General features: G+C 71.0%; 94 protein-coding genes and 1 riboswitch (2 of these 95 running past the window's edge). Of the genes, 61 read left to right on the top strand and 33 right to left on the bottom strand.

All coding sequences use genetic code 11. The features are described from left to right. Both OHO83_RS11440 and OHO83_RS11435 read right to left on the bottom strand, forming a co-directional pair. A protein-coding gene (locus tag OHO83_RS11440; protein ID WP_330279393.1) for an OmpL47-type beta-barrel domain-containing protein crosses the window boundary here: on the bottom strand, positions 1-1,999 show its 5' portion. Its footprint begins 203 nt before the window's first position; only the first 1,999 of its 2,202 coding nucleotides appear in the window; its start codon is at positions 1,997-1,999; its stop codon lies off the left edge, out of view. A 5-nt stretch (positions 2,000-2,004) separates the two neighbouring features. Next, on the bottom strand, positions 2,005-4,434 hold the full coding sequence (locus OHO83_RS11435; RefSeq protein WP_330280760.1) for a ThuA domain-containing protein: 2,430 nt from the start codon (positions 4,432-4,434) through the stop codon (positions 2,005-2,007). Between the two features lie 295 nt (positions 4,435-4,729). Between OHO83_RS11435 and OHO83_RS11430 the strand changes: the two genes are divergently transcribed. The 4 genes from OHO83_RS11430 (at position 4,730) to OHO83_RS11415 (ending at position 9,834) form a co-directional block, all read left to right on the top strand. Continuing rightward, the gene (locus OHO83_RS11430; protein ID WP_330279392.1) at positions 4,730-5,704 is read left to right on the top strand and encodes a multicopper oxidase domain-containing protein; all 975 of its coding nucleotides are present in this window, start codon (positions 4,730-4,732) and stop codon (positions 5,702-5,704) included. 92 nt (positions 5,705-5,796) lie between these two features. Continuing rightward, positions 5,797-7,386, top strand: coding sequence for a GMC family oxidoreductase (locus tag OHO83_RS11425; RefSeq protein WP_330279391.1), 1,590 nt, complete (start codon positions 5,797-5,799; stop codon positions 7,384-7,386). 114 nt (positions 7,387-7,500) lie between these two features. Next, positions 7,501-8,073: a transposase gene (locus OHO83_RS11420; protein ID WP_330279390.1), complete on the top strand. Its 573-nt coding sequence runs from the start codon at positions 7,501-7,503 to the stop codon at positions 8,071-8,073. Between the two features lie 438 nt (positions 8,074-8,511). Then, positions 8,512-9,834: an RNA-guided endonuclease InsQ/TnpB family protein gene (locus OHO83_RS11415; protein ID WP_330279389.1), complete on the top strand. Its 1,323-nt coding sequence runs from the start codon at positions 8,512-8,514 to the stop codon at positions 9,832-9,834. Positions 9,835-9,876: 42 nt separating this feature from the next. Here the strand turns inward: OHO83_RS11415 and OHO83_RS11410 are convergent, their stop codons facing one another. Further along, positions 9,877-11,103: a glycoside hydrolase family 64 protein gene (locus OHO83_RS11410; protein ID WP_330279388.1), complete on the bottom strand. Its 1,227-nt coding sequence runs from the start codon at positions 11,101-11,103 to the stop codon at positions 9,877-9,879. 245 nt (positions 11,104-11,348) lie between these two features. On the opposite strand from OHO83_RS11410, the gene OHO83_RS11405 reads away from it, so the two are divergent. Both OHO83_RS11405 and OHO83_RS11400 read left to right on the top strand, forming a co-directional pair. Next, entirely contained in the window at positions 11,349-12,140 is a 792-nt protein-coding gene (locus OHO83_RS11405) for a VOC family protein (protein ID WP_266675468.1), read from the top strand. A 104-nt stretch (positions 12,141-12,244) separates the two neighbouring features. Further along, positions 12,245-12,514 carry a WhiB family transcriptional regulator gene (locus OHO83_RS11400; protein ID WP_383984629.1) on the top strand — a complete coding sequence of 90 codons (270 nt, stop codon included), beginning with the start codon at positions 12,245-12,247 and terminating at the stop codon, positions 12,512-12,514. 73 nt (positions 12,515-12,587) lie between these two features. On the opposite strand, the gene OHO83_RS11395 is transcribed toward OHO83_RS11400, so the two are convergent. From OHO83_RS11395 to OHO83_RS11385, 3 genes are all read right to left on the bottom strand, one after another. Continuing rightward, positions 12,588-13,565, bottom strand: a complete 978-nt coding sequence (locus tag OHO83_RS11395; protein WP_330279387.1) for an acyl-ACP desaturase — start codon at positions 13,563-13,565, stop codon at positions 12,588-12,590. A gap of 163 nt (positions 13,566-13,728) precedes the next feature. Then, positions 13,729-14,505, bottom strand: a complete 777-nt coding sequence (gene ddaH, locus OHO83_RS11390; RefSeq protein ID WP_330279386.1) for a dimethylargininase — start codon at positions 14,503-14,505, stop codon at positions 13,729-13,731. Between the two features lie 182 nt (positions 14,506-14,687). Further along, a complete protein-coding gene (locus OHO83_RS11385) occupies positions 14,688-16,322 on the bottom strand; it encodes an ABC-F family ATP-binding cassette domain-containing protein (protein ID WP_329433356.1) in 1,635 nt (544 codons plus the stop codon). Positions 16,323-16,672: 350 nt separating this feature from the next. Between OHO83_RS11385 and OHO83_RS11380 the strand changes: the two genes are divergently transcribed. Then, positions 16,673-17,362, top strand: a complete 690-nt coding sequence (locus OHO83_RS11380) for a GOLPH3/VPS74 family protein (RefSeq protein WP_266675472.1) — start codon at positions 16,673-16,675, stop codon at positions 17,360-17,362. A gap of 80 nt (positions 17,363-17,442) precedes the next feature. Next, positions 17,443-18,288, top strand: a complete 846-nt coding sequence (locus OHO83_RS11375) for an isocitrate lyase/PEP mutase family protein (protein WP_330279385.1) — start codon at positions 17,443-17,445, stop codon at positions 18,286-18,288. Between the two features lie 26 nt (positions 18,289-18,314). Here OHO83_RS11375 and OHO83_RS11370 read toward each other — a convergent pair whose 3' ends face one another. Beyond that, the gene (locus OHO83_RS11370) at positions 18,315-18,731 is read right to left on the bottom strand and encodes an SsgA family sporulation/cell division regulator (RefSeq protein ID WP_266675474.1); all 417 of its coding nucleotides are present in this window, start codon (positions 18,729-18,731) and stop codon (positions 18,315-18,317) included. A 246-nt stretch (positions 18,732-18,977) separates the two neighbouring features. Here OHO83_RS11370 and OHO83_RS11365 point away from each other — a divergent pair, with 246 nt between their 5' ends. Beyond that, on the top strand, positions 18,978-20,087 hold the full coding sequence (locus OHO83_RS11365; RefSeq protein ID WP_405634829.1) for a WD40/YVTN/BNR-like repeat-containing protein: 1,110 nt from the start codon (positions 18,978-18,980) through the stop codon (positions 20,085-20,087). Positions 20,088-20,103: 16 nt separating this feature from the next. On the opposite strand, the gene OHO83_RS11360 is transcribed toward OHO83_RS11365, so the two are convergent. Further along, positions 20,104-20,403, bottom strand: coding sequence for a YciI family protein (locus OHO83_RS11360; protein WP_329433352.1), 300 nt, complete (start codon positions 20,401-20,403; stop codon positions 20,104-20,106). A 55-nt stretch (positions 20,404-20,458) separates the two neighbouring features. Between OHO83_RS11360 and OHO83_RS11355 the strand changes: the two genes are divergently transcribed. Then, on the top strand, positions 20,459-21,163 hold the full coding sequence (locus OHO83_RS11355) for an endonuclease V (RefSeq protein ID WP_266675477.1): 705 nt from the start codon (positions 20,459-20,461) through the stop codon (positions 21,161-21,163). A gap of 437 nt (positions 21,164-21,600) precedes the next feature. On the opposite strand, the gene OHO83_RS11350 is transcribed toward OHO83_RS11355, so the two are convergent. Continuing rightward, positions 21,601-22,803, bottom strand: coding sequence for a saccharopine dehydrogenase family protein (locus OHO83_RS11350; RefSeq protein ID WP_329437695.1), 1,203 nt, complete (start codon positions 22,801-22,803; stop codon positions 21,601-21,603). A gap of 211 nt (positions 22,804-23,014) precedes the next feature. Between OHO83_RS11350 and OHO83_RS11345 the strand changes: the two genes are divergently transcribed. From OHO83_RS11345 to OHO83_RS11320, 6 genes are all read left to right on the top strand, one after another. After that, positions 23,015-23,335, top strand: a complete 321-nt coding sequence (locus OHO83_RS11345) for an MmcQ/YjbR family DNA-binding protein (RefSeq protein ID WP_330280759.1) — start codon at positions 23,015-23,017, stop codon at positions 23,333-23,335. A 189-nt stretch (positions 23,336-23,524) separates the two neighbouring features. Continuing rightward, positions 23,525-24,661: a CaiB/BaiF CoA transferase family protein gene (locus tag OHO83_RS11340; RefSeq protein WP_323186958.1), complete on the top strand. Its 1,137-nt coding sequence runs from the start codon at positions 23,525-23,527 to the stop codon at positions 24,659-24,661. Then, positions 24,661-25,686, top strand: a complete 1,026-nt coding sequence (locus OHO83_RS11335) for an LLM class F420-dependent oxidoreductase (RefSeq protein ID WP_330279383.1) — start codon at positions 24,661-24,663, stop codon at positions 25,684-25,686. The genes OHO83_RS11340 and OHO83_RS11335 overlap by 1 nt, the downstream gene beginning before the upstream one ends. 20 nt (positions 25,687-25,706) lie before the next feature. Next, positions 25,707-26,849 carry an acyl-CoA dehydrogenase family protein gene (locus OHO83_RS11330; RefSeq protein ID WP_266676786.1) on the top strand — a complete coding sequence of 381 codons (1,143 nt, stop codon included), beginning with the start codon at positions 25,707-25,709 and terminating at the stop codon, positions 26,847-26,849. Between the two features lie 67 nt (positions 26,850-26,916). After that, positions 26,917-28,131: an acetyl-CoA C-acetyltransferase gene (locus OHO83_RS11325; protein WP_329433348.1), complete on the top strand. Its 1,215-nt coding sequence runs from the start codon at positions 26,917-26,919 to the stop codon at positions 28,129-28,131. Positions 28,132-28,364: 233 nt separating this feature from the next. After that, positions 28,365-30,536: a 3-hydroxyacyl-CoA dehydrogenase NAD-binding domain-containing protein gene (locus OHO83_RS11320; RefSeq protein ID WP_266675480.1), complete on the top strand. Its 2,172-nt coding sequence runs from the start codon at positions 28,365-28,367 to the stop codon at positions 30,534-30,536. Positions 30,537-30,562: 26 nt separating this feature from the next. Here OHO83_RS11320 and OHO83_RS11315 read toward each other — a convergent pair whose 3' ends face one another. Beyond that, positions 30,563-31,303 (bottom strand): MerR family transcriptional regulator, encoded by a 741-nt coding sequence (locus OHO83_RS11315; protein WP_266675481.1) that lies wholly within the window; start codon positions 31,301-31,303, stop codon positions 30,563-30,565. A gap of 345 nt (positions 31,304-31,648) precedes the next feature. Here OHO83_RS11315 and OHO83_RS11310 point away from each other — a divergent pair, with 345 nt between their 5' ends. Then, the gene (locus tag OHO83_RS11310; protein WP_266675482.1) at positions 31,649-33,121 is read left to right on the top strand and encodes an amino acid permease; all 1,473 of its coding nucleotides are present in this window, start codon (positions 31,649-31,651) and stop codon (positions 33,119-33,121) included. Positions 33,122-33,286: 165 nt separating this feature from the next. Further along, positions 33,287-33,613 carry a hypothetical protein gene (locus OHO83_RS11305; protein ID WP_330279382.1) on the top strand — a complete coding sequence of 109 codons (327 nt, stop codon included), beginning with the start codon at positions 33,287-33,289 and terminating at the stop codon, positions 33,611-33,613. On the opposite strand, the gene OHO83_RS11300 is transcribed toward OHO83_RS11305, so the two are convergent. After that, positions 33,610-35,277, bottom strand: a complete 1,668-nt coding sequence (locus OHO83_RS11300; protein ID WP_443066041.1) for an IS200/IS605 family accessory protein TnpB-related protein — start codon at positions 35,275-35,277, stop codon at positions 33,610-33,612. The genes OHO83_RS11305 and OHO83_RS11300 overlap by 4 nt on opposite strands. A gap of 223 nt (positions 35,278-35,500) precedes the next feature. On the opposite strand from OHO83_RS11300, the gene OHO83_RS11295 reads away from it, so the two are divergent. Then, positions 35,501-36,364: an oxygenase MpaB family protein gene (locus OHO83_RS11295; protein WP_330279380.1), complete on the top strand. Its 864-nt coding sequence runs from the start codon at positions 35,501-35,503 to the stop codon at positions 36,362-36,364. 123 nt (positions 36,365-36,487) lie between these two features. Here OHO83_RS11295 and OHO83_RS11290 read toward each other — a convergent pair whose 3' ends face one another. Next, positions 36,488-37,978, bottom strand: coding sequence for a M1 family metallopeptidase (locus OHO83_RS11290; protein ID WP_330279379.1), 1,491 nt, complete (start codon positions 37,976-37,978; stop codon positions 36,488-36,490). 204 nt (positions 37,979-38,182) lie between these two features. Here OHO83_RS11290 and OHO83_RS11285 point away from each other — a divergent pair, with 204 nt between their 5' ends. The 3 genes from OHO83_RS11285 (at position 38,183) to OHO83_RS11275 (ending at position 43,170) form a co-directional block, all read left to right on the top strand. Beyond that, positions 38,183-40,150, top strand: a complete 1,968-nt coding sequence (locus OHO83_RS11285) for a Xaa-Pro dipeptidyl-peptidase (RefSeq protein WP_266675487.1) — start codon at positions 38,183-38,185, stop codon at positions 40,148-40,150. An 11-nt stretch (positions 40,151-40,161) separates the two neighbouring features. After that, positions 40,162-41,448, top strand: coding sequence for a M14 family metallopeptidase (locus tag OHO83_RS11280; protein ID WP_266675488.1), 1,287 nt, complete (start codon positions 40,162-40,164; stop codon positions 41,446-41,448). Positions 41,449-41,556: 108 nt separating this feature from the next. After that, positions 41,557-43,170 carry a BCCT family transporter gene (locus OHO83_RS11275; RefSeq protein ID WP_329437693.1) on the top strand — a complete coding sequence of 538 codons (1,614 nt, stop codon included), beginning with the start codon at positions 41,557-41,559 and terminating at the stop codon, positions 43,168-43,170. Between the two features lie 25 nt (positions 43,171-43,195). On the opposite strand, the gene OHO83_RS11270 is transcribed toward OHO83_RS11275, so the two are convergent. Next, positions 43,196-44,155, bottom strand: a complete 960-nt coding sequence (locus tag OHO83_RS11270) for an FAD-dependent oxidoreductase (protein ID WP_330279378.1) — start codon at positions 44,153-44,155, stop codon at positions 43,196-43,198. 66 nt (positions 44,156-44,221) lie between these two features. Here OHO83_RS11270 and OHO83_RS11265 point away from each other — a divergent pair, with 66 nt between their 5' ends. Both OHO83_RS11265 and OHO83_RS11260 read left to right on the top strand, forming a co-directional pair. Further along, the gene (locus OHO83_RS11265; protein WP_266675490.1) at positions 44,222-45,241 is read left to right on the top strand and encodes an oxidoreductase; all 1,020 of its coding nucleotides are present in this window, start codon (positions 44,222-44,224) and stop codon (positions 45,239-45,241) included. A 69-nt stretch (positions 45,242-45,310) separates the two neighbouring features. Further along, entirely contained in the window at positions 45,311-46,954 is a 1,644-nt protein-coding gene (locus OHO83_RS11260; protein ID WP_330279377.1) for an ABC-F family ATP-binding cassette domain-containing protein, read from the top strand. Between the two features lie 122 nt (positions 46,955-47,076). On the opposite strand, the gene OHO83_RS11255 is transcribed toward OHO83_RS11260, so the two are convergent. Continuing rightward, complete coding sequence (locus OHO83_RS11255; RefSeq protein ID WP_330279376.1) at positions 47,077-49,566, bottom strand: Tex family protein; 2,490 nt, start codon at positions 49,564-49,566, stop codon at positions 47,077-47,079. A gap of 100 nt (positions 49,567-49,666) precedes the next feature. Next, the gene (locus tag OHO83_RS11250; protein ID WP_266675493.1) at positions 49,667-50,542 is read right to left on the bottom strand and encodes an SCO6745 family protein; all 876 of its coding nucleotides are present in this window, start codon (positions 50,540-50,542) and stop codon (positions 49,667-49,669) included. Positions 50,543-50,701: 159 nt separating this feature from the next. Here OHO83_RS11250 and OHO83_RS11245 point away from each other — a divergent pair, with 159 nt between their 5' ends. Together OHO83_RS11245 and OHO83_RS11240 are read left to right on the top strand one after the other, a co-directional pair. Beyond that, on the top strand, positions 50,702-51,709 hold the full coding sequence (locus OHO83_RS11245) for a GlxA family transcriptional regulator (protein WP_330279375.1): 1,008 nt from the start codon (positions 50,702-50,704) through the stop codon (positions 51,707-51,709). A gap of 14 nt (positions 51,710-51,723) precedes the next feature. Then, positions 51,724-52,359 (top strand): DJ-1/PfpI family protein, encoded by a 636-nt coding sequence (locus OHO83_RS11240; protein ID WP_329433336.1) that lies wholly within the window; start codon positions 51,724-51,726, stop codon positions 52,357-52,359. Positions 52,360-52,460: 101 nt separating this feature from the next. Here OHO83_RS11240 and OHO83_RS11235 read toward each other — a convergent pair whose 3' ends face one another. Continuing rightward, on the bottom strand, positions 52,461-53,219 hold the full coding sequence (locus OHO83_RS11235) for an enoyl-CoA hydratase/isomerase family protein (RefSeq protein ID WP_266675496.1): 759 nt from the start codon (positions 53,217-53,219) through the stop codon (positions 52,461-52,463). A gap of 211 nt (positions 53,220-53,430) precedes the next feature. Continuing rightward, complete coding sequence (locus OHO83_RS11230) at positions 53,431-53,961, bottom strand: RNA-guided endonuclease InsQ/TnpB family protein (protein WP_330280758.1); 531 nt, start codon at positions 53,959-53,961, stop codon at positions 53,431-53,433. A gap of 443 nt (positions 53,962-54,404) precedes the next feature. Between OHO83_RS11230 and OHO83_RS11225 the strand changes: the two genes are divergently transcribed. Further along, positions 54,405-54,911: an ATP-binding protein gene (locus OHO83_RS11225; RefSeq protein ID WP_329437692.1), complete on the top strand. Its 507-nt coding sequence runs from the start codon at positions 54,405-54,407 to the stop codon at positions 54,909-54,911. A 9-nt stretch (positions 54,912-54,920) separates the two neighbouring features. On the opposite strand, the gene idi is transcribed toward OHO83_RS11225, so the two are convergent. From idi to galE, 4 genes are all read right to left on the bottom strand, one after another. Next, positions 54,921-55,514 carry an isopentenyl-diphosphate Delta-isomerase gene (idi, locus tag OHO83_RS11220; protein ID WP_266675498.1) on the bottom strand — a complete coding sequence of 198 codons (594 nt, stop codon included), beginning with the start codon at positions 55,512-55,514 and terminating at the stop codon, positions 54,921-54,923. Positions 55,515-55,628: 114 nt separating this feature from the next. Next, positions 55,629-56,882, bottom strand: coding sequence for a bifunctional class I SAM-dependent methyltransferase/N-acetyltransferase (locus OHO83_RS11215; RefSeq protein ID WP_330279374.1), 1,254 nt, complete (start codon positions 56,880-56,882; stop codon positions 55,629-55,631). A 208-nt stretch (positions 56,883-57,090) separates the two neighbouring features. Continuing rightward, the gene (locus tag OHO83_RS11210; RefSeq protein WP_266675500.1) at positions 57,091-58,023 is read right to left on the bottom strand and encodes a cation diffusion facilitator family transporter; all 933 of its coding nucleotides are present in this window, start codon (positions 58,021-58,023) and stop codon (positions 57,091-57,093) included. Positions 58,024-58,179: 156 nt separating this feature from the next. Further along, positions 58,180-59,163 carry a UDP-glucose 4-epimerase GalE gene (gene galE / locus OHO83_RS11205; RefSeq protein ID WP_330279373.1) on the bottom strand — a complete coding sequence of 328 codons (984 nt, stop codon included), beginning with the start codon at positions 59,161-59,163 and terminating at the stop codon, positions 58,180-58,182. A 271-nt stretch (positions 59,164-59,434) separates the two neighbouring features. Here galE and OHO83_RS11200 point away from each other — a divergent pair, with 271 nt between their 5' ends. From OHO83_RS11200 to OHO83_RS11110, 20 genes are all read left to right on the top strand, one after another. Next, positions 59,435-61,249 (top strand): DUF5941 domain-containing protein, encoded by a 1,815-nt coding sequence (locus tag OHO83_RS11200; protein WP_330280757.1) that lies wholly within the window; start codon positions 59,435-59,437, stop codon positions 61,247-61,249. Further along, the gene (locus OHO83_RS11195; RefSeq protein WP_330279372.1) at positions 61,246-61,998 is read left to right on the top strand and encodes a phosphocholine cytidylyltransferase family protein; all 753 of its coding nucleotides are present in this window, start codon (positions 61,246-61,248) and stop codon (positions 61,996-61,998) included. Before OHO83_RS11200 ends, OHO83_RS11195 begins: the two co-directional genes overlap by 4 nt. Further along, on the top strand, positions 61,986-63,053 hold the full coding sequence (locus OHO83_RS11190; protein ID WP_329433332.1) for an iron-containing alcohol dehydrogenase family protein: 1,068 nt from the start codon (positions 61,986-61,988) through the stop codon (positions 63,051-63,053). Before OHO83_RS11195 ends, OHO83_RS11190 begins: the two co-directional genes overlap by 13 nt. Next, entirely contained in the window at positions 63,031-63,810 is a 780-nt protein-coding gene (locus tag OHO83_RS11185) for a CDP-alcohol phosphatidyltransferase family protein (protein WP_266675504.1), read from the top strand. The genes OHO83_RS11190 and OHO83_RS11185 overlap by 23 nt, the downstream gene beginning before the upstream one ends. 8 nt (positions 63,811-63,818) lie before the next feature. Then, positions 63,819-64,691, top strand: coding sequence for a glycosyltransferase family 2 protein (locus tag OHO83_RS11180; protein ID WP_382507714.1), 873 nt, complete (start codon positions 63,819-63,821; stop codon positions 64,689-64,691). Between the two features lie 95 nt (positions 64,692-64,786). Beyond that, positions 64,787-65,716 carry an ABC transporter permease gene (locus tag OHO83_RS11175; protein ID WP_266675506.1) on the top strand — a complete coding sequence of 310 codons (930 nt, stop codon included), beginning with the start codon at positions 64,787-64,789 and terminating at the stop codon, positions 65,714-65,716. Next, entirely contained in the window at positions 65,709-66,506 is a 798-nt protein-coding gene (locus OHO83_RS11170; protein ID WP_266675507.1) for an ABC transporter ATP-binding protein, read from the top strand. Before OHO83_RS11175 ends, OHO83_RS11170 begins: the two co-directional genes overlap by 8 nt. A 427-nt stretch (positions 66,507-66,933) precedes the next feature. Next, positions 66,934-67,839 carry a squalene synthase HpnC gene (gene hpnC / locus OHO83_RS11165; RefSeq protein WP_330280756.1) on the top strand — a complete coding sequence of 302 codons (906 nt, stop codon included), beginning with the start codon at positions 66,934-66,936 and terminating at the stop codon, positions 67,837-67,839. Continuing rightward, positions 67,836-68,789 (top strand): presqualene diphosphate synthase HpnD, encoded by a 954-nt coding sequence (hpnD, locus tag OHO83_RS11160; protein WP_330279371.1) that lies wholly within the window; start codon positions 67,836-67,838, stop codon positions 68,787-68,789. The genes hpnC and hpnD overlap by 4 nt, the downstream gene beginning before the upstream one ends. After that, complete coding sequence (locus OHO83_RS47015; protein ID WP_353963504.1) at positions 68,786-68,935, top strand: DUF6380 family protein; 150 nt, start codon at positions 68,786-68,788, stop codon at positions 68,933-68,935. Before hpnD ends, OHO83_RS47015 begins: the two co-directional genes overlap by 4 nt. Continuing rightward, the gene (hpnE, locus tag OHO83_RS11155; RefSeq protein WP_384670877.1) at positions 68,932-70,347 is read left to right on the top strand and encodes a hydroxysqualene dehydroxylase HpnE; all 1,416 of its coding nucleotides are present in this window, start codon (positions 68,932-68,934) and stop codon (positions 70,345-70,347) included. The genes OHO83_RS47015 and hpnE overlap by 4 nt, the downstream gene beginning before the upstream one ends. After that, complete coding sequence (locus OHO83_RS11150; RefSeq protein WP_266675509.1) at positions 70,344-71,474, top strand: polyprenyl synthetase family protein; 1,131 nt, start codon at positions 70,344-70,346, stop codon at positions 71,472-71,474. Before hpnE ends, OHO83_RS11150 begins: the two co-directional genes overlap by 4 nt. A gap of 104 nt (positions 71,475-71,578) precedes the next feature. Next, a complete protein-coding gene (gene shc / locus OHO83_RS11145) occupies positions 71,579-73,588 on the top strand; it encodes a squalene--hopene cyclase (protein ID WP_330279370.1) in 2,010 nt (669 codons plus the stop codon). Then, a complete protein-coding gene (locus tag OHO83_RS11140; RefSeq protein ID WP_266675511.1) occupies positions 73,588-74,247 on the top strand; it encodes a phosphorylase family protein in 660 nt (219 codons plus the stop codon). The genes shc and OHO83_RS11140 overlap by 1 nt, the downstream gene beginning before the upstream one ends. 5 nt (positions 74,248-74,252) lie before the next feature. After that, complete coding sequence (gene hpnH / locus OHO83_RS11135) at positions 74,253-75,275, top strand: adenosyl-hopene transferase HpnH (RefSeq protein WP_116507572.1); 1,023 nt, start codon at positions 74,253-74,255, stop codon at positions 75,273-75,275. Between the two features lie 7 nt (positions 75,276-75,282). Beyond that, the gene (ispG, locus tag OHO83_RS11130; protein WP_266675512.1) at positions 75,283-76,482 is read left to right on the top strand and encodes a flavodoxin-dependent (E)-4-hydroxy-3-methylbut-2-enyl-diphosphate synthase; all 1,200 of its coding nucleotides are present in this window, start codon (positions 75,283-75,285) and stop codon (positions 76,480-76,482) included. Positions 76,483-76,508: 26 nt separating this feature from the next. After that, on the top strand, positions 76,509-78,422 hold the full coding sequence (gene dxs, locus OHO83_RS11125) for a 1-deoxy-D-xylulose-5-phosphate synthase (RefSeq protein ID WP_330279369.1): 1,914 nt from the start codon (positions 76,509-76,511) through the stop codon (positions 78,420-78,422). Further along, positions 78,419-79,804 (top strand): aspartate aminotransferase family protein, encoded by a 1,386-nt coding sequence (locus tag OHO83_RS11120; RefSeq protein ID WP_330279368.1) that lies wholly within the window; start codon positions 78,419-78,421, stop codon positions 79,802-79,804. Before dxs ends, OHO83_RS11120 begins: the two co-directional genes overlap by 4 nt. An 86-nt stretch (positions 79,805-79,890) precedes the next feature. Then, a complete protein-coding gene (locus OHO83_RS11115; RefSeq protein WP_266675515.1) occupies positions 79,891-80,532 on the top strand; it encodes a helix-turn-helix domain-containing protein in 642 nt (213 codons plus the stop codon). Beyond that, on the top strand, positions 80,529-80,702 hold the full coding sequence (locus OHO83_RS11110; protein ID WP_266675516.1) for a DUF6126 family protein: 174 nt from the start codon (positions 80,529-80,531) through the stop codon (positions 80,700-80,702). Before OHO83_RS11115 ends, OHO83_RS11110 begins: the two co-directional genes overlap by 4 nt. A 31-nt stretch (positions 80,703-80,733) precedes the next feature. On the opposite strand, the gene OHO83_RS11105 is transcribed toward OHO83_RS11110, so the two are convergent. Beyond that, positions 80,734-81,531, bottom strand: coding sequence for a tyrosine-protein phosphatase (locus OHO83_RS11105; protein ID WP_266675517.1), 798 nt, complete (start codon positions 81,529-81,531; stop codon positions 80,734-80,736). Between the two features lie 426 nt (positions 81,532-81,957). Continuing rightward, a riboswitch (cyclic di-AMP (ydaO/yuaA leader) is annotated at positions 81,958-82,119 on the top strand. 4 nt (positions 82,120-82,123) lie between these two features. Between OHO83_RS11105 and OHO83_RS11100 the strand changes: the two genes are divergently transcribed. Both OHO83_RS11100 and OHO83_RS11095 read left to right on the top strand, forming a co-directional pair. Then, positions 82,124-82,918, top strand: a complete 795-nt coding sequence (locus OHO83_RS11100; RefSeq protein WP_266675518.1) for a M23 family metallopeptidase — start codon at positions 82,124-82,126, stop codon at positions 82,916-82,918. Positions 82,919-83,142: 224 nt separating this feature from the next. Next, complete coding sequence (locus OHO83_RS11095) at positions 83,143-83,934, top strand: SGNH/GDSL hydrolase family protein (protein WP_227298375.1); 792 nt, start codon at positions 83,143-83,145, stop codon at positions 83,932-83,934. A 108-nt stretch (positions 83,935-84,042) separates the two neighbouring features. On the opposite strand, the gene OHO83_RS11090 is transcribed toward OHO83_RS11095, so the two are convergent. Further along, the gene (locus OHO83_RS11090; protein ID WP_266675519.1) at positions 84,043-84,663 is read right to left on the bottom strand and encodes a TetR/AcrR family transcriptional regulator; all 621 of its coding nucleotides are present in this window, start codon (positions 84,661-84,663) and stop codon (positions 84,043-84,045) included. 239 nt (positions 84,664-84,902) lie between these two features. Between OHO83_RS11090 and OHO83_RS11085 the strand changes: the two genes are divergently transcribed. Further along, positions 84,903-86,471 (top strand): APC family permease, encoded by a 1,569-nt coding sequence (locus tag OHO83_RS11085; protein WP_330279367.1) that lies wholly within the window; start codon positions 84,903-84,905, stop codon positions 86,469-86,471. Positions 86,472-86,555: 84 nt separating this feature from the next. Here the strand turns inward: OHO83_RS11085 and OHO83_RS11080 are convergent, their stop codons facing one another. Further along, positions 86,556-86,981 (bottom strand): hypothetical protein, encoded by a 426-nt coding sequence (locus tag OHO83_RS11080; protein ID WP_266675521.1) that lies wholly within the window; start codon positions 86,979-86,981, stop codon positions 86,556-86,558. A 205-nt stretch (positions 86,982-87,186) separates the two neighbouring features. Between OHO83_RS11080 and OHO83_RS11075 the strand changes: the two genes are divergently transcribed. Continuing rightward, entirely contained in the window at positions 87,187-87,948 is a 762-nt protein-coding gene (locus OHO83_RS11075; RefSeq protein ID WP_330280755.1) for a helix-turn-helix domain-containing protein, read from the top strand. Here the strand turns inward: OHO83_RS11075 and OHO83_RS11070 are convergent. From OHO83_RS11070 to OHO83_RS11055, 4 genes are read right to left on the bottom strand one after another with little or no spacing between them, the layout of a single operon-like run. After that, positions 87,889-90,063, bottom strand: a complete 2,175-nt coding sequence (locus tag OHO83_RS11070; RefSeq protein ID WP_330279366.1) for an acetate--CoA ligase family protein — start codon at positions 90,061-90,063, stop codon at positions 87,889-87,891. The two genes, OHO83_RS11075 and OHO83_RS11070, sit on opposite strands and share 60 nt — an antisense overlap. Beyond that, positions 90,060-91,247 (bottom strand): glutamate dehydrogenase, encoded by a 1,188-nt coding sequence (locus tag OHO83_RS11065; RefSeq protein ID WP_266675523.1) that lies wholly within the window; start codon positions 91,245-91,247, stop codon positions 90,060-90,062. The genes OHO83_RS11070 and OHO83_RS11065 overlap by 4 nt, the downstream gene beginning before the upstream one ends. Further along, positions 91,244-92,872, bottom strand: a complete 1,629-nt coding sequence (locus OHO83_RS11060; protein WP_330279365.1) for a 5-guanidino-2-oxopentanoate decarboxylase — start codon at positions 92,870-92,872, stop codon at positions 91,244-91,246. Before OHO83_RS11060 ends, OHO83_RS11065 begins: the two co-directional genes overlap by 4 nt. Further along, positions 92,869-94,026, bottom strand: coding sequence for an acyl-CoA dehydrogenase family protein (locus tag OHO83_RS11055; protein WP_227298382.1), 1,158 nt, complete (start codon positions 94,024-94,026; stop codon positions 92,869-92,871). Before OHO83_RS11055 ends, OHO83_RS11060 begins: the two co-directional genes overlap by 4 nt. A gap of 366 nt (positions 94,027-94,392) precedes the next feature. Between OHO83_RS11055 and OHO83_RS11050 the strand changes: the two genes are divergently transcribed. The 5 genes from OHO83_RS11050 (at position 94,393) to OHO83_RS11030 (ending at position 99,571) form a co-directional block, all read left to right on the top strand. Continuing rightward, positions 94,393-95,613, top strand: a complete 1,221-nt coding sequence (locus OHO83_RS11050; RefSeq protein WP_330279364.1) for an MBL fold metallo-hydrolase — start codon at positions 94,393-94,395, stop codon at positions 95,611-95,613. Positions 95,614-96,043: 430 nt separating this feature from the next. Further along, the gene (locus tag OHO83_RS11045; protein ID WP_266675526.1) at positions 96,044-98,077 is read left to right on the top strand and encodes an ATP-binding protein; all 2,034 of its coding nucleotides are present in this window, start codon (positions 96,044-96,046) and stop codon (positions 98,075-98,077) included. A gap of 114 nt (positions 98,078-98,191) precedes the next feature. Beyond that, entirely contained in the window at positions 98,192-98,626 is a 435-nt protein-coding gene (locus OHO83_RS11040; protein WP_100591713.1) for a roadblock/LC7 domain-containing protein, read from the top strand. Between the two features lie 2 nt (positions 98,627-98,628). Beyond that, a complete protein-coding gene (locus OHO83_RS11035) occupies positions 98,629-99,000 on the top strand; it encodes a DUF742 domain-containing protein (protein ID WP_266675527.1) in 372 nt (123 codons plus the stop codon). Next, positions 98,978-99,571, top strand: a complete 594-nt coding sequence (locus OHO83_RS11030; protein WP_116507536.1) for a GTP-binding protein — start codon at positions 98,978-98,980, stop codon at positions 99,569-99,571. Before OHO83_RS11035 ends, OHO83_RS11030 begins: the two co-directional genes overlap by 23 nt. A gap of 5 nt (positions 99,572-99,576) precedes the next feature. On the opposite strand, the gene OHO83_RS11025 is transcribed toward OHO83_RS11030, so the two are convergent. The 5 genes from OHO83_RS11025 to OHO83_RS11005 form a co-directional block, all read right to left on the bottom strand. Beyond that, on the bottom strand, positions 99,577-101,484 hold the full coding sequence (locus tag OHO83_RS11025) for a DUF2264 domain-containing protein (protein WP_266675529.1): 1,908 nt from the start codon (positions 101,482-101,484) through the stop codon (positions 99,577-99,579). 96 nt (positions 101,485-101,580) lie between these two features. Then, a complete protein-coding gene (locus OHO83_RS11020; protein ID WP_330279363.1) occupies positions 101,581-104,022 on the bottom strand; it encodes a polysaccharide lyase 8 family protein in 2,442 nt (813 codons plus the stop codon). Between the two features lie 39 nt (positions 104,023-104,061). Further along, a complete protein-coding gene (locus OHO83_RS11015; RefSeq protein ID WP_330279362.1) occupies positions 104,062-105,429 on the bottom strand; it encodes a M60 family metallopeptidase in 1,368 nt (455 codons plus the stop codon). A gap of 869 nt (positions 105,430-106,298) precedes the next feature. Then, a complete protein-coding gene (locus OHO83_RS11010; RefSeq protein WP_330280754.1) occupies positions 106,299-107,393 on the bottom strand; it encodes a LacI family DNA-binding transcriptional regulator in 1,095 nt (364 codons plus the stop codon). A gap of 134 nt (positions 107,394-107,527) precedes the next feature. Further along, on the bottom strand, positions 107,528-108,514 hold the full coding sequence (locus tag OHO83_RS11005; protein ID WP_266676805.1) for a hydroxyacid dehydrogenase: 987 nt from the start codon (positions 108,512-108,514) through the stop codon (positions 107,528-107,530). Positions 108,515-108,812: 298 nt separating this feature from the next. Here OHO83_RS11005 and OHO83_RS11000 point away from each other — a divergent pair, with 298 nt between their 5' ends. From OHO83_RS11000 to OHO83_RS10980, 5 genes are all read left to right on the top strand, one after another. Beyond that, complete coding sequence (locus tag OHO83_RS11000) at positions 108,813-109,769, top strand: ABC transporter permease (protein WP_266675532.1); 957 nt, start codon at positions 108,813-108,815, stop codon at positions 109,767-109,769. Positions 109,770-109,860: 91 nt separating this feature from the next. Next, entirely contained in the window at positions 109,861-110,721 is an 861-nt protein-coding gene (locus OHO83_RS10995) for a carbohydrate ABC transporter permease (protein ID WP_227300673.1), read from the top strand. A 63-nt stretch (positions 110,722-110,784) separates the two neighbouring features. After that, positions 110,785-112,458 (top strand): extracellular solute-binding protein, encoded by a 1,674-nt coding sequence (locus OHO83_RS10990; RefSeq protein ID WP_266675533.1) that lies wholly within the window; start codon positions 110,785-110,787, stop codon positions 112,456-112,458. Continuing rightward, entirely contained in the window at positions 112,455-113,897 is a 1,443-nt protein-coding gene (locus OHO83_RS10985; RefSeq protein ID WP_330279361.1) for a M1 family metallopeptidase, read from the top strand. Before OHO83_RS10990 ends, OHO83_RS10985 begins: the two co-directional genes overlap by 4 nt. Before the next feature lie 8 nt (positions 113,898-113,905). Continuing rightward, positions 113,906-115,343, top strand: the 5' portion of a protein-coding gene (locus OHO83_RS10980) for a right-handed parallel beta-helix repeat-containing protein (protein WP_330279360.1). It continues 788 nt past the right edge of the window; only the first 1,438 of its 2,226 coding nucleotides appear in the window; its start codon is at positions 113,906-113,908; its stop codon lies off the right edge, out of view.

Raw genomic sequence — 115,343 nt, 5'->3', positions numbered from 1 at the left:
CACGGATCTCGTAGTCGTTCCACGTGCCCTTCTGGGTGACGCCCGCGCCCGCGAGACCCACGCGGTCGAAGCCGTAGATCGAGCCGGTCTTGTACATGTCGCCGTCAGGACGGTCGAGGACCTGCACCTCGTGCCCGTACTTGATGGCGACCCACTCCGGCCGCGACTCCTCCGGGTGGTCGTGGACCCACGGGAAGCGCACGAAGACACCGCCGTTGGCGTTGCCCGTGCCCGGCGCGTCGTCCCGCCACTGGAGCTTCAGCGAGAAGTCGCCGTACTTGCGCTGCGGGAACCACAGCATGCCCATGCCCTCGACCGAGGTGCTCGACGTGATCGAGCCGTCCGCGTTCAGGCCGAACCTGCCGCCGCCGACCTGCTCCCACTTGTCGAGCGAGCCCTGCGTACCGTCGAAGATCTTGCGGTAGCCCTCGGTCTGGCCGGGCTTGCCGATCCCCGACTGCTTGGCGGCGCGGTTGATCTTGTTGTACTCGCGCTGGTCTATCACGCCTTCCTTGAGGAGCTTGTCGGTGACGGTCTTGACGTGCTTGAGGAAGAGGGCCTGCGAGGTCCACTCCCGCTCGTCCTCGATCAACTCGTTGATCCGGCACCGGTTGTTGGTGACCCGGTTCGGGATGCCCGTGTCGACCGTGCCGACGATCACCGTCAACCGCTCGTCGAACTCGGCGCAGTTGGGCGCCGGGACCCCGCCGCCCGTCGTGACCGTGAAGGCCTCCGACTTCGCCGCCGACGTGTTACCGGCCTTGTCGGTCGCCCGGTACATGACCGTGTGCGCGCCCGCCCGGTCCACCACGACCGGCGCCGTGTAGGCGAGGTAGGGGCCCGCGTCGAGCGAGTACTCGATCTTGTCGACACCCGAGTCGGAGTCCGTCGCGGAGACCGTCACCTTGGCGCCCTTGAGGTACGCGCCGTCGGAGTTCCGGTCTCCGTCGACCTTCGCGGACACCTCGGGCGGCGTCTTGTCCTGCACGGGCGGGGCGACCACGGTGAAGTCGACCGACTTCTCGGCGGCCACGTTCCCCGCCTTGTCCGCGGCCCGGTAGCGCACGGTGTGGGCGCCCACCTCGTGCACCATCACCGGTGAGGTGTACGGCTGCCAGGCGCCGTCCGAACCCAGCGCGTACTCGATGGAGTTGACTCCGGAGCCGGTGTCGGAGGCCGTCACCGTGACCGTCGCCATCGAGAGGTACTCGCCCTTGTCGTTCTTCTCACCGCTGACCGTCGCCGAGGTCTCCGGCGGAGCCGTGTCGTCCGTCGGTGGCGCGACCACGGTGAAGTCCACCGACTTCTCCGCCGCCACGTTCCCCGCCTTGTCGGACGCCCGGTAGCGGATCTTGTGCGCCCCGACCTGGTCGACGACGACCGCTGTCGTGTACGGCTGCCAGGCGCCGTCGGCGCCCACCGCGTACTCGACCTTGTCGACACCGGAGCCCGCGTCCGTCGCCGTCACACTGACCGACGCCGAACCGACGTACTCCCCTTGGGCGTTCTTCTGCCCCTCGACCTTCGCCGAGGTCTCCGGTGCGGCCGTGTCCTCGCCGCCGCCCTCGGTCACGACGAGGATGCCCTGCATGGCCTCGTGGCCGGGGATCGAGCAGTGGTAGCGGTAGCGGCCCGGGGTCAGGGTGACCTCGACCGAGTGCTTGCCGCCCTCACTGTCGTTGGGGTTGGCCAGGATGTTCACCGGCACGTCGTTGTTGTACTCGGGGTCCGACGTGTCGAACGTCAGCGTGTGCGGCATGCCCATGGTGTTGCCGGTCGCCGCGCTGTTCTCGAAGACGATCGTCGTCGCGCCCGCGACCGCCGTCGTCGGCGCCGAGGCGTACTTGGTGATGTCGTCGCTGCCGGTCCAGGTCAGGACCTGCTGCGCGGCGGCGTCCGGGGCGTCCTGCCCGAACGCGACGGGGGAGCCGAGTCCGAGCGCCATCAGCAGGGCGGCGAACAGCGCCGTCCACAGTCTTCGGCGGTTCTTGCTGCGCATCCTCATCACTGCGCCTTCCTGGCCAGGTCACCGGCCGCAGGGGTCGCCTCGCCGCCCGTGTAAGTCACCTTCCACAGGGCCGACTTGGCGTCCGAGGTGAAGAAGCCGCGGCCGTAGTCGAGGACGTAGAGCGCGCCGTCGGGGCCGAACTTCCAGTCCATGAGGTTCTTGATGCCGTCGTTGCCGACCGGCACGATCTTCTTGAGGTTCTCGGCGTGCACCGGGATGCCGCCGTCGCCGGCCGTCTTCGGGTCGGTGATCACGGCGTGCCGCGGCTGCGTGGCGTCGTAGAAGTCACCGACGAACCACTTGCCGTCCCAGTAGCTCGGCCACTTGTCGGTGTTCGGGACGGACGCGTCGTAGCGGTAGACGGGACCGTCCATCGCGGCCTGGCCGCCGCCCTTCAGCCACGGCAGGAGGTACTTGGCCTCCTCCTTCTTGTACGAGGGGATGCCGTTGGCGTCGCGCGGGTAGTCGGGCGCCCCGCCCTGCGGCGAGTACCAGATGTTGTTGCCGGTGACCGGCGGGAGGTTGACGAGACCGTCGTTGTTCGGCGACTCGTTCTTCGGGTGGTCGCAGTCGTACCAGCCGAGCGGCTTCGTCGGGTCCGGCAGATTGCGGTCGCGGTAGGGCTGCTTGTTGCCCATGCAGTACGGCCAGCCGCGGTTGGACGCCTTGGTGATGACGGCGAACGTGTCGTACTTCGCCGGACCCCAGGTCGTCGACGGCTCACCGGCGTCCGGACCGACCCAGCCCGCGTACAGCGTGTCGGTCTTCCTGTCGACGGAGATGCGCGCCGGGTTGCGGACACCCATCACATAGATCTCGCCGCGCGTCTTGCCTCCGCCCTCGGCCGTCTCCTTGCCGGTGAAGAGGTTGCCCTCCGGCAGCGTGTACGTGCCGTCGGCCTCCGGGTGGATGCGCAGGATCTTGCCGTTGAGGTTGTTCGTGTTGCCGGCGGTGCGGCGCGCGTCCGCGAAGGAGACGCCCTTGTAGTTCGGCTGCGGGTTGTTGCCCGAGTAACCGTCGCTGAAGCCGGAGGAGTTGTTGTCACCGGTCGCGATGTACAGGTTGCCCTTGGAGTCCCAGGCCATCCCGCCACCCGCGTGGCAGCAACTGTGGATCTGCACCGGCCACTTGAGCAGCACCTTCTCGCTGCCCATGTCCAGCTTGTTGGTCGTCAGGTCGAGCGTGAAGCGCGAGACGCGGCGCTCGGCCATCTGCTTGTCACGGTCGATCTGCGAGTGCGGCGTGTAGTGCAGGTACACCCAGCCGTTCTGCTCGAACTTCGGGTCGAGCTCGATGCCGAGCAGCCCCTCCTCGACCTTGGTCAGCTCGTCACCGCCGCCTTTGTTGCCGAAGACGGTCAGGGCCCCGGCCTGGGTGACCTTCTTGGTCTTCGGGTCGTAGACCTGGATCTCGCCCTTGCCCTTGCCGACATCGGGGTTGTTCCAGTCGGTGATCACCGGCTGCGAGGAGTCGGCGCCGCCGCGGCCGATGTACAGGACGCGTCCGTCGGGCGCGGTGACCAGGCCGTGCGGCTCGCCGATCTGGTCGTTCTGGCCCGCCTGGTTGGGCTGGGTGAGGCGCTCCGCCTTGTAGTTGGAGTCGATCGCGGCCTTGCAGTCGGCGCGCACGATGCGGCTCGTCCACAGCAGGGCGCCGCGCAGGTGCGACTGGAAGTCCACCTCGTCGTAGCTGGAGGCCGTGCCGCCCATGCCCGTGTAGAAGGAGCGTCCGCCGTCGTAGTCGCGGCACCAGGACACCGGGTGGTCCGCGCCGTTGGCGCTCGCGCCCGGCTGGTACGTCGACTCGCGGACCCGGGCCACGGTGTGCACCGAGCCGGACGGGTTCTTCACCCAGTTCAGCCACTGGTCGGGCCGCTTCCACTGCACGGGAAGGTCCTTGGTGGCCGGATGCTGACGGTCACCGACCTCGACGGTGGCCCGCTGGACGTTCGCCGGGCCGGAGTCCGCCGGGCGCGCGCCGATCAGGCCGGTGAACCAGTCGGAGTACGGTTCGGCGCGGGCCGCGTCGTGGATGCCGACGAATCCGCCGCCGGCCTCCATGTACGACTCGAGCCCCGCCTCCTGGTCCGGGTCGAGCACGTCGCCGCCGCCGGTCAGGAAGACGACCGCGTTGAAACGGCCCAGCTTGGTGGCGTCGGTGAACACGGACGCGTCGTCCGTCGCCGTGATCTTGAAGCGCTGGGCGGCGGGGCCGCTCTGGCCGATCTTCTCGATGGCCGCGATCCCCGCGTTCACCACCGGTGACTCGTCGCCGCCCGCGGCGGAGCCGTAGTACACCAGGACGCGCACGTTCGCCCCGCCGGGAGGTGACGGCAGGGACATCGTTGTCACGGATGGTTCGGGGAACGGACGCGCGCTGGCGGCGGGCCCGGTGAGCAGTCCGGCGGCTACCGCCCCGGACGCCAGGACCGCGGCGACGGCACGGCGTCGTCTGCGTCTGTCTCTGTCCAACCCTCTTAAACCCAAGGGTTCTTGATGCGGCGTGGACCGCATGAGTTCACCCACCCCTCGTCGGTCACAGGTACGGCGCGGACGAAGCTAGACCTCTTTTCGCGGCGCGCCAATAGGTATGGCCGCAATGGCGCGAACTTTGTCCTGGGTGTGGATAAACGAAGATCAGCCGGTTACCGTCTCTCTGGCCGTCACGACAGGCACTGGTGGCACGTCCGCGTAAGTCCCGTACGAGGATGGGGAGTTCGGCATGGACAGACGGAGCTTCAACCGGCGGGTGCTGATGGGCGGGGCTGCCGCCGCGACGACTGCGACATCGTTGTCACTTATCGCGGCCACGGATGCAGCCCCCGCGGACGGCCCGGTGCGCACGGCCCCGGCCGGCGGTGAGGTCAAGCACATCAAGATGTACGCCGAGAAGCTCGCGGACGGGCAGATGGGCTACGGGTTCGAGAAGGGCAAGGCATCCGTACCCGGCCCCCTCATCGAGCTCAACGAGGGCGACACGCTGCACATCGAGTTCGAGAACACCATGGACGTGGCGGCCAGCCTGCACGTCCACGGCCTCGACTACGAGGTCTCCAGTGACGGCACCAAGCTCAACAGGAGCGACGTCGAACCCGGCGGCAAGCGCACCTACACCTGGCGCACGCACGCCCCGGGCCGGCGCAAGGACGGCACGTGGCGCGCGGGCAGTGCGGGGTACTGGCACTATCACGACCACGTCGTCGGCACGGAACACGGCACCGGCGGCATCCGCAAGGGCCTGTACGGGCCGGTGATCGTCCGGCGCAAGGGCGACGTCCTTCCGGACACCACGTTCACCATCGTCTTCAACGACATGACCATCAACAACGAGCCGGCGCACGAAGGCCCCGACTTCGAGGCCACGGTGGGCGATCGCGTCGAGATCGTCATGATCACGCACGGCGAGTACTACCACACCTTCCACATGCACGGTCATCGCTGGGCTGACAACCGCACGGGCATGCTCACCGGACCGGACGACCCGAGCCGCGTCGTCGACAACAAGATCGTCGGACCCGCGGACTCGTTCGGCTTCCAGATCATCGCGGGCGAGGGCGTCGGGGCGGGCGCCTGGATGTACCACTGCCACGTGCAGAGCCATTCCGACATGGGGATGGTGGGGCTGTTCCTGGTGAAGAAGGAGGACGGCACCATCCCGGGCTACGAACCGCACCACCCGGCGGGTCACACCGGCTAGGGGCCGTACCGACTGTACGCGACGGGTGTACACCTCCGGGGAGGACGGGGATCATCTCACCTTGACCCCAACCACCCACCCCGGGAGTCGAGTTGAGCAAGGACGGCGAGTACGACTACGTCATCGTCGGGGCCGGGTCGGCCGGCTGTGTGCTGGCCGCGCGGCTGTCGGAGGATCCGGCCGTGCGCGTCGCGCTCGTCGAGTCGGGCCCGCGCGACCGCACACCCGAGATCCGCATCCCGGCGGCGTTCCCGAAGCTGTTCAGGACGCCGTACGACTGGGACTACTCGACGTCCAAGCAGTCCGCGCTCGACGGCCGCGAGCTGTACTGGCCGCGCGGCCACACCCTCGGCGGATCATCCTCGATGAACGCCATGATGTGGGTGCGCGGCCACCGCGACGACTACGACGCGTGGGGCGAGGCGGCCGGTGAGGAGTGGTCGTACGAGCAGCTCGCGCGCTTCTTCCAGCGCGCCGAACGCTGGGCGGGCACCCGGCGGGCCGGCTCTCCGCACGGCACCCGGGGCCCGCTGTGGATCTCCCCGCCGCGCGACCCGAACGTGACGACGTCCGCCTTCCTCGACGCCTGCCGCGCCGCCGGTCTTCGCGAGCTGACCGAGCTGAACCACGAGGACCACGAGGGCTTCGCGCTCACCCCGCTCAACCAGCGCCGCGGCCGCCGGTGGAGCGCGGCCGACGGCTATCTGAAACCGGCCGCGCGCAGGCCCAACCTGCACATCCACACCGACGCCCGGGTCACGCGCCTCGACTTCGACGGCACCCGCGTGGCCGGCGTCGTCGCCGAAGGAGTCCCCGGCGTCCTGCGCGCCCGCCGCGAGGTGATCCTCAGCGCGGGCGCGATCGGTTCACCGCAGCTGCTCCAGCAGGCGGGCGTCGGTGACCCCGAGCAGCTCGCCGAGGCCGGGATCGACGTCCGCGTCGCGTCTCCCGGCGTCGGCCGCCACCTCCAGGACCATCTCTCCTTCGCCGTCACGATGCGCTGCCCCCGGCCCGTCACCCTCACCGGCGCGGACTCCCTCGCCAATGTCGGCCGCTTCCTCCTGGCCGGCCGCGGACCGCTCACGTCGAACGTCGGAGAGGCGGTCGCCTTCATCAGGACACGCCCCGAACTGGCCGCCCCCGACATCGAGTTGATCTACGCGCCGGTGCCGTTCGTCAACCACGGGCTCACCCCGCCCGTCGAGCACGGCATCACGATCGGCGTCGTCCTGCTCCAGCCCGCCAGCGAGGGCCTCATCACCCCGGGCGGGGCAGACCCCTCGGCGCGGCCGCTGATCGACCCCGGCTATCTCGCCCGCGACGAGGACCTGCGCACGCTGATGGCCGGCGTGCGCCGCGCCGAGGAACTCCTCGCGGCCCAGTCGCTCACCCCGTACACCGACGGGCCCCTCGGGCCGTACCCGGGGGCCGTCGGCGACGAGGAGCTCGCCCAGGCGATCCGATCGGGCGCCGAAACGCTCTACCACCCCGTCGGCACCTGCCGCATGGGCACCGACGAGGACTCGGTGACGGACCCGCGCCTGCGGGTCAGGGGCGTCGAGGCCCTGCGCGTCGTCGACGCCTCGGTGATGCCGCGCATCACCCGCGGCCACACCCACGCCCCGACCGTCGCCCTCGCGGAGAAGGCGGCAGAGCTCATCCGCGAGGACGCCGGGGCGTGAGCCGTCCGGGGTCTACCTTTTGATCTTGACCAGTGCTCTGCCCTCCAGGACTCTGCTGAGGAATGCGTTATTCGAGCAGGGCTGGGCCGTTGGGTCCCCATGGTTGTTGTGGTCGTGAGTGGAAGGGTCGAGGGATGTCGTTGGAGCCACGGGCTGATCAGGGGGCCGGAGCTGGCGGCCCGGGTGGTGCGGGCGGCGTTCCCGAAGGGGACGCTCGCGGTGCGGATCCGGGAGGCGTTGGGCTCGTTGTTTGAGGACGAGGCGTTCGCCGGGGCGTGTGCTGGCCGGGGGTGTCCGGCTGTCTCGCCCGGGGCGTTGGCCTTGGTATCGGTGTTGCAGTACGCGGAGGGGCTGACCGACCGGCAGGCCGCTGACCAGGTGCGGCCCCGGATGGACTGGAAGTTCCTGCTCGGCCTGGAGCTGCACGATCCCAGGTTCGATGCCTCTGTGCTGAGCCTGTTCCGCTCCCGCCTGATCGAGCACGGACTGGAACAGACGACGCTGGAGCTGGTACTTGAACGCCTGCGCGGGCTGGGCCTGCTGAAAGCTGGTGGCCGGCAGCGGACCGATTCGACGCATGGGCTCGCGGCGGTGCGGACGCTGAACCGGATGGAGTTCGTCGGTGAGGCGCTGCGGGCCGTGCTGGAGGCCCTGGCGGTCGCGGCCCCGGCATGCTGTCCGGCCTGATCACAGCCGAGTGGGCCGAGCGTTACGGGCCGCGTGTGGACGACTACCGCTTCCCCAAGGGTGAAGAGGTCCGCGAACAGTGGTCCCAGCACGTTGGACGGCCGGATGCTTCCTGCTCGAAGCGGTCTACGCTTCCACAGCTCCAGGCTGGCTGCGTGAGGTTGATGCGGTGCAGGTGCTGCGACAGTCGTGGGTCCAGCAGTATCACCGCGACGAGAAGGGGGTGCGCTGGCGGGAGGGCAAGGACCTCCCGCCAGCGCATCACCGCCTGTGCTCGCCCCATGACACCGATGCCTGCTGGGGGATCGAGCGTGGTCAGGCTGGACCGGCGCCACAAGACATACCTGAGCGAGACCTGCGAGCTAGACGTGCCGCACGTGATCACTCAGGTGGCCACCACCGACTCGGCGACATGCGGTCCAACGCTATGGTGACAACGTGACTACGGAACGTGCAGAAGTTAAGCGGCAGTTCGGGCACCGTGCCCGGCTGGCGCTGACGCCTGGGCAGGTCCGGCTCATGGACGGCCAGGCGCACGCGGCGCGCACGATGTGGAACTGCTTGCACGACTGGTGGACGATGCTCCCCAAGGACAAGCGTTCCCTGGCTGCGGCCGATGCGGCGATCCGCCAGGCGCGCAAGGAGATCGACTGGCTCGCCGTGCTGCCCGCCCAGGCCGGGCAGGCGGTGCTGAAAACGTACGTCCAGGCGTGGAAGAACTGCTGGAACGGCCGCGCTGACGCACCGAACTTCAAGGCCCGCCTGCGCACGGCGATGTCGGTGGACATCCCGCAGGGGCGCGATCTCCAGATCAAGCGGGTGCACCGCCGTTGGGGCATGGTCAACATCCCCAAGGTCGGACGTGTCCGCTTCCGCTGGACCAAGGACCTCCCGGTCGGCAAGCTCGCCGACAGGGAGAACCGGATCACCGGGGCACGGCTGGTCAAAGACGGACTCGGATGGCATATCGCCTTCCGCGTCCAGACTCTGGAATCAAAGCCTGAGCCGCACACTGGCCCTCAGATCGGCATCGACGCCGGGGTCAATCTTCCCCTTGGCCTGTCCGATGGCAACCATCAGGATCACGGACGACCCGCCCGGCTCCCGGATGGCACCGCCGACCGGGACAAGTGGCTGAACCCGGATGAAAAGGCCAAGCTGCTCCGCCTCGAACAACGGGCCGCGCACCGCAAGTCCTTCCGCAAGCCGAAGGAGCGCAGCTCCAACCGGCTGAACCGCACCTACGACCAGATCAAGCAGCTCCGCGCAAGAGCCACGCGCCGAGTCGTTGACTGGCAGCACCAGACCACAACGAACCTCGCCCGCACCTACGGCACGGTCGTGGTCGAACAACTCACCATCACGAACATGGTCAAGTCGGCCAAGGGCACCATCGAGGAACCAGGGAAAAACGTCGCGCAGAAGTCCGGCCTGAACCGCTCCATCAGCCAGGAGGCATGGGGCCGCACCGTGACGATGCTGACGTACAAGACCGCCCGCTATGGCGGCGCCCTGCACAAGGTCCCCGCCCCGGGCACCTCCCTGCGTTGCTCGGCATGTGGGTTCACGACACCGGGCAGCAGGGAGGACCAGGCCACGTTCGTGTGCAAGAACCCCGACTGCGGCTGGTCCGGCAACGCCGACTGGAACGCGGCCCGGAACGTCTTGCACCTGTACCGGATCGGCCTCGTGGCGATCCCGGCTGCCGGGAGGGCAGTCGTCAGGCGCACTCGTGGCGCCAAGCCCGCCACCGCAAGGTAGGCAGGAATCTCCTTCCCGAGCTTGCGACGGCAGGAGAGCACTTCAAGATCCGACGCTGACGGTGAAGCGCCGCGGGTTGCCGTCGTGCGCCGCGCCGGACACGTCCGGCTGCCCGTCGGGACGCACGTCGTCGTAGGGGAAGGCGTACCCGATGGGCGAGTTGGCGTGCACGACCCGCGACCAGTGGTTGGTGACGTCGCCCTGGTAGTAGTCGGCCGTCGTGGTGCCGTTCGGCTGCTCGGGGTGGGTCAGCATGATGCTGCGGTTGAACCCGGCGGCGAGACGGGCGAGGAGGCCCTTCTTGTCGTCGGGGTCGCCCGGGTTGTTGGTGAACGGGCCGTGGTTGCAGGTGAAGATGTCCTTCGAGGCGGGCTTGGGGAAGCTGTGCCCGCCGTTGAAGGTGAGAGTGTCGCCGCTGACGCGACCGGTGAACACGCCCCGGCCGCCCTGGAGGTCGATCTTCAGGTCGGTTGTGCGGTACTTCTCCCAGACCTGGTCGACGTAGCTGTCCCAGACATCCCTGAACGGCATCTGGTCGGGGCGGTCGAAGTACGGGGCCATCAGGTTCTGCGGCGAGATGACGCGCAGGACCTTGCCGTCGCCGCCGCGGATGACGAGCTTGTCCCAGGGCTGCCCGTCCTTGGCGGTCTGGGCCGCGAGATCCGCGGCGATCTTCTCCACGGCGCCGTCCGGGAGCGGCGCGACGGTGTGCGTGGCGTCGCCCTCCAGGGTCAGGCCGATGGGCAGGGCGGTCACCAGGTCGACGTAGCTGATGTTCGCGTACAACTGGTCGGAGTTGAAGGTGAATTCGCAGAACGACCAGGTCTTCCCGTAGTTCGCGTCCGTGGAGGTCGCGAAGGCCGGCTCGACGAGCGAGGGGCCGGGGTTGAGGAAGAAGTCGAGCATGTTGTCGCGTACGAAGTAGACGCGGGCACCGTACATCTGAGGAAGCGTCAGGACCTTTGGCGCCGAACCCGCCGCGCCCAGCGGGATGGCGCAGTCGACGGGCAGCGGGGTCTGCGGGGCGGACGGTGAGTCGGGGTGGTAGACCCCGCCGTCGGGCTTGAGCAGTACCCAGCGGTCGGTGCCCTGCTCGTGGCCGGTGACGTAGGCGCGCGCGGTGCCGGGCAACGACTTGTTGTGCAGGGCGAGTTCGCAGGTGGCGGGGGCCGCCTTGGCGTCCGGGCTGAGGGTGCTGCCCCAGGCCGGGTAGGTGAGTGCGGTGGCGGCCGTGGCGGCGCCGGTCAGGAACAGTCTGCGCGATATCACGGAGGACTCCTGATGTGTGGGGGAGCCCTACTGTTGCGAGTGAGGCGCGACGGGTCAAGACTTGTGACGGGGAGCGCTCCCATTTCTGTGAATCGTTCAACTCTTGGCGGTGGCTGAGCGATGGGTGGGTGGTCGTCCGGGGCGGTGGCGGCGCGTGGAACGGCCGTTGTCGGTGCGCGGTGCCAGACTCGGTGAGGCAGTCAACGGGACCCCTGCCAGGGGGCACCCTCAACGAGGAGGGCACCATGCTCACCACCCGTTTCGTCGACGGCTCGCCGAACTGGCTGGATCTCGGAACGCCGCATCTCGACGCCGCCGTTTCCTTCTACAGCGGACTCTTCGGCTGGCAGTTCCAGACGGGCGGCCCCGAGGTCGGCGGCTACGGCCTGTTCCAGCTGGACGGCAAGAGCGTGGCCGGCGCTATGACGGTCACGGCCGACCAGGCCCCGCCGTCCTGGACCGTCTATTTCCAGACGCAGGACGCGGACGCGACCGTGAAGGCCGCTGAGCGGGCCGGTGGATCCACGCCGTTCCAGACCATGGATGTGTTGGACCTGGGCCGCATGGCCGTCGTCGCCGATTCCGCGGGGGCGTTGTTCGGCCTCTGGCAGCCAGGACGGAACAAGGGCCTGGATCTCGCCACGGTCGACGGCTCGCTCAACTGGATCGAGCTGTACACCCCGGACGTCGGCGCGGCCAAGGATTTCTACGGTTCGGTGCTCGGCTGGGGCACGTTCGACGTGTCGTTCCCCGGCGGTACGTATGTGACGGTGAACCCGGCCGGCACGAGCCAGGACGACATGTTCGGCGGCATGGTCACGCTGGGCGACGACCCGTCGGAGTCCGACATCGGGGCGCACTGGACGCCGTACTTCCATGTGCCGGACGTCGACGCAATCGCCGCCCGGGCCCAGGAGCTCGGAGGTAAGGTGCGGTTCGCGCCCACGAGCCTGCCCGGCGTCGGCCGTATCGCCAAGCTGACCGACCCGCAGGGCGCCCGCTTCGCGGTGATCAAGGGAGACCCGGACCAGACCTGAGCCGGTCGGGCCGAGCCGGACGGGCACAGGTCGCGATCCGTCCGGCGCGCCGCGTTGATCAGTCGTTGATCGTCTGTTTTTCGCCACCCGGCACGATCTGTGGCATGTACTCGAACCACACGCTGCGCCCCGTGACGAGCGCTCCCGTGGCCCCCGTCCCCGTCCCCTCATGGCAGGACGCGGCGCTGTGCGCCCAGACGGGCGCCGACTTCTTCTTTCCCGAGCCCGGCAGCTCCGTGCGCGAGGCGAAGAGCATCTGCGGCCGGTGCGAGATGCGCTCCGCCTGCCTGGAGTACGCGCTCGACAACGACGAACGCTTCGGCGTCTGGGGCGGACTCTCCGAGAAGGAGCGCCTCCAACTGCGTCGCGGCTGAGGGGGCCACGCGCCCGTGACGCGGCACGCCCCGGGCGCGTGGCCCGGGGCGTGCGTGCGTGACAGGGGGCGGGTCAGCCGGCGGCGCGGGCCGCCATGCGGGCCTTGCGGGCCGCCAGCTTCTCGTCGAACTTGGCGGCCTCGCTGTCCAGGCCGCCCATGTACAGACCGAGCTCCTCCTGAGCCTTGAGACCCTCCGGGCCGAGCCCGTCGATGTCCAGGACCTTCAGGAAGCGCAGCACGGGCTGGATCACGTCGTCGTGGTGGATACGCATGTTGTAGATCTCGCCGATGGCCATCTGGGCGGCGGCCCGCTCGAAGCCGGGCATGCCGTGGCCGGGCATCCGGAAGTTGACGACGACATCGCGCACGGCCTGCATCGTGAGGTCGGGGGCGAGCTCGAAGGCCGCGCCGAGCAGGTTCCGGTAGAAGACCATGTGCAGGTTCTCGTCGGTGGCGATGCGCGCCAGCATGCGGTCACAGACCGGGTCGCCCGACTGGTGGCCGGTGTTGCGGTGCGAGACGCGGGTGGCGAGCTCCTGGAACGCGACGTACGCGACCGAGTGCAGCATCGAGTGCCGGTTGTCGGACTCGAAGCCCTCGGCCATGTGCGCCATGCGGAACTGCTCGAGCTGGTCCGGGTCGACCGCGCGCGAGGCCAGCAGGTAGTCGCGCATCACGATGCCGTGGCGGCCCTCCTCGGCGGTCCAGCGGTGCACCCAGGTGCCCCAGGCGCCGTCGCGGCCGAAGAGGGAGGCGATCTCGTGGTGGTAGCTGGGGAGGTTGTCCTCGGTCAGCAGGTTCACGACGAGCGCGATCCGGCCGATATCGGTGACCTTGGACTGGTCCTTCGCCCAGGCCTCGCCGTCCTCGAAGAAGCCGGGGAAGTTACGGGCGTCGGCCCACGGCACGTACTCGTGCGGCATCCAGTCCTTGGCCACCTTGAGGTGCCGGTTCAGTTCCTTCTCGACCACTTCCTCCAGCGCGTACAGCAGCTGCGCGTCGGTCCAGGTGGAGGACGAGCTGCCGAGGTGGGGAGAGGTGATGGTCACGAGGGCTCCAGGGGGACGGGAGTAGTGCGAGGAGTCGAATCGCAGGCACGAGCGGTTGTACCTACGGTGTCGTAGGTTACGTTGCCGTAGGTTAAACCCTCTGTAAAGGGCCCTCCGGAACTGACCCCTCCGGTCTCAGCGGCCTCCGGCGCTTCATTCCGCCTCAGGAGTGCAGCTCGCGGAGCCTGACTGAGAGGCACGTCACACAGCCTTCGAGCTTTTCGAACTCGCCGATGTCCACCAGAACCGGCTCCAGCCCGATATCCGAGTAGAGCTCCGCGGTCCTCGGCGCGCTCGCCGCGATCAGAAGCTTCCCGCCTCCCAGGAGCACCACATGCGCGCCGGCCTCCTCCGGGACGGGCAGGAAGCGCGGGAACAGGGACGGCACGTCCACCATCGGCTCGTGCCCGACGACCGTTCCGTCGGGCAGGGCCGTCACCGCCGACTTCAGGTGCAGCACCTTGCTGACCGGTACGGCGACGATCCGCGCGCCGAGCGGCTCGAACACGGCCCGCAGCTGAGCCACGCCGTCCGCGTTCGTGCGGCCGCCGCGTCCGACGTAGATCGTGTCGCCGACCTTCAGGACGTCGCCGCCGTCGAGGGTGCCCGGCTCCCGCACCCGGTTCACGGAGCAGCCGAGCCGGACCACGGCCTCCTCGACACCCGCCGTCTCCCCGCGCCGGGACGCGGCGCCGGGTCGGGTGATCAGCGCGACGTTGCGGTACATGACCACCGCGTCCTCGACGAAGACCGCGTCGGGGCAGTCGTCGGCGGCCCCGACCTCCACCGTCTCCCAGCCGTGCCCCCGCAGCGCCGCGACGTAGGCCTCCCACTGCGTGAGCGCCCGCTCCGGATCGACGGGCGTGCGCTCGACATGCGTGACGAGCCCGTCCGCGAGGCGGGGTCCCGGGCGGCGGATCAAGGCCTTCTGGCTGGGCACGGGCAGTACTCCTCGGGACTCGGGCGGCGCTTCCACGGGGGCCTGGAAGGCTCGGGGGCGGACTCGGGCTCCGGGCGGGTCGGCGCGCGACGGTCCGGCGCGGACATCATGCACATCCCTGCCCCGGCGACGGAATCCCCCGCCCGCACCCGGTCCCGCCCCGCCGTCCGCCCCCGGCGCGGCTACCCGCCGTATCCGGCCTCCCCCTTCGTGACGTCCCGGAGCCGGCCTCCCTCCATGAGCAGCGTCCGCGTGACCCCGACGGACTTCAGGAACGGCAGGTCGTGGCTCGCCACGAGCAGCGCGCCCTCGTAGGACGCCAGGGCCGTGGTCAGCTGCCGTACGCTCGCCAGGTCGAGGTTGTTCGTCGGCTCGTCGAGCATCAGCAGCTGGGGTGCCGGCTCGGCGAGCATCAGCGCCGCGAGGGTCGCCCTGAACCGCTCGCCGCCCGAGAGGGTCGCCGCCGCCTGATCGGCCCGCGCCCCCTTGAACAGGAAGTGGGCGAGACGCGCCCTGACGCGGTTGTTCGTCGCCCCGGGAGCGAACCGCGCCACGTTCTCGGCGACGGTCAGGTCCTCGTCGAGCACGTCGAGCCGCTGCGGCAGGAAGCGCAGCGGGACATGCGCCACCGCCTCGCCCGCAACGGGATCGAGGTCCCCGGCGATCGTGCGCAGGAGCGTCGTCTTGCCCGAACCGTTGCGTCCCACGAGCGCGATCCGCTCCGGGCCGCGCACCTCGAACTCGCCCTTCACGCAGGCCCCGTAGGCCATGTGCAGCTGACTCAGCGTGAAGACGGAACGGCCGGGCGGTACCGCCGTGTGCGGCAGATCGACACGGATCTCGTCGTCGTCGCGCACGGCGTCCACCGCCTCGTCGAGCCGCTCCTTCGCCTCGGCGAGCCGGCCCTCGTGCAGCTGGCGGTGCTTGCCCGCGGAAACCTGGGCCTGCCGTTTGCGCTGGGCCATGATCGCCTTGGGCTCGCGCTTGGTGTCCCACATCTTTTGTCCGTAGCGCTTGCGCCGGGACAACTTGACCTGGGCGTCGGCCAGTTCGCGCTTCTGCTTCTTCAGGTCGGCGTCGGCGACCCGCACCATGCGCTCCGCCGCCTCTTGTTCTGTCGCGAGCGCCTCCTCGTACGCGGAGAGGTTCCCGCCGTAGCGGACGAGACCGCCCGGGCGCAGATCGGCGATCTGGTCGACCCGGTCGAGGAGTTCACGGTCGTGACTGACCACGACCATGATGCCCGGCCACGCCTCGACGGCCGCGTACAGGCGTCTGCGGGCGGCCAGGTCGAGGTTGTTCGTCGGCTCGTCGAGCAGCAGGACGTCGGGGCGGCGCAGGAGCAGCTCGGCGAGGCGGATCAGTACGGACTCGCCTCCCGAGAGCTCGCCGACGGTGCGGTCGAGACCGATGCGGCCCAGGCCGAGCCCGTCCAGGGTCGCGACGGCGCGCTCCTCGACGTCCCAGTCGTCGCCGACCGCGGTGAAGTGCTCGTCGCGCACGTCGCCCGCCTCGATGGCGTGCAGCGCGGCCCGGGCACGTGCGATGCCGAGGGCCTCGTCCACGCGGAGCGAGGTTTCGAGGGTGATGTTCTGTGGCAGGTAGCCGATCTCGCCCGCCACCTTCACCGTGCCGTCGGCCGGGACGAGTTCTCCGGCGATGAGCTTCAACAGCGTTGACTTTCCTGCGCCGTTGAGACCGATGAGCCCGGTCCTGCCGGGCCCGAACGCGGCCTGGAGGCCGTCGAAGACCCGGGTGCCGTCGGGCCAGGCGTAGGTGAGGGAGGTGCAGGTGACGGATGTGGGGGAGGTAGACATACGGGCCTCGCGGTCGCTCGGTGGGAACGGTGGGCAACGCGTCGGGACACCGCGGGCGACGACAGCCGGAAGCAACGAGAGCGCATGAGGCGCGAAGGACGGTCCTGCGCCGGATCGCGGCAGGAGGACGGCTCGATCATCCGAGGTCGCACACACAGGACACGTGGGGCACCGGTGGGGTGCGGCCGCGTGACACGGTGTCTCAGAACCTCAGAAGAGCAACGTCCTACTCCGATCGACGACAACAGGATCAACGGGAACGCTCAACACCGTACGAAGGCGGATGCGGGCCGTCAACGAATTATCTTGACCCCCGCGCCCCCGCCCCCACCCTCCAGGAGGAGGCCCCCGTGCCCCACGGCTCGCTCTCGCTGCCCGCCCGGCTGTTCCTGCTGGGCTTCGACACGGAGAAAGGCAGGGTCTCCGGCGCCCCGGACCTTGCGCTCTCCGTCCGCGCCGCCGCACTCGCCGAACTGGCCCGCCGCCGCATCATCAGCGACGTGGACGGAGTCGTCACTCCGGTCTTCGACGCGCGCACCGGCGACCCCGTCCTCGACGAACTGATGGAACTCGCAGAGGAGTCGAGGCCGCGCACATGGCGCACCTGGATCGGCTACCGCTCCGGCGCCACCCTCGACACCGTGCGACGTCAACTCGCCTCCGAGGGCTATCTGTCGGCCGAGCGCAAGCGGGTCTTCGGACTCTTCCCCGTGACCCGGTACGGCCTGGAGCGCGCCGGATACGTCGAGGTGCTGCGGGCCGAGGTGCTGGGCGCGCTGGAGGGGGCCGAGCCGGCCGGCCGGGTGGACGAGGACGACGCGGTCCTCGCGGTGCTCGCCGCCACGGGCAAGCTGCGCCGGCTGATCCCCGGCAAGGCCCGGCGCGCGCACAAGGACCGCCTCGACGACCTCGCCGAGCGCGCCGGGAGCCTGTCCCCCGAACTGGGCCGGAGCCTGGGCGACATCCGCGCCGCGCTGGCCGCGGCCGTCAAGGCGGCGGAGGCGGCGCGGGCCTCGGCGGCCGGGGGCGGCGGGGGCTGAGCGGCGGTCGAGCGCGCATCACACGTACGTGTCGGATTCCTGCCAGCCGCGCCCCGGGGCCGGATGGTTGGCTGTCCGGCATGACGAACCGTACGCACCTGAATGACCAGGCCCTGGACTTCCGTTCACAGCATGTCGCCGGCTGCCCGCTCGTCCTGCCCAACGCCTGGGACGTCGCGAGTGCCCGCATCGTCGCGGACGCCGGAGCCGCCGCCGTGGCCACCACCAGCGCCGGACTGTCCTGGGACCTCGGCGCGGCGGACGGGGACCGGCTCGGCCGGGACGAGGCGCTCGACGCCGTCGCGCGGATCGCCGCCGCCGTGGACGTGCCGGTGACCGCCGACATCGAGGGCGGCTACGCCGACGCGGCCCGGGACGTCGCCGCCACCGTGCGCGCCGTGCTCGACGCCGGAGCGGTCGGCGTCAACATCGAGGACGCCTGGCACGGCGGGAGCGCGCCGCTGCGGCCCGTGGAGGCGCAGGCGGAGCGGATCGCGGTGGCCCGTGCCGCGGCGGACGCGGAGGGCGTGGCGCTGTTCGTGAACGCCCGTATCGACACGTATCTCACGGGTGCGGGGGAGCCGGGGGAGCGGCTCGCGGCGACGCTGGAGCGGGCCTCGGCCTACCTCGCGGCGGGTGCTGACGGGATCTTCGTCCCGGGGGCCGTCGACCCGGTGACCGTGAAGGCGCTCGTCGCCGGCGCCGAGGGGCCGCTCAACGTGATGGCGTGGCCCGGGGCGCCGTCCGTGGCCGAGTTCGCCGCGCTCGGCGTCGCCCGCATCAGTGTCGGCGCGGGCATCGCGCAGGCCGCGCACGCCCTCGTCCGCAGGGCGGCCCGGGAACTGCTCACCGAGGGAACGTACGGGAACCTGGCAGGCGGTCTCGCATATGGGAAGCTCAACGCCCTTCTCGGCAACGAGAGTTGAGCCCGGGGGCCGAGCTCGTCCGGTGGTCAGTACGCGTCCCGCATCAGCTCTGCCAGATCGCCGTCCAGGTCCACGTGCAGATGCTCGTCGCCCACCGGCACCATCGCCGCCGTGCTGCTGAGGAAGCGGCGCAGCTCGCCCGTCCGGATGTGCACGATCGCCGTGCCCTCGTGGGCGTGGAACTCCATGACCGTGCGGTCGAAGCCGTACGGCCGTACCCGGACGTCGCCCGCGCCCGCCGGTTCCCGCACCCCGGCCGAGAGCAGCTCGCGGGCGAACGTCCAGCTCACGTCGACGCCCTCGAGCGTGGCCGGCGCGGGGAACGACATGCGCACGGCGAAGGGGTCCCGCATGTCGTACCGCAACGTCGCGGGAATGGTCGACATCCGCGGCGCGGCGGCGACGAGACGGGCCTCTACGGCTTGCTCGATGACGGTGGACAACGCCTGCTCCCTTGTGACGGCTGAACGGACGGCGGTTCGGGCAACAGCTCGGACGGCGAGTCGGACGGCATGTCGGACGACGGGTGGGACTCCCCGTCACTTGAGGAGACGGCGGAGCGAGGGAATCCGTGCACCGGACGGCCCAGGAAAGATGAGTGACATCGGTCACCGGTGTGCGTCGTTCCGGTCGGCAGGCCATCTGGACGGGGTCGGGGGAGTGGGCTAGCTTCGCCCGCCATGAGGGGCATGGGGAAGTCGAGACGCAGGGTGTCCATGGGGCTGGCCGGGGCGGCACTCGCCCTCGCGTTCGCTCCGGCGGGTCCGGCGCAGGCCGCCGGCGCACAAGCCGCCGCTGCGGAGGCCGGCGGAGGGCATGCGCAGGCGAAGCCGCATTGGGCACTGAAGGGGTCCGGCACGGACGCGCGGTTCCGGGGACTTGCCGGGGTGAGCCGCGACACCGCCTGGGTGGCCGGGAGCAAGGGCACCGTGCTCCGCACCTCCGACGGCGGCGCCCACTGGCGGAACGTGTCCCCGCCCGGCGCGGGCGAGCTGGAGTTCCGTGACATCGAGGCCTTCGACAGCAAGCGCGCGGTCGTCCTCGCGATCGGTGAGGGCGACGCCTCGCGGGTGTTCCGCACGGACGACGGCGGGGCCACCTGGACCGAGTCCTTCCGCAACCCCGACCCGAAGGCGTTCTACGACTGCCTGACGTTCTTCGACGCGCGCCACGGCCTCGCGATGAGCGACCCCGTCGACGGCAGGTACCGGATCCTGTCCACGCGCGACGGAGGGCGCTCCTGGGACGTCCTGCCCAGCGACGGCATGCCCGCGGCGCAGGAGGGCGAGGCCGGGTTCGCGGCGAGCGGCCAGTGCCTGGTCAGCTCCGGTCCGCGCGACGTGTGGCTGGCCACGGGCGGGGCCGCACGCGCGCGCGTGCTGCACTCGTCGGACCGTGGCCTGACCTGGCGGGCGACCGACGCCCCGATTCCGGCGGGCGACCCGGCGCGCGGCGTCTTCGGCCTCGCGTTCCGCGACCGCACGCACGGCATCGCGGTCGGCGGCGACTACCGCGCGGACCAGGCGTCGCCCCGGGCCTCGGCCACGACGCGCGACGGCGGCCGTACCTGGACACCGTCCGCCGGGCCCGTCCCCGCCTACCGCTCGGGCGTCACCTGGCTCCCGCACAGCCGCACGAGCGCCCTCGCGGTCGGCCCGACGGGCACCGACCTCACGCTCGACGCGGGCCGCACCTGGCGCACCGTCGACACGGGCTCGTACGACACGGCGGACTGCACCCACGACGGCGCGTGCTGGGCCTCGGGCGAGAAGGGTCGCATCGCCCGGCTGGAACGGTGACCGGGGCCCGAGCCGACTAGCCGGCCAACTGCTGCCGGAAAAGGGCCAGTTCGGGCGCCGTCTTCGTCGCGATGAACTCCGTGACGCGGTACGCGCACACGTCGCCGGTGACGAAGGGGTCGGCCGCCGTGATCTTCTCGATCTGCGCGCGGTCGTCCCCGACGGCGAGGATGATCCCGCCGTCGCGGGGGTTCTTGCGGCCGGAAGCGATGAAGACTCCGGCTTCGTACTGCTCGTCGAGCCAGGCGACGTGCGCTTCGAGAAGCGGGTCGACGCGCTCGACCGGGGCCGTGTAGGTCAGCTCAAGTACAAACATGATCGCCAGGCTACCCGGGGCCTGCCGGCGCCCCCGACCTATGGTGGTCGCCATCATGAGTCACCGACAGATCCTCGCCGACTGGCCCACCGACGAGCGCTCCGCACGCGCGGTCCAGGACGAACTGCGCGCCCGCGTCGTCCTCGACGAGCCCGGGCCTCCGCCCGGCACCGGATTCGTCACCGGCGTCGACGTGGCCTATGACGACGCACGCGACCTCGTCGCCGCGGCGGCCGTCGTGCTCGACGCGGCGACCCTCGACGTCGTCGAGGAGTCCACCGCCGTCGGCCGGATCTCCTTCCCGTACGTGCCCGGCCTGTTGGCCTTCCGCGAGATCCCGACCGTCGTCGCCGCCCTCGACGCCCTCCACCGCGGCCCCGGGCTCGTCGTCTGCGACGGGTACGGGCTGGCCCACCCGCGCCGCTTCGGCCTCGCCAGCCACCTCGGCGTCCTGACAGGGCTGCCCACGATCGGCGTCGCGAAGAACCCGTTCACCTTCACGCACGAGGAGCCGGACGCTCCGCGCGGCAGCACGGCGCCCCTGCTGGACGGCGACGAGGAGGTCGGCCGGGCCCTGCGCACCCGCGACGGCGTCAAACCCGTCTACGTCTCCGTCGGCCACCGCACGAACCTCGACACCGCGTGCGCCCACACCTTGAGCCTCACGCCGAACTACCGCCAGCCCGAAACGACCCGCAGAGCGGACGCGCTGTGCCGGCGAGCGCTGGCGGAGGCCCAGGAAGACGCCACGCGCGCGTAGCCACCGGTCGTGTCCTCGGCGGGGCGGGCGCAGGGGGTGGCCCCGTGCGCGTGGCTGGCCGCTGCCGTGTCGCGGCCGCTGGCGCTGGTCGCTCGCGAGGGCCCTGGGGAGTGCCCCGCGCGCGTAGCCACCGGTCGTGTCCTCGGCGGGGCGGGCGCAGGGGGTGGCCCCGTGCGCGTGGCTGGCCGCTGCCGTGTCGCGGCCGCTGGCGCTGGTCGCTCGCGAGGGCCCTGGGGAGTGCCCCGCGCGCGTAGCCACCGGTCGTGTCCTCGGCGAGGTGAGGCCAGGGCGTGGCACCGTGCGCGCGGTCGGCCGCTGCCGCGACGTGGCCGCGCGCACCGGTCGCTCGCGAAGCCCCCGGAGAGCGCCACGCGCGCGTAGCCACCGGCTGGGGCCCGCCTCCCCGCGTCGCCCGGTCACCGCCGCGCGCGCAGCCCTTACCGTGTGGCCGCCACCCGGAACCTGATCCCCGCGTCCCGCAGGCGGGTCGTCAGGGCGTCGCCCATCGCGACGGCCGTGGTGACCTGGCCCGCCGTCTCGGGCAGGTCGTCGAGGGCCAGGCACATCGCGGACTCGCCGAGCATCTTCGCCGTCTCGTCGTAGCCCGGGTCCCCGCCCGAGACCTCCGTGTACACGCGGCGGCCGCCGCCCTCGCCGACGAAGCGCACCGAGAACCAGCTCGCCGCGCGCCGCGCCTCGTCCGGCCCGTCACCCGGCTTGAGCCGTCCCGACAACCACCTGCGTGCGGGCGGCAGTTGGGCGGCGGCGAACAGCGCGCCCGTAGCCGCGACGCCGCCGAACGCGACGGGCAGGTGCCGCACCGCCGCGTAGTGCCGGTAGCGGAAGTCGGGACCGTAGCGCTCCAGCGCCCGCGCGGAGCGCTGCACGACCTGCGGATCGATCGTCGGGAGCGGCAGCGCCCACGCGTCGACCTCCTTGGCGTAGTGCGGCGCGCCCGTCGGCGCGTACGCCCTGCGGCCGACGAGGCGCGGCTGGTGCCGCCGCCGGTCCTGCTGCGCGGCCAGCATCTGCCGGCCCCGCGAGAACTGCGTCAGCGCGGACGCGAACGTGCCGCCCGAGAACGTCGCGTTCGACCGCACGAACCCGTCGATGCGCAGCGGCACGCCCTCGGGGAGCTGCCCCACCGTGAAGTGCACGCCCAGGTCGTGCGGGATCGAGTCGAAGCCGCACGCGTGGACGAGGCGTGCCCCGGTCTCCCGAGCGCGGGCGTCGTGCCGTACGTACGTGACGTCGACGAACTCGGGCTCGCCGCACAGGTCCGTGTAGTCGGTGCCCTCCTCGGCGCACGCGGCCACGAGATCCTGGCCGTAGGTGACGTACGGGCCGACGGTCGTGGCCACCACGCGCGTGCGTGCCGCGAGGGCGCGCAGGGAAGCCGGGTCGGCGACGTCGGCGCGGACCAGCGGCAGCACGGCGCACGCGGGGTCGATCGCGGTGAGGCGCTCGCGCAGCCGCTCCAGCTTCCCCGTGTCGCGCCCCGCGACGGCCCACCGCAGCCCTTCGGGCGCGTGCGCCGCCAGATACTCGGCGGTGAGTCCGCCGGTGAACCCGGTCGCCCCGAAGAGCACGATGTCGTACTCGCGGCCTGTCCTGTCGGTTCTGCCGGGCCTGTCCCGCATGTCCCGGTCCTTGCCGTGCCCGCTGTCCTGCTTGGTCATGACACCCCTCAGCCCTGCGCCCCGCGCCGTTGTCGGTGGCCGAGGCTAGCGTGAGGAAGGAGCGGAGGTTCAGGGGCCCCGCCTGGAGCGGGAGGTCGTCGTGGCCGAGCCGAGGAAGCCGTCGCAGCGGGCGCTCAAGACGTGGGCGCGCGTACGGGAGTTCGCACTCGGGATGCCGGGTGCCACGGAGGACTTTCCCTGGGGCGAGACGGTCGCGAAGGTGAACAAGAAGGTGTTCGTGTTCCTCGGCGTCGACGACGGCAGTTGTCCGATGGGCCTCACGGTCAAGCTCAGGGACGAGGAGGCCCACGCGCACGCCCTCACGACTCCGGGCGCCGAGCCCGCCGGCTACGGCCTCGGCAAGGCGGGCTGGGTGCAGATCCCTCTGGACGTAAAGGGCGCCCCGGGCGCGGAGCTGCTCTGCGACTGGGTGGAGGAGAGCTACCGGACGGTGGCCACGAAGAAGCTCGTCGCCGAACTGGACGCGCGATGAGCGTCGGCCCCGGGAGGTGATGGCATGCCGTCTCGGACCCGTGCCCCCGAATCCATACGCGCCTCCTGGCGACACGGCGGCAGCGCGTCGTAAATTACTAAGCGCTTGCTCTCCAGGGGTTGTGCTGAGTGGAACACGTTCTTAGCATCGCTGGTGTTACATCAGTTGTGTCACAGTGCTGGGGGCTCGATGGCAGTGGCAGGGATGGCGAACAGCGGCCCGCTCGCCGGGGTGCGCGTGGTCGAACTGGCGGGCATCGGCCCGGGCCCGTTCGCCGCGATGCTCCTCGCCGACCTGGGCGCCGATGTCGTGCGCGTGGACCGCCCCGGCGGCGCCGGGCTCGCGATCGATCCCGAGTACGACATCACCAACCGCAACAAGCGCTCCGTGGTCATCGACCTCAAGGCGGACGACGGCCCCGCGCGCGTCCTCGATCTCGTCGCCAAGGCGGACGTCCTCATCGAGGGCTACCGTCCCGGGGTCGCCGAGCGCCTGGGCGTCGGCCCCGACGACTGCCACGCCCGCAACCCGCGCCTCGTCTACGGACGCATGACCGGCTGGGGCCAGGAAGGCCCCCTCGCGCAGCGCGCCGGGCACGACATCGCGTACATCGCCCTCACCGGCACCCTCGGCATGATCGGCAGGCCGGACGAGCCGCCGACCGTCCCCGCGAACCTCGTCGGTGACTTCGCGGGCGGCTCGCTCTACCTAGTCGTCGGCATCCTCGCCGCCCTCCACCACGCGCGTGACACCGGCGCGGGCCAGGTCGTGGACGCCGCGATCGTCGACGGTGCCTCGCATCTCGCCGCGATGATCCACGGCATGCTCGCGGCCGGCGGCTGGCAGGACCGGCGTGGCAGCAACCTCCTCGACGGCGGCTGCCCCTTCTACGGGACGTACGAGACCTCCGACGGCCAGTACATGGCGGTCGGCGCTCTTGAACAGCAGTTCTACGACGAGTTCATCGCTCTCCTCGGCATCGAAGGCACGGTGCCCGCCCGCAAGGACCTCGCCCGCTGGGGCGAGCTGCGCGAGGCCGTCGCCGCCTGCTTCAAGACCCGTACCCGCGAGGAGTGGACGGCCGTGTTCGAGGGGTCCGACGCGTGCGTGGCGCCGGTCCTGTCCCTGCGCGAGGCGCCCGGCCACCCCCATCTGGCCGCGCGCGGCACCTTCACCGACCACGGCGGCATCACCCAGCCCGCCCCCGCACCCCGCTTCTCCGCGACCCCCACCACCGTCCGCAGAGGCCCCGCCCAGCCGGGCGCCGACACGGCCGGCGTGGCCCGCGACTGGGACGTACCGAGCCTGACGAAGGAAGAGAACTGATGGAGCTGTCCGCACTCCTCGCCTACGCAGCCGATCCCCGGCAGGCGGCCGACGACGCCGCCGCGCTCGAGTCGGCGGGCCTCGACGCCGTCTGGGTCGCGGAGGCCTACGGCTTCGACTCGCCCACGATCATGGGCTACCTCGCCGCCCGCACCGAGCGCATGAAGATCGGCGCCGCGATCCTCAACGTCTACTCGCGTACCCCCGCCCTCATCGCCCAGACCGCCGCCGGACTCGACGCCGTCTCCGGCGGCCGCGCCGTCATAGGCCTGGGCGCGTCGGGCCCGCAGGTCGTCGAGGGCTGGCACGGGAAGGCGTACGACAAGCCGCTGGGCCGTACCCGCGAGACCATCGAGCTGACCCGGCGCATCCTGCGCCGCGAGGTCATCGACCACCACGGCATCACGGACATGCCGCTGCCCCCGGAGAAGGGCGGCAGGCTCGGCAAGCCCTTGAAGATCCTCTCCAGGCCCGTGCGCCCCGAAGTCCCGCTGTACGTCGCCTCGTTGGGCCCGGCCAATGTCCGGATGACGGCCGAGATCGCCGACGGCTGGCTGCCCACCCTCTTCATCCCGGAGAAGGCCCACCAGGTGTGGGGCACCCCGCTCGCCGAGGGCGCCGCCAAGCGCGCCCCCGAGCTCGGCCCCCTCCAGGTCGTCGCGGGCGGCCTGCTCGCCATCGGCGAGGACGCGGCGGCCGCCCGCGACCTCGCCCGTCCCAACATCGCCCTGTACGTGGGCGGCATGGGCGCGGTCGGCAAGAACTTCTACAACGACCTCGCCGTGGCCTACGGCTACGAGAAGGAGGCCAAGCTCATCCAGGAGCTCTACCTCTCCGGGAAGAAGAAGGAGGCGGAGGCCGCCGTCCCGGACGAGTTCTGCGAGCTGATGAGCCTGTGTGGGCCCGAGAGCTATGTACGCGAGCGTGTCGAGGCCTTCCGCGCCGCCGGCGTCACCATGCTGAACGTCATCCCGGTCGGCCCCGAGCCCGCCCGGCTGGTCGAGACCGTCAAGAACTGGCTGTAGGGGAGGGCACCACGATGGCAATGGAACGGCAGATCTTCACCGAGGAGCACGACGCGTTCCGCGAGAGCGTGCGCACTTTCCTGGCCAAGGAGGTCACCCCGCACTACGAGCAGTGGGAGAAGGACGGCATCGTCTCGCGCGAGGCGTGGCTCGCGGCCGGTCGCCAGGGCCTGCTCGGGCTCGCCGTGCCGGAGGAGTACGGGGGCGGCGGCAACGCAGACTTCCGCTACAGCGCCGTCATCGCCGAGGAGTTCACGCGCGCGGGAGCCGCCGGCCTCGCGATCGGTCTCCACAACGACATCATCGGGCCGTACCTGACGTCTCTCGCCACGGACGAGCAGAAGCGCCGCTGGCTGCCCGGTTTCTGCGACGGCTCGCTGATCACCGCCATCGCGATGACCGAGCCGGGCGCCGGATCGGACCTCCAGGGCATCCGCACCTCGGCCGAGGACCGCGGCGACCACTGGGTGCTCAACGGTTCCAAGACGTTCATCTCGAACGGGATCCTCGCCGACCTCGTGATCGTCGTCGCGAAGACGACGCCCGAGGGCGGCGCCCACGGCCTGTCCCTCCTGGTCGTCGAGCGCGGCATGGAGGGCTTCGAGCGCGGCCGCAACCTCGACAAGATCGGCCAGAAGTCCCAGGACACGGCCGAGCTCTTCTTCAACGACGTACGCGTCCCGAAGGAGAATCTCCTCGGCGAGCTCAACGGCGCCTTCGTCCACCTGATGACGAACCTCGCGCAGGAGCGCATGGGCATCGCCGTCGCCGGGATCGCCGCCGCGGAGCACCTCCTGGAGATCACCACGACCTACGTCAAGGAGCGCGAGGCCTTCGGCCGGCCCCTCGCCAAGCTCCAGCACATCCGGTTCGAGATAGCCGAGATGGCCACCGAGTGCGCCGTCACCCGGACCTTCCTGGACCGCTGCATCGTCGACCACTCGGACGGCGCACTCGACGCGGTGCACGCCTCGATGGCCAAGTGGTGGGCGACCGAACTCCAGAAGCGTGTGGCGGACCGCTGCCTCCAGCTCCACGGCGGCTACGGCTACATGACGGAGTACCGCGTCGCCAGGGCCTTCACCGACGGACGCATCCAGACGATCTACGGCGGCACGACCGAGATCATGAAGGAGATCATCGGGCGCTCGCTGCTCGGCTGACTCCCCACCGACCTCCCGGCCCGGCCCACCCTCATCGCCCGGCCCACCCTCATTGAAAGGCAAGCGAGTGAGCACCGAAGCGTACGTGTACGACGCGATCCGCACCCCGCGCGGACGCGGCAAGGCGAACGGCGCCCTGCACGGCACCAAGCCGATCGACCTCGTCGTCGGACTGATTCACGAGGTCCAGCGGCGCTTCCCGGACCTCGACCCCGCCGCCATCGACGACATCGTGCTCGGCGTCGTCGGCCCGGTCGGCGACCAGGGCTCCGACATCGCGCGGATCGCGGCCATCGCCGCCGGACTGCCCGACACCGTGGCCGGTGTGCAGGAGAACCGCTTCTGTGCCTCGGGCCTCGAAGCGGTCAACCTGGCCGCCATGAAGGTCCGTTCGGGCTGGGAGGACCTCGTCCTCGCCGGCGGCGTCGAGTCGATGTCGCGCGTCCCGATGGCCTCGGACGGCGGCGCCTGGTTCGCCGACCCGATGACCAACTACGAGACGGGCTTCGTGCCGCAGGGCATCGGCGCGGACCTGATCGCCACCATCGAGGGCTTCTCCCGGCGCGACGTCGACGAGTACGCGGCGCTCTCGCAGGAGCGCGCGGCCGCCGCCGTGAAGGACGGCCGTTTCGCCCGCTCCGTCGTGCCCGTCACGGACCGCAGCGGCCTGACCGTTCTCGACCACGACGAGTTCCTGCGCCCCGGCACGACCGCCGACTCGCTCGCCAAGCTGAAGCCGTCGTTCGCGGACATCGGCGACCTCGGCGGCTTCGACGCCGTCGCCCTGCAGAAGTACCACTGGGTCGAGAAGATCGACCACGTCCACCACGCGGGCAACTCCTCCGGCATCGTCGACGGCGCGTCCCTCGTCGCCATCGGCACCAAGGAGGTCGGCGAGCGCCACGGCCTGACCCCGCGCGCGCGGATCGTCTCCGCGGCCGTCTCCGGCTCCGAGCCGACGATCATGCTCACCGGTCCCGCGCCCGCCAGCCGCAAGGCCCTCGCCAAGGCGGGTCTGACCATCGACGACATCGACCTCGTCGAGATCAACGAGGCCTTCGCGGCGGTGGTGCTCCGCTTCGTGCGGGACATGGGGCTGTCCTTGGACAAGGTGAACGTCAACGGCGGGGCGATCGCGTTGGGGCACCCGCTCGGTGCCACCGGCGCGATGATCCTGGGGACGCTCGTGGACGAGCTCGAGAGGCGCGATCTGCGCTATGGGCTCGCCACGTTGTGTGTCGGGGGAGGCATGGGTATCGCCACGATCGTGGAACGGGTCTAGCGCCGCCGGGGCGGTCTTCGTCGCCGGGTTGTCTGTGGCTGGTCGCGCAGTTCCCCGCGCCCCTGAAGGCGAGCGGCTTCGCCGCCGGCCTTCATCGGGGAAATGCGGTACGCAGTGCCCGCATTTCAGGGGCGCGGGGAACTGCGCGACCAGCCCCCACCGGAGCCGCACCCAGCGACGAAGAACCAGCCCACTCCCACCTCACCGCCCGCACGAATTTCACGGAGCCACACATGCCCGAGAGCACCACCATCCGCTGGGAACAGGACGAGACCGGCATCGTCACGCTCGTCCTCGACGACCCCAACCAGTCCGCGAACACGATGAACCAGGCGTTCAAGGACTCCATCGCCGCGATCGCCGACCGCGCCGAGGCCGAGAAGGACTCGATCCGCGGCATCATCTACACCTCCGCCAAGAAGACGTTCTTCGCCGGCGGTGACCTCAAGGACATGATGAAGGCCGGCCCCGAGAGCGCCCAGCAGGCGTTCGAGACCGGCACCGGCATCAAGCACTCCCTGCGCCGCATCGAGACGCTCGGCAAGCCCGTCGTCGCGGCGATCAACGGCGCGGCCCTGGGCGGCGGTTACGAGATCGCGCTCGCCTCCCACCACCGCATCGCCCTCGACGCGCCCGGCTCCAAGATCGGCCTCCCGGAGGTCACGCTCGGCCTGCTCCCCGCGGGCGGCGGCGTGACCCGCACCGTACGCCTCATGGGCATCACCGACGCCCTGCTGAAGGTGCTCCTCCAGGGCACCCAGTACACCCCGAAGCGTGCCCTGGAGAACGGCCTCGTCCACGAGGTGGCCGCCACCCCCGAGGAGATGCTCGCCCAGGCGCGCGCCTTCATCGACGCCAACCCCGAGTCGCAGCAGCCCTGGGACAAGCCCGGCTACCGCATCCCGGGCGGCACCCCGGCCAACCCGAAGTTCGCGGCGAACCTGCCCGCCTTCCCGGCCAACCTCAAGAAGCAGCTGAACGGCGCCCCCTACCCGGCCCCGCGCAACATCCTCGCCACGGCCGTCGAGGGCTCCCAGGTCGACTTCGAGACGGCCCTGACCATCGAGGCGCGCTACTTCACCGAGCTCGTCACCGGCCAGACCGCGAAGAACATGATCCAGGCGTTCTTCTTCGACCTCCAGGCCGTCAACTCCGGCGCGAACCGGCCCAAGGGCATCGAGAAGCACACCGTCCGCAAGGTCGCCGTCCTCGGCGCCGGCATGATGGGCGCGGGCATCGCCTACTCGTGCGCCCGCGCGGGCATCGAGGTCGTCCTCAAGGACGTGACCGCCGACGCCGCCGCCCGGGGCAAGGGCTACTCCGAGAAGCTCTGCGCCAAGGCCGTCTCCCGCGGCCGCACCACGCAGGAGAAGGCGGACGCCCTCCTCGCCCGCATCACGCCCACCGCCGAACCGCAGGACCTCGCGGGCTGCGACGCCGTGATCGAGGCCGTCTTCGAGGACCCGGCGCTCAAGCACAAGGTGTTCAAGGAGATCCAGCACGTCATCGAGCCCGACGCGCTGCTGTGCTCCAACACCTCGACCCTGCCGATCACCCTGCTCGCCGAGGGCGTGGAGCGGGCCGAGGACTTCATCGGGCTGCACTTCTTCTCGCCCGTCGACAAGATGCCGCTCGTCGAGATCATCAAGGGCGAGCGCAGCGGTGACGAGGCGCTCGCCCGCGCCTTCGACCTGGTCCGCCAGATCAACAAGACGCCGATCGTCGTGAACGACTCGCGCGGGTTCTTCACCTCGCGCGTCATCGGGCACTTCATCAACGAGGGTGTCGCGATGGTCGCCGAGGGCGTCGAGCCCGCCTCCGTCGAACAGGCCGCGGCCCAGGCCGGCTACCCGGCCAAGGTCCTGTCCCTGATGGACGAGCTGACGCTCACGCTGCCCCGCAAGATCCGTAACGAGACGAAGCGAGCCGTCGAGGAGGCGGGCGGCACCTGGGCCGGCCACCCCGCTGATGTCGTCATCGACCGCATGGTCGAGGAGTTCGACCGTCCCGGGCGCAGCGGCGGCGCGGGCTTCTACGAGTACGTGGACGGCAAGCGCGCCGGCCTGTGGCCGGGCCTGCGCGAGCACTTCACCCAGCCCGGGTACGAGATCCCGTTCAAGGACATGCAGGAACGCATGCTCTTCTCCGAGGCGCTCGACACGGTGCGCCTCCTGGAGGAGGGCGTCCTGACCTCGGTCGCGGACGCCAACATCGGCTCCATCTTCGGCATCGGCTTCCCGGGCTGGACCGGCGGAGTCCTGCAGTACATCAACGGCTACGAGGGCGGCCTGCCGGGCTTCGTGGCCCGCTCGCGCGAGCTCGCCGAGCGCTACGGCGAGCGTTTCCAGCCGACCGCGCTGCTCGTCGAGAAGGCCGGGAAGGGCGAGACCTTCACCGACGCCTGACCGTCACGGGGTTCCGCGCCGGGGGCTCAGCTCTCGGCGCGGAACGCCTCCCGCAGCTGCTCCTTGAGCGACCGCTGGAACGCGGTCACCAGGGCCTGCACCACCAGCGGCTGCATATGGGCCGACAGCGACTTCATGGCCGCCACGTGCGCGGGATCCTCAGGGTTCGACTCCCGCTCCCGGTAGGGCCCCCACACCTCGTCGCGGAACAGCCGCGTCAGCTCCTGCGCGGCGTCCCGGGTGTGCTCCATGAGGACGGTGCGCGCCGCGAGGATCGTCTCGTGGGCGATCGGCACCCCCAGCAGCTCCACCCCGAGCCGCAGCAGACCGGGGTCCACGCGGAAGCTGTCGCTGTCCTCCAGGTACGCGACGGCGCCCATCGCGGCGAGCCGGTCCAGATCCTCCCCGGACAGGGCCCGCCCCGCCCGGCGCTCCAGCTCCGCCCGTGTGACGTCCTCCTCCGCGTCCGGGGCCCAGCTCGCGACCAGCGCGCGATGGATCGCGAGATCGTGCGCGCTCAGGTCCGTCGGCAGCTGTTCCAGATACCGCTCGATCGCGGCGAGGGTCATGCCCTGGTGCTGGAGCTCCTCGATGAGCGCGAGCCGGGAGAGGTGCTCCGGGCCGTAGTGGCCGACCCGGCGCGGCCCGATCACGGGCGGCGGCAGCAGGCCCTTCGTGCTGTAGAAGCGGATCGTACGGACGGTGACGCCCGCGCGCGCGGCCAGTTCGTCGACCGTGAGCGTCGGCTCCTCGGTGTCCGTCGTCATGCTGCGCCTCGCTTCTCGGCTCCCGCGTCCTGCCGCGCTCCGGTTCCACGCCCAGCAGGTTCAACAGTATTGCTGACACACCAACGTTGTGAAAGCGCGGCGCGACGGAAAAGGCGGGCGCCCAGGGGCCGTTCGGGAATGAGCGAGTGCTTATACGCCTCGCCGAACCCGCTGTACAGGGGTTGATCATCATGTGAGAAGTGCCGCTATGTGATCTCCGCCACCGCGTGCCGCTCGGTTCGTGGGGGAAGGTGCACAGTCGGTCCGCGCCATGTCAGGAATGTCGCGGGCCGCAGCACATCCGGACCCCGGAGCGATCCGGGCACCACAGAGGGATCCCCCCACGTGAGCAAGGAAGCCGCCAACACGGCTCTGGACGCATCCCGCACAGATGCGTCCCAGACGCCCGCCGACGCGGGTGACGCCGGCTACAGCAAGGACCTCAAGGCCCGCCACGTCAACATGATCGCGATCGGTGGCGCGATCGGTACCGGACTGTTCCTCGGAGCGGGTGGCCGCCTCCACTCGGCGGGCCCCGCACTCGCCGTCGCGTACCTCGTCTGCGGTGTCTTCGCCTACCTGGTCGTACGCGCCCTCGGTGAGATGGTCGTGTACCGGCCGTCCTCCGGTTCCTTCGTGTCCTACGCGCGCGAGTTCCTCGGCGAGAAGGGCGCCTACGTCGCCGGCTGGATGTACTTCCTCAACTGGTCGATGACAGGCATCGCGGACATCACCGCGATCGCCCTGTACACCCAGTACTGGAGTGCCTTCACGACCATTCCGCAGTGGGTGCTCGCGCTGATCGCCCTCGCGGTCGTGCTCGGCGTGAACCTGATCTCGGTGAAGTACTTCGGCGAGATGGAGTTCTGGTTCGCGATCATCAAGGTGGCCACGCTCGTCGCCTTCCTGTTCGTGGGCATCTTCCTGGTCGCCACCCAGCACCCGATCGACGGCCAGACCCCGGGCCTGAACATGATCACGGAGCACGGCGGATTCATGCCGGGCGGCACCATGTCGGTGGTCCTCGTCATGCAGGGTGTCGTCTTCGCGTACGCCGCCCTGGAGCTGGTGGGTGTCGCGGCGGGCGAGACCGCCGACCCGCAGAAGGTCGTCCCGCGCGCGGTGAACTCGATCATGTGGCGCGTCGGCCTGTTCTACTGCGGCTCGGTGCTGCTCCTCGCGCTGCTGCTGCCGTCCTCGGTGTACTCGTCGAACGAGAGCCCCTTCGTCACGCTCTTCAGCAAGCTGGGCGTGGGCGGCATCGGCGACATCATGAACCTGGTCGTGCTCACCGCGGCCATGTCCAGCCTCAACTCCGGCCTCTACTCCACGGGCCGCATCCTGCGCTCCATGGCGATGTCGGGCTCCGCCCCGAAGTTCACCGCCCGCATGAACCGCAGCCAGGTGCCGTACGGCGGCATCCTGCTCACCGCCGGCGTCGGCGTCCTGGGCGTGGGCCTCAACTACCTCCTCCCGCACGACGCCTTCGAGATCGTCATCGAGGTCTCCTCGATCGGCATCATCGGCACCTGGGTCATGATCATGGTCGCCCACCTGGCGTTCGTCCGGCGGGCCAAGCAGGGCCTGATCAAGCGGCCGTCGTTCCGCCTGCCCTGGTCCCCGGTCACCGAGATCGTCACGATCGTCTTCCTGCTGCTCGTGCTCGGTCTCATGTGGAACGACCCGGACACGGGCCGCAAGACCCTGATGTTGATCCCGGTCATCGCGGTCCTGCTCGTCGCCGGCTGGTTCGCCGCCCGCCGCCGCATCCAGCGCGAGGCGACCCAGGAACTGGCCAAGCTGACCGACGGCGAGTAACGCCGCCCCCACTGTCAGTGGCAGCCCCTACGGTGGCGTCATGTCGGAGATCGCGTAGGTCTTCGAGGTGACGCCACCTTGCCGTTGGGCCTCGCGGTGACGGTGTACGACCACGGGGACTGAGCCGCACGTTGCGAGTCGGGGGTGGTCGGGTAGGCCCAAGGCATGGCCCTCGTACCCCTGCCCCTGGAATTCCACCTCAAGGTGGGTCAAGTCGGCGCATCGGTCGCCCTGTTCGCGGCAGGGGTCCTCGGCCGGGCGCGGCGGTGGTCCGGCGCGCAGGGCTCGGCCGCCCCCGGGCGCGAGCAACCGCCCCAGCCTTGCCAGTGCGCCCCCGTCCGGCCCCGCGCGGACCTCACCGGAGTGCCACGCGGCCCGGTCGCCGCCGCCGAGACGGACCTGCGCACCTGTGTCTCGGAGCTCGCGTCCGACCTGGCGTCCCGGTTGGGCAGTGAGTCACAGGGCAGTGGCGGCATGGCACACCGTTCCTAGATAGTGAGCGGGAGTGAGTCGTAGATCCACTCTCGTTCGCTACGCCCGTCCCGAACGGTGTTGGGCGGGCTGGGTCGCCGCTTTCGCTTCCCTGGTGGCGTCACCACTGCTGGTGGTGGTCCGGGCCGGGGTGGGCGGTCTCCCTCACGTCCGGGGTTTCGGGGTGCGGCCTGGGCGATCCGATGCCCCGGGCGATCTCTCCGGTCGCGTGGGGGCGGTGTCGTCCGTCGCCGCGCCCCGAAACCCTGGGCGCGCCTTCCGACCACGAGGCTTGCGGCTTCGTGCCGGGTGGTCTGACGGGTGGGGATGCTGGTCGGCTTCTGCCAGTGCTCGGCGCCCCACCGGCTGCTGTAGGCGGCATCGACCGCGATCACGCTGATGCCCTGCTCGGCAGCCATCGAAATGAGCCGGGCAGCTAGCTGTGCGGTGGGAAAGCGGGAGATCAGGCGGCGGAAACGCTTGTTACGGCCGTGCTTCTCCCGGGTCTTGGAGTCCGCGAAATCGAGGTTCTCGATCGCAATGGCGCTCGCGCCGCACTGTTGCGCGTAGTGGAGCAGGCGGCTGGTGGCGTGCCGGATCTGCGCATCCCGATGCAGGGCGCTGCCGGACAGGTCGTAGGAGAAACACTTCGGACGCCCGAGGGGGTTGCCGTGGACGTCGAGGCGCCAGGCGGCGTAGTGATCGTTGTTGGTGTCCACGCCGATCACGGTCCCGTCTGCCAGGGCGGCTTCCAGGGTGAGGGCGGGGGCGGGGGTGCGTTGCCAGGATGCGGTCACATACCAGCGGTCTCGCAGCACATCATGGTGGATGCGATACGCGACTGCCCGGTGGTCGGCGACCCGGTCCGCCCACTCCTGGCCCCGGTGCGCGAACACCGCCCGGGCGGCCAGTGCGTAGCGGCCGTGCGGGGCGTTCGCCAAGTGGGCGAGCGGGGCGGGGAGTTTGAGGCTCAACTGCCCGTCGAGATCGAGGCGGATGGTCTCGTTGCCGCAGCGTTTGCCGGACTCGCCGTCGGCGGACAGGAACATCCGGGCCGCCTCCCAACGAGAGCGCCACCCCTGCTCGCTGAGTCCGGCCGCATCCAGGTGATGCCGGGTATTGGCCAGCTGCTTTCCGCCACGCACCACCCGCACCCGGCCCGCTACCCAATCCGCTCGTGCGAGGGCCAAACGGTCCTCAAGGACGCGCAGGCGGCGCGACTTGGCATGCCACTCACGCCGTGAGCGATACCCGCCCGGCACACCCCGCTCGCCCTTGGCGCCCAGTTCCAGGGCGAGGCGCTGCCGGATACAGGTGATGCCCGCCTCCAGCTCCCGGACATGCGCGGCCAGGCACCGCCGCGCCAGCGCCCACTGGTCATGCGAGGCCTTGGTAACCGACCCCGCCCACCGCGCCGATGAGAGGGCACTCAAATCCCGTTTACGCACCGCCCATTGACCGGCATCGTGACCGAGCCCAGCCCTGCTGCGGACCTTCAGATCCCGTGCAGCCAACGACCCCAAATGCCGCCCGACCACACCGAGTACCGCGGTATCGGTTGCGGACAGGCCCTTGAGACGGGTCCGCACCGCTACCCCGCTCGGGGATGGAGTCACAAACGGAGCCGCCAACACCCGCAACGCCTTCCCGGCCACCCCACCCGCTCCGTCCAGCGAGCCACTCACGCAATCCGATCATCAGTCCACCTGCCCAACGAGCCCCACCCGGCCGAGGTCACGCATTCGACACAGGATTCCGCGTGCCCACCGCACACTCCACACACTCACGCTCACTCCTGCGCGGTAGAGCACGCTCAAAACCCAACAGTTCGCCACCCCTGACCGGCACCACCGGGCCTCGGGGTCGCATACTGGATCACGTATCACCCGGGAACCGCTGGGGAGCCGTATGAAGCAGCACGAGCCCGATCCGGAGCCGCCCCCGCCCGGCGGCATCCTGTGGGACATCGCAGGTGAGGCGCGTTCCCTGCTCGCGCTTCCGGCGGCGCTCACCCTTCAGGTGGCCCACCCGGCCGTCGGCGCCGGCGTCGACGAGCACTCCGTTTTCCGCACGGACCCGTGGGGTCGCGGCGAGCGGTCGCTGCGCTCGGTGATGCTGTGGGTCTACGGCGGTGACGCCGCCGCGCGCGAGGGCCGCCGGCTCAGGCAGCTCCACCGCACCATCCGCGGCACCGACACCCGGGGCCGCAGCTACCACGCGCTGACCCCCGCCTACTACGCCTGGGTCCACGCCACCGGCTTCCCCGTCTACCGCCAGGCCCAGCGCTACCTCGGCCGCCGCCCCTTCACCGAGGCGCAGGAGCGCCGTCTCTACGCGGAGTGGCTCCAGGTCGGCCGGATCCTCGGCCTGCACGACCGGGACATGCCGCAGACCGTCGAGGAGTTCTGGCCCTACTACCGCAAGGTCCTGGCCGACGAGGTCGAGCTGACGGTGGTCGTGCGTGAACTCGTCGCGGTCGACGTGCCTGTCCCGCCGCCCGACCGCGGGCCGCTGCCGGTCAGGCTCGCGTTGCGCGCACTGTGGCCGGTGCTGCTGCCGCCGCTGGCGCGCTTCCGCCGCTTCCTCACGATCGGGCTGATGCCGCCCGACGCGCGGGAGGCCATCGGCCTGCCGTGGACCCCGGTCCAGGAGCGCAGGCTGCGTCGGTTCGGCGCGGTCGTACGACGGGTGGTGCCGCTCCTGCCGGAGCGCCTGCGCTATCTGCCGATGGCGAGACGGGCGCGAGCCGCCGAAGCGGCCCGCACCCGCTGACCCCGGAGGGTCGCTGACCCCGGAGGGTCGCTGACCCCGAAAGGTCCCTGACCCTGAAGGGCCGCCGACCCCGAACCGCCGCTGGCCCGAGAAGCGGTCACCGCGCCACGGCGCGATCAGGCGTCAGTGGTCGTGCACCGAGTTCGTCGCGGCGATCTGCTTCCACGACTTCGGCTTCGCCGGCGCCACCCCGGCCCGCGCCACGCGGTCCCGCTGCGCCGCGGCCGCGCCCGGCTTCGACGGCTGGTAGAGCCACGTGTCGAAGAGCCCCGCCAGCGGCTTGCCCGAGACCTTCTCGGCGAACTTCACGAAGTCGGAGACCTTCGCGTTCCCGTACGCGTGCTCCTGCGGCCAGCCCTTGAGGATCGCGGCGAACTTCTTCTCGCCGACCTCGTTGCGCAGCGCCTGGATGGCCAGCGCCCCGCGGTCGTACACGGCGATGTCGAACTGGTTCTCCGCGCCCGGGTCACCGGGCTTGACCTGCCAGAACGCGTCGTCGGCCGGGTGCTGCGCGTACGTGTAGTCCGCCAGCTCCTGCGCCGTGCCCTCGCCCTCCTTCTCCGACCACAGCCACTGGCTGTAGCGGGCGAAGCCCTCGTTGATCCAGATGTCCTTCCAGCCGTCCACGGAGACGCTGTCGCCGTACCACTGGTGCGCCAGCTCGTGCACGATCACCGACACGTTCGACCCGTTCGCGAACTGCTTCGGGCTGTAGAACGGCCGCGTCTGCGTCTCCAGGGCGAAGCTGGACGGCACGTTCGGGACGTACCCGCCGAGCGCGTCGAAGGGGTACTTCCCGAACTTCGTCTCCAGCCACTCGGCGACCTCGGTGGTCCGCTCGACGCTCGCGCGCGCCGCGCCGTAGTTGTCGCCCAGGTCCTTGCTGTACGCGTTCACGACCGGCAGGCCGTCCGCGGTCTTGTCGGTCGTGATGTCGAACTTGCCGACCGCGAGGGTGGTCAGATAGGTCGCCTGCGGCTTGTTGGAGCGCCAGTTGAAGCGTGTCCAGCCGAGCTTCGACGACTGCGACTGGAGCACGCCGTTGGAGATCGCCTGCGTCCCGTCCGGCACGGCCACCGACACGTCGTACGTGGCCTTGTCGCGCGGGTGGTCGTTGGACGGGAACCACCAGGCCGCGGACTCCGGCTCGTTCGCCCCGACGCCGCCGTCCGGGGTGCGCTGCCAGGACGTGAAGCCGTACAGCTTCACCTCGGACGGCTTGCCGGCGTAGCGGACGACGACGGTGAACGTCGATCCCTTCGGCAGGCCCGCCGGCGGAGTGACCTCGAGCTCCTCCACGCCGGACGTGGCGAACTTGGCCTTCTTGCCGTTGACGAGGACCTCGCTGACCTTGAGGCCGAAGTCGAGGTCGAAGCGCGAGAGGTCCTGCGTGGACGTGGCGAGGATCGTCGCCGTGCCCTCCAGGAGGTCCGTCTTCGGCTGGTACTTCAGCCGCAGGTCGTAGTGGGAGACGTCGTAGCCGCCGTTCCCGTAGTCCGGGTAGTAGGGGTCGCCGATGCCCGAAGCCCCAGGGGCGAAGTCCGCCGCCGATGCCGGGATCGCCAGCATGAGAGCGGCCGCCAGTGCGCCCGGGGCGATGAGTCTGCGGTACACGAAAGCTCCAAGTCGTAGGGCCGTGAAGGTTGTTGCCGACCCTATTCAGCCCCTCCTGCCCCGGTCATGTCCATGGCCCCACGTGTCACACGATCGCCATTCGGCCGACATGTGCCACAACGTCCCACACTCCTTTCCTCGTACCTTCCATCGTCACGGACTGCCCTCTTTTGCACGGGAGTTGACCGGGGTAGCTTCCGCCCCATGCCGATACCTGAGAGACGCACGCGCCACCTGTGGAGGACGCTCGCGACAGCGGCCACCGCCGCACTCCTAGCCGTCCTCGTCTCTCCCGGGGCCGCCCAGAGCGCCGCGCCCCGTGAGTCGAAGCCCGTCTACTCGTACGACAAGGCCATCCGCGAATCCGTCTGGGTCGACACCCGGCTCGACGGGGACGGCGACGGAAAGACCGACCGGGTCGCCGTCGACATCATCCGGCCGCGCGAACCCGCGCAGCAGGGCCGCAAAGTCCCCGTGATCATGGACGCGAGCCCGTACTACTCCTGCTGCGGCCGCGGCAACGAGAGCCAGCTGAAGACGTATGACGAGCACGGGAACGTCGTCCAGTTCCCGCTGTACTACGACAACTACTTCGTGCCGCGCGGCTACGCCTTCGTCGCCGTCGACCTCGCCGGAACCAACCGCTCCGACGGCTGTGTCGACGTCGGCGGCCGCTCCGACATCCAGTCCGGCAAGGCCGTCGTCGACTGGCTGAACGGTCGCGGCAAGGGCTACACGACCCGCACGGGCACCGAACGTGCCAAGGCCGGCTGGACCAACGGCAGAACCGGCATGATCGGCAAGAGCTACGACGCCACCATCGCGAACGGCGTCGCCGCCACCGGAGTCGAGGGCCTGAAGACGATCGTCCCGATCGGCGGCATCTCCTCCTGGTACGACTACTACTTCCAGCAGGGCGCGCCCCTGTACGACAGCGGCCCCGAGTGGCTGTCCGACTACGTCGAGAGCCCCGAGGCCCGCGCGCGCTGCGCCGCCGTGCAGAAGCGACTTGTCGATGAGGCGCCCAGGTCGGGCGACTGGACCGGCCTGTGGGACGAGCGGAACTACGTGCCCGACGCCGGCAAGGTCAAGGCCAGCGTCTTCGTCGTGCACGGCATGCAGGACCTCAATGTCCGCGCCAAGCACTTCGGCCAGTGGTGGGACGCCCTCGCGAAGGCGGGCGTCGACCGCAAGATCTGGCTCGCGCAGACCGGCCATGTCGACCCCTTCGACTCCCGCCGGAGCGCCTGGGTCGACACCCTCCACCGCTGGTTCGACCATGAACTCCTCGGTTACGACAACGGCGTGGATCGCGAGCCGATGGCCGACATCGAACGCACCCCCGACCACTGGACCACCGACCGTGTCTGGCCGCCCCGCACCACCGACGCCGTGCGTCTGAGCCCCGCCAAGGGCAGCGCGGCCGGTGTCGGCACGCTCGGCCTGAAGCACGGCTCGGGCACCGAGGCGTTCACCGACGACCCGAAGCTGAGCGAGACCGACTGGGCCGCGCAGATCGACAAGTCGACGCCCGACAAGGCCGGGTTCATCACCGAGCCGCTCGGCAAGGACCTGCGCCTGTCCGGCTCGTCGAAGGTCACCGTCACCGCCACCCCGTCGACCACGACCGCCCACCTCTCGGCCGTCCTCGTCGACCTCGGCCCGGCCACCATCCGCGACTACGCCGACGCCGGCGAGGGCATCACCACGCTCACCGACCGCACCTGCTGGGGCGCGAGCACGGCCGGCGACAGCTCCTGCTTCCTGCGGACCGAGGCCAAGACCGCCGACGTCGACCGGACCGTGTTCAGCCGCGGCTGGGCCGACCTCGGCAACTACGCCTCCGACCGCACGGGCAAGCCGCTCACCCCGGGCAAGCCCTACACGATCACCCTCGACCTGGCCCCGAGCGACCACGTCGTGCCGGCGGGCCACCGTCTCGCGCTGATCGTCGCGGGCACCGACAAGGACCTCATCGACCCGCCGTCCACCAGGCCCACGCTCACCCTCGACCTGGCCAGGACGTCCGCGCGCGTCCCCCTCGTCGGCGGAGCCCACGCGTTCGAGTCCGCCACGGCCGGCACCCACACCGCCGCGCCGCGCACCTCGGCACCCGAGCGCCTGGCCGAGCCCCGCCCCTTCCGCCCCGTCCCGGGAGGCAGCGCCCTATGACACCGCGTTCCATGACACCCCGTATCCGTACCCTCGCCCTGGCCGCGACGGCGGCCGCCCTCGCCGCGCCCCTGCTCACGGCCCCGGCCCAGGCGTCCACCGCGGTGCCGCGGACCGGCTTCGAGCAGCGCGACGGAGCCGGCTGGACCAGCCAGCCCGAGGAACAGGACTTCCTCGCGGCGGTCGACAAGGGCAGTGACCGCGTTTCCGTCGATACGGCCGGAACCACCAAGCAGGGCAGGCCCGTCCAGCTCGTCCGCATAGGCGAACACCCGACCGCGAACACCGTGCTGCTCATCTGCAGCCAGCACGGCAACGAACCGTCCGGCCGCGAGGCGTGTCTCACCACGATCCGCGACCTCGCCTACGCCAAGGACAAGAAGACGCAGGCCTTCCTGTCCCGCACCACCCTGCTCGTCGTCCCCACCGCCAACCCCGACGGCCGCGCCGCGAACACCCGCGGCAACTCCGACGGCGTCGACATCAACCGCGACCACATCGCCCTGGACACCGCCGAGGCACGGGCCATGGCCGCCGTCATCCGCGACCGCAAGCCCGACGTGATCTACGACCTCCACGAGTACGGGGCCACACCCAAGTACTACGACAAGGACCTCTTCGACCTCTGGCCGCGCAACCTCAACACCGACACCCAGGTCCACGACGAGGCGGAGACCCTCTCCACGGCGTACGTCCGTCCCGCCGCCAACTCGGGCGGATACTCAACCGGCACGTACGGCATCTGGACCGACCCCGTGACCGGTGAGCCCGTCAAGCAGACCGCGGGGGACGGGCAGGAGCGCATCCTGCGCAACGTCTCCGGCGTGAAGCACGCGGTCGGACTGCTCATCGAAAGCCGCGTCGACCCCCGGACCGACGCGGAGAAGGCCGACCCGGCGCTCAACAACCGCCGCCGGGTGAACAGCCAACTCAAGGCTCTCGGCGGCTTGTTCACGTTCACCGACCAGCATCGCGGCAGGATAGAGGCGGCCACCGGCGCCGCCCGCGTGGCCGGATACCGCGACCGCGGACCCGTCTACGTCGGCGGCGCGGACAACGACCCGGCCGAGCCCGCGGAGATCATCCAGAACCCGCCCTGCGGCTACCGCCTCGACGCGGCGCAGTACGCGTCCGTGAAGGACAAGCTGGCGCTGCACGGGATCACCGTGCGCAAGGACCGGGCGGGGGAAGGGGTGTTCGTGCCGCTGCGCCAGTCCGAACGGGCGCTCGTGACCCTGCTCCTCGACGCGCGTGCTCCGTACCACCTCATCGAGGGGGAACCCGACACAACCTGCTGAATCCGGGGCATTCACGCCATTTGTGGTAGGTCCTGAAGGGTGAATAATCCCGACATCAAACCTGCCGCGGAGGCGACGGGGCGACGGAGTCCGGCGACCGACCGGGTGGTGTTCGGCGTGACAGCCGCACTCACCGTGGCGTTCGTCATCTGGGGCTCCGTCGCCACCGACTCCCTCGAGGACATCTCGACACGCCTCCTCAAAGGACTGATCCACAACGGCGGTTGGGCATTCATGCTGGCCGCCTCCGGCTTCGTCGTCTTCGCCCTCTGGCTGGCGATCAGCCGGTACGGGAAGATCACACTGGGCGACGAGGGCGAGACGCCCGAGTTCAGGACCGTCTCCTGGGTCGCCATGATGTTCAGCGCCGGCATGGGCATCGGCCTGATGTTCTACGGCGTCAGCGAACCCCTCGCCCACTACACCACGCACCCGCCGGGCACCCGGCCCGTCGACTCCGCCCAGGCCATGGAGACCTCCATGGCCACGACCCTCTTCCACTGGACGCTGCACCCCTGGGCGATCTACGCCGTCGTCGGACTGGCCATCGCCTACAGCACGTTCAGGCGCCGCCGCCGGCAGACCATCAGCTCCGTCTTCGTGCCGCTGATCGGCGAGCGGCACGCGCACGGCGCCTGGGGCCGCGTCATCGACATCATCGCGATCTTCGCCACGCTCTTCGGCTCCGCCGCGTCCCTCGGCCTCGGCGCCCTGCAGATCGGCAGCGGATTCGAGGTGCTCAACTGGATGGACAAGGCGAGCACGGGCCTCCTCGTCACCATCATCGCGGTCCTCACCGTCGCCTTCGTCGCCTCGGCGGTGTCCGGGGTCGAGAAGGGCATCCAATGGCTGTCCAACATCAACATGGTCCTCGCGCTGATCCTGATCGTGTTCGTGTTCATCGCCGGGCCCACGATCCTGGTCCTCGACCTGCTGCCCACGTCCCTGGGCGCGTACCTCGGTGACCTGCCGCAGCTCATCGGCAGGACGGAAGCGTCCAGCGGCAAGGGCGTCGCCGCCTGGCTGGGCAGCTGGACGGTCTTCTACTGGGCGTGGTGGATCTCCTGGACGCCGTTCGTCGGCATGTTCATCGCCCGCATCAGCAAGGGCCGCACGATCCGGCAGTTCGTCGGCGGCGTCATCCTCGTCCCCAGCACCGTGAGCCTCATCTGGTTCTCGGTCTTCGGCGGTACGGCGATGAGCCTGAAGGAGAGCGGTGCACTCGGCAACGCCTCCACCCCCGAGGCCCAACTCTTCGGCGTACTGGACGAGTTCCCCATCGCCACCGCGACGAGCCTGCTCGTGATGATCCTCGTCGGGATCTTCTTCGTGTCCGGCGCCGACGCGGCCTCCATCGTGATGGGCACACTCTCGCAGAAAGGCGCCCTCGAACCCGGCCGCGTCGTGGTCATCTTCTGGGGCGTCGTCACCGGAGCCGTCGCCGCCGTCATGCTCCTCATCGGCAACGGCTCGGGCAACGCGCTGACGGGCCTGCAGAACCTGACGATCCTCGTCGCCGCGCCCTTCACCCTCGTCATGATCGGGATGTGCGTGGCCCTGATGCGGGACCTGCGCCACGACCCGCTGATCGTCCGCGGCGACAAGGGCGTCGAGGCCGTCGAGGCGGCGGTCATCGCCGGACACGAGCAGTACGACGGCGACTTCGAGATCCGGATCGGGCCGGGCCAGGGCACGGACCGTGAGGGCGACCCGATCGGCTAGCCCCCGGCCCGTACGGTCGCGGCACTCAGGAGACGGCGAGCCCGGCCGCCTCCTGGGCGCAGCCCCACGCGACGGTCACACCGGCCCCGCCCTGGCCGTAGTTGTGGACCAACACCCCGCCCCACGACGCCCGTTCACGCTCCACCCGCACCTCGGGCCGCGTCGGCCGCAGACCCACCCGGTGCCCGATGACCCGTGCCCCCGCGATCTCGGGCCGCACCCCCGCGCACCGCGCCACGATCGCCTCCGCCACGGCGGGATCGGGGTCGAGCGACCAGTCGTCCTCCTGGGCCGTGCCGCCCAGGATCAGCCGGCCGGGCTGCGGAAAGAAGTACGTCGAGGTGTCGGGGGAGTCGCCGCCACCGGTGAACCACGTGTCCACGCCCGGGTTCTCCACGAGGACGAGCTGCCCGCGCAGGGGGCGCACCGAATCGTCCGGTACGAGCGTCCGGGCGCCGATGCCCGTGCAGTTCACCACGACCGGAGCCGCCGCGCCCGCCTCCGCGAGGTCCGAGACCTCCCGCGTCTCCACGCGCCCGCCGGCCGCGAGAAAACGCTCCTTCAGCCACTCCAGGTGCACCGGCATGTCGACCAGCGGAAGCCGCGCCCACAGGCCGGCGCCGCCCCCGTACTCCGTCGCGGTCGCCGGACGAAGCCCCGCCACCCCGTCCGCCCACGGCCCCAGACCGTCGAGGACGGTGTCGGCGTGCACGCCCTCCGCCATGCGCACGCCCGCCGTACCGGGCCGCGTTGCCAACTCCTCGTACACGCGCAGGGAGCGCAGCGACCAGTCGGTCACCCGCTCCACCGGGTCGATCCGGTACGGCCACCACAGCGCGCCCGCGACCGCCGACGTCGTCAGAGGCGTGGGGTCCCGCGTCCAGACCCGCACGCGCCGTCCCATGCCCACGAGTTCAAGAGCCGTCGTCAGGCCGATGACCCCGCCGCCGACCACGATCACGTCGCTGCTCGCGTCACTGTCCACGAACGGACCGTAGCGGAATGCGTCGTGCCGTGCTCACATCACGTCTCGGGTGGGAATGCTCAGGACATGTCTGCCGAGTACGCGACCTTCGGCCTGGCACCGGCCATGCGCGCCGGTGGAGTTCTCACGAACGGGGACTACCAGGTCCACCGGGAGTTCCTGGACTTCATCGTGAACGGCTCGCCGCTGCTGTTCCAGCTCTCCGACCTCGACGCCGTCTCCCCGCTCGCCTCCGACGTCCCGCCGGCGATCTTCACGGCCCACGTCCGCAGCCTGCTCCTCGAAGCGGACGCGCCGCTGCCCGGCGGCCGCTACGTCATCTACGGGTGCCCGGAGTGCGAGGGCCTCGAATGCGGGGCCGTCACCGCGGTCATCGAGGCGGACGGGCCCGACGTCATCTGGCGCGACTTCGCCTGGCAGACCGAGGAGCGAGCCGACCTGGAACTCAACGGGTACCACGGCCTGGGCCCCTTCCGCTTCCACGGCGCCGCGTACCGCGAGGCCCTGCGACCGCTGCTCGACGGCGCGGCGGAGCCGGCCCGCCGTGTCCTGCTCATCGGGGCCCGTGTCGCCGTCCTCGCCAAACTCGCCGCCGCGCTGCGCACCATCGGCATCGGCGCCGAGATCACCCAGGACGCGGCCGGTGTGCCGCCCGAGGAACTGCGAACCTACGGCGCGGTCGCCTTCGGGCGCGCCGTCAGCGAGTCCGACCGGGCCGCGGTGCGCGAACAGTTCGAGCGGGCGGGCGCCGAGGTGGCGTACGTGGACGGGCTCGCCCCGATCATCCCGCTTCTCGTCGCCCAGATAGAGAGCGCCCTGGACCGCCGCGCCGTTCCGCAGCGGCGCCTCACCCGTCTCGTCGCCGCCGACGGGGAGGCGGGCGTGGAGGTCGCCTCCGCCTGCCGGGTGCGCCTCACCGCGTACCGCCTCGACCGGCTCTACCGCACCCACGCCGAGGACGTCTTCGACGCCGTGCTCGAACCGGGCCGCCACCGCATCGCGCTCGACCCGAAGGCGACCAGGGGCGAGTCGTTCGTCGTGGCCCGCACCACGGGGAGCGTGCTGGTGGCGGCCATGACCCGATGAGGGGGGTCTTGCGCCGGCGGGGAGCGGCGGGCGTGGGCGGTCCGCCCGATCGCTAAAATCGGCGGTCTGATGACTGCCACTCTCGTAGCCAAGAACCTCGCCGCCGGGCACGGCGACCGGTCCCTGTTCTCCGGGCTCGACCTCGTGGTCGCGCCCGGCGACGTGATCGGGCTCGTCGGCGCCAACGGCGCGGGGAAGTCCACGCTCCTCAAACTCCTCGCCGGCCTCGACACCCCTGAGCAGGGCGAGCTGCGGCTCTCGCCGCCCGGCGCGACCGTGGGGCACCTGCCCCAGGAGCCGGAGCGCCGCCCCGGCGAGACCGTGCGCGAGTTCCTCGCCCGGCGCACCGGCGTCGACGCCGCACAGCGCGCCATGGACGAGGCCACCCAGGCCCTCGTCGACGGGGCGCCGGGGGCCGACGACGCGTACTCCGTCAGCCTGGAGCGCTGGCTCGACCTCGGCGGCGCCGACCTCGACGAGCGCGCCGAGGAGATCACCGGCTCCCTCGGCCTCGGCGTCGGCCTCGACCAGGCGATGACCTCGCTCTCCGGCGGCCAGGCCGCGCGCGCGGGGCTCGCCTCGCTGCTGCTGTCCCGCTACGACGTGTTCCTGCTCGACGAGCCGACCAACGACCTCGACCTGGACGGTCTGGAACGCCTGGAGTCCTTCGTGCGCGGGCTGCGCGCCGGCACGGTCGTGGTCAGCCACGACCGTGAGTTCCTGACGCGCACCGTCACCAAGGTCCTGGAGCTCGACCTCGCCCAGCAGGAGATCAACCTCTACGGCGGCGGATATGAGGCCTACCTGGAGGAGCGCGAGGTCGCCCGCCGCCACGCCCGCGACGAGTTCGACGAGTACGCGGACAAGAAGGCGGCCCTGGAGGGCCGCGCCCAGATGCAGCGCGGCTGGATGGACAAGGGCGTCAAGAACGCCCGCCGCAAGGCCACGGACAACGACAAGATCGGCCGCAAGTTCCGCAGCGAGGCCAGCGAGAAGCAGGCGGCCAAGGCGCGGCAGACGCAGCGCATGATCGAGCGCCTCGACGTCGTGGACGAGCCGCGCAAGGAGTGGGAGCTGCGCATGGAGATCGCGGCGGCGCCGCGATCCGGCGCCGTCGTGGCCACGGTGCGCGACGCGGAGGTGCGGCGCGGCGACTTCACGCTCGGTCCGGTCTCGCTCCAGATCGACTGGGCCGACCGCATCGCGATCACCGGGGCCAACGGCGCCGGGAAGTCGACGCTGCTCGGCGCGCTCCTCGGCCGGGTGCCTCTGGACGCGGGGCACGCGACGCTCGGCTCCGGCGTCGTCGTCGGCGAGGTCGACCAGGCGCGTGCCCTGTTCCACGGCTCGGAGTCGCTGCTCGACGCGTTCTGCGCGGCCGTGCCGGAGACCGAGCCGGCCGACGTGCGCACGCTGCTCGCGAAGTTCGGCCTGAAGGCCGATCACGTTCTGCGGTCGGCGGCCACGCTGTCGCCGGGTGAGCGCACGCGCGCCGCGCTGGCGCTGCTGCAGGGCCGCGGCGTCAATCTGCTCGTCCTGGACGAGCCGACCAACCACCTCGACCTGCCGGCCATCGAGCAGCTGGAGTCGGCGCTCGACTCGTACGAGGGGACGCTCCTGCTCGTCACCCATGACCGCCGCATGCTGGACGCCGTCAGGACGCAGCGGCGCCTCGAGGTCGCCGACGGCAAGGTGACGGAGCTGTCCGTCTGACGCTCTGCGGCGTGGGCTGATGTGTGGTGCGTGTGCCGACACGTGGGGGGGCTGACATGAGCCGCCCGCGTCGGCGTGACGCCCGGGGCCGGTCACCTGTGGGGTGACCGGCCCCGGGTGTGTCAGCGCCCCTTCGGGTCGAGCAGGCCCGCGCGGCGCAGCGCTTCGGCCATCTCGCTGTTCGCGGGCGCGGGCGCGGAGGTGCCACCACGCCGCTGTCCCTGGGACTGCTGCCGCTGTCCCTGTCCCTGGCCCTGCTGGCGTCGGCCCTGGCCGCCCTGGCCCTGACCGCCCTGTGCCTGGCCCTGGCGCTGCTGCCCTCGCTGCTGGGGCGGGCGGCCGCCACGCTCGCGACGGCCACCACCGCCACCGGCACCCGCCCCGCCACCGGCACCCGGCTCGCCCGTCGCCGCCTCGTCGTCGAGGCGCAGCGTCAGCGAGATCCGCTTGCGCGGGATGTCGACGTCGAGGACCTTCACCTTGACGATGTCACCGGGCTTCACGACGTCCCGCGGGTCCTTCACGAACGTCTTCGACATCGCGGACACATGCACGAGCCCGTCCTGGTGCACACCGACGTCCACGAACGCGCCGAACGCCGCCACATTCGTCACGACGCCCTCGAGGACCATTCCGGACGCCAGGTCGGAGATCTTCTCGACGCCGTCCTTGAAGGTCGCCGTCTTGAAGGCGGGACGCGGGTCACGCCCCGGCTTCTCCAGCTCCTTCAGGATGTCCGACACCGTCGGCAGACCGAACTTGTCGTCCACGAACTCGGCCGGCCGCAGCGCACGCAGCGCCGCCGCGTTCCCGATCAGGGACGCGACCTCGCCGCCCGTCGTCTTCACCATGCGCCGGACCACGGGGTACGCCTCCGGGTGCACGGACGACGCGTCGAGCGGGTCGTCGCCGCCGCGGATGCGCAGGAAGCCCGCGCACTGCTCGTACGCCTTCGGGCCCAGCCTGGACACGTCCTTGAGGCCCTTGCGGGACGTGAACGGGCCGTTCGCGTCGCGGTGCGCCACGATGTTCTCGGCGAGGCCCGAGCCGATGCCGGACACGCGGGCGAGCAGGGGAGCCGACGCCGTGTTCACGTCCACGCCCACGCCGTTCACACAGTCCTCGACGACCGCGTCCAGGGAGCGCGACAGCTTCACCTCGGACAGGTCGTGCTGGTACTGGCCGACACCGATCGACTTCGGGTCGATCTTCACCAGCTCGGCCAGCGGGTCCTGGAGGCGGCGGGCGATCGACACGGCGCCGCGCAGCGACACGTCCATGTCGGGCAGCTCCTGCGAGGCGAAGGCCGACGCCGAGTACACCGACGCGCCCGCCTCCGACACCATCACCTTGGTGAGGTTCAACTCCGGGTGCTTGGTGATCAGTTCACCGGCGAGCTTGTCGGTCTCGCGCGACGCCGTGCCGTTGCCGATCGCGATCAGGTCGACCGTGTGCTCCTGGGCGAGACGGGCCAGCTTGGCCAGCGCCTCGTCCCACCGGTTCGCGGGCACGTGCGGGTGGATGACGTCCGTCGCCACGACCTTGCCCGTCGCGTCGACGACCGCGACCTTCACGCCCGTGCGGAAGCCGGGGTCGAGGCCCAGCGTCGCGCGCGTGCCCGCCGGGGCGGCGAGCAGCAGATCCCGCAGGTTCGCCGCGAAGACCTGCACGGCCTCGTCCTCCGCCGCCGTGCGCAGCCGCAGCCGCAGGTCGAGGCCGAGGTGCACCAGGATGCGGGTCCGCCAGGCCCAGCGCACCGTGTCGGACAGCCACTTGTCCCCGGGCCGCCCCTGGTTCCTGATCCCGAACCGGTCCGCGACGATCGGCTCGTACGAGGACGGGCCACCGGCCGCGTCCCCCGGCTCCTCCGGCTCCAGGGTCAGGTCGAGGATCTCCTCCTTCTCGCCGCGGAGCATCGCGAGGATCCGGTGGGAGGGCAGCGCGGTGAACGGCTCCGAGAAGTCGAAGTAGTCGGCGAACTTCGCGCCCGCCTCCTCCTTGCCCTCGCGGACCTTGGCGGCCAGCTGTCCCCGGCCCCACATGCGCTCACGCAGCTCGCCGATCAGGTCGGCGTCCTCGGAGAAGCGCTCGGTGAGGATGGCACGGGCGCCGTCGAGCGCGGCCTGCGCGTCCGCGACGCCCTTGTCGGCGTCGACGAACGCGGCCGCAGCGGCGGCCGGTTCCACCGTGGGGTCCCCGAGCAGTCCGTCCGCCAGCGGCTCGAGCCCTGCCTCACGCGCGATCTGCGCCTTGGTGCGGCGCTTCGGCTTGAAGGGCAGGTAGATGTCCTCGAGGCGCGCCTTGGTCTCGGCGGCCATGATCTGCGCCGCCAACTCGTCGGTCAGCTTGCCCTGTTCCCTGACCGAGTCGAGGACCGCCGCACGCCGCTCCTCCAGCTCCCGCAGATAGCGCAGCCGCTCCTCGAGCGTGCGCAGCTGCGCGTCGTCGAGCATCTCGGTCGCTTCCTTGCGGTAGCGCGCGATGAACGGGACCGTCGAACCGCCGTCGAGCAGCTCGACGGCGGCCTTCACCTGCCGCTCCCGTACGCCGAGCTCCTCGGCAATCCTGCCTTCGATGGACCCCGTGATGGGACCTGCGCTGGGTGTTGCCACGATGCCGTACCGCCTTCTCAACTGAGGGTGCGCGGCAATTGTGGCAGGTGGCGCCGACAACGGGGGGCATCCCACCGGCCTGCCGGCGCCGGGTGGCCTTTCAGGCGGCCTTGCCGATCAGGTCGGCCGGGAACGCGCCCGCGCCGAGTGCGGTGCCCATGAAACCGCCCGCCAGCTCCGTGAGCCGGGCCACGCCCGCCTCGCCCAGGTGCGCGTACGGCTCCCGGTCGAGCCGGTCGGTCTGCTCCTCCAGATCGCGGCGCAGCGCCACCCCGAGGTCGGTCAACTCGCCCTGCGCGTCGAGCACCTTGCGCTCCCGGAGACGGTCGGCGGCCGCGTCGAAGTCCTCGCGGGTCCAGCCGCGTGTGGCGAGCAGCCACTTCGGGGCCATGCCCTTGCCGGTGGCCACATGGCTCACCAGCGCCTCGACGGGGTCGAGGTCGGCGGCGAGCAGCGCGGCCAGGTGCCCGTCGCCGCGGTGCTCACGCAACAGGGTCGCGGCGTGCCAGTACGCGAGGTGCGGCTCCTCGGGCACCGGCAGGTCGGCGTGGCCGGCGTAGAGCGGCCGGGCGTGGCGGGTGCAGGCCTCCGTGGCGCGCAGCGCGAGAGTGGCCGCCTCGGCCATTTCCGGGGAGGTCACGATCTCGTCGCCGAGGAGCCTGCGCAGCGTCGAGTCGACGGCACGCGCACGTGCCGCGAGGACCGTCTCCGGGGAGGCCGTCTCCCACACCGCGGGCACGTGCTCGGCGACGAGTTCGTGCTTGAAGTTGTAGAACGTCGCCGTCACGGTCCCGGCGCCGACGGCCCCCATCGCCGCCGCGCGGGCCGCGAAGTACGCCGCGCTGCGATGGGTGATCCCGATGGCGCCCAGCTCCTTGCCCAGGTCGGGCGAGAAGTAGTGCATCGAGTGGAACGGGTTGAGCATGTTGTGACAGCGGCGGGCGGCGCGGGGGTCTGAACCCGGGGAGGTCGTCATGCGAGTACGTTACCGACTGGTTGGTACGGATGGAACGTGCGGGTCGCGGACCGTTCGCCGAACCGTCGCCGGACCGTTCCCCCGCGCCGGGCCCGCGATGGCAGGAATGGTGGGGTACTCGTCATTGCGGCCTCCGTGCCGTGCCCGAAGACTGGCCGTATGGCCGCCCGCACCGTGCTCATCCTGTTGTTCGACGAGGTCCAGAGCCTGGACGTGACCGGCCCGGCAGAGGTCTTCGCCGGCGCCGCGCTCTGCCAAGGGCCGCGCCCCGCGGACACGTACCGCATCCGCACCGCCTCCCTCGACGGCGGTCCCGTCCGCACGTCCAGCGGGCTCACGCTCGTCCCCGACCACGCACTGGCCGACGCGCCCGCGCCGCACACGCTCCTCGTCCCCGGCGGCCGCGGCACGCGCCGCCCGGATCCGCGCCTGACCGCCTGGCTGCGGGAGCACGGCCCGCGCGCACGACGTCTCGTCTCCGTCTGCACGGGCGCCATCCTGCTCGCCGAGGCGGGCCTGCTCGACGGCCGCCGGGTGACCACGCACTGGGCGTACTGCGACCGCCTCGCGCGCGACCACCCCGCCGTCGAGGTCGACCCGGACCCCATCTACGTACGCGACGGGAACGTGGCGACCTCGGCCGGCGTCACCGCGGGCATCGACCTCGCCCTCGCGCTCGTCGAGGAGGACCACGGCCGCGACACCGCGCTGACGGTCGCCCGCCACCTCGTCGTGTTCCTGCGGCGCCCGGGAAACCAGGCCCAGTTCAGCGCCCAGCTCTCCGCCCAGACCGCCCGGCGCGAGCCGCTGCGCGAGGTCCAGCACTGGATCACCGAGCACCCCGACGACGACCTCTCCGTCGAGTCGCTCGCCTCCCGCGCCCGGCTCTCGCCACGCCACTTCGCCCGCGCCTTCCAGGCGGAGACCGGCATGACCCCGGGCCGGTACGTCGACCTGGTCCGCCTCGAACAGGCGCGCCGCCTCCTGGAGGACACCTCCGACGGTGTCGAGGAGATATCCCGCGCCTGTGGCTACGGCACCCCCGAAGCGATGCGCCGCGCCTTCGCCAGAACGCTCGGCGCATCCCCGGCCGAGTACCGCCGCCGCTTTTGCGCAGCCGGAACCCGATCACCGGGCCGGCGCCCGTCCGCATCCCGGACATCCTGACCGAAAGGCACCTGATGAAGATCGCCATCGTCCTCTTCGACCGCTTCACCGCGCTCGACGCCGTCGGCCCCTACGAGACGCTCGGCAGGCTGCCCGACGCGGAACTCACCTTCGTCGCCGAGCACACCGGTCCCGTGCGGTCGGACACCGGACGGCTCGCCCTCACCGCCGACAAGGCGCTGTCGGAGCTGACCGACCCGGACGTCGTGGTCGTCCCCGGAGGCCCGGGCCAGAGCGCGCAGATGGACAACGAGGTGCTCCTCGACTGGCTGCGCGCCGCCGACACCACCAGCACCTGGACGACCTCCGTGTGCACGGGTTCCCTGCTCCTCGCCGCGGCCGGTCTGCTCGACGGCCGCCGCGCGACGTCGCACTGGCTGGCGCTCGACACCCTCAAGCAGTTCGGTGCCGAGCCGACGGGCGAACGGGTCGTCGTCGACGGCAAGTACGTCACCGCCGCCGGGGTCTCCTCGGGCATCGACATGGGCCTCACCCTCGTCGGCACGATCGCGGGCGACGAGCACGCGCAGGCCGTGCAGCTGCTCACCGAGTACGACCCGCAGCCGCCCTACGACGCCGGTTCGCCCGAGAAGGCCCCCGCGCACCTCGTCGAGAAGTTCCGCGCGGAGAGCCGCTTCATCCTGGAGTAGTCCGGGAGACCGGCTTCACCCCTGAGAGGGGTCCGGGAGACCGGCCGGCCAGGGGCGTCCGGGAGGCCGCCTTCACCCTGGGGTGGTCCACGAGGTCCGCTTCATCCTGACGTGGTCCACGTGAAGTGCGGCTTCCTGCGCTCCAGGAACGCGGCGACGCCCTCCGCGGTGTCGCCGCTTCCGCGCGCCTGCTCGGCCCAGTGGGCGGCCCGGTCCACGCGCCCCTCGGCGAACTCCTTCGCGGCGGCCTGCGTCAGCTGCGAACGCTCACCGAGAATCCGAGCGAACTCGCCGACGCGCTTGTCCAGTTCGTCCCCGGCGAGCACCTCGTCCACGAGCCCGGTCCGCAGGGCACGCTCCGTGCCGATCAACTCGCCCGAGAACAACAGGTACTTGGCCGTCGCGGGACCCACCAGGGAGGCGAGGCGGCGCGTCGAGCCCGCCGGGTAGACGATCCCCAGCTTCGACGGGGTGATCCCGAACAGCGCGTCCTCGGCGGCGAACCGCAGGTCGCAGGCCGCCGCCAGCTGGCAGCCGCCGCCCACGCAGTACCCGCGCACCGCGGCCAGCGTCGGCTTGGCGAAGGCCGCGAGCGCCTCCTCGGCCGCGACCGCGAGCTCCTGCGCCCGCGACCCCGAGCCGCCGAGCGTGGAGATGTCGGCGCCCGCGCAGAACGTCCCGCCCGCCCCGGTCAGCACCAGCACCCGCACCGCCGGGTCGGCCTCGAGCCGGGCGAGCAGCGGCGGCAGCGAGCGCCACATGCCGTCCGTCATGGCGTTCCGTTTGGCGGCGTGGTCGATGACGAGGGTGGCGATGCCGTCGGTGACCGAGTGGGTGAGCTGCGGCGGTGTGTGCGACATGCGCCGGATGCTATCCGCAGGTTTCGAACGTGCGATCAACAAGGGTGGCCTGCGAGGGGGCGTCAGGGCAGGGTCCGGCCGACGCGTCGTGGGGCTCGTGACGGCCGGTGACGCGTCCGAACCCGTACAACGTCAACTACCCGGTCGTGAAACGACCGGGCTTGCTGCTCGAGTCATCACTGGCTGTGATGGGTTCGGCTGCGTCCAGGACTCACGCGATGAGGGTGAGTTCGGGGGCCGTTGACCGGGCCCCGCAGACCCACGCCATCCAGCCGCGCTGGCGGATGTTGTGGGACGCGTTGTGGTCTGCGTGATCAACGAATCCGCAGACCCGGCACGAGAAGACAGCCCGGGAGGGCCGGTTTGCGCGTGCGGTGTGGTGGCACTGCGAGCATTCCTGGCTGGTGTACGCCGGATCGACGTACATGATCGGCACTCCGGCCTTCTTCGCCTTGTAGGCGATGAACGATCCGAGCTGGGCGAAGGGCCAGGAGTGGAGCGTGGTGCGTTGGGGCTTTCTCAGCCGTGCCCGCTCGCGGATGCCCGTGAGCTGTTCCAGGGCGATCCCGCGACCGGTGCGTTCAGCCTCCGCCACGATCCGCTTCGAAATCTTGTGGTTGATGTCCCTGGCACGACGGGCTTCCTTGCCCGCGTGCTTCTTCGCCCGCCGCCTGGCGGACTTGGTGTTCTTATTCTGGAGTTTCGACCGCAGCTTGCGGTCGTTCTCGCGCTTGCGGTTGATGCGCCACCAGCTTCACGGTCAACGAACCTATACACCCGCACGAACACCCACCACACGTTCGCCCCCGCCCCACCCCAACGAGCGATACCCGCCCCGACCGTCCGCCCCCACCGCACACCGCCGTGGCCCGGCTCCGCCGGAACGCCCCGGGCCGCTCCGCGGCCGTCTTGGCCTGTGGTAGATCACGGCGACGCTCCGCGTCGCACCCGGTGGATGCGATTCCTCCCGGGCGTGAACGCCCGGGGCTCCTCGCAAGAATCCGCTGAATAGCCACGGAGAGGAAACTAGAACGGCAGGATCAGTCGCACACCTGACGCTGTCATACGCCAACGGTCAAATTGCGTCGATACTTGCCGACTTCTGGTCAGTCATTCGGTATGGACCAGTGGATTCTCAACACTCGATGCGTGGTGACAATCGAGCGCAAGGGCGGCGACCGGACGATGAGCGACCAGGGGTGGGGGTCCCGCCCGCGTCCTCAAGGCACTGGGGGAGCGCCCCCCGTGCAGGAGCCGGCAAGTCCGCTGCCGTACGAGGGGGTCTGGCGCTTCACGGCGCAGGCCGTCGACGCGTCCGTGCCGCAGGCCCGGCACGCCGTACGTGACCTGCTGGTCAGGCAGGGTGTTCCCGCCTCCGACGACCTCGTCCAGGGGCTGCTGCTCATCGTCTCCGAGCTGGTCACCAACGCCGTGCGGCACGCGGCCCTGCTCTCGCCCGTCCTCGCGGTGGAGGTCGCCGTCGGCGCCGAGTGGGTGCGCGTCTCCGTGGAGGACGAGCACCCCTACCGCCCGACGGCCCTGGAGGCCACCGACGGGCAGACGGGCGGGCGCGGCCTCCTCCTCGTACGCGAGGTCACCCGGGAGGCGGGCGGGGTGTGCGACGTCGAGCACACGGCGAGCGGGGGCAAGGTGATCTGGGCCGCCCTGCCCCTCGAACCCGTGGGTGCCTGACCGGCGGACTCACCAGCCGGCGGACGGTCCCGTCAGCTCCCGGATCGCCGGCCGTGCCGCGTCCAGTACGGTCATGAACCAGGCCGAGAACGGTCCCTGGGCGTGCCGCACGGCGAGCTCCTCCGCCGTCACGTACGCGGTCTCGCCGACCTCGGAGGGGTCCGGCCGCAGCGGCGTCTGGACCATCCCCACGAACAGGTGGTTGAACTCCTGCTCCACCAGGCCCGAGTCCGGGTCCGGGTGGTTGTAGCGCACCGTCCCCGCCTCCGCGAGCAGCGAGGGCGAGACCCCCAGCTCCTCGAACGTCCTGCGGGCGGCCGCGGCGAACGGCGCCTCGCCCGGATACGGGTGCCCGCAGCACGTGTTCGACCACACACCGGGGGAGTGGTACTTGCCGAGCGCGCGCTGCTGGAGCAGCAGCCGGCCCTGTTCGTCGAAGAGGAACACGGAGAACGCTCTGTGCAGCTGTCCGGGCGCCTGATGCGCGGAGAGCTTCTCCGCCGTGCCGATCGTCCTGCCGTCCTCGTCCACGAGTTCCAGCAAGATCGCTTCTCCGGTGCCGTTCGACGAACTGTTCGCCGCGGTGGCAGGTGTGGTCGGCATACCCATCCTTCGCTTCGGTCCTCGAGCCCCAAGTCTGCCGTACCGGACAGACAGTCCCGGCACTTGGCAGCGCCCGCATGTCCCGCCCGGGGGCCGGGCGGGACATGCACAGGGTCAGACGCCGAAAGCGGCCGGGTAGGTGATCGTGCCCTGCGGCACCTGCCAGGAACCGTCCGCCGCGCCCACGACGAGCGCCATCATCGCCTCGTCGGGCACCTCGAACCCGGGCCGGATGCCGTATCCGGAGGCGGGCGTGAAGCCGAACCTCGGGTAGTACTCCGGGTGTCCGAGCACGAGGACGAGCCGCTCTCCACGCGCGCGTGCCGCGTCGAGTACCGCCTTGACGACGGCCGAACCGGCGCCCGTGCGCTGGTGTCGCGGAAGTACCGCGACGGGTGCCAGGGCCGCCGCGGGCGTGCCGCCGACCAGGCAGCGGGTGATCAGGGCGTGCGCCGCCACGGTGCCGTCCGGCGCCTCGGCGACGTAGGACAGGCCGGGCAGCCATGCGTCGGTGTCCGCCCGCAGGGCGTCCACCAGGTCGGCCTCCGCCTCGGTCGGGAAGGCGGCGGCGTTCACGGCGTGCACGGCCGCCGCGTCGGCGGCCGATTCCGGCCGCGTGGGCCACGCCGCCGCGGGGCGCAGCGCGTAGCCGGTGTAGCCGTAGTCCTCGCCGTGGTCGCGCCGCATCGCCAGTTCGGCGCGCGCGCCGGCGAGGGCCTCGGCCATGCCGGGTGTCTGCGGATCCGCGGCGTCGGCGCGCTCGGCGAGCGGGCCGTAGTACTCGTCCCAGTCGGACTCGGGCTGCCGGTGGACGCCTAGCACGGAGTACCCGGCGCCGGTGCAGGCCCGGATGTTCTCCTCGGTCGTCCGCAGAGCGCAGTGCGGCTCCCAGAAGGCGCGTGCCTCGGGGGACGGATCGGCGACGGTCCATTCGCACTCGGTGAGCACGAGTGAGCCGCCCGGGGCGAGCAGCCGCTTCCACCGCCGGAGCGCGTGGTCGAAGCCGATGGAGTACGCCGAGCTCTCGGCCCAGATGAGATCGAACGAAGCGTCCTGGCAGGAGAGTTCGCCCATGTCGGCGTTGACGGGGCGGATCCGGTCGGCGAGGCCCCGAGCCTTCGCGGCGGCGCGCAGTTCGTCGAGGAACGGCTCGTGGAGGTCGACCGCCGTGACCTGGCCGCCGGTCTCGGCGGCCAGGAGCAGGGCGGAGCGGCCGGGGCCGCAGCCGAGGTCGAGCACGCGCGGGCGCTCGGGCAGCGGCCCCACGAGGGAGAGGAGGCGCAGGGTGGTGGTGTCGGAGCCGGGGCCCTGCCGGGGAAGCGCGTGGTGCAGGGCGAAGAAGGCGTCACGTACGACGTTGTCTGTCAACGGTTCGAACCCTTGGGTGTGAGGGCCCCGCCGACGCGCACCCCGACTACCGAAAGGGGGAGGGTCAGCCGGTGGCCCGGGTGATGGGGATGCACCTGTCGCTGCGCGGGGCAGCGCTCACCGCGACGACAGTCATCAACCCACCTCCTCGAAGATCCATGGCCAACGTAGCACGCGGTGTGCATGCCTGGCCCTGGGTGATGAGCGGTCAGTGGCAGAGCTTCGCCTCGTGCTCCGCGTGTCCGACGGGCTCCAGCTGGAACGTGCAGTGCTCGACGTCGAAGTGGACGCCGAGGCAGCCCTGGAGTTCGTGGAGCATCTTCTCGTGCCCGATGGCGTTGAGGGCCTCCGAACTCACGACCACGTGCGCGGACAGGACGGGCATGCCCGAGGTGATCGTCCAGGCGTGCAGGTCGTGGACGTCCAGGACGCCGGGGAGCCCCACGATGTGTGCGCGCACCTCCGCCATGTCGACGCCCTTCGGAGCCGCTTCGAGGAGGACGTTCAGCGTCTCCCGCAGCAGCTTCACGGTCCGCGGGACGATCATGAGGCCGATGGCGATCGAGGCGATGGGGTCGGCGGCCTGCCAGCCGGTGGTCAGGATGATCGTCGCCGAGACGATCACGGCGAGCGAGCCCAGCGCGTCGGCGGCCACCTCGAGGAAGGCGCCGCGGACATTGAGGCTGTCCTTCTGGCCGCGGACCAGGATCGACAGCGAGATCATGTTCGCGACGAGGCCGATCACGCCGAAGACGATCGTGAGCCCGCCCTGGGTCTCGGCGGGTTCCATGAACCGCTGGATCGCCTCGACCAGCACATAGCCGCCGACGCCGAGCAGCAGCAGGCAGTTGGCGAGCGCGGCCAGGATCTCGGCGCGCGCGAAGCCGAAGGTGCGCTGTTCACTCGCGGGACGGTTGGCGAAGTGGATGGCGAGCAGCGCCATGCCGAGGCCGAGCGCGTCGGTCGCCATGTGGGCGGCGTCCGCGACCAGTGCGAGCGAGTCCGCGAGGACCCCGCCGACGATCTCGACCACCATCACGGTCAGCGTGATGCCGAGCGCGATGCGCAGCCGGCCCAGATGCGCGGCCGAGGCCGTGCCCGTGGGCGCGTGACTGTGCCCGTGATCGTGTCCGGCCCCCATGGAAACCGCCCTCCGTCCGTTCATCGGCGCACCTCGTCGGCCGCCCCCGCGATCACAGTGAACTACGGGTAGGGGGTATCTGCAAACACTGCACTGAACACCGTTGTCATGTGCCCTGACCTGCGGAAATGGGTGCAGGTCAGGGCCTCGCGCGGCTCAGTTGCCGGCGGTCTCCGGGTGCCGCAGCTGCCAGCCCGCCCACGCCGACTCGACCATCTCGCGCACGCCGCGACTCGTCGCCCAGCCGAGCTCCTTCGCCGCGAGTTCCGCGACGGCCACCGCACGCGGGGAGTCGCCCGCGCGGCGCGGCTCGACCACGGCCGCCCGGGGGTCGCCGCTGACCTCGGAGATCAGATCGACCAGTTCGCGGACGGAGACGCCCTCGCCGGAGCCGATGTTCACCGTCAGATCGCCCGTCGCGCCCGGCTCGGTGAGCCGGCGCGCGGCCGCGAGATGGGCTTCGGCGAGATCGGCGACGTGCAGATAGTCACGTACGCACGTGCCGTCCGGCGTCGAGTAGTCGTCGCCGAAGATCCGGGGGGCCTCGCCGCGGCTCAGCCGGTCGAAGACCATCGGGATCACGTTGAAGACGCCGGTGTCCGCGAGCTCGGGGGCGGCGGCGCCCGCCACGTTGAAGTAGCGCAGGCACACGGTCGCCATGCCGTGCGCGCGGCCGGCCGCGCGCACCAGCCACTCGCCCGCCAGCTTCGTCTCGCCGTAGGGGCTCATCGGCGCGCACGGCGTGGACTCGGTGATGAGATCCGCATCCGGATTGCCGTACACGGCCGCGGACGAGGAGAAGACGAAGCGCCGCACGCCGGCCGCGGCGACCGTGTCCAGGAGTACCGCCAGGCCGCCCACGTTGTCGCGGTAGTACAGCTCGGGCCGCTCCACGGACTCCCCGACCTGCTTGCGGGCGGCGAGATGCACCACACCGGTCACGGAGTGCTCGGCGCACACCCGCCGCACCAGCTCGGGGTCCAGGGCCGAGCCCCTGACCAGCTCGATGTCCGACGGCAGCCGCTCGGCCACCCCGGTCGAGATGTCGTCGACGACGACCACGTCCTCACCGGCGGCAGCCATCGCCCGCGCCACGTGCGCCCCGATATAACCCGCTCCACCTGTGATCAGCCATGTCATGGTCGACCACCCTAGAGCGTGCCCCTATGTGCCCTCCCGGGCCCTCGCGCGACCGGCGGTTTGTGGGGCGGGGCCTTGATCGACAATGATGACGGGGCGGTCGCGCGCACTCAGACCGCTCTTATCGGGCCGTAAACGGGCGGTGAACGTCCGCTTCTCATCATCCGATAGCCTCTGCCGACGTGCCGCCCGGCCGATCTCGGCCCGGGGCGCCCCCACCACGCCTGCGCCCGCTGCGCCGGCGTGCAGGCAATCCAAGGAGTGAGTTCGTCTGTCGACCGCCATCGTCACCGGTCAGCCGGTACCCGGGTCGTCGCTCGAGGGCGAGCTGCGGGCACTCGGCTTCGACGTGCGGCTCGCCCCGGACGCCGCACAGGCAGGGGCGGCGCTCGCCGCGGTCCCGGCAGGACAGCGGGTCGCACTCGTCGACGCGGGCTTCGTGGGTCACACCCACGCCCTGCGCCTCGGCCTCACCGACCCCCGCTTCGCCGCCTCGGCCGTCCCCGGAGCCGTCTCCGTACAGCCCGCGGCCCGCGAGGCGCTGACCGGCGCCCTGCGCGACGCCGCCCAGGGGTCTTCCCCGACGGACTCCGCTGCGCGGGCCGGCACCCTGGCCGGCGTGCTCGCCGACCGCGTCGCCGAGCGCCTGACCGCGTCCGGCACCGAGGTGCACCACCCCGAGCTCGGTGAGCTCGTCGCCGCCGTGCCCGCCGACCCGCAGGCCCGCAACGAGGCCCGCCAGGCGGTCGCCGCGGTCGACGACGAGGCGATCCGGCTGCGTACGGCGGTCAAGGCCCGCGACGGCTTCTTCACGACCTACTGCATCAGCCCGTACTCCCGCTACATCGCCCGCTGGTGCGCCCGGCGCGGTCTCACCCCGAACCAGGTGACGACCGCCTCGCTGTTCACCGCGCTGATCGCGGCGGGCTGCGCGGCCACCGGCACCCGCGCCGGCTTTGTCGCCGCGGGGCTGCTCCTCCTCTTCTCCTTCGTCCTGGACTGCACGGACGGGCAGCTCGCCCGCTACTCCCTGCAGTACTCGACGCTCGGCGCCTGGCTCGACGCGACCTTCGACCGCGCCAAGGAGTACGCCTACTACGCGGGCCTCGCGCTCGGCGCGGCCCGCGGCGGTGACGACGTGTGGGCACTCGCGCTCGGCGCGATGGTCCTGCAGACCTGCCGCCATGTCGTGGACTTCTCCTTCAACGAGGCGAACCACGACGCGACGGCCAACACCAGCCCCACCGCGGCCCTCTCGGACAAGCTCGACAGCGTCGGGTGGACGGTCTGGGTGCGCCGGATGATAGTGCTGCCGATCGGCGAACGCTGGGCCCTGATCGCGGTACTCACCGCGCTGACGACGCCGCGCATCACGTTCATCGTCCTGCTGATCGGCTGCGCCCTCGCGGCGACGTACACCACGGCCGGCCGCGTCCTGCGCTCGCTGACCCGCCGGGCCACCCGCACGGACCGGGCCGCGCAGGCCCTCGCGGAGCTCTCCGACAGCGGGCCGCTGAGTGAACTGCTCCAGCGCGCGGTGCGCGGTGTGCCTCGTCACATGGCCCCGGCGATCGCGGCGCTCGGCGCCCTGGCCCTCGTGCTCGCCACCGCGCTGTCGGGCTACGGCAGCTGGTGGCCCGTCCTCGGCGCCGCCGTCTACGCGCTGACCTCCGCCGCGGCCGTCTCGCGCCCCCTCAAGGGCCCCCTCGACTGGCTGGTCCCTCCCGTCTTCCGCGCCGCCGAATACGGCACGATCCTGCTCATCGCAGCGAAAGCGGACGTGAACGGAGCGTTGCCGGCGGCTTTCGGACTGGTGGCCGCGGTCGCCTACCATCACTACGACACGGTGTACCGCATCCGCGGTGGCACCGGCGCGCCCCCGCACTGGCTGGTCCGGGCGATCGGCGGGCACGAGGGCAGGACGCTGGTGGTCACCGCGATCGCCGTGCTGCTCACCGCAACAGATTTCACCGTCGCGCTCACGGCGCTCGCCGGGTTCGTGGCACTCGTGGTGCTCGCCGAGAGCATCCGCTTCTGGGTCTCTGCTGGAGCACCCGCCGTACACGATGAAGGAGAACCCGCATGATCGGCCTCGTCCTGGCCGCCGGCGCAGGCAGCCGGCTCCGCCCCTACACCGAGACGCTCCCCAAGGCGCTCGTGCCCGTCGCGGGCGAGGGAACCGAGAACGAGCTCTCCGTCCTCGACTTCACCCTGAAGAACTTCGCCGAGATCGGCCTCACCGAGGTCGGCATCATCGTCGGCTACCGCAAGGAGGTCGTCTACGAGCGCCAGGCGGCGCTCGAGGCGAAGTACGGCCTGAAGCTGACGCTGATCGAGAACGACGTCGCCGAGAAGTGGAACAACGCCTACTCCCTGTGGTGCGGCCGTGACGCCATCAAGCACACGGTGATCCTCGCCAACGGCGACACGGTGCACCCGGTCTCCGTGGAGAAGACGCTGCTCGCCGCCCGCGGCAACGGCAAGAAGATCATCCTCGCCCTGGACACCGTCAAGGACCTGGGCGACGAGGAGATGAAGGTCGTCGTGGACCCCGAGACGGGCGTCCAGAAGATCACGAAGCTGATGGAGCCGTCCGAGGCCACCGGCGAGTACATCGGCGTCACCCTCATCGAGGGCGAGGCCGCCGACGAGCTGGCCGACGCCCTGAAGGCCACGTACGAGCGTGACCCGCAGCTGTACTACGAGGACGGCTACCAGGAGCTCGTGAACCGCGGCTTCAAGGTCGACGTCGCCCCGATCGGCGACGTGAAGTGGGTCGAGATCGACAACCACGACGACCTCGCCAAGGCCCGGGAGATCGCGTGCCAGTACTGACCCGGCTCATGCCGAGTCCGGTCGTCGTCGACATCCGGGCCGGCGCGCTGGACGACCTCGCCACCATCCTCACCGACCAGCGCATCGCCCCCACCGGCAAGCTCGCCTTCGCGATCAGCAATGGCGCTTCCGGCAAGGTCCTCAGGGAGCGGTTCGCACCGGCGTTCCCGGGCGCGGACTGGTTCGACGACGCGGACGGCACCATCGACGGCGCCGTCAAGCTCGCCGACTCGATAAAGAAGGCGGGCCGCTACGACGCGGTGGTCTCGCTGGGCGGTGGCAAGGTCGTCGACTGTGCGAAGTACGCGGCGGCCCGGGTGGGCCTGCCGCTGGTGGCCGTTGCCACGAACCTCGCGCACGACGGTCTGTGCTCTCCGGTCGCGACGCTGGACAACGACGCGGGCCGTGGCTCGTACGGTGTGCCGAGCCCGATCGGCGTGGTCATCGACCTCGACGTCATCCGGGACGCCCCCGCCCGGTTCGTCCGGGCCGGCATCGGCGATGTCATCTGCAAGATCTCCGCCGTCGCCGACTGGGAGCTCTCGCACGAGGTCAACGGCGAGCAGGTCGACGGCCTGGCCGCCGCCATGGCCCGCCAGGCCGCGCACGCGGTGCTGCGGCACCCGGGCGGCATCGGTGACGACGACTTCCTCAGCGTGCTCGCCGAGTCGCTGGTGATGTGCGGTCTCGCGATGTCCGTGGCCGGGGACTCGAGGCCCGCCTCGGGCGCCTGCCACGAGATCTGCCACGCCTTCGACCTGCTCTTCCCCAAGCGCAACGCGCAGCACGGGGAGCAGTGCGGGTTCGGCGGGGCGTTCGCCACGTTCCTTCGCGGTGATCACGACACCGCGAAGGACATGGTCGAGACGCTGCGCCGGCACGGCCTGCCGGTCCTCGCCAAGGAGATGGGCTACAGCGACCAGGACCTCGTGGACGCGGTGCTCTTCGCCCCGCAGACGCGCCCCGGCCGCTACACGATCCTCGAGCACCTCAACCTCAACGCCGACCAGATCAGGGACGCCTACGCCGACTATGCAAAAGCCATCAGTAGCTGAGCTGCGCCCGGTCGTTCACCCCGCGGGGGTGAAGGACCGGCGCAGCGGCGAGCACTGGGGCGGCCGGCTCTACATGCGCGAGATCTCGCTGCGCATCGACCGCCACCTCGTGAACACCAAGGTCAGCCCCAACCAGCTGACCTACCTGATGACCGTCTGCGGCGTCCTCGCGGCCCCCGCACTGCTGGTCCCGGGTATCTGGGGTGCCGTCCTCGGCGTCGTCGCGGTCCAGCTGTACCTGCTGCTCGACTGTGTCGACGGCGAGATCGCCCGCTGGCGCAAGCAGTACTCGCTCACCGGCGTCTGGATGGACCGTGTCGGCGCGTACCTGACCGATGCCGCGGTCCTCGTGGGCTTCGGTCTGCGCGCCGCCGACCTGTGGGGTTCCGGCCGGATCGACTGGCTGTGGGCCTTCCTCGGCACGCTCGCCGCGCTCGGCGCCATCCTGATCAAGGCCGAGACGGACCTGGTCGGCGTGGCCCGCGCGCAGAGCGGCAAGGAGCAGGTCAAGGAGTCCGCGTCCGAGATCCAGGCCTCCGGCATGGCGCTCGCCCGCAAGGCGGCGTCGGCGCTCAAGTTCCACCGCCTCATCCTCGGCATCGAGGCGTCGCTGCTGATCCTGGTCCTCGCGATCGTCGACCAGATCCGGGGCGACCTGTTCTTCACGCGCCTGGGCGTGGCGGTCCTGGCCGGCATCGCGCTGCTCCAGACCCTGCTGCACCTGGTGTCCATCCTGGCGTCGAGCAGGCTGAAGTGAGTACGCGGATGAAGGTCGGCGCGGTGATCATCACCATGGGCAACCGCCCCGAGGAGCTGCGCGCCCTCCTCGACTCCGTCGCCAAGCAGGACGGCGACCGGGTCGAGGTGGTCGTGGTCGGCAACGGCTCCCCGGTCCCCGACGTCCCCGCCGGTGTCCGTACCGTCGAACTGCCCGAGAACCTCGGTATCCCGGGCGGCCGCAACGTCGGCATCGAGGCCTTCGGGCCCTCGGGCTCCGACGTGGACGTGCTGCTCTTCCTCGACGACGACGGCCTCCTGCCGAACACCGACACCGCTCAGCTGTGCCGCGAGGCCTTCGAGGCCGATCCGAAGCTGGGCATCGTCAGCTTCCGGATCGCCGACCCGGAGACCGGTGTCACCCAGCGCCGTCACGTCCCGCGCCTGCGCGCCGCCGACCCGATGCGCTCCTCGCGCGTCACCACGTTCCTCGGCGGCGCCAACGCGGTGCGCACCAGCGTCCTCGCCGAGGTCGGCGGCCTGCCCGACGAGTTCTTCTACGCCCACGAGGAGACCGACCTCGCCTGGCGTGCCCTCGACGCGGGCTGGATGATCGACTACCGCGCGGACATGGTGCTGCACCACCCGACGACGGCTCCTTCCCGGCACGCGGTCTACCACCGTATGGTCGCCAGGAACCGGGTCTGGCTCGCCCGCCGTAATCTGCCCGCGCTCATCGTCCCCGTCTACCTCGGGGTCTGGCTGCTCCTCACGCTCGCCCGCCGCCCCTCCGGACCTGCGCTCAAGGCCTGGTTCGGCGGGTTCAAGGAAGGCTGGACGAGCCCGTGCGGCCCCAGGCGTCCCATGAAGTGGCGTACGGTGTGGCGCCTGACCCGACTGGGCCGACCTCCCATCATCTGACAAGCTCGTGTCTGAGAGCATTCGGCCCGTACCCCGGTCCCTGGCCCGTGCCTACCCGACCAGGCTGCGCACTTTGAAGACGAAAGTTTCCACTAGTGAGTGAGACAACGCATGACGGCGGTGTCGCGGTGACCGCGCGTCCGTCGCCCGACGAGGGGCTGTCCCCGGCCGACCTGGCCACCAAGTACGGTCTGACCGTCAGTGGTGCCAGGCCGGGCCTGTTCGAGTACGTCCGCCAGCTGTGGGGGCGGCGTCACTTCATCCTCGCCTTCTCGCAGGCGAAGCTCACCGCCCAGTACAGCCAGGCCAAGCTCGGCCAGCTCTGGCAGGTGGCGACGCCGCTGCTGAACGCGGCCGTGTACTACCTCATCTTCGGCCTCATCCTGCACGCCAGCCGGGGCATGTCGATGGACGTGTACATCCCGTTCCTGGTCACGGGCGTCTTCGTCTTCACCTTCACGCAGAGCTCGGTGATGGCGGGCGTGAGGGCGATCTCGGGCAATCTGGGCCTGGTGCGCGCGCTGCACTTCCCACGGGCCTCGCTGCCGATCTCGTTCGCGCTCCAGCAGCTCCAGCAGCTGCTGTTCTCGATGATCGTCCTGTTCATCGTCGCGGTCGGCTTCGGCAGCTACCCGGGTCTGTCCTGGCTGCTGATCATCCCGGTGCTCGCGCTCCAGTTCCTCTTCAACACCGGACTCGCGCTGATCATGGCGAGGTTGGGCTCGAAGACCCCGGACCTGGCGCAGCTGATGCCGTTCGTGATGCGTACGTGGATGTACGCGTCCGGCGTGATGTTCTCCATCCCGATCATGCTGGCCGACAAGCCCGCGTGGGTCGCCGACCTGCTGCAGTGGAACCCGGCCGCCATCTACATGGACCTGATGCGCTTCGCGCTCATCGACGGATACGGCTCCGGGAACCTGCCGCCGCACGTGTGGGCGGTCGCGGCCGGCTGGTCGGTGCTGGTCGCCGTCGGCGGCTTCGTCTACTTCTGGAAGGCAGAGGAGCGGTACGGCCGTGGCTGACGAAGACATCCTGGGCAAGAACGCAGGCAAGGGACACATTCCGACCGTCATCGCGGACGGGCTGCACATCGTGTACCGCGTCAACGGCGCCAAGACGGGCAAGGGCAGCGCGACCTCCGCGCTGAGCCGCATCGTCAAGCGCGGCGACGAGCGCGGGGTCCGCAAGGTGCACGCCGTCAAGGGCGTCACCTTCACCGCGTACCGCGGCGAGGCGATCGGCCTGATCGGCTCGAACGGGTCCGGCAAGTCGACCCTGCTGCGCGCGATCGCCGGGCTCCTGCCGGCGGAGAAGGGCAAGGTCTTCACCGATGGCCAGCCCTCGCTCCTCGGTGTGAACGCGGCGCTCATGAACGACCTGACGGGCGAGCGGAACGTCATACTCGGCGGGCTCGCGATGGGTATGTCCCGCGAGCAGATCCGGGAGCGTTACCAGGAGATCGTCGACTTCTCGGGCATCAACGAGAAGGGCGACTTCATCACGCTCCCGATGCGCACCTACTCCTCCGGCATGGCGGCGCGGCTGCGCTTCTCCATCGCGGCGGCCAAGGACCACGACGTCCTCATGATCGACGAGGCCCTGGCCACGGGTGACCGCAAGTTCCAGAAGCGCTCCGAGGCCCGCATCCGCGAGCTGCGCAAGGAGGCCGGCACGGTCTTCCTCGTCAGCCACAACAACAAGTCGATCCGCGACACCTGCGACCGCGTGCTCTGGCTGGAGCGCGGCGAGCTGCGTATGGACGGTCCGACAGCTGAGGTACTCAAGGAGTACGAGAAGTTCACGGGCAAGTAGCCGGGGCGGCCCCCCGGGCAACCCTGTGCACCCGTCTCGCGTCTCAAGGCCCCGTCGGGATCTCTTCGGCGGGGCCTTGATATGCATGTAGATGGCAACTGATTCCCGCCGAGGTCAAGTGGAGGTCAACTTCCTTGCGTGCAGGGAATCTTGGGGTCGATCGGTGTGTTGTTGTGATCTGCAGCAAACCCCGTCGGGGCGGGGCCGGTTGTGCAACGTAAGCTGTACCGGTGCCGATTCGCGGCAAAGGGGCGATAATGCGCGACACCCTGACTCAGGGGTCGGTCTGCCGCGCGTAAGGGTGGGCGGCGTGTCCGAAATAGGATGTTTTGGGTCAGCAGTGTAGAACGGGAGATGTGACGGCAATGGCTATGGAAACTCTCCAGCTCCACGATGCTTTCGCCGTCCTAGTACCGGGCAGCGCGTGGTGACGGGATCATCGGGAGCGCCCGCCGGGTCCCCGGCCGGGGCGACACTCGACAAGGCCGCCGACGAGAACTTTCCGGTGGCCCCCTTTTTCCTGCCCCGGGACTGGCGCGACGACCTGATGGCGGTCTACGGCTTCGCCCGCCTCGTCGACGACATCGGTGACGGCGACCTCGCTCCCGGCGGTGCCGACGCCCGCCTCCTGGGCGTGTCACCCGAACGGGCCGACGGGGACCGGCTGGCTTTGCTCGACGCTTTCGAGACCGACCTTCACCGGGTGTTCGAATCGACCCCCCGTCACCCCCTCCTGCGCGCCCTGCAGCCCACCGTGCACCGCCGTGGCCTCACCCCCGAGCCCTTCCTCGGCCTCATCGAGGCCAACCGCCAGGACCAGCTGGTCACGCGCTACGAGACCTACGACGACCTGCTGGCCTACTGCGAGCTCTCCGCCAATCCGGTCGGCCGCCTCGTCCTCGCGATCACCGGCACCGCGACCCCCGAGCGCATCCGCCGCTCGGACGCCGTGTGCACCGGCCTGCAGATCGTCGAACACCTTCAGGACGTCGGCGAGGATCTGCGGCAGGGGCGCATCTACCTGCCCGTCGAGGACATGAAACAGTTCCATGTCCAGGAGTCCGACCTCGCCGCTCCCACGGCGGGCGCATCGGTGCGCGCCCTGGTCGCGTTCGAGGCCGAACGCGCCCTCGGTCTCCTGAATGAAGGCACCCCCCTCGTGGGTAGCGTCCACGGCAGGTTGAAGCTGCTGCTTGCCGGGTTCGTGGCAGGGGGGAAGGCGGCGGTCAGCGCGATCGCCGCCGTTTCGTACGACGTACTTCCTGGACCGCCCAAGCCCACCAAGCTCCGGTTGCTGCGTGAGGTGGGAGCGACTCTGCGAGGAGAGGGGTGAGCCGGACCGTGGAGTCAGACCAGCACGTGTCGGCAGCGGTACTCGCCGCGTACAGCTACTGCGAGACCGTGACCGGACAGCAGGCACGTAACTTCGCCTACGGCATCAGGCTGCTGCCGACGGCCAAGCGGCGTGCCATGTCGGCGGTGTACGCGTTCTCGCGCCGCGTCGACGACATCGGCGACGGTGCGCTGCCGCCGGACGTCAAGGCCGACCGGCTCGACGAGACCCGGGCACTGCTCGCCCGGGTGCGCGACGGCGACGTGGCGGAGGACGACACCGACCCGGTGGGCGTCGCCCTCGCGCATGCCGCGCACCAGTTCCCGATCCCGCTCGGCGGCCTCGACGAACTCATCGACGGCGTCCTCATGGACCTGCGCGGCGAGACGTACGAGACCTGGGACGACCTGAAGGTCTACTGCCGTTGCGTCGCCGGCGCCATCGGCCGGGTCTCGCTCGGCATCTTCGGCACCGAGCCGGGCGCGCGCGGCGCCGAGCGCGCCTCGGAGTACGCGGACACGCTCGGGCTCGCGCTCCAGCTCACCAACATCCTGCGTGACGTGCGGGAGGACGCGGCGGACGGCCGCACCTACCTGCCCGCCGACGACCTCGCCAAGTTCGGCTGCTCGGCCGGCTTCGACGCCCCGACACCGCCGGCGGGCTCGGACTTCGCGGGCCTCGTGCACTTCGAGGTGCGCCGCGCCCGCGCCCTGTTCGCCGAGGGGTACCGGCTCCTTCCGCTGCTCGACCGGCGCAGTGGCGCCTGCGTCGCCGCCATGGCGGGCATCTACCGGCGCCTTCTCGACCGCATCGAGCGCGAGCCCGAGGCCGTCCTGCGCGGCCGTGTCTCGCTCCCCGGGCGCGAGAAGGCGTACGTCGCCGTGCGCGGCCTGTCCGGTCTCGACGCCCGCAGCGTCTCCCGGCAGCACCTCAGGAGGCGTGCCCGATGAGCGCCTCCGACAGAGCGGTCCGCACCGACGGGAAACGGCGGGCAACCCTCCACGCCGACGCGGCGTCCATGACTTCAGCGGCTTGCCGTGCGTCTTTCAACCATCGCGCGCACACTGACGGAACGGCCGGAGGGGAGGGCGCATGAGCACCGGGAACATGCGGCCCGACGGGCCGGGCGCGGACACCGCCGAAGCAACCGGACGGCAGACCGCGGTCGTGGTCGGCGGCGGTCTCGCCGGGACCACGGCCGCACTCGCGCTCGCCGACGCGGGCCTCGACGTCACCCTGCTCGAAGGGCGCCCGAGGCTGGGCGGTCTCGCGTTCTCCTTCAAGCGCGGCGACCTCACCATCGACAACGGCCAGCACGTGTACCTGCGCTGCTGCGCCGCCTACCGCTGGTTCCTCGACCGTATCGACGGCGCGGCCCTGTCGCCCCTTCAGGAACGTCTCGACGTACCCGTCCTCGACGCCGACAGGAACCGGCTCGGCAGACTGCGCCGCACCGCGCTGCCCGTACCGCTGCATCTCGCCGCGAGCCTCGCCACGTATCCGCACCTCTCGCTCGCCGAGCGCGCCAACGTAGGGCGTGCCGCGCTGGCCCTCAAGGGGCTCGACCTGGGCGATCCTGCCCTGGACGAACGGGACTTCGGCAGTTGGCTGGCCGAACACGGCCAGTCGCGGCGCGCCGTCGAGGCCCTCTGGGACCTGGTGGGCGTCGCCACTCTGAACGCCGTCGCCGGAGAGTCCTCGCTCGGGCTCGCCGCCATGGTGTTCAAGACCGGGCTGCTGTCCGAACCGGGCGCGGCCGACATCGGCTGGGCGCGCGTCCCCCTCGGTGAACTTCACGACACTCTCGCCCGCAAGGCGCTCGACTCCGCGGGTGTACGCACCGAACTCCGTACACGCGTCACCTCCATCTCCCGTACCGAGAACGGACGTTGGAGCGTGGAGGTTCCCGGGGAGCGGATCGCGGCGGACACCGTCGTCCTCGCCGTGCCCCAGCGCGAGACGTACGACCTGCTGCCCGACGGAGCGCTCGACGACGCCGAGCGGCTGCTCGCCATCGGGACCGCGCCGATCCTCAACCTGCACGTCGTCTACGACCGCAAGGTCCTCAAGCGGCCCTTCTTCACCGCGCTCGGCTCGCCGGTGCAGTGGGTCTTCGACCGTACGGAAGCGTCCGGGCTCACCGAGGGGCAGTACCTCGCGGTGTCGCAGTCGGCCGCGCAGGACGAGATCGACGAGCCCGTCGCCGTGCTCCGCGAGCGCTACCTGCCCGAGTTCGAGCGGCTGCTGCCCGCCGCTCGGGGCGCGAAGGTACACGACTTCTTCGTCACCCGGGAGCGCACGGCGACCTTCGCGCCGGCCCCCGGTGTCGGCGCGCTGCGGCCCGCGGCCCGCACCAACGCCCCCGGCCTGTACCTGGCCGGCGCGTGGACCGCCACCGGGTGGCCCGCGACCATGGAAGGCGCGGTACGCAGCGGTGTCAGCGCCGCTGATGCCGCTCTCGCCGCACTCGACCGCCCACGCGGTCATCTGTTCCGGGAGGCGGCATGAAGCTCGATCTCCAGGGGGCGGACCATCCGGCCCCCGGCGACGCAACAAAAGGAGACCCTGTGCCCGCTGTGCCCTCGGCCGAACCGGCCGCCGACGCGGTGGACGTGACCGCGCTGCTCGAGCGCGGCCGGACCCTGGCCACCCCGGTGCTGCGGGCCGCCGTGGACCGCCTCGCGCCCCCGATGGACACCGTCGCCGCCTATCACTTCGGCTGGATCGATGCCCAGGGCAACCCGGCCGACGGCGACGGCGGCAAGGCGGTGCGCCCTGCGCTCGCCGTGCTGTCCGCCCAGGTCCCCGGCGCGGCGCCCGAGGTGGGCGTGCCCGGCGCGGTCGCCGTCGAGCTCGTGCACAACTTCTCGCTCCTGCACGACGACCTGATGGACGGCGACGAACAGCGCCGCCACCGGGACACCGTCTGGAAGGTGCACGGTCCGGCGCAGGCCATCCTCGTCGGCGACGCGCTCTTCGCCCTCGCCAACGAGGTGCTCCTCGAGCTCGGCACCGTCGAGGCCGGCCGCGCCACGCGCCGTCTGACCGCCGCCTCGCGCGCCCTGATCGACGGGCAGGCGCAGGACATCAGCTACGAGCACCGCGAGCGGGTCACCGTCGAGGAGTGCCTGGAGATGGAGGGCAACAAGACCGGCGCCCTGCTGGCCTGTGCCTCCTCCATCGGCGCCGTGCTCGGCGGCGCCGACGACCGGACCGCGGACCAGCTGGAGAAGTACGGCTACCACCTCGGCCTCGCCTTCCAGGCCGTCGACGACCTGCTCGGCATCTGGGGCGACCCGGAGGCCACCGGCAAGCAGACCTGGAGCGATCTGCGCCAGCGCAAGAAGTCCCTGCCCGTCGTCGCCGCGCTCGCCGCGGGCGGCCCCGCGTCCGAGCGGCTGGGTGAACTCCTCGCCGCCGACGCCAAGAGCATCGACTTCGACACCTTCTCCGAGGAGGAGTTCGCGGCCCGCGCCGCCCTCATCGAGGAGGCCGGCGGCCGCGAGTGGACCGCCGAGGAGGCGCGCCGGCAGTACGCCGTCGCCATCGAGGCCCTTGACTCCGTCCAGATGCAGGACCACGTACGGGCGCAGTTCGTCGCGCTCGCGGACTTCGTCGTCGTACGAAAGAGATGATCACTATCGGCCGTATATGACTCGCAGTCGCCGGCCGGTGTCCATCCAGGGCATCGGCCGACGGCGGACCCAGCAGAGATCGAGCACTGCACGAAGGGGAAGCCATGACAGCGACGACCGACGGAAGCAGCGGAGCGGCAGCTCCCGGAGCGACCTCGGCCACCACTGCCCAATTGACCGAAACGAGCCCCGGGGCGGCCGGGACGCACGACGCCGCCAGCCGCGCCGTCCAGCGCGCCACGGACTTCCTGCTCGCCCGGCAGGACGCCCAGGGCTGGTGGAAGGGCGACCTCGACACGAACGTCACGATGGACGCCGAGGACCTGCTGCTGCGCCAGTTCCTCGGGATCGGGGACGAGGCGACCACCCGCGCCGCCGGCCTCTTCATCCGCGGTGAACAGCGCGACGACGGCACCTGGGCCACGTTCTACGGCGGCCCCGGCGAACTCTCCACCACCATCGAGGCGTACGTGGCCCTGCGCCTGGCCGGGGACGCCCCCGACGCGCCGCACATGGCGAAGGCCTCCGCCTGGATCCGGGAGCGGGGCGGCATCGCCGCGAGCCGCGTCTTCACCCGCATCTGGCTGGCCCTGTTCGGCTGGTGGAAGTGGGACGACCTGCCCGAACTACCCCCGGAACTCCTCTACTTCCCGAAGTGGATGCCGCTCAACATCTACGACTTCGGCTGCTGGGCCCGCCAGACCATCGTGCCGCTCACGGTCGTCTCCGCGAAGCGCCCCGTACGGCCCGCACCCTTCCCGCTCGACGAGCTGCACACCGACGCACGGAACCCGAACCCGGCCAAGCCCCTTGCCCCGCTGGCGAGTTGGGACGGAGCCTTCGAACGGCTCGACAAGGCGATGCACCTGTACCGCAAGGTCGCGCCGCGCAGGCTGCGCAAGGCGGCCATGAACTCGGCCGCCCGCTGGATCATCGAGCGCCAGGAGAACGACGGCTGCTGGGGCGGCATCCAGCCCCCGGCGGTGTACTCCGTCATCGCCCTCCACCTGCTCGGCTACGACCTCGAACACCCCGTGATGAAGGCGGGGTTGGAGTCCCTCGACCGGTTCGCCGTGTGGCGCGAGGACGGGGCCCGGATGATCGAGGCCTGCCAGTCACCCGTGTGGGACACCTGCCTGGCCGTGATCGCCCTCGCCGACGCCGGCCTGCCCGCCGACCACCCCCGGCTGGTCAAGGCCGCCGACTGGATGCTCCGGGAGCAGATCGACCGGCCCGGCGACTGGTCCGTACGCAGGCCCCAACTCGCCTCCGGCGGCTGGGCGTTCGAGTTCCACAACGACAACTACCCCGACATCGACGACACCGCCGAGGTCGTCCTCGCGCTGCGCCGCGTCCGGCACCCGGACACCGTGCGCATGGAGAAGGCCATCGAGCGCGGCGTGCGCTGGAACCTCGGCATGCAGTCGAGGAACGGCGCCTGGGCCGCCTTCGACGTCGACAACACCAGCCCGTTCCCCAACCGGCTGCCGTTCTGCGACTTCGGCGAGGTCATCGACCCCCCGTCCGCGGACGTCACGGGGCACGTGGTGGAGATGCTCGCCGTCGAGGGCATGTCGCACGACCCGCGCACCCGGCGCGGCATCGAGTGGCTGCTCGCCGAACAGGAGCCGAACGGCGCCTGGTTCGGCCGCTGGGGCGTCAACTACGTGTACGGGACAGGGTCGGTGCTGCCCGCCCTGACCGCCGCCGGGCTGGCCCCCTCGCACCCCGCGGTCCGCCGCGCCGTCGCCTGGCTCGAATCCGTCCAGAACGACGACGGGGGCTGGGGCGAGGACCTGCGTTCCTACCGCTACGAGGACTGGAAGGGCCACGGCGTCTCGACCGCCTCGCAGACCGGCTGGGCGCTGATGGCGCTCCTGTCGGCGGGGGAGCGGGACTCCAAGGCCGTCGAGCGGGGTGCCGCCTGGCTGACCGAGACCCAGCTGGAGGACGGCACCTGGGACGAGCCGTACTTCACCGGTACCGGCTTCCCGTGGGACTTCTCGATCAATTACCACCTCTACCGCCATGTCTTCCCGCTCACGGCACTCGGCCGGTACGTCCATGGGGAGCCGTTCTCCGACCAGGCGTCGCTGCCGGGCAAGGGGAGCTGATGGCCCGATCCCCGGCGGCCCCGCGCCCGCCGGACACCGCCCCGCTGCTGGTCGCCTGCGCGCTCGGCATCGAGCACCTCGCCCTGCGCACCGGCGCCCGCACCGGAGCACCGGCCCCCGTGACCGTGCTGCGCACGGGCATGGGCCCCAAGGCGGCCGAGCGGTCCGTGGCCAAGGTCCTCGAGGACCCCGCCCTGCGGGACGCGGCGGTCGTCGCGACCGGCTTCTGCGCCGGCCTCGCTCCCGGGATGCACCCGGGGGATCTGGTCGTCGCCGAGGAGACCCGCGACCCGTACGGCTCCACGCCGTGCGCCGGCACGGAACTCCTCGTCAAGGAGCTGATCAGGGCGGTACCGGGACGGACCGTGCACACCGGTCCGCTCACCGGATCCGACCATGTCGTGCGGGGACACGAGCGCGGCGACCTGCTCGCCACGGGCGCGATCGCCGTGGACATGGAGTCCGCGTCCACGCTGCGCACGGCGGCCGCGCGGGGCCCGCGTCCGGTTGCGGCCGTCCGGGTGGTCGTGGACGCTCCAGAACATGAACTCGTCCGTATCAGCACGGTGCGCGGTGGAATATCAGCTTTCCGCGTTCTTCGTGCCGTGCTTCCCGCATTTTTCGAATGGCACCGTTCTTTGTTGCTCCCTCGGAGGTGAGCCAGATGGCCATGCCGCTTCGTCAGTCCATCAAGGTCGCGACGTACCTCTTTGAACAGAAGGTTCGCAAGCGCGACAAGTTCCCGCTCATTGTCGAACTGGAGCCGCTGTACGCCTGCAACCTCAAGTGCGAGGGCTGCGGAAAGATCCAGCACCCCGCCGGAGTGCTGAAGCAGCGGATGCCCGTGGCGCAGGCCGTGGGCGCCGTCCTGGAGTCCGGCGCGCCGATGGTGTCCATCGCCGGCGGCGAGCCGCTCATGCACCCGCACATCGACGAGATCGTCCGGCAGCTGGTGGCGAAGAAGAAGTACGTCTTCCTCTGCACGAACGCGTTGCTCATGCGCAAGAAGATGGACAAGTTCACGCCCTCGCCGTACTTCGCCTTCACGGTGCACATCGACGGGATGCGTGAGCGTCACGACGAGTCCGTCGCCAAGGAAGGCGTCTTCGACGAGGCGGTGGAGGCGATCAAGGAGGCCAAGAAGCGGGGCTTCCGCGTCACCACGAACTCCACCTTCTTCAACACGGACACCCCGCAGAACATCATCGAGGTCCTGAACTACCTCAACGACGACCTCGAGGTCGACGAGATGATGCTCTCGCCCGCCTACGCCTACGAGAAGGCGCCCGACCAGGAGCACTTCCTGGGCGTGGAGCAGACCCGTGAGCTCTTCAAGAAGGCCTTCGCGGGCGGCAACAGGCGCCGCTGGCGCCTCAACCACTCGCCGCTGTTCCTCGACTTCCTCGAGGGCAAGGTCGACTTCCCGTGCACGGCGTGGGCGATCCCGAACTACTCGCTCTTCGGCTGGCAGAAGCCCTGCTACCTGATGGCGGACGGGTACGTGACCACGTACAAGGACCTCATCGAGAAGACCGACTGGGACGCCTACGGGCGCGGCAAGGACGAGCGCTGCAACAACTGCATGGCGCACTGCGGGTACGAGCCGACGGCAGTCCTCGCCACGATGGGCTCGCTCAAGGAGTCGATCCGTGCCGCCCGCGAGACCGTCTCCGGAAACCGCGGGTGACACCGCCATGACCTCCGGAGAGCCCAGGGGGGGTCTGGGGGGTTCCCCCCGGACAGTCACAGCACTGGGGCTCCCTTCGCTGCCGGTCCGACCGATCGCCGACCGCAGAACGAGTCGGCAGATCCACGTCGGACCGGTGGCAGTGGGGGGCGGAGCGCCGGTGTCCGTGCAGTCGATGACGACGACACGGACCTCGGACATCGGGGCCACGCTGCAGCAGATCGCCGAACTGACGGCGTCCGGCTGCCAGATCGTGCGGGTGGCGTGCCCCACGCAGGACGACGCGGACGCGCTCGCGACCATCGCGAGAAAGTCGCAGATTCCCGTGATCGCGGACATCCACTTCCAGCCGAAGTACGTCTTCGCCGCCATCGAGGCGGGCTGCGCCGCGGTCCGGGTGAACCCGGGCAACATCAAGCAGTTCGACGACAAGGTCAAGGAGATCGCGCAGGCGGCCAAGGACCACGGCACCCCGATCCGCATCGGCGTGAACGCGGGCTCGCTCGACGCCCGGCTCCTGAAGAAGTACGGCAAGGCCACCCCCGAGGCGCTCGTCGAGTCCGCCCTGTGGGAGGCGTCCCTCTTCGAGGAGCACGGCTTCCGCGACATCAAGATCTCGGTCAAGCACAACGACCCGGTCGTGATGGTGAACGCCTACCGGCAGCTCGCCGCGGCCAGCGACTATCCGCTGCATCTCGGTGTGACCGAGGCGGGTCCGGCCTTCCAGGGCACCATCAAGTCGGCTGTCGCCTTCGGGGCGCTGCTGAGTGAGGGGATCGGCGACACGATCCGCGTCTCGCTGTCCGCGCCGCCGGTCGAGGAGATCAAGGTCGGCATCCAGATCCTGGAGTCGCTGGGCCTTCGGGAGCGGCGTCTGGAGATCGTGTCGTGCCCGTCGTGCGGGCGGGCGCAGGTCGACGTCTACAAGCTGGCCGACGAGGTCTCCGCGGGCCTCGACGGGATGGAGGTGCCCCTTCGGGTCGCCGTCATGGGGTGTGTGGTGAACGGTCCCGGCGAGGCGCGCGAGGCGGATCTCGGCGTCGCGTCGGGCAACGGCAAGGGCCAGATCTTCGTGAAGGGCGAGGTCATCAAGACCGTCCCCGAGTCGAAGATCGTCGAGACCCTCATCGAAGAGGCGATGAAGATCGCCGAGCAGATGACGGACGCCGGGGTGGCCTCGGGCATCCCCGACGTCACCGTGAGCTGAGGAACAACCGGAGAGGGGGCCCGAGCGTGACAATTCTGGAAAGCATCCGGGGGCCGCGCGATCTGAAGGCGCTGAGCGAGGAACAGCTCGACGAACTGGCCGCGGAGATCAGGGAGTTCCTGATCCACGCGGTCGCGAGGACCGGCGGTCACCTGGGACCCAACCTCGGGGTGGTGGAACTCTCGATGGCCCTGCACCGGGTCTTCGAGTCGCCGGTCGACCGGATCCTGTGGGACACCGGCCACCAGAGCTACGTGCACAAAATGCTGACAGGACGCCAGGACTTCTCGAAGCTGCGCGGCAAGGGGGGCCTGTCCGGCTACCCCTCGCGCGAGGAGTCCGAGCACGACGTCATCGAGAACAGCCACGCGTCCACGGCGCTCGGCTGGGCGGACGGCCTCGCCAAGGCCAACCAGGTCCTGGGGGAGCGGGGCCATGTCGTCGCGGTCATCGGCGACGGTGCGCTCACCGGCGGCATGGCCTGGGAGGCGCTCAACAACATCGCCGCCGCCAGGGACCGCCCGCTGATCATCGTCGTCAACGACAACGAACGGTCCTACGCCCCGACCATCGGCGGCCTCGCCAACCACCTGGCGACCCTGCGCACCACCGACAGCTACGAGAAGGTCCTCGCCTGGGGCAAGGACGTCCTGCTGCGCACCCCTGTCATCGGGCACACCGTGTACGAGTCCCTGCACGGCGCCAAGAAGGGGTTCAAGGACGCCTTCGCGCCGCAAGGCATGTTCGAGGACCTGGGGCTCAAGTACGTGGGGCCCATCGACGGGCACGACCTGGGCGCGGTCGAGTCGGCGCTGCGACGCGCGAAACGGTTCCACGGGCCGGTGCTCGTGCACTGCCTCACCGAGAAGGGCCGCGGCTACGAGCCCGCCCTCGCGGACGACGCCGACCGGTTCCACACCGTCGGCGTGATGGACCCGCTCACCTGTGAGCCCCTCGCGCCGTCCAACGGCCCGTCCTGGACCTCGGTGTTCGGCGACGAGATCGCCCGCATCGGACGGGAGCGCGACGACGTCGTGGCGATCACCGCGGCGATGCTGCACCCGGTCGGACTCACCAAGTTCGCCGAGGAGTTCCCCGGCCGGGTGTGGGACGTGGGGATCGCCGAGCAGCACGCGGCGGTCTCGGCGGCCGGGCTCGCGACCGGCGGCCTCCACCCGGTCGTCGCCGTCTACGCCACCTTCCTCAACCGCGCCTTCGACCAGCTCCTCATGGATGTCGCGCTGCACAACTGCGGTGTCACCTTCGTCCTCGACCGGGCCGGCGTGACCGGCGTCGACGGTGCCTCGCACAACGGCATGTGGGACATGTCCGTCCTCCAGGTCGTCCCCGGACTGCGCATCGCCGCGCCCCGCGACGCCGAGCAGCTGCGGGCGCAGCTGCGCGAAGCGGTCACCGTGGACGACGCCCCGACGCTGATCCGCTTCCCGAAGGAGTCGGTGGGCCCCGAGATCCCGGCGGTCGAGCGGATCGGCGGCCTCGACGTACTGCACCGGGCCGACGCCCCGGACGTCCTTCTGGTCTCCGTCGGCGTGATGGCGCCGGTGTGCCTCCAGGTCGCGGAACTCCTGGAGGCGCGCGGCATCCACTGCACGGTCGTGGACCCGCGATGGGTCAAACCCGTCGACCCGGACCTCGCGCCGCTCGCCGCACGGCACCGGCTCGTCGCCGTCGTCGAGGACAACAGCAAGGCGGCCGGCGTCGGCTCCGCCGTGGCGCTCGCGCTCGGCGAGGCCGAAGTCGACGTACCCGTACGGCGGTTCGGGATCCCCGACCAGTTCCTCGCGCACGCCAAGCGCGGCGAGGTGCTCGCCGACATCGGGCTCACGCCCGTCGAGATCGCCGGGCGGATCGGCACGAGCATGGCCCTGAGGGCCGAGACCGCGGCCCTGGTGGCCGGCAAGGAGAGCGACGACGTATGAGCAAGGAGTTCGATCTCGCAAGACTCCTGGCCGACCGCGGCGCCGAGCGCTACGAGCTGCACGCCAAGTACCTCAACCACCAGCTCCCGCGCATGCTGCACACCATCGGCTTCGACAAGGTCTACGAGCGGGCGGAAGGCGCCTACTTCTGGGACGAGGACGGCAACGACTACCTGGACATGCTCGCCGGGTTCGGCGTGATGGGCCTCGGCCGGCACCACCCCGTCGTCCGCAAGGCGCTCCACGACGTCCTCGACGCCTCGCTCGCCGACCTCACCCGCTTCGACTGCCAGCCGCTGCCGGGCCTCCTCGCCGAACGGCTCCTCGCGCACAGCCCGCACCTGGACCGGGTCTTCTTCGGCAACAGCGGCACGGAGGCCGTCGAGACGGCACTGAAGTTCGCCCGGTACGCCACGGGCAGGTCCAGGGTCCTGTACTGCGGTCACGCCTTCCACGGGCTGACCACCGGGTCCCTGTCCGTGAACGGCGAGTCCGGATTCCGGGACGGCTTCGCGCCGCTCCTGCCGGACACGGCGGTGCCGCTCGGTGACCTCGACGCCCTGCGCGTGGAGCTCGCCAAGGGCGACGTGGCCGGGCTGATCGTCGAACCGATCCAGGGCAAGGGCGTCCACGGGACGCCGCCCGGCTATCTGCGCGCCGCCCAGGAGCTGCTCCACCAGCACAAGGCTCTGCTCATCGCGGACGAGGTGCAGACGGGCCTCGGCAGGACGGGCGACTTCTACGCCTACCAGCACGAGGACGGCGTCGCACCCGACCTCGTATGCGTGGCGAAGGCGCTCTCCGGCGGCTACGTGCCCGTCGGCGCGACCCTCGGCAAGGACTGGATCTTCAAAAAGGTCTACTCGTCCATGGACCGCGTCCTCGTGCACTCGGCCAGCTTCGGCTCGAACGCGCAGGCCATGGCCGCAGGGCTCGCCGTGCTCTCCGTGATGGAGAACGAGGAGGTCGTCGCGAACGCCAGGGCCACCGGTGAGCTCCTCAAAGCCCGGCTCACCGCGCTCGTCGACCGCTACGAGCTGCTGAGCGACGTACGCGGCCGCGGCCTGATGATCGGCATCGAGTTCGGGCGGCCGAAGTCGCTGAAGCTGCGCAGCCGCTGGACGATGCTCCAGGCCGCGCGCAAGGGTCTCTTCGCGCAGATGGTCGTCGTGCCGCTGCTCCAGAAGCACCGGATCCTCACGCAGGTCTCCGGCGACCACCTGGAGGTCATCAAGCTGATCCCGCCGCTGATCATCGGGGAGCGTGAGGTGGACCGCTTCGTCGAGGCGTTCACCGCCGTCATGGACGACGCGCACTCGGGTGGCGGGCTGATGTGGGACTTCGGCAAGACGCTGGTGAAGCAGGCGGTCGCCAACCGCTGACCGCTTCGTAGGGGCGCTCCTCAAAGCCGTTTGCCTCTGGGGCAATAAATTTGCCCCAGAGGCACGGCTCTGGCTCAATCAACGGTATGAGCCCTGCCCCTCCGGAGCCGGCTCCGGAACCCACGGAGCTGCCCGCCGTCGCCCCGCAGCTGCGTGAACTCCGGCGCCGCGCCGCCCTGACCCTGGAGGCCGCGGCCCGCGCCGCCGGGCTCTCGCCCGCGCACCTCTCGCGTCTGGAGACGGGCCGCCGTCAGCCCTCGCTCCCGATGCTGCTCGCCCTCGCCCGCACCTACGGTACGACGGTCTCCGAGCTCCTGGGGGAGACGCCCGCCGACAGGGACGCCGTCGTGCGCTCCGGCGCCATGGAGCCCACCGAGGCGGGCGGCTGGATCTACCGGCAGGTGGGCGCCCCAGGGCGCGGCATGCAGGCCTTGCGCGTGCATGTGCCGTTCGGCGCCCAGGGCGACATCGTGCGCGTCCACCCCGGTGAGGAGTGGCTGTACGTCCTCGAAGGGCGGCTGCGGCTGCGCCTCGGGGACACCGCGTACGCGCTCGCGCCGGGGGACAGCGCGCACTTCGACTCGCTCACCCCGCACCGGATCGCCGCCGCCGACCGCGACGGCGCCGAGCTCCTCTTCGTACACACCCTGCTGCAGAGCCCGTCCGCCGCGCTGTGTCTCGGCCCGGCGACGGGCGGCGGCGACCAGCCCCAGGGAGGCCTTCGATGAACGCAGAACCGGACGACATGACCGAGCCGCAGCGCCGGCCCGCACGGCGTGACATAGAGGACAAGCTCCCGCGCGGCATCTGGGTGCGCCTGCTCGTCTACGTCTTCGCCGGGCACCTCGTCGCGGGCTTCATCTATCTGCTGTTCACGCTGGGGGCGTCGCGCGGGTGACGCCCCCAGCGGCCGGTGAGCGTCGGTCGACTCAGTCGAGGAGGCGCTCGCGCAGCCGCTCGCGCCCGGCGGAGGTCAGCTTGAGGCCTTCCTCCAGGTAGCGGTCGGTGGAACCCCAGGTCTGCTCGACCTGCTCGAAGGCGGCCGCCAGATACGTGGCGCGGGCGTCGAACAGGGGGCTCAGCAGCTCCATGACCTCGGGGGACATCGCGTCCTTCGAGGCGCTGCTGCGGTGGACCTTGTAGCGGCGGTGCGTCGCGTTCGACTCCAGGTAGTCGGCCTCGATGGCGTCGCGCTCCACACCCACGGCCAGGAGCGTGACCGCTATCGACAGACCCGCGCGGTCCTTGCCGGCCGCGCAGTGCATGAGTGCCGGAACGCTGTCCTCGGCGAGGGAGTGCAGGACCTGGCTGTGTTCGGCGGTGCGCTCGGTGATGATCGCCCGGTACGACGTGATCATGCGGTTCGCGGCCTGGCCCTCGGCGAGGGCGGCGCGCAGGTCGTCGAGGTTGCCGTCGCGGACCATCTGCCAGAACTCGGCGCCGTCCGCCGGGTCGGTCAGCGGCAGATTCACGTTCCGCACGCCGGGCAGCGTGACGTCGGGGCCTTCGAGGCGCTGGTCGGCGGCGTTGCGGAAGTCGAAGATCGTGTGCAGCCCGAGCGAGGAGAGGAACGCGGCGTCCTCATCCGTGGCGTGCGCGAGGTGACCACTGCGGAACAGCACGCCCTGCTTGACCCGTCGGCCGTCCACGGTCGGGAGACCACCGACATCGCGGAAGTTGCGCACTCCGGCCAACTCGGGCTCGGTGGACGGGACCTGCTGCGTCACGGGGGCTCCTCCCGGTCGACCGCGGCGCTGCTCGCCTGCGGGCGCCTTCGACGATACGACATGGCTGCCGGGGGCAACCATGTGAGAAGAGGCCGGCGATTGCGTGCTGAATGCCCGAAATAAGCAGGTAAGTAGGCAATAGGGCGTTACGAGATAACTAACCCCGAAATGAGGCCATATGGTGGCCGATAGGTGAGCAGGGTCATAGCGGTGACCGTGTGTGGCGACGGGCCCGAATGAATTTCCAGCAGGTATCGCACTTGCAAAGATCGCGAATCGACGGAGCGTGACGGCCTTTTCCGGAAAGGATCATTCAAGGATCAAGAACCGGAATGGCCAGGGGAATTCGCGGCTTGTCCCCGCGCTCTCCGCTCGCTTACGTTCAGCGCAATCCGGACGGACCGCCTCATCCTGCCGCCGCCCGGAAACCGCACATCGATCCGTGCTCGGCAGGAGCGGGGGACCCAGGTAGACCGCCGATTCCGGGACACCGGAACGGCTCGGGGTGAAGCCGTGCCCGAAACGGGCGCGGCCGGGCAGCTCCAGTCCGAACCCGACAGCTCACCTCGCAGGCGACGGAGAGGAACCCCCCATGCCCGCGAAGGGTAAGCACCGCCGTCCCAAGTCCCAGGGCTTCGCCCGCACGATCGTCGTCGCCGGCGTGGGCGGCGCCGCGCTCGCGCTGCCGCTGTTGGGTGCCACCGGTGCCCACGCCGCGACTCCCGCGGCCGCCCACTCGGTCGTGAAGGCCGCGGCCGCTCCCGCCGCTGCCAAGACCTACGCCGTCAAGGGCGGGGACACTCTTTCGAAGATCGCCGCCGCGCAGAACGTCAGCGGCGGCTGGAAGAAGCTCTACTCCGACAACCGCTCGGCCGTCGGCGACAACCCGTCCCTGATCCATCCGGGCCTGAAGCTGACGATCGGCCAGAAGGCCGCGGCCCCCGTCACGCAGGCTTCCGCGCCCAAGGCCGCCACCGGCGCCGGCTACACGCTGCCCGTCCAGAGCGCCTCCATCGGCACGGCCTACAAGACCGCGGGCAGTATGTGGTCCAGCGGCTACCACACCGGTGTCGACTTCGTGGTCCCGACGGGCACCCCGATCAAGGCCATAGCCGCGGGCACCGTCGTGTCGGCCGGTCTTGACGGCGCGTACGGCAACGAGGTCGTCATCCACCACGCCGACGGCAAGTACTCGCAGTACGCCCACATGTCGTCCCTCTCCGTCTCGTCCGGGCAGACCGTGACCGTGGGCCAGCAGCTCGGCCTCTCCGGCGCGACCGGCAACGTCACGGGCCCGCACCTGCACTTCGAGATCCGCACCACCCCGAGCTACGGCTCGGACGTGGACCCGGCCGCGTACCTCCGTGCGCACGGTGTCTCGCTCTGACCTCGACGCTGTGACGTCGCCCCGACCCTGACGGTGTGACGTGAAGGTGTCTCGCTGAGGGCGAGGTGTGACGTGAAGGGGCGGGTCCGGTTCCGGGCCCGCCCCTTCACGTGTCCCCGTCGTATTCCTCAAATCTCGAAACTGACCGGGTGGGCTATATCACCACCCGTCAACCCCTGCCTACGGTCGCGTAGGTCACATCGCAGGGTGAAAGATGTGTGGTCGTGGCAAACGAATCGAGATCACTCAGCGGCGGCACGATTCGGTCCTACGCGGCGGTGGGGGACAGCTTCACCGAAGGCGTCGGGGACCCCGGTCCCGACGGGGCCTTCGTGGGCTGGGCCGACCGTCTCGCCGTCCTCCTGGACGACCGGACCCCCGAGCACTCCTTCCGGTACGCGAACCTCGCCGTGCGCGGCAAGCTCCTCGACCAGATCGTGGAGGACCAGCTCCCGCGAGCCGTCGAACTCGCCCCGGACCTGGTGACCTTCGCCGCCGGCGGCAACGACATCATCCGCCCCGGCACCGACCCCGACGACGTCGCGGAGCGCTTCGAGAAGGCCGTGGCCCGGCTGACCTCCGCCGTCGGCACGGTCATGGTGACCACCGGCTTCGACACCCGGGACGTCCCGGTCCTCAAGCATCTGCGCGGCAAGATCGCGACGTACAACGGGCATGTGCGCGCGGTCGCCGACCGCTACGGCTGCCCCGTGCTCGACCTGTGGTCCCTCAAGACCGTCCAGGACCGCCGTGCCTGGGACGACGACCGGCTGCATCTCTCGCCCGAGGGGCACACGCGGGTCGCGCTGCGGGCGGGGCAGGCACTCGGCGTCGAGGTGCCGGCCGACCCGGACCAGCCGTGGCCGGCGCAGCCGCCGCGCGGCACGCTGGAGGTGCGGCGCGACGACATCCACTGGGCGCGGGAGTTCCTGGTGCCGTGGATCGGCCGACGGCTGCGCGGCGAGTCGTCCGGCGACCACGTGGCGGCGAAGAGGCCGGATCTGCTGCCGCTCTGACGGGAGCCGCACGCGTCATGGGGGAGCTTGCCCTTGGGGGCGGCTCCCCCGCGCTGTTTCTCCGGGGTCGCACCTCGGCCCCCTCGGGAGCCCGACGTCGCGGCGCGGTCAGCCGGCCGTCGCCGTCAGGTCCGCGCGCTCGAGTCCCAGCTCGCGGGCGAGCGCGTCGTCGACCCACTCCTGCATGCGGGCCCGTGAGACCGTCCCCGTGTACGCGGTCATCTGTACCGCGAGACCGTCGAGGAGCGCCGTCAGGCGCAGTGCGGCGCCCGCCGGGTCCGGGCAGTGGAACTCGCCCGCCGCCACGCCCTCCGCGACGACCTCCGTGAGCGCCGCCTTCCACTGCTTGTCCAGGTCGCGCGTCACCTCCCGCAGCGCGGGCTCGCGCAGTGCCGCGGACCAGCCCTCGATCCACAGCCGCCACCCCTTGGCCTGCCCGGTCGGCGCGTACCAGCGCACGGCCGAGCGCAGCCGGCGCAGAGCCGTCGTGCGCTTGCCCAGCAGCTTGCGCAGATGCGCCAGGTCGCCCTCGGCGGCGTGCGCGAACGCGGCCGAGACGAGCTTTTCCTTCGTCGAGAAGTGGTACAGAACCAGCGCGTTGCTCACCCCGAGCGCTGCGGCGACGTCGGCGATGCGCACGGCTGCCACGCCCCGCGCCTCGATCTGCTCGATGGCGGCCCGCAGCAACTCTTCGCGCCGCTCGGCCACGCTCAACCGCACTCTTGCCACGCGGTAACCCTACACACGGGCGCCGGCGGCGGGCGCCGAGTCGCGAACCCGGCGCGAACGCCTCGTGCACGACTCTTGACAGTGCCCAGTGGTGCCCGTCACAGTCTCGCTTACTGACTGGCCGTTCAGTCAATAGAGCGACCGGGGAGCCGGTCGCGGCACCGTCACAAGAAGAGTCGCAGCACAGTCCGAGAACAACCGTCACGCCCCGTGCCCCGCCGTGCAGCAGGAGTTTCCCCGTGACCCAAGCGCCGCCGATACCGCCGACCGAGCCGTCCGCCGAGGACGCACCCGACCTGCCTGACCTGTCAGAGGGCTGGGGTGAGCAGCGCTCCCGGCTCAAGAAGGACCTGCGCAGGCTCGACGTGCTGTTCTTCCTGATCTGCACCCTCGTCGGCCTCGACACGATCGGCTCCGTGGCCGCCCAGGGTCCGCAGGGCCTGACCTGGATGGCGATCCTCGCCCTCGCGTTCTTCCTCCCGTACGGGCTGCTCGTGGCCGAACTCGGCTCGGCCTTCCCCGTGCAGGGCGGCCCCTACGTGTGGACGCGCCTGGCCTTCGGCAGGCTCGTCGCCGGAGTGAACCAGCTCCTCTACTGGATCTCCAACCCCGTCTGGGTGGGCGGCAGCCTGTGCATCATCGCCCTCACCACGTGGGAGGAGTTCTTCACCCCGCTGCCGGGATTCTGGAAGTACGCCGCCGGCCTCGTCTTCATCTGGGGCGGAGCGCTCGCCGTCGTCCAGTCCGTGCGCATCGGCAAGTGGGTGCCCATCGCGGGCGCCGTCGCCCGGATCGTGCTCCTCGGGTTCTTCCTCGTCTCCGTGGTGGTGTTCGCCGTCCAGCACGGCGTGCACGCGCTGCCCGCCGGTGAGTTCGTCCCGACATACGCCGGATTCGTGGCGCTGGTCCCGGTCCTGATCTTCAACTACGTCGGCTTCGAACTGCCCAGCTCCGCGGCCGAGGAGATGACGAACCCGCGGCGCGACATCCCTCTGTCGATCCTGCGCTCGGGCTTCGCGGCGGTGCTCCTCTACGGCGGCCCGATCCTCGGCATCCTCTTCGTGCTGCCCAGTAAGGAGATCGGCAGCCTCGGCGGCTTCATCGACGCCTGCAAAGCCGTGTTCACGGTCTACGGCGGGTCGATCGCGGCCGACGGCACGGTCACCCTCACCGGCCTCGGCTCCGTCTTCGGCGGGGTCGCCGCGGCCGGCCTGATCATCGGCCTGCTGACCTCGGGTGTCACCTGGGCCATGGGCGCCCACCGCGCGCAGGCCGTCGCCTGCGCGGACGGCGCGGGACCGGCGTGGCTCGGCCGCATCTCCGAGAAGCACGGGACACCGGTACGGGTGAACCTGCTCTCCGCGGTGCTCGGTTCGATCCTCTTCGTGGTCGCCCTCAACCTCACGGGCGGCAACGGCGAGAAGTACTTCGCGGCGGGCCTCGGCCTGACGATCTGCACCACCTTCATCTCGTACGTCATCACGTTCCCCAGCCTCGCCGTGCTGCGCCGCAAGTACCCGGACACGCCACGCCCGTACGCCGTCCCGGGCGGACGCGTGGGCGCGTGGGTCGTGAGCGTCCTCGCCACCGGTTTCGTGGCGTTCACCGTGATCGTGCTGATCTGGCCGGGATTCGGAGTCGGCTGGTTCGGCTCGGCGGGCAGCGCGGCGGACTCACTGCCCGAGTCGTTCGCCGGCGAGCGCGCCCAGTACACACTCAGCCAGGTGGTGCCCCTGCTGCTCTTCGTCGGCATCGGGCTCGCCTTCTACGTGATGGGCGCGCGGACGCGCAGGCGCGTGGGCAACTAGCGCGCTCGCGCGCAAGGGAGGGCCTTCCCCGTGTCGGGGAGGGCCCTCCGGCGTGTGTCGGATCCCGACGGACGATCTGTCGCGTCAGACGCCCACGAACTGATAGTCGCGCGCGATGCGCCCGTCCTCCGCCACGACGACGAACTCCAGTCCTCCGCCCGTCACTTCGCCGCTTCGCGTGAGGACCGACTCCCAGCGGAACGTGACGACGTCGTTCACCTGCTGCGCGTGCGCGGCCGTCGCTCTGAAGGTGTACTCGCCGGACGCCACGAACTCCTCGTGGGCCCGCGCCACCCGCGCCTCCAGCTCGTCGTGACCGCGCGCCTCCAAGGCGGCCGTGGGGAAGCCGAGGCGCACGGCACTCTCCCGCAGCTCCTGCGGCGGCAGCAGGGCGTGCACGCCGTCCGGGGACCACAGGGCGTGCACCGCCTTGCGGCGCAGCTCGGGGTCCCGCTCGTTCCAGACGGCCGCGTACCGGCCGGCCAGCTCCTGTGCGTCGATGTGCGGCATGGACTCGCCCTCTTCCTGTCCTGTCCTTCTGTGGTGTGTGAACTCTGCGCGGTGGGCTGCGGCGCGACAATTCCCCGCAGGGAATGGCCCGTAGACCCCGCCGTCGGGTAGAACCGGTCCGGTGAGGACGCGGGCGGAACCAGCTGAGGCGGGGGCAGGGGCAGGGCCTTCGGGCAGGGCGGAGCAGGGCGGGCTCGGTGACGCGTTGCGTGAGTGGCGGGTGCGGCGGCGCGTCAGCCAGCTGGAGCTGGCCACGCGCGCGGGGACCACGCAGCGGCATGTCAGCTTCGTGGAGAGCGGCCGGTCGGTCCCGGGCCGCGCCATGGTCGTACGCCTGGCGGAGGCGCTGAAGGTGCCGCTGCGGGAGCGCAACGCCCTCCTCCTTGCGGCGGGTTACGCACCTGCGTACCAGGAGTCGCACTTCGGGGGTCCGCAGCTGTCCGCCGTCCGTACGGCACTGGAGCGCGTCATGGAGGCGCACCTGCCGTATCCGGCGGTCATCATCGACCGGCGCGGGGATCTCGTCTCGCACAACGAGGCCTTCGACGCGCTGACCGACGGGGTCGACCCGGCGCTGCTCTCGGCGCCGGTGAATATCGCGCGCGTGCTGCTGCATCCACGGGGGCTCGCGCCGCGGATCGTGAACCTGGACGAGTGGGCCTGGCACGTCATCGACGGACTGCACGACGAGTCCGTCCGCAATTCCAACCGAGCTCTCACGGAGCTGGTCGCCGAACTGGAGGACATGGTGCCGGACCGGCCCCGACAGGCCGGTCCGGACTACCTCGGCTTCGCCGTCCCGCTGCGGCTGCGCACGGAGAGCGGCGAGCTGCGCCTTTTGAGCACGCTCACCCACTTCGGGACGGCGGTCGACGTCACGCTCGCCGAGCTGAAACTGGAGGCGTTCCTACCGCTCGACCAGGAGACCGCCGGCCTCCTCGCGCACGCGATGGACGGGCGCCAGTGAGGTGCCGGCCTGGTCGAGCACGCCGTGAGCGTCCAGGGCGATCGCACCGCCCGGGTGCACGAGCAGGGGATTGACCTCCAGTTCGGCCAGCTCCGGATGATCGACCGCGGCCTGCGCGACCGCGCACACGGCGGTGGCCGCCGCGTCCAGATGCGCTCCTGGCGCGCCGCGCCAGCCCGTCAGCAACGGCGCGTGCCGCAGCCGCAGGAGCAGGGCACGCGCGCGTGCCGGCGTCAGGGGTGCGAGGGCCAGCGCCGTGTCGGCGAGCAGCTCGGCGGTCACCCCTCCGATGCCGACCATGACGACGGGCCCGAACGACGGGTCGCGCCGCACACCGACGATCAGTTCGTGTCCGTACGGCGGTGTGGCCATCGCCTCCACGGCGTAGCGGTCCGCGCCCGTCGCCGCCTTCATCCGGGCGAAGGCGGTGCGCAAGGCGTCGGCGTCGGCGATCGACAGGGCGACCCCGCCCGCCTCGGTCTTGTGCGCGAGCCCCATCGCCTTGAGGACGAGCGGATACCCCGCCCGGTTCTCCGCCGCCTCCACGGCCCCGTCCGCGTCGGTCACGAACTCGGCCGCAGGGAAGGCGAGTTGGTAAGAGGCGAGCAGTTCCCGCACGCTCTCGTAACCGCCGTCCGTCAGCCTGTACGTCGCCGGGGCCGGCGGCTCCTCGCGGGTGAGCGGGAGATCCGTGAGGCGGGCCGCCGCGGCGACGGCGGTCGCGGCCTGCTCGATGCGCTCGTAGACGGGCACACCGCGCTGCCGCAGAACCGTCAGGGCGGGCGTGTCGCGGGCCATCGTGTGCACCACGAGGGCGCGCCCTGATGCGACGGCGGCGTCGGCGAGGGCGTTGGCGACCTCGCACTCGCGGTCCCTCTGGGCGGGGTTGGCGGTCGCGTAGTCGCCGAAGTAGCCGGTGAGGACGACGGCGTCGGTGTCTCCCGAGTGCAGCAGGGTGTCCGCCACGCGCGCGTAGTTGCCGAGATCGGCCTCGCCCGCGCCTGCCAGGTCGACCGGGTTGCCGCACCCGGCCCCTCTGGGCAACTGCTCGGCCACCGCGTCGCGTGTGCCTTCGGTGAAGGCGGGCACGTCGAGGCCTTGTGCGGCGAACGCGTCGGCGGCGAGGGCGCCTTGGCCGCCGCTGTCCCCGACCACGGCGACGCTGCGCGGGTGAGGGGGCGGGCCGGCGGGGGCGTGCCCCGCACTGCGCTCGCGTACACCTCGCGCCAGCAAATACACGGCCGTGTCGACCAGTTCGCCCGCCGTGTCGAGCAGCAGGGCGCCGGCGTCGCGGCACACCGCCTCCACGGTGGCGCGCGCGCTGACCAGGGCGCCGGTGTGGGACGCGGCGGCCCGCCCGGACGCGGCGCTGCGCCCCACGGTCAGGAGCAGGACGGGCTTGCCGGCGGCGTGCGCGGCCGCCAGGACCCGCGCGAGCCGCCGGCCGTCGCGGAAGTCCTCGATGTACGCGGCGAGCGCCCTCGTGGGGCCGTGCGCGATCAGCGACTCCAGGGCGTCCGCGGCGTCGATGTCCCGCTGGTTGCCCAGCGACACGAACCGGGAGAAGCCCTGCCCGGAGCGTGCGAGGAGTCGGCCGATCTCCAGGGCGAGATTTCCGCTCTGGGACACGAGACCGAGGCCGCCCGAGGGGAAGTCGCCCCAGCTGAGCCGCAGTTCGCTCGTCGTGTCCACCACGCCCATGCAGTTCGGGCCGAGCAGCCGCGCTCCCCGGGCGGTGACGAGTTCGGCGAGCGCCCGCTCCTCCTCGGCGGTGGCGCCGCCCGACGTGATCACGGTGAAGCACCGGGCACCCGCCGCGAGACCGTCCGTGATCACCGGCCGCACATGGCGGGGCGGTACGGCGACGACGACGTGCTCGGGCGGTACGGGCAGCGACGCGAGATCCGGCAGGAACGGTTCGCCGCCCAGGGTGCCCCCGCGGTGGTTGACGAGGTGGACGGCCCGGCGGTCACGTCCCGACAGGGCCCCCGACGCCAGCCAGTAGCCCCACTTCTCCGGGTTGTCGGACGCCCCGACGACGGCGACCGACCGAGGGTCGAAGAGCGCGTCGAGGCCCACGCGCGCGTGCACACCGGTGTCTGGCGGGGGCGTCACCTGTACCACCCGAACCGCTCCGCGATCACCGGGAGACGGTCCGCGACGATCGCGTGCGCGGCGGCACGCGGCGTCGTCCCGTCCGCCTCGGCCCGCGCCAGCATCTGGTCGATCAGCGCGCGCATGGAGCGCCGCGTGTACGCGAACGCCTCGTCCGCGTTGGCCTCGATGTCCCCGAACAGGGTCCACCACCACCAGGCGTTCGTACCGGAGTTGACGACGACGTCGGGCAGGACGGTGATGCCGCGCCGCGCGAGAAGCTCCTCGGCCTCGGGCAGTACGGGCATGTTGGCGGCCTCGACGATCCAGCGCGCCGTGATCTGTTCCTGGTTCGTCGCGTCCACCGTGTACGACACTGCGGCGGGCACGAGGACCTCCGCGTCGGCCGACAGCCAGGCGTCGCCCGGAAGTTCGCGGTCACCCTCGCGCAGCGCCGAGCGGTCCACCGTCCCGTAGGCGTCACGGGCGGCGAGGAGCGCGTCCACGTCCAGGCCTTCGGGGTTGGCGACGGTGCCCTTCACGTCCGCGACGGCCACGACCCGCAGACCCGCGCGCGCCAGGAACCGGGCGGTCGCCCCGCCCATGGTGCCCAGGCCCTGCACGGACACCCGGGTGCCCTCGTAGGGGACGCCCGCGCGGTCCAGGGCCGCGAGCACCGACTCGGCGACTCCGCAGCCGCCGACGAGTTCGTCGAGGCCGATGCCGTCGACGTCGACCGCGAAGGCGTCGGCGAGGCGCCGGCGCGCGGCCGCCTCGTCGTCGAGCAGCGGGTAGACGGCCTGGATGGACGAGACGAGCCCGGCCTCCTCGGCCGCCCTGTCGACGAGGTCCTGGGTGAGCCCCAGGTCCTCTCCGGTCGTCCAGAAGGACTCGATGTAGGGCCGCATGGCGCGCAGGTAGCGCACGAGGACGCCGTACGCCTGCGGGTCCTGAGGGTCGCAGTCGATGCCGCCCTTGGCGCCGCCGAGTGGGATGTAGCGGCCCTGCGGGTTGTAGTGCAGGGCCTCCTTCATCGTCATCCCGCGCGCGAGGCCCGCGACCTCGTCGAGGGTGCAGCCCCGACGCATCCGGAGCCCGCCGCTGGACACGCCGCGCACGAGCCGGTCGACGACGAGGTAGCCGTGCCTGCCGGTGACGTGGTCGGTCCAGGTGAGCGACATCAGGGGGGTGCCGGGCGCGGTCATGCGGTCTCCTCGGGGACGGTGATCAGGGTGGGGCCGGGGGTGGCCAGGGCGCGGGTCAGGAGCGCGGCGAGTTCGCCGGGTGAGTGCGCGGGGGCGCCCCTGCCGCCGAAGGCCCGCGCGAGGCCGGCGAGGTCCACGCGCGCGTGGTCGACGGCGGCCGGTGTGTCGCCGCGCGCGGCCATCTCGTCGCGGATCTCGCCGTAGCCGCCGTTGTCGAACACGACGACGGGCAGCGGCAGGTGAAGCTGCGCGGCCGTGGCCAGCTCCTGCACGGAGAACTGGAGCCCGCCGTCCCCGCTGATCGCGATCACCTGCCGGTCGGGGCAGGCGGTCTTCGCGCCGATCGCGGCGGGCAGCGCGTAGCCGAGCGTGCCGAACCCGGTCGGGTGCAGATAGCGCCCCTCGGGGCCGACGGGGAGGTGCGGGAGCGCGCCGTAGTAGCAGCACTGGGCGCTGTCGGAGGTCACCACGGCATCGGCTGCGAGGACGCTCCTGATCGCTGCGAGATACGGCACCCAGCGAGCGTCGCGCGCGCGTGTCTCGTCGTCACGGGCGGCGCGCACATCGGCCGTGGTCCGCGTGGCCGTGTCCGTGGACGCGGGGCCCGGCACCTTGGCGAGCCGCTCCTTGAGCGCCTGCGTCGTGGCCTGCGCGTCGCCCACCAGGGCGACGTCGGCGGGGAGGCCCGCGTACATCTGTGCCGGATCGACGTCGACCCGGATCAGCCTGCCGTCGAGCGGGGGCGGCGCGGACCACAGGTCCGACTCGGCGAGCTCCGTCCCGACGGCGAGCACGACGTCGCAGTCGGCCAGCCACTTCTGCACGGAGGGGCTGTGCAGGGACACGCCGAGGGCGAGGGGATGCCGTTCGTCGACGATGCCCTTGCCGTTCGCGGTCGTCGCCACGGGAGCGCCCAACTGCTCTGCCAGTGCCCGGCATTGCTCGGCCGCGCCGCGTGCGCCACCGCCCAGGACCAGGCCGGGGCGGACCGCGCCGGCGAGGAGGGCGGCCGCCGCGTCGAGCGACGGACCGTCGGCCGCGCGGGGCGCCACCAGGGGAGCGCGCCGCACGGGCCCGGCGGGTTCCGTCGCCTCGAGCAGGTCGAGCGGCACCTCGATGTGCACGGGCCGCGGCCTCTCCGTACGGAACAGGCTGAACGCGCGTGCCACCGCCGCCCCGATCTCCTCCACAGAGGACACCCGATGGCTGAACGCCGCCACGTTCCGCAGCGCCTCCGTCTGACTGCGCATCTCGTGCAGCAGACCCGTCGACTGGCGCGGATGGCGCAGCGGCATGCCCGGCGACACCACGAGAAGCGGCACGCTGTCCGAGTACGCCTGCCCGACCGCGGCCGCGATGTTCAGGAGCGCGGGCCCCGTCGTCGTGATGGCCACCCCGGGATCGCCCGTCACGCGCGCGTAGGCGTCGGCCGCGTATCCGGCGCCCTGCTCGTGACGGGGGGCGACATGCGTGATCCCGTACGCCGCCAAGTGCCGGTAGATCTCCAGGTTGTGGGTCCCCGGAATACCGAACGCGGTGGAGACCCCGTGGGCGGCGAGTGCCCTGACGAGCGCCTCGCCGCCGGTCGACGTCCGCATCTGCTCCATCACCGTCTCCTCGGTCACAGCGACCTCGATATGACCAGGCGCATGATGTCGGAGGTGCCTTCCTCGATCTCCTCCAGCTTGGCGTCCCGCATCCACTGCTCGACCGGGAACTCCCGCGAGTAGCCCCAGCCGCCGAGCGTCTGCACGGCCGCCCAGGTGCAGTACGCCGCCGTCTCCGACGCGGTCAGCTTCGCCATGGCCGCCTCGGCGGTCGCGTCGAGTCCGGCGTCCAGACGCCGCGCGGCACGCCACGTCATCAGACGGGACTGCTCGATCCGCGTCCGCATGTCCGCGAGGCGGAACGCCACGGCCTGGTGCTCGATGATCGGCTTGCCGAACTGCACGCGCGTGCGCGCGTAGTCACGGGCGTACTCGTACGCGGCCCGCGCCACACCCGTGGCCGCCGCGCCCAGAACGGCGCGCGAGATGTCGAACGTCCGCATGAGGCCGGCGAAGCCCTGCCCCTCGTCGCCGAGACGGTCCGCGTCGGGCACGAACACGTCGGAGAAGAACACCTCGCGGCACACGATCGCGCGCTGGCCCATCTTGCGCATCGGCTCACCGAACGTGAGCCCCTCCGCGCCCTTGCGCAGCAGGAACGCCGTGACACCGCGCGAGCGCTGCGACGGGTCGGTCTTGGCGAAGACGACGTACTGCTCGGCCTCGCCCGCGTTCGAGATCCACGCCTTCTGGCCGTTCAGGAGGTAGCCGCCCGCCGTGCGCGTCGCGGTCGTCACGATCGACGCGGCGTCGGAGCCGGAGCCCGGCTCGGTCGTCGCCAGCGAGGTCATCGGGGTGTCGGGCCCGGCCAGCGGCGTCAGCCACGCACGCTTCTGCTCCTCGGTGCCCAGCTCCATGACCGGGTCGGCGAAGAAGCCGTTCGAGCAGAGGAGGTTGCCGATGCCCAGGTCACCGACGCACAGCTCCTCCTGGACGAGGACCTGCGTGAAGACGTCGGTGAACCCGCCGCCCCCGTACTCCTCGGGCAGCATGAAGCCGGTGATGCCGACCTTCGCGGCCGCGCGCCACAGATCCCAGGGCGTCTCCACGTCCGCCTCGTCCACGGCACGCCCGCGCGGGCGGATCTCCTCACGCGCGAACGTCCTCGTGAGGTCCACGATGTCCCGCTGCTCCGGGGTGAGGGGGACCAGCTCGATGGGGAGCTCTGACACGGTGCCTCCAGAAACTGACGGATACCGACGAGGGGGTCACGACCGGCGCGGATCACTGACCCGATTACTGAATCGCCAGTCAGTATCCGAGGCCGTGAAGACCGGTGTCAACGCAACGGCTACTGAATGATGGATCAGTTTTCTGACGTCGCTGCGGAGAAGCTTCCGCCCGATCGGCGTGCGAGGAGGTCCGATCCCGGCACGAGCCGGTTGCCGGCCGTGACGCCGAGTGACGTCGGCGCCGCGCAACCGGGGCGTGCCTTGGAATTCCTTGTGCGTCCAGGTCCCGGATCGGGCACTGTCGGCGGGGCCGCCCATAATGGAATCCCTGATCGGGAAACCCCGATCGATCCACCGGGAGGCGCTGTGTCACGTTCCCTGAGCTCCGGGCTCCGCCCGCTGCGGCCTGCCGCTTTCGGCGCGGACCCGGCGGGAGAGCGACTCGAGCGGATCCGGAGGTCGCCGAACTTCGCGGACGGCAGCTTCCAGAACCCGGTGGGCGCGCGCACCCGGCCCGCGGGTTCCATGATCGAGTTCGCGAAGGTCTTCTTCGCCAAGGAGGGGCGCGTCCGGCGGTCGCCCACGGGCACCGTCCCCGTGCACTCCACGACCCTCGCCGACCTCGCCAAGCCCCCGGCGAGCGGCCTGCGGCTCACCTGGATGGGGCACTCCAGCGTCCTCGCCGAGATCGACGGCCACCGCGTGCTGCTCGACCCCGTCTGGGGCGAGCGCTGTTCCCCGTTCTCCTTCGCGGGCCCCAAGCGGCTGCACCCCGTACCGCTGCCGCTCGCCGCGCTCGGCCCGGTGGACGTGGTGGTGATCTCTCATGACCACTACGACCACCTGGACCTGCCCACGATCCGCGCGCTGGCCGACACGGACACGGTGTTCGCGGTGCCGCTGGGTGTCGGCGCGCACCTGGAGCACTGGGGCGTCCCCGCGGACCGTCTCCGCGAGCTCGACTGGAACGAGTCGACGAAGGTGGCGGGGCTGACCCTGACGGCCACGCCCGCGCGCCACTTCTGCGGCCGCGGCCTGCGCAACGAGCAGCACACCCTGTGGGCGTCCTGGGTCGTCGCCGGTCCCGAGCACCGCTTCTATCACAGCGGTGACACCGGCTATTTCCCCGGCTTCAAGGACATCGGCGAGGAGCACGGGCCGTTCGACGCGACGATGATCCAGATCGGCGCGTACAGCGACTTCTGGCCCGACATCCACATGCGTCCCGAGGAGGGCATGCGCGCCCATCTCGATCTCCAGGGAGGGGCCGTCGGAGGGCCCATGCTGCCGATCCACTGGGGCACGTTCAATCTGGCGCCGCACCCGTGGTCCGAGCCCGGCGAGGGCACGCTCGCGGCGGGACAGCGGGCCGGTGCCAAGGTCGCGCTCCCGTGCCCGGGCGAGCCCTTCGAACCCACGGCCGAGTCGCTCCCCGTCCAGCCGTGGTGGCGCGGCGTCGCCACGCAGCCGGCGGAAGGCTGGCCCGAGGCGGAGCCGGCGGACGGGCCGGAGACCGGCGCGGCGGCCGAGAACGGCGCAGGCGCCGGGGCCGGCTCCGGTGGGCAGGAGGCCGTTCCGGCGGTCTGAGCACGTCTCTGCACATCTCTGCACGTCTATGAGGTCCGGGCTCTCTCAGGTGAGCGTTCCTGTGGGAGCCCGGACCTCCGTGCGTAAGAGTCCCGATCCCGGCGCACTGTAGTGGGTCCGACTCCCCGAGACATTCGGCATGCCGCGCACGCCCGAACAGGACACGTTTTCGGGCGATGGAACACCCGTACCCATGGCTGGGCGGGCGTCCGGAACTGTTATCGGTCTGTCGTACGAAGCCTCATACCAGAGCGGGACCTGGGACGCCGGACTTTGGCAACTGCCCACCGCATGTGAGCCGTCCCCGACTACCGTGTGTGCTCGCTGAGCGACGCAGCGGCGGCATCCCCACCCGCTCCCGGCCGGGAGTGCGATGCCGCCTGCCCGCCTCGCGCCGACCCGCAGGAGCCCCCACGTACGAGGACGCCGAATGTCTCACCTTCGCCCACCGGCCCCCCGCGCAGACCGCCGAGAGGGCGGTCGGCACGGCAGGCCGGGCGGCCGGTCCGTCCCCCCGCAGCCCGAGACCCACATACGGCCCCAGCTTCTGCGCCTCGCCGTACTGCCCCCGCTCGCCGTCGCCCTGAGCGCCAGCGCGGCCGTTCTCTTCACCATCCGCTCCACGGGCGCCCGCCCAGGGCTCGCCCTCTGGGCCGTCCTCGCCGGAGCGTGCCTCGTCACCCTGGCCGGCATCGTGATCGCCGCCGTGGCCGCCGACCGGGCGGCCAGGACCGTACGCGAACGGGTCGGTGTCCTGCGCCGTGCGAGTGCGCGCGGGCAGGGTGAACTGCGCGGTCTCGTGGAGCAGTTGCGCAAGGGTGAGGGGCCGCCGCCCCGCAGGCAGGCCCCCGCGGCAGCCCCGGACGCCGACGAGTTCGAACTGCTGGCCGCGGACATGACGCGCGCCCAGGACGTGGCCGTCACCGCCGTCGTCCAGGCGTCCCAGCTCTCCAGCCACGCGGGCAGCGAACAAAAGGTCGAGGTCTTCGTCAATCTGGCCCGGCGCCTGCAGTCCCTCGTGCACCGCGAGATCTCGATCCTCGACGAACTCGAGAACGACGTCGAGGACCCCGACCTGCTCAAGGGCCTGTTCCACGTCGACCACCTCGCCACCCGGATCCGCAGGCACGCCGAGAACCTGGCCGTGCTCGGCGGCGCCGTGTCCCGGCGCCAGTGGAGCCGCCCGGTCTCCATGACCGAGGTCATGCGGTCGGCCATAGCGGAGGTCGAGCAGTACTCACGGGTCAAGCTCGTCCCGCCGGTCGACGGCACCCTGCGCGGGCACGCCGTCGCCGACTGCATCCACCTGCTCGCCGAACTCGTCGAGAACGCCACCGTGTTCTCGGCCCCGCACACCCAGGTCCTGCTCCGTGCCAACACCGTCACGTCCGGTCTCGCCATCGAGGTCGAGGACCGCGGCCTCGGAATGCCCGTCACCGAGCAGAACAAGATGAACACGCTGCTCGCCGACCCGGACCAGGTCAACGTCGCGAGCCTCCTCCAGGACGGGCGCATCGGCCTCTTCGTCGTCTCGCAGCTCGCCCGCAGACACGGCATCACGGTCCGGCTCCAGAGCAATATCTACGGTGGTGTGCAGGCGGTCCTCGTCGTGCCGCAGAGCCTGCTCGGCGGCGACGAGAACGAGCCCGCGCCGAGGCCACGGAGCGCCGCGGACGCGACGGACGACAGCGCGCAGACCATGCACCAGCGGCACCAGGCACATGAACGGCGGCTCTCGCAGCACCACAGCCGGCAGGAACGGCAACACCAGCTCGAACAGCAGCCTCAGCCGCAGTCCCACCGCCGGCCACCGCAGCCCCAGACCCAGCCCCAGCCACAGACTCAGCTTCACCGTCCCCCTCAGCCCGACCTCCAGCCCTTCGACCCCCAGCCGTACGAGGCACCGCACCAACCCCCGCCGCCCCGCGAGACCCCGCACGCCGGCGTGGCCGTCGTCCCCCGGCAGCCTCAGGGCGGTGCCTCCGACGGCAGGCATCCCGGGGCGAACGGCGTCGCGCCGCCCCTCCCGCTGCGTACTGCCAGGGACGAGCGACGGACACCCGCCGACGCGCTGCCCGGCATCCGCACCGAGGACCGGCAGACCACCGGGGAGCACACGCCCGGCCGGCCAGCCCCGGTCAACGGCGCCGTGCGCGGCACCATGGGCCGGCCCCAACTCCCCAGACGGCGCGTCCAGGAACACCTCGCGCCGCAGCTGAGGGGCGGCCCGGCGCAGCGGCAGGAGCGCCCCGAGAACGAGGCGCCCGTACTCCACGACCCGGGTCTGATGGCGGCGTTCCAGCGCGGCATCGGGCTCGCGGAGGCGGCCGAGGCGCGGGACCTGACCCTCGGCGTGCGCGACCTGCCTCCGGCCGGTCCCGAGCCGACCGGCGGTCCCGCCACCGGGCCACTCGCCGCCTACGAACCGAACGCACCGCACGACGGGAGCGATACGGCCGGATGACGTTCGCCCGCCACCGGTGCGCCCACCCCTCGTGCGCCCGCCAAGTGCCGCAAGCAGTCCCGCACTTCCCACAGTCAACGCATCCCCAGCAGTCCACCAAGGAGTCGATCCCCCATGGCGAGCGATGTGCCGACGGGTCATGTGTCCGATCTCGACTGGCTGATGAGCGGCCTCGTCCAGCGTGTGCCGCACACCCGCAGCGCCGTCCTCCTCTCGTCCGACGGGCTGGTCAAGTCCGTCCACGGCCTCGACGCCGACAGCGCCGACCACATGGCGGCCCTGGCGTCGGGCCTGTACTCCCTCGGCCGCAGCGCCGGCGTCCGTTTCGGGGACGGGGGTGAGGTCCGGCAGGTCGTCGTCGAGCTGGACTCCACCCTGCTGTTCGTCTCCACCGCGGGCTCCGGCACGTGCCTCGCGGTGCTCGCCGGGCGTGAGGCCGACGCCGCGGTGCTCGGCTACGAGATGGCCATGCTGGTCAAGAGCGTGCGCCCGTACCTGATGACCGCACCCCGCCAGCACGCGGCCGAACCCACGGCGATGAGGAACTGAGCATGACGGCCCCGCAGGACGGGCCGTGGCTCGACGCAGCGGCCGGCCGCCTCGTCCGCCCGTACACGGTGAGCAACGGGCGGACGCAGCCGACCACCTCGCTGGATCTCCTGTCGCTGGTGATGGCGACCGGGGCCACCCCGCTCGGCTACCTGGGGCCCGAACACGGCGAGGCGCTCAAACTGTGTGCCCACCCCACATCGGTCGCGGAGATCGCGGCTCATCTGAAACTCCCCGCCGCCGTCACGAAGGTCCTGCTGTCCGACCTCGTCGACTGCGGGGCGATCACCACCAAGCCCCCCACGTTCCACGACAACCCCACTGACCGGTCCCTACTGGAGGCAGTGCTCGATGGACTACGACGACAGCTCTGACGCCTTCCCCACCGCGCTGAAGATCCTGGTCGCGGGTGGCTTCGGTGTCGGCAAGACGACCTTCGTCGGAGCGGTCAGCGAGATCGCCCCGCTGAGCACGGAGGAGCTGCTCACCACGGTCAGTGCCGAGACCGACGACCTCGAAGGCATCGAGAACAAGGTCGAGACGACGGTCGCGATGGACTTCGGGCGGATCACCCTCGACCCGGAACACGTGCTGTATCTGTTCGGTACGCCCGGGCAGGAGCGCTTCTGGTTCATGTGGGACGAGCTCTCCGAGGGGGCGCTCGGCGCGGTGATCCTCGCCGACACCCGCCGTCTCGAGGACTGCTTCGCGGCCGTCGACTTCTTCGAGGAACGCGGCATGGGGTTCATCGTGGCCGTCAACGAGTTCGACGGCGCCTACCGTTACGACCCCGACGAGGTGCGGGCGGCCATCGACCTCGACCCGCAGGTGCCCGTCGTGCGGTGCGACGCCCGGATCTCCAGCTCGGGCATCCAGACCCTGCTCACCCTTGTCAGGCACCTCTTGGCCCACGCCCCCGCCCCGACGTACGGGGCGCGCACATGACGGCGTCAGACGGTGACCGTCCCGCCGTCGGGGAACGTGATCCGCACCTGCCCGCCGTCCCCGGGGTCCGCCTCGCATGAGATCGACTCGCGCAGGGCCTGCGGATGCACGACGTCGCGGGTCAGGACCGCGAGCGTGACGTGCACGCCGGATCCTCCGGGGTGGCCGGTCGAGCGGAGGTAGGGCGTCGCCGAGTGCGGGCCGTAGGCGTTGGCCTCGACCTCCCGTGCGATACCGGACTCCTCGTCCCAGCCGTGCAGCGCCACCACCGCGCTGGTCACCCCGGACTCCGTGCGCGTCAGCGCCCAGCCCGGGCCCTGCTCGGCGTGGACGCTGCTCTCGTCGGCGACCGCGTAGCCTCCCTCGCGCACCGTCACGCCCTCGGGAGCCTGCACCCGGTGCACGCGGATCTCCCACGGTCCGTGCAGCACGGTCGTCGACTCGATCGGGAACTCCTCGTCGAATCCCGGCAGTTGGGCGTCATGACGGGACGAGGCGACGCGTCCCGCGCAGGAGATCGGGTGGATCCGGCGCCGGCGCGAGGGGGTGCCGTCCTTCGCGACGAGCGCCACATGGTTGTCGACGGTCCGCCGCCAGGCGTGCGGGGCCGACTCGGGCGCCGTCGCCGTGGAGTAGGCGAGCTTCGCGTAGTGCGGATCGTCCGAGGCGGGACCATCGATCGGGTTGTGGTCGCTGCCGTGGTTGATCAGCCGCACGATCCCGTCGTGGGGCGTGCCGTGCAGCAGCCAGCCGGGCGCGGGCAGCGCCGTGTACTGCTCGGACTTCTCGACGGGCAGCTGCGCCTCGCGCTCGGTCCACACGGGATGGTCGGCGGGCAGCAGCAGGCCGAGGAACCCCTTGCTCGCCCAGTACGGCGAGGCGGGGCCCGAGTACGGCTGCGTCGTCGGCAGGAACGTCCCGTACCAGCCGAGTGGCAGCAGGCCCCGCTCGTCGGGGACGCCGCGCTCCACGAAGTGCCGTGCCGTGCCGGACGCGAGGCGCCGGGTGAGCCCCGGCTCCAGCGGGGTGCAGTCCGCGAGCGCGCCCATCCACACGGGCGCGGTGGCGGCGAAACGGTACGTCAGTGAGCGGCCCTGGTGCACGGGTGCGCCGTCACCGCCGAAGAAGTGCGGGTAGGTGGTGAGGAACTGGGACAGGCGCTCCCGGTAGACCTTCGCGCGGCCGCCGTCGCCGTCCGGGCCCGCCATCCGCGCCCACAGCAGCGGGTACAGATGCATGGCCCAGCCGATGTAGTAGTCGAAGTTGCGGCCGTCGCCGTCGGTGTACCAGCCGTCGCCGGCATACCAGTCCTCGATACGGTCCAGGCCGCCGTCGATGTCGTCCTGGCTGTACGGGGCCCCGACCGAGGCCAGGAACTGCTCCGAAACCACCTGGAACAGACGCCAGTTGTTGTCCCAGGTGCGGCCGCCGACGAAGCCGGAGAACCAGTCCACGATCCTCTCCTGGACCCGGGAGTCGAGCTTGTCCCAGATCCAGGGGCGGGTCTCGTGCAGCCCGATAGCGATGGACGCGGCCTCCACCATCTGCTGCGAGCAGTCGGTGAGTTCGGGCCATGCCTCGCCGTCGAGGCCCGTGCCGCGGCCGCGGTCGGTGCCCGTTGTCAGACCCTCCGCGTAGCGTTCCACGAGTCGGGGATCCACGTCCCCGCCCGCGCCCGCTATCCGGAAGGAGGCCAGCAGGAATGACCGCGCGAACCCCTCCAGCCCGTCCGACACGACCCCCGACCAGCTGGCCCGCCCCGGCAGCCGGTACTGCGCGAACCCAGGCGTCGCGTACGGGACGAGCGCCTCCAACTGCCGGTCGGCCAGCGCCTCCCAGTGGGCCCGCGTCCAGCCCGTGAGCGGGGACAGGACACGGTCGGTGGGCGGCAACGAGAGGTGCGGTGCGGGCATGGGGGCGTGTCGCTCCTTGATCGGAAGTGGCGGGCCGGGGGTGACCCTATGCGCGCCTGGGACGGACGTCGACGGTCGGAACCGACGGAGATGACCTCACGCGAGTTCCGCCGTGTGGCTGTGCCCGCGTGAGCCGGCGACATCGACCGTCAGGACGGGCCGGCGGCCCGGTGTGAGCGTGATCGTGTCGTCGGCACGCGTCACCTTGCGGACGGGGAAGGGGAGTTCGACCGTGAGCGTCGACCCGGTGCGGCCGGGGTCGGCCACGGCGACCGTGATGGCGTCTCCGTGCCGCCGCACCATGACGGTGGCGGGACCGGACGACGTGAGTCCGCCGGCGCTCCCGGGACCCCAGAAGTGCGCGGCGAGGAGCCCGAGGCGGCGCGCCTCGACGGCCTGGACCGTGGCGTCGTTCGCCACGATCCGCACGGGCCGCGAGTGTGCCCAGACCCCGGTCGCCACGGCGCTCGCACCCGGCAGGAGCACATAGGCGTAGGAGGAGTCGGCGGGGGAGGATCCGTGGTCGAACCACAGCGTGACGTAGCGGCGGGTGACCGGCTCGGTGTCGCCGCCGGTGTCCGCGCCGGAGTTGAGGGCGCCCCAGGTGCCGGTGCGTTCCTCCCGCAGCGCTCTCAGCGGGACGCCGCCGCCCGGCTTCTGTCCCGGTTGGTCGGGAAAGACGTAGCCGCCCGTGCCTTCCAGGTGCGCCCAGCCGGCGCCGGACAGTGAGGCGGACCAGCCCTGCTCGCCCGGCTGCCGCCGCCCGTCCACCAGGAGGCGCGGCGCCCCGTCGGCGTGCAGCTTGCGGTTCTCGACGACGGTCTCGATCGTGCGGCCGTCGCTCGCGGTGATGCCCGCGCCGAGCGCGACGACCGCGTTGTCCAGGCAGAACCACGCCTTCCGCGCCCGCAGGGTGCTGCCGTCGGCGATGAGTTCCATCGCGGCCGCGCCATAGCGGTCCTGGAGGACGGCGCCGCCCGCCACGGCGTTCTTCGGGCGGTACGTGCCGGTGCCGGCGCCCGTACCGAGGTCCGCGCGCGCCCGCGTGTCCACCGTCGTGCCCGGCAGCCGGTACGGGTCGACGGTCGGCCAGAACCCGTCGCCGAACTGGCCGAGGTCGTCGCCGTCGTACAGATACGTCATGCCGTCACCGGTGTACCAGCCGTGCAGGTTCTCACCGTTGCCCGCCTCGTACGCCGCGATGCGCTTGGAGGAGAGCGACAGGGCGAGCGCCCATCCGGGGCGCCGGTGCACCACGCGGTCCATGTCGGCGAACGAGAAGTGACCGGTGAGACGCTCCGCCGCCGGAACCGCGTCGTCGTCGAGGACGGCCTTCGCGCGCGCCAGAGCCGGGACACCGACGAGACCGGCGTACGGATTGGCCTTGTTGCGGCTGATCCACCCCTTGGCGAGAGCACGCCAGCGGTCGGCGTACGGGGCCGGGGCGCCCGCGGCCAGCTGAAGGATGTAAGTGAGGGTGACAGCGCCGTCGTCGTAGTCGCGGGCCCGCTCGCGGGAGATCGCCCGCCCGCGCAGCGCGTCCATCATCAGCCCGTCGAACATGACGGGCGAGAAGGACCGCTCCACCGCCTCGTAGAGCACCGACACCTTCGGGTCGGTCAGGGCCCAGTCCGACCCGGCGAGCAGCGCGATCAGCTGCCCCGCGCTGCCGAGCAGCACACTTCCGTACGTCCCCGTGTAGGCGACGCTGTCGTGCTGGACGAACGACCCGTCCTCGTAGAAGCCGTCGCCCGAGGTGACATAGGTGAACAGGCTGCGGCGCCCGTTGTCCCGCACGTCCGACAGGCCGTCGCGGGCCAGCGCGACCGTGGCCGCGTCCCGGGCGAGCAGCCCGCGCAGGGCCACGATGACGGCCTTGTCGGCACGGTTCGCGCCGGTCTCGGACAGGGAGGGGGAGTTGGTGCGGCGGTCGGGGTTCGGGCAGAACTTCGCGACGGTCGCGACGTATGCGGCCAGGTCCGCGGCAGGAAGCTTCGACCGCAGGAGTACGCAGGTGTCCATCAGCGCCCGGGGCGCGCCGATCTCCCAGAACCACCAGTTGCCGGACTCGCCGCGGGCCGGGTTGTAGCCGGTGCTGCCCAGGAAGCCCAGCGCCGCGACGAGCGTGTCGGCGACCTCGGCGCTGCCGGTCAGCGAGGTGCCGGGAGTGGCCCAGGCGGTGGCCAGGGTGCGCAGGCGCGGATAGCTCTGCCCGAACATTCCGGGGTCCGACGCGGGGGAGAGGTCGGCCCACAGCGCCTTCCTGCCCGCGCTCCGGTCGAGGTCCTTCCACCAGGCGGACGCTTGCGTGTCGAGGGCCTTGACGGCGGCCGCGAAGTCCGGGTCGGCGGTGTCGAACGCGCCACCGGTGAGCTGCTCCTCGGCGCGCGCGAGCAGTACGTCGAAGGCGTCGGCGGCAGGGGCGGCGTCTGCCGCTTCCCCGGCGCCCGCCGCCGTCGCGACGCCCGCTGTCAGGGGGAGCGCCGCCGCGGCGGTCGCGCCCGCGAGGGTCAGGGTCTGTCTGCGAGTGAGGTCCATGTGCGGTGGGTCCCCTCCGGGTCGGTCACGTCAGTCGGGTCAGTCGGTCAGCGTGGCCGGCTCGACGGTCGGCTTCGGCAGCTGGAGCGCGGCGATCTCGGCCAGTCCGGTGGCGTCGATGGGGAAGGCCCAGTCGCGGACGAAGAAGTCCGTGAGGTCGCGGCCGGAGACACGACTGGCGTAGGTCGACAGGGCGCGGTACCGCTTGGCGGTCTCGGTGTATTCGGACTGCGGGTTCTCCTCGCGCACCAGCCGGTGCAGGCGCGGCCAGAAGTCGTCACCGAAGGCCAGTTCCAACTGCCGCAGCGGCACGAGCTTCTCGTAGGCGCCGAAGGACTTCTCGTACGTCAGCCCGTCCGTGCCGAACTTCGCGCGTGCGGACTGGAAGGGGTTGAGGCCGGTCTTCGGGTCGACGGTCAGCAGATTGGACGGCTGGCCGAGGGCACGCTGCACCGCGAGCGAGTAGATGTTGACCGTGACCTCGGTCAGGCCGGTCGGCTTGTACGCCATCTGCTGATGCAGGTGCCCGAGTTCGTGGTAGAGGCCCCAGCCCCGGGTGCGCAGACCGTCGACGGTGGTGGCGCGGTCGAGATAGGCGCGCGGGAAGCCGTTGTAGCCGTGTGTGGCGTAGGCCCCGACGCCGGACGGGACCACCGACACCTCGGTGAAGTGGTAGCCGCCCGCCTTCGGCCGGTGCACCGGCTTCGACCCGTCGAGCCCGCTGATCCGCGACTCGGCCTCGATGATCTCCTCGACGAGCCGGAGCAGGGCCGCGTGGTCCTGGTCGCGGTACAGGAGCGCGCCGTCGCGCGTCAGCGTCATGATGGTGCGCGGCGCGTGCAGCTCGACCACCGGAACGTCGGTGAGGGTGTCCAACTGCCGCTGGTAGTCGGCCTCGGAGGTGTGGCCGAGCGTGAAGACGGGCATCGCGGCGGAGCCCGTCCTGAACTTCACGGCGGCACGCTCGCCGTGGCCTTCGAGGGAGAAGTAGACGGGACCGCCATGCGGGTCGGTGACCGTGTTGGCGCCGGGCTTCAGCGCATAGCTGCGCGGTTCCGTCACCGTGCCGTAGTAGTCCCACTGCCCGATCCAGAGCGTCGGCACGAGGCCGTCGTAGGGCAGCACGTCGAAGCGCAGCGCGGTCCCGGCCGGGACGTACTGCCCGGTCGGCTGGAACTCGGTGGCGCGCAGGGCCTGTCCGAGGCGCAGGCGCTCCGTCTCGGCGGAGGGGCGCGCGATGAGCGGGACGGTGACACCGCCCGTTGCGTGGGCGTGTGCGGTGCCGGCGCCGAGGAGCGTGGCGGCTCCCGCGCCGGCCAGGGTGGCGAGCACCGCACGACGGGAGAAGCCCGAGGTGGCGGGGGTGTCGGCGGGGGAAACGGCGTCGGCCGGGGTGGCGGAGGGCATACGGGCAGGGCGCATCCAGAGACTCCCATGGGGATCAACAGCATCGGAGTGATGTGCGGGCTGCGCGCCAGCATGTAAGCGTTTGCTATCCCGCCGCAAGAGGGCCCGGCAAGTTTCTGTCTGTTACTACGGGCTGAGGGCGGAAACCGGTGAACAGAGCCGGTCGGAAAGCCGTTGAAGGGTCCGGGGCAGCCAGCCGTGAGCGGCGGCGGGGCATGCCGGGGGCGCGAGTTGGGGTGCCGTGAAACCGGACCGGGGCGTCGTGAGCCGGGGTGCCGTGAGCGGGACCGGGGCGTCGTGAGCCGGAGTGTCGCAGACGGGACCGGAGAGTTGTGAGCCGCAACGCCGTATGCCAGGGCCGCGAGTCAGGGTGCCGTGAGCCGGCCCGATGCATCGTGAGCCGGGGTTCCGTGGACGGGACCGGCGCGTTGTGAGTCGGAGCGTTGCGAGCCGGGGTGTCGTGAATCGAACCGGGCATCGTGAGTCGGAGCGCCGTATGCCAGAGCGGCGAGTCGAGGTGCCGTGAATCGGACCGGGGCGCTGCGAGTCGAGGTGCCGTGAATCGGACCGGGGCGCCGCGAGTCGAGGTGCCGTGAATCGGATCAGGGCGCCGCGAGTCAGGGTGCCGTGAACAGGACCGGGGCGCCGCGAGTCGGGGTGCCGTGAACGGGACCGGAGCGTCCCATCCCAGAGCGTCGCGAGTCAGAGCGTCGCACCCCGGAACGTCGTGAGCCACGACGCGCAACCCGGAACGCCGCACCCTGGAACGCCGAAAGCCCAAACTCCGTGAGCCGCGGCGCGGCATCCCGGGGTGCCGGGGTCTCGGGATGCCGGAAGCCGGACCGGAGCGCCGTGAGCCGGAGCGCAGTTCACCCCCGGCGGCGGCGCACCCCACGTGGCGCCGCCACGGAGTCGCGCACCACCAGATGCGTACCGAGGCGCAGCGTGCCCGTCGTCGGGGCCCGCCAGTCGTCCTCGTCGCCGCCCGCCAGGGCGACGCGCACGGCCTGGCGGCCCATCTCCTCCAGTGGGATGTGCACGGTGGTGAGGCGCGGCCGCAGCTCCTGCGCCACGGGCACGTCGTCGTAGCCGACGAGGGAGACGTCCTGCGGCACCCGCATCCCGGCCTCTTCCAGGGCCTGGGCCGCGCCCGCCGCCACGATGTCGTTGGCCGCGAAGACGGCGGTGAACTCCGGCCCGTCGCGCAGCAGTTCCGTCATCCGCCGGTGGCCGAACTGGCGGCTGAACGCCCCGGGCTGCACGAGCGCCGGATCGCGCGGCAGCCCGCGCTGCTCCAGGGCCCGACGGTGGCCGGCGATCCGTTCCTTGGTGGTGGAGAGCCCAGGCGGGCCGCCCAGGTACAGGATCCGCTCGTGGCCCTCGGTCAGGAGGTGGTCGGTGATCGCGAAGGCGCCGCCCTCGTTGTCGTACTCGACCCCGACCGTGGGCGCGTCCTTGCCGAGGGCGGGGCGGCCGCACAGCACGAGCTTCGAGCCGCCGGCGTCCAGTTCGCGGGCGCGGCGTTCGAGTTCCGTGCGGTAGCCGCGGTCGGCGACGCTGCCGCCGACGAGGATCACCGCGTCGGCGCGGCGCTCGTGCATCAGCTCGATGAAGGCCAGCTCGCGCTGCGGGTCGCCCTGGGTGCTGCAGACCAGGCAGAGCCGGCCGCCCGCCGTCGCCTCGCGTTCCACGCCGCGTGCGATGTAGGCGTAGAAGGGGTCGACCACGTCGCTGATGATGATGCCGACGGTGCGTCCGGAGACACCCGCCAGTGCGCGGGCGTGGGCGTTGACCACATAGCCCAGCTCCCGCATGGCGTCCTCGACGCGCTCGCGGGTGGTGGCCGCGACCGGGTAGTTGCGGTTCATCACGCGGGACACGGTCGCGGTCGACACGCCCGCGAGACGTGCCACGTCCACGACGGTCGCGCGCCGTCCGTTCGCCGTAGAGCCCTGCCGGGGCATCCGGGCCTCCCCCTGGTCGTCGCGGTCGTCGTGGTCTTCGTGACCGTCCTGGTCGCCGGTCTGCGCGGCGGGCCCCGCGACCTGTCCCGCGACCCTCCCGTGCGCAGAGCCTAGGGCGTCCGCGGAGCCCCCGCTCACGCGATCCGCTCCAGTTCCTCCAGGAGGACGGGGTGGTTGAGCGGCACCCCGCGCGCGTAGCGGGCGAGTTCGTCGACCGCGAGCGCGCCGAGCCGCCCCACCTCGTTGCCCTGCGCCCCCGCCAGGTGCGGGGTGATGAAGACGTTGGGCAGGTCCCACAGAGGGTGGTCGGCGGGCAGCGGCTCGGGGTCCGTGACGTCGAGTACGGCGTCGATCCGGCCGCTGACCAGGTGCGCGGTGAGGGCCTCGGTGTCGACGAGCGGGCCGCGTGCTGTGTTGATCAGGAGGGCGCCCGGGCGCATCAGCGCGAGGCGCCGCTCGTCGAGCAGGCGGTGGGTGAGGGGGGTGGACGGCGCGTGCAGGGTCACGACGTCGCTGGTGGCGACGAGGGTGTCGAGGTCGGTGCGGGTGGCGCCGAGCAGCTCCGCCTCGGCGTCGCTCACGTACGGGTCGTGGAGCAGCACGTCGGCGTCGATGGAGCGCAGCAGCTGGATGACCCTGCGGCCGGTGCGTGAGGCGCCGACCACGCCGACGGTGATGCCGTGCGTGCCGAGCCAGTGGTGGCGGTCGAGGTCGGCCGCGGTGCGGTGGGAGCGGCGGGAGCGGAACAGCTGGGCCAGCGGGAAGGCCCGCTTGGCGCCCATGATGATCGCCGCGAGGGTGAACTCCGCCACGGGTACGGCGTTGGCGGCCGCGGCGGACGACACCGCGATGCCGCGCCCGTACGCCTCGGGGGTCAGGAACGTCTTGACCGTGCCCGCCGAGTGGATCACCGCGCGCAGCCGCGGTGCCCGGTCGAGCACGTCCGTGTCGATGTGCGGGCAGCCCCAGCCGGTCAGCAGGACCTCGCACTCGGCGAGCGCGGCCACCGCCTCGGGACTCGCGAACTCGCTCACCACCTGCGGCGGCCGGATGTCCGCGGACTCCTCGAGCCGGAGCCGTACGGCGGGCGGGAAGACGTCGTCGAGCAGCCCCGCGTCCATCGCCAGGACGGTACGGGGCCTGCGTGGGGGCCGTGTGGAGCCGGCGGAGTCGGCCTGGACCGGCGACTCGTCAGTGGTACGCACCCTGCCTCCGGACAGTAAACGTGTTCTATGAGGTCACCGAACGCTAGGGATCACGAGGGGTGAGCGTCAAGCGCGCCGACCTCGGTCCTCGCCCGCCTTACCGCGAGATAGTGCCAAATACCCGTCAGGATCGGGCAGTTGAAAACCTCGCTGAACCCGGGTGTTGCCCAGTCCTATTGACGTGAGGGGTAACCGATTACTAACTTGCCGCCCCATGGCTGATACAACGCCCTCCCCGCCGCGGGCAGTTCACCGCCTCTCGCTGGGGCAGCGGCTCAAGCGGGACAAGGTCATGCTGCTGCTGACCCTGCCGGGCCTGCTCTATTTCTGCGTGTTCCACTACGTGCCGCTCCTCGGCTACGTGGTGGCGTTCCAGGACTACCAGCCCTACCTGGGCTACATGCACAGCGCCTGGGCGGGCGTCTCGAACTTCACGTCCGCCTTCGCCGACCCGGCGTTCTGGTCGGCGACCGGCAACACGCTGAAGATCGCGCTCGTCCAGCTGGTGTTCTTCTTCCCGGTCCCCATCGCCCTCGCGCTGCTGCTCAACAGCATCGTCAGCGACAAGGTCCGCCGCTTCGTGCAGAGCGTCGTCTATCTGCCGCACTTCATCGGCTGGGTCATCATCGTCTCGATCTTCCAGCAGATCCTCGGCGGCGCCGGCGTCCTGCCCGACCTCCTCGCCCACCTCGGCCTGCCGCGCTACGACATGACGACCGACCCGGCCGCCTTCCCGTGGCTCCTCACCCTCCAGGTGGCCTGGAAGGACGCGGGCTGGGGCACGATCATCATGCTCGCCGCCCTGCTCAACATCGACCGGGGCCTGTACGAGGCCTCGGCCATCGACGGGGCGGGGCGCGCCCGGCGCCTGTGGCACGTCACGCTGCCCGGCATCTCCCCGGTGATCATCCTGCTCCTGATCCTCAACCTGGGGCAGATCCTCTCCGTCGGCTTCGAGCAGATCCTGCTCCAGCGCGACGCGGTCGGCCCCGCCGCCGGTGAGGTCCTCGACACCTACGTGTACTTCCACGGGATCAAGAACAACGACTGGGGCACGTCGGCGGCCGTGGGGCTGGTCAAGGCGGTCATCGGCACCGTCCTCGTACTCGGCGCCAACAAGTTCGCCCACCGGCTCGGCCACGAAGGGGTGTACCGCGGTGCTGACCGCTGAGACGCAGACGGCGGCCGCCGGACGCCGCACACGCAAGCCGGCCGCCCCGGCCGAGACCGGCATCAGGGTGTCCGACGGCCGCCCGCCCTGGATGGAGAAGCCCACCCGAACCGGCCTGTTCCTCAAGGGACTTGTGCTGGTCCTGGTGGTCGCGGCCGTCGCCTACCCGCTGCTCGGCGTGATCGGCACGAGCTTCGCCTCGCAGTCCGACATCATCCGCAGCCCCGGCCTGGTCCTGTGGCCCGACCACCCGACGCTGGAGGCGTACCGCACGGTCTTCAGCGGCGGGGTCGTCACGCACGCGCTGCTCATCTCCGTCGGCGTGACCCTCGTAGGCACCGCGACCAGCGTCCTCGTCACCATCGGGATGGCGTACGGCCTCTCGCGCCGCGAGGTCACCGGCTCCCGCTTCATCCTCATGACGGCCCTGTTCACGATGCTCTTCGACCCGGGCATCATCCCCAAGTTCCTCACCATCAAGGAACTCGGCCTGTACAACACCCTCGCCTCACTCGTGCTGCCCACCATGGTCAGCGCGTTCAACCTCGTCGTCCTGCGCTCCTTCTTCATGAACCTGCCCGAGGAGCTGTACGACGCCGCGAAGGTGGACGGCGCGGGCGACCTGCGCACCCTGGTGCGCATCGTGCTGCCGCTGTCGAAGGCCGTCATCGCCGTGATCAGCCTGTTCTACGCGGTGACGTACTGGAACGCCTTCTTCAACGCGATGCTCTACCTGAGCGACAACGACAAGTGGCCGCTCTCCATGGTCCTGCGCACCTTCGTCCTCCAGGGCCAGTCCCTCGAAGGCGCCTCGGCCGGCGAAGCCCTCGCGCCCCAGCAGGCCGTACAGATGGCCGTCCTGGTGATCGCCGTCGTACCGATCCTGTGCGTCTACCCCTTCCTCCAGCGCTACTTCACCAAGGGCGTCCTCACCGGCGCCATCAAGGGCTGACGCCGCACCGTCCGCACTCACACCCCCCGCGCCCATGTCCCCTCCGTCACCGAGGAGTTCACCGTGCCGCGCTCCACCCCCATCAATCGCAGAACCCTGCTGAGGACATCCCTCGGCCTGGGCCTCGGACTCGCCGCGGCCCCGCTGCTGACCGCCTGTGGTGACGGCGGCGCCGCCGAGAAGTCCGCCGCGAAAAGCCGCAAGGTGCTGCCGTCCACCGTCACGGCCAACACCGTCAAGGCCGACCTCCCCGGTACGGCCGCCGGTGTGCCCAACGCCTTCTACAGCTACCCGAAGACCCCGGCCCGCTCCGTCCAGGGCGCTCCGCTCAAGGGCGCCAAGACCGTCAAGGCGTTCACCGAGACCTACGCGCCGCCCGCCCCGGCCCGCGGCAGGAACACCGCCTGGCAGGCGATCGAGAAGCGGCTCGGTGGCACGGTCGACATCACCGCCGTGGCCGCCGACGACTACCCGGCGAAGTTCTCGACGATGGTCGCGGGCGGCGAACTCGCCGATGTCTTCATGTACCCGGAGTCCGGCGGCGTCGACCACAAGGCCGCCTTCCTCGCCGCCGAGTGCGCCGACCTCACGCCGTTCCTGTCCGGCGACAAGGTCAAGGCGTACCCGAACCTCGCGGCGATCCCCGCGAGCGCGTGGCAGCAGGCCCTCTACGGAGACAAGCTCTACGGCGTCCCGGTCACCCGTTACGGCACCTCGGGCGCCGGCTTCTACCGGCACGACCTGTTCAAGACGGTCGGGGTCGACAGCCTCGACCAGATCACCGACCTGGACCGCTTCTTCGAGGTCTGCAAGGAGCTGACGCAGCCGAAGAAGAAGCAGTACGCGATCATCGCGGGCGCCACCAGCATGCTCGCCATGTCGGCAGGCGCGCCCTACTTCTGGTCCATGGACGAGAAGACCGGCAAGTTCACCGCCGACCTCGAGACCGACGAGTACCGCTCCGCCGTGGAGATGGCGGCCAAGCTCTACAAGGCGGGCTGCTACTACCCCGGCACCCTCGCGATGACGGGCGCGCAGAAGGCCCAGTACACGGACCTCTTCAAGAACGGCAAGGGCGCGTACGTCTACGACGGCATGCCCGCCTACCTTCAGCCCTCCAGCGGTTACGTCGACGCGATGGCCGCCATCGACAAGAGCTACGACGTGCGGCCCTTCGTGCCGGTCGGGTCGAAGGCGGTCACCTGGACCGACAACGCCACGCTCAGCGAGTCCTTCGTGAAGAAGGCCCCCAAGGCGCGCGTCGAGCAGATCCTGCGACTCCTCGACTTCATCGCGGCGCCCTTCGGCACCGAGGAGTACACCCTGATCAACTTCGGGGTGGAGGGCACCGACTTCAAGCGCGACGCCAAGGGCATCCCGGTGCTCACGCCCGCCGGCAGCCAGGACATCGGCGTCCCCTGGGGCAAGCTCGCCTCCGGTGTCCCGGCCCTCTTCTCGCCGACGTCGAAGGACGCGGTGACGCACGCGCACGAGGCGTACACCCAGCTCGTTCCGAAGCTCGTGAAGTCCGACTTCCTGGACTACACGTCGCCGACCTGGGACTCGAAGGGCTACGGCAGCCTCGGCACCCTCAAGGGGGACGGGCTCAAGGACATCATCTCCGGCCGCAAGTCCATGAAGGACTACGACGCCCTGGTCAAGGACTACCTCGCCAAGGGCGGGGAGCAGTGCCGCTCCGAATTCGAGGACGCCGCCCAGAAGGGAACCGGCAAGTGACCCGCACCGTACGCGCCGCCATCGCCACCGCCGCGGCCGCCGCGACCCTCGCCCTGGCCGCGCCCGCGCAGGCGCACCCGTTCGACCCGAAGCCCGGCGCGGACGGCGTCGGGGACCCGCTCTTCCCGACGCTCGGCAACGGCGGCTACGACGTCCGGCACTACGACCTGTCCTTCGACTTCACGCCGGTCACGTACGACTTCACCGGCACCATGAAGATCAGCGCGAAGGCCACCCAGGACCTCTCCTCCTTCAACCTCGACGTCGACTCGCTCGCCATCGACGCGGTGAAGGTCGACGGCAAGGACGCGGCCTTCGCCGTGTCGCTCGGCAAGAGCGGCCAGGAGCTGACGGTCACCCCCTCCGGCGGCCTGCACGACAACCGGCCCTTCGAGGTCGCCGTCACCTATCACGGCAACGGCAAGACGAAGCCGGTCGGCGTCCCGGGCTGGCGCTACATGAGCGACGGGGGGTTCGCCTCCGCGGCGCAGTCGTCCCGCGCCGACACCTTCGCCCCGGTCAACGACACCACGATGGACAAGGCGACCTGGACGTTCCACCTCACCGCACCCGACGGCTGGACGCCCGGCGCCAACGGCACCGCGACCGGCACCCGCCCGGCGGGCGAGGGGAAGACCACCTCCGACTTCCGCCTCGATGTGTCCATGGCCTCCGAACTCCTCGGCATCTCCGTGGAGAAGCAGACCCTCCTGACGGGCCACGGGCCGCACGGAGTGAAACTGCGCCACTACGTCCCCGACGACCAGGTGGCCAAATACCGGCCGATCGTCGAGCAGACCGGCGGCCAGATCGCGTGGCTGGAGAAGACCCTCGGCGTGCGCTTCCCGTTCGACACCTACGGGATGCAGATCGTCCGCGACGGCTACAGCGACGCGTTGGAAAACCAGACCCTGTCACTGTTCGGGCCGGGCTGGTTCAAGGACGCGTCCACGTCGACGACGTACACGAACGTCATGGTCCACGAGATGACCCACCAGTGGTTCGGCGACTCGGTCACGCCCACCACCTGGCAGAGCGCCTGGCTGAACGAGGGGCCCGCCGTCTACTACGCGGCCCTGTGGGCCGACCAGCAGGGCACCGCCTCCATGGAGGACAAGATGAAGACCGCGTACGGCAAGCTCGACGCCGTACGCAAGACCGACGGGCCGCCCGGACTGCCCACCGAACTCGGCGGATTCAACATCTACGACGGGGCCGCCGTCGTGCTCTACGCCCTCAACCAGCAGGTCGGCCAGGACGACTACGACGCGATCATGAAGTCCTGGCTGACGAAGCACCGGCACGCCAACGCCGACTCCCAGGACTTCATCGACAACGCGGTACGGGTCACGCACGACCCGTCGCTGCGGCCCTTCCTGGAGGACTGGCTGTTCAGCAAGGACAACCCGCCAATGCCCGGCCACCCCGACTGGAGCTGACGCCGCCCATGAACGGCACCCGCATCGCCGTCGCCCTCGCCGCCACGGCCGCCCTCCTGTCCACCGCCCCCGCCGCACACGCCGACCCGTCCCCCCGCGTCCTGCACGCGGCCCCCGACGGCTCCGGCACCGCCTGTACGCACGGCCGCCCCTGTTCCCTCGACGGAGCCCGCGACGCCGCCCGCACCGTCGACGGCCGCGACGTACGTGTCGAACTCGCCGACGGCACCTACGCGTTGAGCAGACCCCTGGAACTCGGCGCGGCCGACTCCGGGCGCGACGGGCACACCGTCACCTGGACCGCCGAGCCGGGCGCCAACCCCGTGCTCTCCGGCGGCAGGCCCCTGAAGGGCTGGGCCGGCAACACCGACGGGACCTGGACCACGCACGTCCCCGAAGGCGTCACGCCCCGCCAGCTCTTCGTCGACGGGGTGCGGGCCGTGCGCGCACGCGGTGCCTCGTGCGCCGCCTCCGTGTGCGACGCCACCAAGACCGGCATGACCGGCGCGCAGGCCACCGGCATCGCCTCCTGGGCCCGCCCCACCGACGCCGAGGCCGTCATCAGCGTCCGCTGGCGCAACTACCACTGCCGCATCGCCTCCGTCACCGGCGACAACCTGACCTTCGCCCAGCCCTGCTGGACCAACTCCGCCTCCGGCACGAACCGCACGGGCCCCGCCTGGGACACCACCGCGGTCGACTCGTCGCGCTACTCGCAGGTCAAGTACTTCGAGAACGCGCCCGAACTCCTCGACCAGCCGGGCGAGTTCGTCTGGAACTCGGACGCCCGCACTCTCACCTACCTGCCGCGCAAGGGCGAGGACATGCGCCGCGCCAAGGCCGTCACCCCCGCCACCGAGCGGCTCCTCGTCCTCGACGGCGCCCACGACGTACGCGTCGAGGGCATAGCGCTGCGGTACGCGGCCTGGCACCAGCCCTCCACCGACGAGGGCTACGCCGGCATGCAGGCGGGACTCGTGCTCACCGGCGCCACCGGCCCCGTCGACCACGCGGGCCGCTACTACACCAAGCCCGCCGCCGCCCTCACCGTGCGCGGCGGCAGACATGTGACCGTCGACCAGGCCGAGTTCAGCCACCTCGGCGGCGCCGGAGTGGTGTTCGAGGCCGGTACGCAGGACTCGAAGATCACCCGGTCCCGCTTCACCGACCTGTCCTCCGGAGCCGCCTACACAGGCGACACGGAACCCATGCCGGCCGCCGAACTCGCGGGCGCGCGCAACACGGTGGCGTACAACACCATCCGTCGCACCGGTGTGGAGTTCACCGACGCCGTCGGCATCTGGGCCGGCTACGAGGCCGCCACCGTCATCGACCACAACACCCTCGACGACCTTCCCTACTCGGGCATCTCCGTCGGCTGGGGCTGGAACCAGCCCGAGGCGCAGAAGTCCGTCCTGCGCGACAACCGGATCACGAACAACCGCA

Source organism: Streptomyces sp. NBC_00569 (assembly GCF_036345255.1).
Classification (GTDB): Bacteria; Actinomycetota; Actinomycetes; order Streptomycetales; family Streptomycetaceae; genus Streptomyces.
This window is presented reverse-complemented; position numbering and strand designations above follow the sequence as displayed.

Excerpts from the sequence above, each read along its gene's own strand:
- OHO83_RS11285 (WP_266675487.1), top strand. The coding sequence starts at position 38,183 with ATGCCGATACCTGAGAGACGCACGCGCCACCTGTGGAGGACGCTCGCG.
- OHO83_RS11010 (WP_330280754.1), bottom strand. The coding sequence starts at position 107,393 with ATGCCCCGGCAGGGCTCTACGGCGAACGGACGGCGCGCGACCGTCGTG.
- OHO83_RS11065 (WP_266675523.1), bottom strand. The coding sequence starts at position 91,247 with ATGACCGCGCCCGGCACCCCCCTGATGTCGCTCACCTGGACCGACCAC.
- OHO83_RS11250 (WP_266675493.1), bottom strand. The coding sequence starts at position 50,542 with ATGACGACCTCCCCGGGTTCAGACCCCCGCGCCGCCCGCCGCTGTCAC.
- hpnE (WP_384670877.1), top strand. The coding sequence starts at position 68,932 with ATGAGCACCGGGAACATGCGGCCCGACGGGCCGGGCGCGGACACCGCC.
- OHO83_RS11195 (WP_330279372.1), top strand. The coding sequence starts at position 61,246 with ATGATCGGCCTCGTCCTGGCCGCCGGCGCAGGCAGCCGGCTCCGCCCC.
- OHO83_RS11025 (WP_266675529.1), bottom strand. The coding sequence starts at position 101,484 with ATGCCCGCACCGCACCTCTCGTTGCCGCCCACCGACCGTGTCCTGTCC.
- OHO83_RS11340 (WP_323186958.1), top strand. The coding sequence starts at position 23,525 with ATGGCAGTGGCAGGGATGGCGAACAGCGGCCCGCTCGCCGGGGTGCGC.
- OHO83_RS11240 (WP_329433336.1), top strand. The coding sequence starts at position 51,724 with ATGAAGATCGCCATCGTCCTCTTCGACCGCTTCACCGCGCTCGACGCC.
- OHO83_RS11185 (WP_266675504.1), top strand. The coding sequence starts at position 63,031 with ATGCAAAAGCCATCAGTAGCTGAGCTGCGCCCGGTCGTTCACCCCGCG.
- OHO83_RS11320 (WP_266675480.1), top strand. The coding sequence starts at position 28,365 with ATGCCCGAGAGCACCACCATCCGCTGGGAACAGGACGAGACCGGCATC.
- OHO83_RS11045 (WP_266675526.1), top strand. The coding sequence starts at position 96,044 with ATGTCTCACCTTCGCCCACCGGCCCCCCGCGCAGACCGCCGAGAGGGC.
- OHO83_RS47015 (WP_353963504.1), top strand. The coding sequence starts at position 68,786 with ATGAGCGCCTCCGACAGAGCGGTCCGCACCGACGGGAAACGGCGGGCA.
- galE (WP_330279373.1), bottom strand. The coding sequence starts at position 59,163 with ATGACATGGCTGATCACAGGTGGAGCGGGTTATATCGGGGCGCACGTG.
- OHO83_RS11295 (WP_330279380.1), top strand. The coding sequence starts at position 35,501 with ATGAAGCAGCACGAGCCCGATCCGGAGCCGCCCCCGCCCGGCGGCATC.
- hpnH (WP_116507572.1), top strand. The coding sequence starts at position 74,253 with ATGGCCATGCCGCTTCGTCAGTCCATCAAGGTCGCGACGTACCTCTTT.
- OHO83_RS11375 (WP_330279385.1), top strand. The coding sequence starts at position 17,443 with ATGACGAACCGTACGCACCTGAATGACCAGGCCCTGGACTTCCGTTCA.
- OHO83_RS11225 (WP_329437692.1), top strand. The coding sequence starts at position 54,405 with ATGAGCGACCAGGGGTGGGGGTCCCGCCCGCGTCCTCAAGGCACTGGG.
- OHO83_RS11005 (WP_266676805.1), bottom strand. The coding sequence starts at position 108,514 with ATGGACGCGGGGCTGCTCGACGACGTCTTCCCGCCCGCCGTACGGCTC.
- OHO83_RS11355 (WP_266675477.1), top strand. The coding sequence starts at position 20,459 with ATGAGTCACCGACAGATCCTCGCCGACTGGCCCACCGACGAGCGCTCC.
- OHO83_RS11110 (WP_266675516.1), top strand. The coding sequence starts at position 80,529 with ATGAACGCAGAACCGGACGACATGACCGAGCCGCAGCGCCGGCCCGCA.
- OHO83_RS11150 (WP_266675509.1), top strand. The coding sequence starts at position 70,344 with ATGAAGCTCGATCTCCAGGGGGCGGACCATCCGGCCCCCGGCGACGCA.
- OHO83_RS11335 (WP_330279383.1), top strand. The coding sequence starts at position 24,661 with ATGGAGCTGTCCGCACTCCTCGCCTACGCAGCCGATCCCCGGCAGGCG.
- OHO83_RS11235 (WP_266675496.1), bottom strand. The coding sequence starts at position 53,219 with ATGTCGCACACACCGCCGCAGCTCACCCACTCGGTCACCGACGGCATC.
- OHO83_RS11115 (WP_266675515.1), top strand. The coding sequence starts at position 79,891 with ATGAGCCCTGCCCCTCCGGAGCCGGCTCCGGAACCCACGGAGCTGCCC.
- OHO83_RS11280 (WP_266675488.1), top strand. The coding sequence starts at position 40,162 with ATGACACCCCGTATCCGTACCCTCGCCCTGGCCGCGACGGCGGCCGCC.
- OHO83_RS11245 (WP_330279375.1), top strand. The coding sequence starts at position 50,702 with ATGGCCGCCCGCACCGTGCTCATCCTGTTGTTCGACGAGGTCCAGAGC.
- OHO83_RS11330 (WP_266676786.1), top strand. The coding sequence starts at position 25,707 with ATGGAACGGCAGATCTTCACCGAGGAGCACGACGCGTTCCGCGAGAGC.
- OHO83_RS11315 (WP_266675481.1), bottom strand. The coding sequence starts at position 31,303 with ATGACGACGGACACCGAGGAGCCGACGCTCACGGTCGACGAACTGGCC.
- OHO83_RS11430 (WP_330279392.1), top strand. The coding sequence starts at position 4,730 with ATGGACAGACGGAGCTTCAACCGGCGGGTGCTGATGGGCGGGGCTGCC.
- OHO83_RS11000 (WP_266675532.1), top strand. The coding sequence starts at position 108,813 with ATGGCTGATACAACGCCCTCCCCGCCGCGGGCAGTTCACCGCCTCTCG.
- OHO83_RS11180 (WP_382507714.1), top strand. The coding sequence starts at position 63,819 with ATGAAGGTCGGCGCGGTGATCATCACCATGGGCAACCGCCCCGAGGAG.
- OHO83_RS11265 (WP_266675490.1), top strand. The coding sequence starts at position 44,222 with ATGTCTGCCGAGTACGCGACCTTCGGCCTGGCACCGGCCATGCGCGCC.
- shc (WP_330279370.1), top strand. The coding sequence starts at position 71,579 with ATGACAGCGACGACCGACGGAAGCAGCGGAGCGGCAGCTCCCGGAGCG.
- OHO83_RS11080 (WP_266675521.1), bottom strand. The coding sequence starts at position 86,981 with ATGCCGCACATCGACGCACAGGAGCTGGCCGGCCGGTACGCGGCCGTC.
- OHO83_RS11120 (WP_330279368.1), top strand. The coding sequence starts at position 78,419 with ATGAGCAAGGAGTTCGATCTCGCAAGACTCCTGGCCGACCGCGGCGCC.
- OHO83_RS11035 (WP_266675527.1), top strand. The coding sequence starts at position 98,629 with ATGACGGCCCCGCAGGACGGGCCGTGGCTCGACGCAGCGGCCGGCCGC.
- OHO83_RS10995 (WP_227300673.1), top strand. The coding sequence starts at position 109,861 with ATGGAGAAGCCCACCCGAACCGGCCTGTTCCTCAAGGGACTTGTGCTG.
- OHO83_RS11405 (WP_266675468.1), top strand. The coding sequence starts at position 11,349 with ATGCTCACCACCCGTTTCGTCGACGGCTCGCCGAACTGGCTGGATCTC.
- ispG (WP_266675512.1), top strand. The coding sequence starts at position 75,283 with ATGACCTCCGGAGAGCCCAGGGGGGGTCTGGGGGGTTCCCCCCGGACA.
- OHO83_RS11140 (WP_266675511.1), top strand. The coding sequence starts at position 73,588 with ATGGCCCGATCCCCGGCGGCCCCGCGCCCGCCGGACACCGCCCCGCTG.
- OHO83_RS11030 (WP_116507536.1), top strand. The coding sequence starts at position 98,978 with ATGGACTACGACGACAGCTCTGACGCCTTCCCCACCGCGCTGAAGATC.
- OHO83_RS11305 (WP_330279382.1), top strand. The coding sequence starts at position 33,287 with ATGGCCCTCGTACCCCTGCCCCTGGAATTCCACCTCAAGGTGGGTCAA.
- OHO83_RS11350 (WP_329437695.1), bottom strand. The coding sequence starts at position 22,803 with ATGCGGGACAGGCCCGGCAGAACCGACAGGACAGGCCGCGAGTACGAC.
- OHO83_RS11345 (WP_330280759.1), top strand. The coding sequence starts at position 23,015 with ATGCCGGGTGCCACGGAGGACTTTCCCTGGGGCGAGACGGTCGCGAAG.
- OHO83_RS11040 (WP_100591713.1), top strand. The coding sequence starts at position 98,192 with ATGGCGAGCGATGTGCCGACGGGTCATGTGTCCGATCTCGACTGGCTG.
- OHO83_RS11360 (WP_329433352.1), bottom strand. The coding sequence starts at position 20,403 with ATGTTTGTACTTGAGCTGACCTACACGGCCCCGGTCGAGCGCGTCGAC.
- OHO83_RS11100 (WP_266675518.1), top strand. The coding sequence starts at position 82,124 with ATGCCCGCGAAGGGTAAGCACCGCCGTCCCAAGTCCCAGGGCTTCGCC.
- OHO83_RS11365 (WP_405634829.1), top strand. The coding sequence starts at position 18,978 with ATGGGGAAGTCGAGACGCAGGGTGTCCATGGGGCTGGCCGGGGCGGCA.
- OHO83_RS11400 (WP_383984629.1), top strand. The coding sequence starts at position 12,245 with ATGTACTCGAACCACACGCTGCGCCCCGTGACGAGCGCTCCCGTGGCC.
- idi (WP_266675498.1), bottom strand. The coding sequence starts at position 55,514 with ATGCCGACCACACCTGCCACCGCGGCGAACAGTTCGTCGAACGGCACC.
- OHO83_RS11020 (WP_330279363.1), bottom strand. The coding sequence starts at position 104,022 with ATGGACCTCACTCGCAGACAGACCCTGACCCTCGCGGGCGCGACCGCC.
- OHO83_RS11385 (WP_329433356.1), bottom strand. The coding sequence starts at position 16,322 with ATGTCTACCTCCCCCACATCCGTCACCTGCACCTCCCTCACCTACGCC.
- OHO83_RS11015 (WP_330279362.1), bottom strand. The coding sequence starts at position 105,429 with ATGCCCTCCGCCACCCCGGCCGACGCCGTTTCCCCCGCCGACACCCCC.
- OHO83_RS11210 (WP_266675500.1), bottom strand. The coding sequence starts at position 58,023 with ATGGGGGCCGGACACGATCACGGGCACAGTCACGCGCCCACGGGCACG.
- OHO83_RS11260 (WP_330279377.1), top strand. The coding sequence starts at position 45,311 with ATGACTGCCACTCTCGTAGCCAAGAACCTCGCCGCCGGGCACGGCGAC.